Here is a 115,343-nt window from a genome sequence, read left to right as displayed (position 1 = left end):
GAAAAATTTGAAAATACCCCCCATACTGGGCCGCAAAGCACAGAAAGCAACATCTATAAGTTGGTGCAACAGGGCGGGGGAAGCTACGCAATTCGCAAAACCCCCGATCTCTAGAGGCAGAGCAGCAAAGGGACGCAAAATGCGCCATGTATTTCTAACATCTGCATGTCTGGCAGGCGCACTGGCGCTGTCGGCCTGCGAGAAAGATGCGGATGAAACCGTTGAACGCGCCTTTCAGGACGTCAATGTCATTGACGAAAGCAACCTCAACGACGTGATGATGACGGTGGCTGATCCCAATCAGGCGGTGAATTACTTCCGCGACACCGTCAAGGACAGCCCCGACAGGATCGACCTGCAGCGCGGCCTGGCCATTTCGTTGATCCGCGCCAAGCGCAACACCGAAGCCGTCGCGGCCTGGAAAAAGGTGGTCGCTCTGCCAGAGGCAAACAACGATGATCATCTCGGTCTGGCCGATGCCCAGATCCGCACCGGCGACTGGGAGGGGGCCAAGGTCGCACTGAACGCCATTCCGCCCACCCATGAAACCTACCAACGCTATCGCCTGGAAGCCATGGTGGCAGATGCCAATGAGGATTGGAAACGCGCCGACAGTTTTTATGAAATCGCCGCAGGCCTGACCACCAGCCCCGCCAAGATCATGAACAACTGGGGATACTCCAAGCTGACCCGCGGCGACTACCGCGAGGCAGAGCGGCTGTTTGGCGAAGCCATCCATCAGGATCAAAGCCTGTTCACCGCAAAGAACAATCTGGTTCTGGCCCGCGGCGCACAGCGCAACTATGATCTGCCGGTGATGTCCATGACCCAGACCGAACAGGCCAAGTTGCTGCATACGCTGGCGCTTGCAGCGGTCAAACAGGGCGATGTAAAGACAGGCGAAGGCCTGCTGCGTCAGGCCGTGGCCACCCACCCGCAGCACTTTGAGGCCGCAGCCAAGGCGTTGGACGCCCTGGAGAACAGCTGATCATGGTGGGGCTTGTCGGCTCGGCCGAGGTTGCCCGCTGGTTCCTGCCCTTTGTGCTACCGCTGTGTTTCGCGGCCGCCTATACCGACCTGAGCATGATGCGCATCCCCAACTGGATCAATGACAGCCTCGGCGCAGTCTATGTGATCCTTGGGCTATTCATCATGCCGACTTGGGCTGACTATGGCTGGCAACTGCTGCACCTGCCGATTGGCGTCGCGCTGGGGTTTGTGTTCTTTTCCGCCGGGGTCATGGGGGCTGGGGATGCCAAATTCATCGGCGCGGCTGCGCCGCTGGTTGTCCTGGCAGACCTCCCTGCTCTGGTGATGATCTACTCTGCCAACCTGCTGGCCGCCTTTGCCACCCATCGCCTGACAAAATTTACCCCCCTGCGCAGCCTCGCACCCAGTTGGAGCAGCTGGAACGTCGGCAAGAAATTCCCCATGGGCTTTAGCCTTGGTGGGACCTTGGCCATCTATCTGATACTGGTGGCCTGTTTCGGGCGCTGAAGGCGATTTTTAACGGCGGCGATCCCCGATGACAAACCTCAGGCTGGGGCAGAAATCGCCCATTGCCGCCAATCCATTTCAAATTCGCCGCAGCCTATCGCCAAAATGCTATGGCTTTGCCTCAGTCTTGCCGCAGTGCTGAATAGACTGTGGCCCACGCCTGCCCGCAGCTTTTAAGCGGAACGGCCCTACCGGAATGCCAACAACAGCAGGCCCTTTACGATGAATATGCACGACAGCCCCGTAACGGCCCCCCCCGCCCCCAAGGGCTTGGCGCAGATGCAACTTCCCATCGTGATGATGCGGGATATCCTGCTGAAAACGATCTACCGCAAAAACGTCAATGTCGTCAGCGAAGTGGCCGAGGCCATTTGCTTGCCAATCCCCGTTACCCAAGAGCTGATCGACCTGGCCCGCGAACAAAAACTGCTGGAGGCAACAGGTACGCTCAACGCTAACAGCGGCAATGAGATGGGCTATCAGCTGACGGATGCGGGCAAATCGCGGGCGCAGGATGCGCTGAGCCAGTCTGAATACTTTGGTGCCATGCCAGTGCCTCTGGCGGTCTACCGTGAGCAGATCGAACGCCAATCGATCCGCAATATCATGGTCACCCGCGCGCAGCTGGTCAGTGCCATGGGCCATCTGGTGCTGCCGGACAGCCTGCTTGATCATCTGGGGCCGGCAGTCAGCGCCGGGCGCTCCATCCTGATGTATGGCCCTCCAGGCAACGGTAAATCCTCAATTTCAAACGGTATTCGCGATGCTCTGGGCGATCATGTCTATGTGCCGCGGGCGATTGAATATGCCGGGCAGGTGATTACCGTCTATGACCCGATCGTACACAGCCTGATAGAGGAAGCCCCCGACGACCCCACCGCCCTGCGCCGCCCGAAACGGTTCGACAGCCGCTATGTGAAATGCGAACGCCCGACGGTCATCACCGGCGGCGAGCTGTCGCTGGACATGCTTGATCTGGTCTACAACCCTACCGCGCGCACCTATCAGGCACCACTGCAGCTGAAATCAACCGGCGGCATCTTCATCGTTGATGACCTTGGGCGGCAGGCAGAGCCCCCCCAATCGCTGGTCAACCGCTGGATTGTGCCGCTGGAAGAAAACAAGGACATCCTGGCCCTTCAATCCGGGGAAAAGTTTGAGGTCCCCTTTGACACGCTGGTGATCTTTTCCACCAACTTTCACCCCAATGAGATCTTTGACCAAGCGGCGCTGCGGCGGATCTTTTTCAAGATCAAGATCGACGGGCCGAACCAGGAAAACTTTCTCAAGATCTTTGCCATGGTCGCACGCAAGCGGCGCATGCCGTTGAACGAAGGCGCGCTGGTGCATCTGCTGAAAGCAAAGTACCCGACAATCGACAACATCTATGCCAATTATCAGCCGATCTTTCTCATCGACCAGATGATCGCCATCTGCGAATTCGAAGGTATCCCCTATCAAATGACCCCCGAACTGATCGACCGCGCCTGGGCCAATATGTTTGTCAAGGACGAGCATATCGTGAAGTAGAGGTGCCGACCCGTTCTTACATCAGGCCGCAGCCCTGAGCGGCGGGTTTGTAGCTACGACTGATCGGCACCGCCGTAGCATCCACCATATGCAAAAATCACCGCCCCTTTTGCCGCTGATGTCGCAGCACCCGGCCCTGTGCAACAGCGGGCACAATAAAGGCCCCCAAAAATGGGGGCCCTGTTCAATCGCAACCTGCCGTGGCCAGGATCAGGCCGTCAGGCCTTCGGGCTCTGCCAGACCATTCGCGCGGCAGCAAGCCGTGACCGTATTTGCCAGCAAGCAGGCAATGGTCATCGGGCCCACACCACCGGGAACCGGCGTAATGGCTCCTGCGCGCTCTGAACAGCTGGCAAAATCAACGTCGCCTACCAGTTTCATCTTGCCTTCACCTTTTTCAGGTGCCGGGATGCGGTTGATGCCGACGTCGATTACCGTGGCACCTTCCTTGATCCAGTCGCCGGGCACCATTTCCGGGCGACCAACGGCAGCAATCACGATATCGGCGCGGCGCACGACGTCAGGTAGGTCCTTGGTGCGGCTGTGCGCAATGGTCACGGTGCAGCTTTCGCGGATCAGCAGCTGAGCCATCGGCTTGCCCACAAGGTTCGAGCGGCCAACAACAACGGCATCCAGACCCGACAAAGACCCTAGCTGGTCGCGCAGCAACATCAGGCAGCCCAGCGGGGTACAGGACACCATGGCTTTCTGACCAGAGGCCAGCAGACCGGCGTTGACCACATGCAGGCCATCGACATCCTTGCTCGGATCAATCCGCGAAACAATTTCAGTTTCGCTCAGGTGATCGGGCACCGGGAACTGAACCAGAATGCCGTGCACAGCGGGATCGGTGTTCAGCTGGTCGATCAGGGTGTAAAGCTCCTCCTTGGAGACATCTGCAGGCAGCTTGTGCTCGAAGGAGTTCATGCCGACTTCCACAGTCTGCTGCCCCTTGGAACGGACATAGACCTGGCTTGCGGGATCTTCACCCACCAAGACCACGGCGAGGCCCGGGGTGATGCCGTTCTCGTCTTTCAGACGCGCCACGTGGCCTGCCACTTTGTCGCGCACAGTTGCGGCAAAAGCTCTGCCGTCGATGATGTTTGCTGCCATTGCTTTCTTCCTTTCGACACGGGCCTGCAGCCCGATCACGTCTCGCGAATAACCCGCGCCTCGCGGGCAATCGACCAATCAATCAGCGGCCGCCACAAATCTTCGGCCAGATCAGGGTCCAACCCTTCGGCCAGGGCCCGGCGGCGCACGTTTTCGACCACCTCTTCAACCCGATCCGGGATCCGGGCCGGCCAGCCGTTTTGCTGCTTCAGCCTGATCGCCCGGTCGATATAGCCTGCCCGCACAGTCAACATCCGTATCAGTTCTGCATCCAGCATATCAATCTGCTGGCGCAGTTCCGGCATGTCGGCACAGGCTTCTGGCGGTTTGCGGTCACTCATCGGTTCAAAACTCTTGCGGCCCGGATCTCTCCGGGCCGCAGATGACGTATTTTGCGTCTCAGAACAAGCCTTCGATCTGGCCGCCATCATTCAGGCGGATACTTTCCGCCGCAGGCGTACGGGGCAGACCCGGCATTGTCATGATTTCACCACAGACTGCGACAATAAACCCTGCCCCTGCCGAAAGCCGTACCTCACGTACCGGCACCGAATGGCCTACCGGGGCGCCACGCAGGCTTGGGTCGGTAGAGAAGGAATACTGCGTCTTGGCCATGCAGACCGGAAGATTACCGTAGCCGGCTGCTTCCCATTCCATCAGCTGATTGCGGATCTTGGTATCGGCCAGCACCTCATCGGCGCGGTAGATGCGCTTGGCGATGGTGTCGATCTTGTCGAACAGCGACATCTCATCCGGGTAGATCGGGGCAAAGTTGGCCTGACCGGCATCAACAATTTCCACGACCTTTTCCGCCAGTGCGGCAGAACCTTCCGAGCCCAGTTCCCAGTGGCGCGACAGCACTGCCTCGACGCCATGGGTCGCGGCATAGGCCTTGACCGCATCGACTTCGGCCTCTGTGTCGGTGACAAAGTGGTTGATCGCGACAACAACCGGCACCCCAAAGCTCTTGATGTTTTCGATGTGGCGACCAAGGTTAGCGCAGCCGTTATTCACCGCGTCCACGTTTTCTTCGCCCAGGTCCGCCTTGGCAACGCCGCCGTTCATCTTCATTGCGCGCACAGTCGCAACCAGAACCACGGCCGAAGGCGCTATTCCGGCCTTGCGGCACTTGATGTTCATGAACTTCTCAGCGCCCAGATCCGCACCAAAACCCGCTTCGGTCACAACGTAATCGCAAACTTTCATCGCGGTCTTGGTGGCAATTACCGAGTTACAGCCATGGGCGATATTGGCGAAGGGACCGCCGTGCACAAAGGCGGGGTTGTTTTCCAGCGTCTGCACCAGGTTTGGCTGCATCGCGTCCTTCAACAGCACGGTCATCGCGCCCTCGGCCTTGATGTCGCGGCAATATACGGCGGTTTTATCGCGACGGTAGGCCACGATGATATCGCCCAGGCGGCGCTCCAGGTCTTTTAGATCGGTGGCCAGGCACAGAATTGCCATCACTTCGGATGCGACGGTAATGTCAAAACCGGTTTCGCGCGGAAAGCCGTTGGACACGCCACCCAGCGAGGCAGTGATCTGACGCAGAGCACGGTCGTTCATATCGACCACACGACGCCAGGCCACGCGGCGAATATCGATCTCGCATTCGTTGCCCCAATAGATGTGGTTGTCGATCATCGCAGACAGCAGTGAATGCGCTGAGGTGATCGCGTGGAAGTCACCGGTGAAGTGAAGGTTCATATCCTCCATCGGCACAACCTGGGCATAGCCGCCGCCCGCTGCGCCACCCTTCATGCCAAAGTTTGGTCCGAGCGAGGCTTCGCGGATGCAGACCATGGCGTTCTTGCCAATGCGGTTCAGCCCATCGCCCAGGCCCACGGTGGTGGTGGTCTTGCCTTCGCCCGCAGGGGTCGGGTTGATCGCAGTCACCAGGATCAGCTTGCCATCAGTCCGGTCTTGCACTGAATTGATGAACGACTGGCTCACCTTGGCCTTATCGTGGCCATAGGGCAGCAGATCGTCACTGGAAATGCCAATCTTGGCACCGATTTCTTGAATCGGGAGCTTCTGTGCCTCGCGGGCAATCTCGATATCACTCTTGTAGCTCATGGCTGGTTCCTGACTGAGAGTATAGATCATTGGCATGTCAACGCCGGTTCTGTTTCAGATCTAGACAGAATGCGGCACAACGCGCGCGTGATTTCCGACATTATCCGGCCATGAAGCGGCGTTCCTCCATAGTTTGCCGGAAACGAATGGCGTGCAAACGAAATCCCTGCCCCAATTTGCCCGTCCTCAGGGGGCCCAGGCCCGCTGATCGGGTACAAACAAGCGCAGGCTGTCGCCGATCTTCAACTGGCCGGGGCGTTCGACCCAGGCGGTGATTCCCCGCCGTTCGCGTGCTGCGGGTTTGAACTTGGGTCCAAAGCCTGCGTGCGTTTTTTCTATTTCACGCCCCGGAAAGATGCAGGGGCGGTTTTCCATATCGACCGTCAAGGTTACCCCATCCGGCCCCTGCAGCCGCGACGAGGGCGGCACAAAGGTAAAATCCGGGATCCCGCGCAGCACCAGATTGGCCCCCAATGCACCCGGATCTACCTGCTCCAGTCCCATGTCCGCAGCAATCAGCGCCAGCTCTTCCTCGGAAAGGATGCTAAGCTGTCGCACGTTGCGGATGGTGGTGCCCTGCGGGTAAAGATTGGAGACCCGCACACACGAGGCGCGGTTTTCACCCTGGTGGCGTTCGCCCAGCAGCCCGTGAAACCCCAGGGTCAGCGCCCCAGAAGGCGTCGCCGAAACGCCACCATCAGCCGGTGTTGCACCAGCCCAGACCACATCGCCTTTGTATTCGGTTTCCAGCAAGACCGGCATGTCCGTTCCCATCCTTGTTGCAGCAGTTGTTCTGCGCGCAACCATAAAGGCAATGAAACCAATGGAAAGCCCCAAAAACCAGCAGCGGTTTTTGGGGCTTTCTCTTGTTAATCGTGGCACAGGGGCGCAGGCCTCTTAGCACCTATGAGGTGGGTTCAGGCTCCAGCCCGGAATCCTTGTCACCTTCAGAAGCTGGCTTTTTAAGCTTGGCCTTGGGGATGGCCGTCACCGAAGAATTGCCCGCGTCCTCGTCGGAATCATCACCGCTTTCATGGGGTGACTCGCCGCGCATGACGCGTTTGATTTCGTCGCCAGTCAGGGTTTCATATTCCAACAGCCCCTGCGCCAGGCGTTCCCATTCGTCCTTATGCTCGGTCAGGATCGCAAAGGCACGGTCGTAGCCGTTCTGAATAAAGCTGCGGACCTCCTCCTCGATCATCTCCTTGGTATGCGCAGAGACCGAGAATCCAGTGGTATTGCCGCTATAGCCCTCATGGGCCTCAGCATAGTCGATATTGCCAACCTTATCGGACATCCCCCAGCGCATGATCATCGCGCGGGACAATTGGCTGGCCTGCTGGATATCACCCGCCGGACCATTTGATACATGGTCTTCGCCGTATTTGATAATCTCGGCTGCCTTGCCTGCCATGGTCATGGCCAGCTTTTGGTTGCACTCATCCTTGTGCCAGTTCAGCCGGTCCATTTCCGGCAACGACACAACCATGCCCAGGGCTCCGCCCCGGGGAATGATGGTCGCCTTATAGACAGGATCACATTCCGGCAGCTTGAGGCCAACAACAGCATGGCCCGCCTCGTGATAAGCGGTCTTTTCCTTCTGGTCCTGGGTCAGCACCATCGAGCGACGCTCTGCCCCCATCATCACCTTGTCCTTGGCGGCTTCAAAATCCTCCATGGTGACAAAGCGGCGGCCAACGCGCGCAGCCATCAAGGCAGATTCATTCACCAGGTTGGCAAGGTCGGCACCAGAGAACCCAGGGGTGCCGCGCGCAATGATGCGCAGATCGACGTCAGGGCCCAGCGGGGTCTTGCGGGCATGTACGCCCAGGATCTTTTCGCGACCTTTGATGTCGGGATTGCCTACGGTGACGTTCCGGTCAAAACGGCCGGGGCGCAGCAAGGCAGGGTCCAACACGTCCTTCCGGTTGGTTGCGGCCAGGATGATCACGCCTTCATTGGCTTCAAAACCGTCCATTTCAACCAGCAGCTGGTTCAAGGTCTGTTCGCGTTCATCATTGCCACCGCCATAGCCAGCACCACGATGGCGGCCAACCGCATCGATTTCATCGATGAAGACGATACAAGGTGCGTTCTTTTTTGCCTGCTCGAACATATCGCGCACACGGGACGCCCCGACACCAACGAACATTTCCACAAAGTCAGAGCCCGAGATGGTGAAGAACGGCACGCCGGCCTCGCCTGCGATGGCACGGGCCAGCAGGGTCTTACCAGTACCGGGAGGGCCAACAAGCAGCGCCCCCTTGGGGATCTTGCCGCCGAGCCGCGAGAATTTCTGCGGGTTGCGCAGGAATTCCACGATCTCTTCTAGCTCTTCTTTGGCTTCATCAATACCTGCAACATCATCAAAGGTGACGCGGCCGTGTTTCTCGGTCAGCATCTTCGCCTTGGACTTGCCAAAGCCCATAGCGCCGCCTTTGCCGCCACCCTGCATCCGGTTCATGAAGTAGATCCAGACGCCGATCAGCAACACAAAGGGCAACAGGGTGATCAGGAAGGACTGAAAACCCGACTGCTGCTGCTTTTCGGCGCGAACCGGAATGTTGTTTTCGATCAGTAGCGCGGTGACTTCTGCATCGGCTGGCTTGATGGTGACAAAACTGCTGCCATCCGAAGTGGAATAGCGAACCTGCTCCCCATCCAGAACCACAGTGGCAACCTGCCCTGACTCCACCGAGGTTACAAAGTCAGAAAAGGTGCGTTCATTGCTCTGCATCGTTCCGCCTGAGCCACTGAACAGATTGAACAGCGCCAGGATCAAGACGAACAGAACAACCCAGAAAGCGATGTTGCGTGCATTACCCAAGGAATATCTCCCAATATCCGGGCCCCTCACAGGGGGCCCTCGTTACGCATAAAATAAGGAACATTCAGGCAGGTTCAATGCGATAAAAGCGATGCGTAGAACTCTTCTACACTATTTACCACTTCTGCGCGGCTTCCATTGCTCACTCCGGCCAGCGGCGCGGCCATCAGCCCCCCCCCACGCCACAGCGCCGGAGTGACCTCCAGAACCGCAGCTGGACAGCCGGTCTGACGCCAATCGGGGCAGGATTTCAGCCCCTCTTCGCCCAGCGACCTGACCTCGCAAGCCTTTAAATTACCTGCATAAACTCGCCAATTCTGATCCCAAACCTGCCCTGGAAAGGCCGTCGTTTTTTGCACAGCAGCACCTTCACGGCAGATCCAGATCTTGCCCTTATGGCCAAGGACACGACAGCCCGACAACGTCAGAGAGCCGCCCCTTTGCGCAAGTGCGACAGCCTCGATCATTGGTTGACGTCTGGGCGGGTATTGGCTGCCAGAGATCCACAAAAGCGCCTGGGACATCAGCCGATGAGAGATTTCATCCGGCAAAGCGCGAAACTTTCGCAACTCAATCACGATGGCACCGCACTCAAACTGAATCATATCACGTGCAGCCAAAAATGCATACCACCCCAGTGCCCGCTGGGCCTTGCCCATATTCTGAGCAACCGTTGACAGCGCCTCTACTGTCAGCCCCAGATCCTCCAGGGCGCCAACAGCTTTGCGGATTTTGATACGATCGAACCGTTCATCCTGGTTCGAAGGATCCTCGATCCAGGTCCGTTCACGAGACCGCAAATAGGCCCGCAACTCTGCGCGGCGCAGGCCCAACAGCGGGCGTATCAGTGTGATACCATCCTGGGTGCGCCGCTGCGGCATTGCCGCCAGCCCCTTGACCCCAGATGCGCGCATCAGCCGCATCAAAACAGTTTCAGCCTGATCATCCGCCGTATGCCCAAGCGCCAGCTTCGCAATGCCGTTCTGACGCGCCCAGCCCGTCAACAACCCGTAGCGGGCGCGGCGAGCCTGATCCTGCAGGTTTCCGGTCGTTGTTGGCCCCTCAGTCCAGCGCAACAGGGTATGCGACAGGCCTAGATCCCGCGCCATATCGGCGACCTCCGCCGCCTCTTGCTCTGCTTCGGGGCGCAATCCGTGATCCACCGTTGCCACCATCAGTTCCACTGGGGTGTCGCAAAAACAGTCCTGCAGCAAATGCATCAAGGCGACAGAATCACTGCCGCCTGACACCGCAATGCCGATGCGCGCCGGCAGGTCCGACGAAAACTGGCCGCGCAGATGCTCCACTAGCGCTTGGCGCCGCTGTTCCGTCTCTGTCTGATCCGGGTTCATTCCCGTCAAGAGCACCCCAGCGTGGCCATTTCAGAATTGGCCTGCGCTACGGTCTCATCCCCTGGAAAGCGAACACCAACCTCGGACAGGGTGATGCAGGCCTGATCAAGCTGCCCCAGCCGCCCCAGCGCCGCGCCCAACTCGAACAGCGCCTTAGGCGCGATGGAGCCGGTCGCATCGCCAGAAAACGATGCCAGATATGCGCGTGCCGCTTCGCGGGTGTCGCCCAGCCCATCCAGCGCCTTACCTCGGTTGAAATCTGCCTCTGGGGCCAATGGGCTGCCAGGATAAGATTGCGAGAAGATGGCGAATTTTTCTGCAGCCACCTGATGCGCCCCCTCGCTCAGGGCTTGCACGGCGGCGTTGAAATCCTGCTGTTCGCCCACTGCAAGTTCGGTATCCTGCGCATCCGCGGTGTTGCCCCCTGCCCCGGAGCCAGCCCCAGCCCCCGCCTGTTCCAGCGTTTCTACGCCGCCCAGCGTGGTAGTTTCACCAAGGGCGGCAATATCGCCACCTTCCAGTTCAACCAGGCGAAACTCCAGATCGCCAATCCGGTTGGTGCCATCTGCAACGATGCGATTGATCCGGTATTCCAACTGTTCGGTTTGCGCGGTCAGCCGCTGCAGCCCGGCCTCGATGGCACCAACGCGGTCCAGCACCGAACTGCCCGCCGCTGCGCCTGACCCGACACCGCCGGTGGTCGACAGTTCACGTTTCAGCCGTTGGATATCCACGTGCAGTACTGTCAACTCCTGGCGGATATCCGCCAGGGTTTGCTGGTCCTGCGCCAAGACGGGCCCCGCAACAGGAAGCGCAGTCAAAAGGGTGGTCGAAAGGAAGGCAGCTCGCAACAGGCGCATCATCTTACCCCGTCAATCCGCCAGCCAACACGGTCACCGCGCGCCGGTTTTTGGCATAACAGCTTTCAGCCGAGCAAATTTCAAGCGGACGTTCCTTGCCATAGCTGACCACCTGAATGCGCGAGCCGGCAACGCCCTGCGAGATCAGATATTCACGGGCAGAGTTGGCGCGGCGTGCGCCCAGGGCAAGGTTGTATTCCCGTGTACCCTGTTCATCCGCATGGCCCTGAATGGTGACGACATAGTCGGAATTACTGGTCAGCCAACGCGCCTGCCCCTGCAGGATCGCCTCGGCTTCGGGGTTCAGGGTGGACTGATCGATCAGAAACAGCACCCGGTCGCCAATGGTTTCCTGAAAATAGGCCGGGCTGGCAGGATCAAGGTTGGACCCGGCAGTTCCGCTGCCACCAGCGCCGCCCGCTCCGGCATCATTCCAGGATGTGTTGCTACAGGCTGCCAGCCCCAGGGCCGCAACCAGTACGAATGCCTTTTTAAAACCGCTCATCACAATGCCTATTCCTTTGGTTTCTGACCACAACCTACCACAGAGGCGGGGTCGATTCTATGCAGGTCTTCTGTCTTGCCTTTTGCCACCGGATCGCGCCGAACTGTGCCTTATTGCTGTAGCGGCGACCAGGCCGGATCCGAGGCCCCATCCGGTGTGCGCACCGGTTTGAGGTTGCGCCCCAGAATATCCACCGAATATAGCAGCGCCCGACCATTGGCCCCCTGGGTTTCACGAGTGAACATAATCACCCGACCATTTGGCGACCAGGTTGGACCTTCATCCAGAAATGACGCCGTAAGCAGGCGCTCTTCGCTGCCATCCACCCGCATCACGCCAATATGGAAACGCCCCTTGTTCTGTTTGGTAAAGGCGATGAGATCACCGCGCGGCGACCAAACCGGTGTACCGTAGCGCCCCTTGCCAAAACTGATCCGGCGCGCTTCGCCGCCCGAGGCGGCCATCACATAAAGCTGCGGCGAGCCGGAGCGGTCGCTTTCAAACACGATCTGGCTGCCATCGGGCGAATAGGAGGGGGCCGTCTCGATCGAGGGGGCATTGGTCAGACGGGTGCGGCTGCCGGTAGCAATATCCATGGTATAAAGATCGGTATTGCCGCCTTCGGCCTGCGAATAGACCACCATCTTGCCATCGGGCGCAAATCGGGGGGCAAAGCTCATGATGCCATTGTCCGCCGACAGGACCCGCCGCTGCACCTTGCCAACATCCAGAACATGGATTTGCGGAAAGCCACTTTCATAGCTGGTATAGAGCACCCGATCTCCAGTTGGCGAAAACCTCGGCGCCAGCACCAGGGCTGCGCTGTTGGTCAGGTATTGCACTTCCGCGCCGTCATAATCCATGATTGCCAGACGCTTGCGGCGGTCATTCTTGGGGCCGGTTTCGGAAACAAACACAACCCGGCTGTCGAAATAGCCGCTCTCGCCGGTGATCCGGCTATAGATGGCATCCGCCACCTTGTGCGCCATGCGCCGCCAGCCATCGGTGGTGCCACTGAATTGCAGCCCCGCCCCCAGCTCCTTGTCGGCAAAGACGTCATAGCCGCGAAACCGCACCGTCAATTGCTTGCCATTGACCGACACCGCCCCAGTGATCAGTGCCTGGGCATTCACCGCTTTCCAATCGGCAAATTTCACGGGCGCGTTAAAGTCGCTCACCGTTGAGATATGCGCCGTTGCGGGCACTTCGCGGAACAATCCGGTGCCGTTCAGGTCCGCCGCGATTACCCGGGTTATCTGATTGGCCAGATCGGCCGCAGCCGGGGTTTCAGCCAGGAAATCGGGCACGGCATAGGGCAAGGGCTCGATCACGCCATCGGTGATTTCGATCCGCAGGGGACCATTCTGGGCCAGGGCTGCGCTGCCGGATGTCAGCAGCGGTGCCGCCAGCAGAAGACTTGCCACCAGGGCTGTCAGTTTGCGCCTCATTTGCCTCGCGTCCTTTCAGAAATGAATGTCATGTGAGTATTGGATGGTCCGCGCCGGGATGCGGCAGGCAAAGCGCCCGCCCGTTGCCCTGTGTCATAGCCGCGCCCAGCCTGCGGCGCTGTCACTTTTTCGTGTCTCATTTGATACGCATCTTTTCAGGGTTAAATGTCATCACGATGTCGCGCCAGTGGTCATATTTATCGCCTGGCAACTGAAAGCCATCACTACCGCAACGGATGATCGCCCGCCGCGCCGACTCATAGGCCTGCCGCGCCGCGCCGCTGGATCCACCAGTGCTGGATACCATGCGAATGGTTCCGACCTTTGGGCGGCCATCTCGTTCCAGGCTAACCGCAACCTCGACAGTGGTCTTAAGCGCTTCAGAAGACAGCGAGCCGACATTCCAGCACTTGGAGACCGACACCCGCAGGGCCTCTTTTTCCCCCAGGGTCAGCGGCGGGCCAGAAGGTTCAGGCGCTGCCACCTCGCCGCCGCCTGCAATGGCCGCCGCAAGCGCATCCTCAATCGCCGAAGACTGCGCCTCGTCTTCCGGCGCCTCCGGTGTGGTTTCAGCCACCTCGGTTGCGGGCTCTTGCGTCGGCGTGGGCCTGCGGGGGCGCGTTTTGGGCCGTACCGAAGTCACAGGGGCAGTCACGGGCGGCGCTGGCTCGGCCTCGTCGCTCTCGTTTGCTTCGGTGACGATCCGGTCGCTGGCCGCCTCGGGCGCGGTGGCCTCTTGCACCTCTTGCGCGATTTCAGCGCCCGCGTCAGGACTCACTTCCGGTTGCACCAGATCATCCAGCGCCACCTCTGGCTCCGGTGCCTCTACCGGGACCGGGGCGACACGATCCGCCGGGCGGAGCGCTTCAGGCTCTGTTGTGTCCGGCAGCGGCGGCAGCGGCTCTGCCGTTTCTGGCGGCACCACCGGATCGGGCAGGCTGTCGCTCACCTCTGGCTCCGGTTCGGGCTGAGGCTCAGCGGGAACCGGGGCCTCCACCTCTGGGATGGCGGTGCTTTCGGGGGGCGTCACATCGGGGCGGTCCGCCGGGCGCATTGACACCTCCGGCGGCTCTGGTGCGGGGTCTGGCGCGGCTAGGCTGCTTGGGGTTTCGCTTACATCGGGGGCCTGGGTTTGCTGGCTAAGCTTGGCAAATTCCGCCGCCGAAATCACCGCGACCTCCTGCACCTTGATGGGCAGGGGTTCCGACGAAAACCAGCCGCCCAGGGCCGCCCAGCTCACTAGAAACCCGTGTGCTGCAAGGGAAATTTTGGTTCCGGTCTGCACGCTGCGTGCCCCCGCCTATTCCGTCGCGCCGACTGAGGCACCATCCGTGGCGCCACCGTCCAACGCAGGGCCCGCCGTGTCCGTGACCAGCCCGACATTGGCAAAGCCCCCGGCATTCAGCGCCCCCATGACCTGCATCACGTCGCGGTAGGAAATCGCTCCATCTGCGCGCAGATAGACCCGGTCAGAGCTCCGCTCCGCCGCGATGGCCCGCAGTTTGCCCACCAATTCTTCGCGTGCAACTGGCGTCGTCTGGATCTGGATTTCACCACCGGCGATCATGGTAACCGTCAAGGGCTCTTCCTGTTCGCTCGGCAGGGCGCCTGCAGCGGTTTTGGGCAGATCAACCGGCACGCCAACCGTAGTCAACGGTGCCGCCACCATAAAGATGATCAGCAAGACCAGCATGACATCCACAAAGGGCGTCACATTGATTTCGCCCATCGGCTTGGCCCGATTGCGACGCCGTCCACGACGGCGCCCACCAGAGGAAGACTGTTGTACAGCGGCGCCCATGGATCAGGAATCCAACTGGCGGCTGAGGATAGTGGCAAATTCATCGGCAAAGGCTTCATAGCCGCCAAGGATGCGATCACTATCGGCGCTCAGCTTGTTATAAAATACCACCGCTGGAATCGCCGCCAGCAACCCCAAGCCAGTGGCCAAAAGCGCCTCGGCAATACCAGGGGCAACCACCGCCAGATTGGTGCTTTGCTGCTGCGCGATCTCGATAAACGCGGTCATGATCCCCCAGACGGTCCCAAACAGCCCGACAAAGGGCGCGGTTGATCCGACGGTTGCCAGCACCGACAACCCGCTTTGCAAATTTTCGGTTTCTTTTGCAATCGCCACATCCATGGAGCGGTCAATTCGCGCCTGCGCCCCAGGAATAAGGCCGCCATCACTGCGATGGCTGCGACGCCATTCGCTCATGCCTGCGGCAAAAATACGTTCTGAATGACCGGAGGGATCCGGGCCCAGCTGTTCGAACAAGCCATCCAGCGGCTCTCCGGACCAGAACGCCTGATCAAACCGGGCAGCCTGCCGACGGGCACGGCGATAGTTGATCTGCTTCTGGATAATGATGCCCCAGGACCAGATCGAAGCCCCGGTCAGCAACAGCATCACCAGTTTCACGGTAAGGGTGGCCCGCGCGAAAAGACCCCACATAGAGAAATCAATCTCTTGCGCCAACGCCAGAGTTTCTGCTTCCATTTGCCTGCTCTATCTCTGCCGGATCGCTCCGGTCTTGCTCGTTTTCGCCCTACTGCCCCCCAAAAGGGGAAGCACTGCGCCTTCAGCCCCGAGCCGTCTGTTGCGGCTTTCATTGTCGCGAGGCTAGCTCAGTTTCATGCCAAAAGCCAAGCAAACAACGCGCCCAGGACCGGAATGTTACAGCAATGCGCGAATCTCTGCCGGAAGCCGGGTGGGCCGACCAGTATCGGAGGCAACACAAACGGCGGTGACAGTGGCGCGAAACAATACAGCCTCCCCCCGCTTGACCAGCTGCGCCATGGTCAGCCGCGCGCGGGAAAGGTTAAGCACCTCGGTCTCGATGGAAAGCAGGTCATCGTATTTGGCCGAGGCCAGATAATCCGCCTCTATCCGTTGCACGACCCAGATCACGCCAGCGTCCCGCATTGCGTTCTGGTCATTGCCCAGACCGCGCACCCAATCGCTGCGGGCACGTTCAATAAAGCGCAGATAGTTGGCATGATAGACTATGCCACCCATGTCAGTGTCTTCGTAATATACCCGAACCGGGAAGATATGCGGCATCAAAGAGTATCCTGTTTCGTCGCGCTACCCTAGAATTCGCCGCCCCGGCCCGCAAGCCCGGCGCGGATCAGGCGCGGATCACTGCTCTGCCCCGACATGTTGCCCCGCCTACCCCTGCAGCCGCGCAAACAGCCGCAGCGCATGCGAGGCATCATTGGCGCTGGGGGGCATCATGCGATCATAGCCCGCCGCAATAATGGCGGCAATTTCGGGGCGCAGAATGGTTGCGCCGGTGTCTGGCAGGATCGCCAGCGGCGAGGTCTGGGCAAAGGCCTGATCCGACCACAACAGGATGATTTGAGCTGCCTGGCTCAGCGCTAGAGTTTCGGCTGGCAGTTCCGCCATGGCACCCTGCATCCGCAAAAAAACAAAGCTGGCCTGGATCGCCCCTGTGTCATCGAATCGAAAGGCACGGTACTGGCTGGCATCCGCCGCCTGCAGTCGCGCCACCAGCGGCGCAAGATCCGGGATCAGGCGATCCAGATCGGGCACATCCAGCAGCTCATCCCAGTTGCGGAAGAAAAAGAACATGAGGTTGGATCCCAACTCAGGATCGGTCTCTGCCATGGGCTGCCCTGCAAGGGTCGCAACGGCTTCAATCGCCCCCTTCACCACCTTCAGGGTTTCGTCCTGCACGCCAAAGACAATTGGCGCAATCGGGCGCCCCCAGCGGGCAAACCCGTAAGAGCCATCGCTGCGGGTGAACAGGGCTTGGATTTCTTCCGGCGTCAGATCCAGGGACATGCAAGGGCTCCATCAAGGCTGAAACATCGTAATGCGGGCTTATGCCTGCTGCCGCGCCAAACGACAAGGCGCCACCCCGCCCCGCCGGCCAAGCTGAGCAACGGAAGGGAACGGGGCAGCGAGCAGCGGCATGGCTGCTGATGATCGCGGTTTAGCCGAACAAATCCGTTGCCCGCTGCGGCGGGGCAATGCCGAGGTGAGTCCAGGCTTTTTGTGCCAGCATCCGCCCACGTGGCGTGCGCTGAATCAATCCCTGTTGCAGCAGATAGGGTTCGATTACATCCTCCAGCGAATCCCGGCTTTCACTCAAGGCGGCTGACAGGGTTTCAATCCCCACCGGCCCGCCGCCGTAGTTTTCCGCAATAAGTCGCAGATAGCGCCGATCCGCGCCATCAAGCCCCAGATTGTCCACGCCAAGCCGGGTCAAGGCCCCATCGGCAAGGTCTCGGGTGATATGCCCGTCGCCCTCCACAACCGCAAAGTCCACCACTCGGCGCAAGAGCCGCCCGGCGATCCTTGGGGTGCCCCGCGCGCGCCGCGCGATCTCACGGGCGCCATCGTCATCGGCCGGGGTGCCGAGCTTGCGGGCATTGCGCCGTACAATCTCAAACAGCTCATCCACCGTGTAAAACTGCAGCCGGGTTGGAATGCCAAACCGGTCGCGCAACGGCGTGGTCAGCAGCCCCATACGCGTCGTTGCCCCCACCAGGGTAAAGGGCTGCAGCTCGATCCGCACGGTACGCGCGGCGGGCCCTTCGCCAATCACCAGATCCAGCTCAAAATCCTCCAGCGCCGGATAAAGGATTTCTTCGACCACTGGATTCAGCCGGTGAATTTCGTCAATGAACAAGACATCGCGCGCTTCCAGATTGGTCAGGATCGCCGCCAGATCCCCCGCCTTGGCCAACACCGGCCCCGAGGTCATGCGGAAGTTCACCCCCAGTTCGCGCGCCACGATCTGCGCCAGCGTGGTCTTACCCAGACCGGGCGGCCCATGAAACAGCGTGTGATCCATTGCCTCGCCGCGCCGCCGCGCACTTTCGATAAAGATCCGCAGGTTGGCGCGGGCCTCGGCCTGGCCGATGAATTCGCTTAACCCCTGCGGACGCAGGGCGCGATCCCCCTCCCCAGAACTGTCTTCGGGGATTGGTTCGGGGCGCAGGGTCGGATCCGCATCGATCATGGCAGTTGCCTCTCGCGGCGTTGCACGTCTTGACGGTCGGCGGGCACGGTTGGGTCAGGCATCTCCGCACTCATCCCTTTGGCGCCAAGAGCCGCAGGGCGGCGCGGATCAGCCCGGCCTCATCCGCCTCTGGATTCTCGCCTGCGGCAGTGGCCACAGCAGAAGCCGCATCGCCAGGACTGTACCCCAGATTGCCAAGCGCCGAGAGCGCCCCTGCCGAAGCAGCTGCCGCGCCTGCGGGGTGCTTGGCGACTGATTTGCGCGCGGCCTTCTTGGCTGGGGTCGGATCTGCCGGTTCAACCACCGCGTCAAGATCCACGCCCTCCATCGCCTCGGGCAGGGTGCCGCCCAGGGCCATGACGCCGGGAGCCTTGTCTTTCAAATCCAGCACGATGCGCTGCGCAGTCTTGGGGCCAACCCCCTTGGCCGCCTTGACGCTGCCCCAGTCGCCCAGAGCAATCGCCCGGCCAACCCCATCCGGCCCCAGGGTGCCCAGGATTGCCAGCGACACCTTGGCCCCGACCCCCTGCACCGAGGTCAGCAGGCGGTGCCATTCTTTTTCCACCAGGGAGGTAAAGCCAAACAGCTGCATCAGGTCTTCTCGCACCACCAGATCAGTATAGAGCGCAACAGGTTCGCCAGCACCGGGCAACTGCATCAGGGTGCGCTCCGAGCAATAGACCAGATAGCCCACCCCGCGCACATCAATCAGCACGTGGTCGCTGGCGCGATAGTCCAAACGCCCTGTCAGTTTGCCAATCATGCCCGCGCCTCCCTGAGCTGCCTTTGCTGGGTGCCCCCGTAATAGGCGTGACAAATGGCAATCGCCAGAGCATCCGCCGCATCAGCGCCTTTTGGGTTGCTGCCCGGCAGCTGCAGCTTGACCATATGGATCACTTGCTCCTTGCTGGCGTGCCCCACCCCGACAACCGTCTTTTTCACCCGGTTGGGTGCATATTCACCCGTTGGCAGCCCGGCCTTGGCTAGGGTCAACAGCGCAACACCACGTGCCTGGCCCAGTTTCAGCGTCGCCACCCCGTCCTTGTTGACAAAGGTCTGTTCGATCGCTGCCTGGTCTGGCTGATAGGTTTCTATGACCTCGGTAACCTGATTGTGCAGTGACAAAAGGCGTTCGCCCAGATCATCGCCATCCGACGTGCAAACACCGTTGGCGACATGGCTCAACCGGCTGCCCTGTGATTCGATCACCCCCCAGCCAAGGTTGCGAAGCCCCGGATCAATTCCCAAAATACGCATGTGCTGCCCGGCCTTTGCCTGAGTGTTCGAATTATTTTTTCATCAAATAGCACAAAACGCGAACATGTCCAATTGCTTTCCCAAGGTGCCCGGATTGGGAAAATACCAGAATCCTGTTCCAAAACCGACCCTTTGCAACAGGTGTCGCGACATTTTCCGGCCCTATATTAACAAGGGAAAAACTGCCTTATTTTGTCATGTTCAAGATATGCATTTTGCACATGGAACACATGCAAATTTCGCTCTTGCCTGGCGGAAAATTCGTCTCTAGAGCCGGAATCCGTAACAACACAATGCTGGAAATCGCCAGCGCAGAAGCACGTTCACTCAAATAAGAAGGATGAGGATATGGCTGCATTTGACACCACCCGCACCACCTATGGCTCCACCGGCCTGTTTGGCCGTATCGGCACATATTTTGTCGCGGCAGCCGCCGCCGTAATGTCCTGGAGTGACGCCCGCACGGCTAAAAAGACCCTTGGAGCATTGACCGACCGCGAACTGGCAGACATCGGTCTGTGCCGCGGCGACATCGAAGATATCGCGGCAGGCAAGCCCGTCTTTTAAGGCCGCCGCCGTTCAGGTAAAACCCGGCAAGAGCGGTCCCTTTTACGGGCGACCCGCTGCATACCGAGCAAAACAAAACCGCCGCGCGCCAAACAGGCCGCGGCGGTTTTTATATGCGAAACCGGCGTCGAACCGGATCTGCGCAAACCCAGTCCTGCCTGCATACCGACCGTATTGTCATTTAGGTGCTACAGCCCCTCTGCCCTGTTTGACTGGCCCCTGTAGGCTGCAATCCTATCAGACCGCATCTCCGGCAGACTGGCAAAGTGATGGTTTCGCGTCTCTGCCCCGGCGTCACCGCCAAACGGGATGGAACCTGGCCGATCTCAGCGCAGGATGGGGCCCATTTTCTGCGCCCCCCAAGTCGAAACCGGATCCGCCTGCATCAGCACTGCGCCCAGCTTTTCAATCATGGTGCCAGAGGCCAGTTTATTCACCCGCTCATCATAGCTGGAAAATCCGACGGCCGCCATCAGGAAGGCCTTGAAGATCAGAAAACCGGTCAATATCAACAGGAAAACACGGCCAGAAACCCGCGAACGGAGCCTGCGTGGCTCCACAATGATAAGCCCATCCGATTGGACACGCGCAGTATAGCCCCGTGAAAAAGCAGCGTGTTTTGTCTGCAAACGGGCCACACGGCCGTGAAACTCTTTATGTTGAACAGTCATAAACTTGCCCCGAACTGGCCCCCACCAGCGGATGAAAGTTTATAGAACTGAATTAAGGCAATTCCAAGGCAGTTGCCTAAAATCTAACTTAATCCTTCGTAAAATTAGACATTTCGCTGCAATAGCAGGGTCGTCCATTCACCAATCATGTCGCGGCGCACAAGATTGGTTCCATTTTCGGCATAAGCCGCAATCACACTTTCGGCCTGTTCGTTCAGAATCCCCGAAAGAATAGCGTATCCGCCTAGCCGCAGATTGCCACAGAGATCCGGCGACAGGGCCACCAGCGGACCTTTCAGGATATTGGCAAAGATCAGATCATAGGGGGCCGCCGCCTTCAGGCCCGGATGGTCAAAGCCGGCAGCTTCCAGGCAGGTGACAGCCCCGGCCATGCCATTCGCCTTGAGATTGGCCTCGGCCACCTCTACGGCAACCTCGTCGATATCGCTGGCGATGAACTCTCCCTGCCAGACCCGTGCGGCGGCCATGGCCAGAACGGCGGTGCCGCAGCCAATATCCGCCACCTTGGCACCGGTAAAGCCCTCGTCGATCAGATGATCCAACGCCTTGAGACAGCCCAGCGTTGTGCCATGGTGGCCAGTACCAAATGCCATTGCCGCCTCGATCAGCAGAGGGATACGCCCCTCGGGCACGGTCTCGGCATCATGGCTGCCATAGACATAAAACCGCCCGGCTTCGACCGGGGCAAGTTCACGGCGCACATGCGCAACCCAATCGGTTTCCGGCAGCTCTGACACGGCAAATTCCTTGGCACCATGCATGCTCGCCAGCAGGGCAAGGCCGGCCTGATCGGGGGTTTCGGTGAAATAGCCACCGACTTCCCACAGGCCAGAGCCATCTTCCATTTCAAAAACGCCAACACCTGTTGGTTCGGGGATCAGATGTTCCATCGCCGCGCCCAGGGCTTCCGCCTGAGGTTTTCCAGGCAGGGTGGTCAAAGCGGTAAAGGTCGGCATATCGGATCTCCATCAGGGCTGCCAAGCGCCTAGGCCCAAGCTTTGGCAGGGTCAAGACCAAAGCTCTTGCAAAGCCTCTGACGCCCGTTCCCGGCCTGGCCTTATTCTGCAGCGGCGGCCAGGCGGAATTTGGCAAAGACCGTCTCATTCCCCGGGCTGGGGTGACGCGGGATCAGGCAGGACAGGCCCAGCGACAGCAGCGCCATCAGGGCCGCCAGCACAAAGACCAGCGCCGGCGACACCACCCACAACAGCCCCAGCAGAACCGGCAGGAACACCGCAGCGATATGGTTGATGGTAAAGGCCACCGCCGCCGTTGGCGCAATATCCGCCGGATCGGCGATTTTCTGAAAATAGGTCTTGAGCGCCAGCGCTAGGGCAAAAAGCACATGATCCACCACATAGAGACAGGCCGCCAGCAGCACTCCCCAGCCAAACCAGTAGATCCCGCCATAAAGGGCAAAGACCAGGGTCAGCCCGGTATATTCGATGACCAATGTCCGGCGTTCGCCAAAATAGGCGACAAAGCGCCCCAAAAGCGGTGCCACCAGAATATTGATCACCAGGTTGATCAGAAACAGGCCTGTGACCTCATGCACGTCAAAGCCAAAACGTTCAACCATCATGAAGCCGGCAAAAACGACAAAGATCTGGCGCCGCGCCCCGGCCATGAATTGCAGCAGGTAATACAGCCAATAGCGCCGCCGCAGGATCAGCTTCTTGTTCTGTGGCGTCGGTGAATCGAACTGCGGGTAAACCAGCAGGCACAGCAGAGCAATCGCTGTGGTCACACCGCCCGCAGTCATGAAGACCAGATTATAACTGAGATCAAATGTCTCCCACAGCAGCACGATCAGCCCATAGACCACCAGCGTCGAGGCCGACCCGGTGGCGATAAGCCAGCCAAGCATCTGTGGTGCACGGTCCTTTGGCAGCCATTGCAGCTGCAGCGACTGGTTCACCGTCTCGTAGTAATGAAACCCGATCGAGCTCAGCAAGGTGATCATCAAGATCCCCCCGAGCGAGGGAAACCAGCCTGTCAGCATGGTGGCAATGCCCAACATCACCAATGAAATCAGACCCAACACCTGCTCGCGTACAAACAGGATGATGGCGATGACCCCCACCGCCAAAAAGCCGGGGATTTCGCGCACAGTATGCAACAGCCCAATATCAGCCCCGTCAAACTGCGCCACCTCGATGACAAAGTTGTTGAGCAAGGCAAACCAGCCATTGAAGGCAATGGGCATGCAGATCGCCATCACAAACAGCAATGTGGTCGGGCGACGCCATAGCGGCAGATCATGGGCCGCCTCCAGGGAAAGAGGTTTAGTCATAGATGCGGTTTACGCCTCTTTTTGAACCAGCGCGAGTGCAAAGACAGCGCGCACATAGATCGCTGCATCCGCGCACAAAAGGTGGAACACGCCCCCGCCCCGCCTCTACCTGCAAGCTGATCTGCATCAAGGTTGCAGGCCTCAACTTCACGTATATGATTTATTGAATTCAGATCGAAAGGGCCAAGGCATGGATTTGCTTCTGCTGATAGAGACCCTGGCCGAGCGCCTGGGCGAAGCGCCCTTGGCGGCGCTCTTTGGTCTGGTGACCGGCGTCGCCTTTGGCATCGCGGCCCAGCGCTCTCGGTTTTGCCTGCGCGCTGCCACGGTGGAATTTGCTCGCGGCCAGCTGGGCGACCGCATGGCTGTCTGGCTGCTCACCTTTTCCACCGCCGTGGTCTGGGTGCAGACGGCCGAGCTTTTGGGCCTGATGCACAGGGCAGACGCCCGAATGATGGCAGTGCCGGGCAGTTGGTCTGGTGCCATCTTGGGCGGGCTGATCTTTGGCGTTGGCATGGTGCTGGCCAGGGGCTGTTCAGGGCGGCTTCTGGTGTTGGCCGCTACTGGCAATCTGCGCTCAGTTGTCTCTGGGCTGATCTTTGCCGTGGTGGCCCAGATGAGCCTCTCTGGCATGTTGTCGCCGCTGCGCGACACACTTGCCCAGCTCTGGGTTACCACGGGCGGGCGCAATATGGATTTGCTGGTGGAATTTGGCCTGCCCGACTGGGGCGGTCTGGCACTTGGGCTGGCCATCGCGGCTCTTGCGCTGGCACTGTCGCGGCACAATCGGATTAGTGCGGCGCGGCTGGTCTTTGCCTCTGGCGTCGGCTTTGCCGTGGCACTGGGCTGGGTGCTGACCTATGGGTTGAGCCAGGTTGCCTTTGATCCGGTGCAGATCGAAAGCGCCACCTTCACCGGACCCTCGGCGCATACGCTGATGTTTTTTCTCGACCGCAATGCCGTTCTGGATTTTGACATCGGCCTGGTTCCCGGCGTCTTTATCGGCGCGATGCTGGCGGCCTGGTCTGCGGGCGAGATGAAATTGCAGGCCTTTGACGATACCGCAACCATGCGCAAGGCGATGATTGGCGCGGTTCTGATGGGCTTTGGCGGCATGTTGGCCGGTGGCTGTGCCATTGGCGCAGGTGTCACCGGTGGATCCATTTTTGCTGGCACCGCCTGGCTGGCGCTGTTTTGCATGTGGATCGGGGCAATGGCGACAGATCTGCTGATTGATCAGCGTCTCCAGCCCGCCACAGCCTAGGCTTTGCCTCGTCCCGGAGGTTTAGAAAAAGTTCTGCGGGTCGATATCGATGCTGAGGCGCAGATCGCCCTTCATGCGAAAGGGCTGGATCCACCGGGTCAGGGCCACCTGCAACGGCACCCCCTTGGCCGCCTTGACCAGCAACCGCACCCGGTGACGCCCCCGCACTCGGGCGATCGGCGCAGGCGCCGGGCCGAATAGCTGGGCTCCAACCTGACGCAACGGGCCATCGTTGCGCGCCAGCGCATTGCCCAGATCAAACACCTGCGCCAGATCCGTTCCTGACAGGATAATCCCCGCCATGCGCCCATAGGGCGGCACCCCGGCTTCGCGGCGCTGTGCCGCTTCGGCCGCCCAAAAGGCCTCTTCGTCGCCACTCAGGATCGCGCGAATAACCGGATGTTCCGGCTGAAAGGTCTGCAATAGGGCCTCTCCGGGGCGTTCCGCGCGCCCCGCCCGCCCTGCCACCTGGCGCATCAGCTGAAAGGTACGCTCTCCGGCCCGCAAGTCAGACCCCTGCAATCCAAGATCCGCATCGATCACCCCCACCAGGGTCAACAAAGGAAAGTTATGCCCCTTGGCCACCAGTTGGGTGCCCAGAATGATATCGGCCTCTCCGGCAGCAATTTCTTCGATCCGCGCCTTCAGCGCCCGGGCTGATCCAAACAGATCAGAACTCAGCACCGCGATGCGCGCCTCAGGAAACAACGCCGCGGCTTCTTCTCCCAGCCGCTCGATGCCCGGCCCAACCGGAGCCATCTTGCCCTCTACCTGACAGGAAGGGCAGACCTCGGGAATGGGCTTTGTCTCGCCGCACTGATGGCACATCAACCGCTTCATAAAGCGGTGCTCCACCATGCGCGCGTCGCAATTGTCACAGGCCACCTGCGCCCCGCAAGCCCGGCAGATGGTCAGTGGCGCAAACCCTCGCCGATTGAGGAACAGCAGCGATTGTTCGCCGCGGCTGATCCGATCCTGCATAGCCGATTTTAGCCGTGGCGAAATCCAGGTGGCGGGGGCAAGATCCTCGTTGCGCATATCCACAGCGCGCATCGTGGGCAGCACGGCGGTACCAAAACGCGCGGTCAGATCGACCCGTTGATATTTTCCCGCCTCTGCATTGGCCCAGGTTTCCAGGCTGGGCGTGGCCGAGGCCAGAACTACCTGCGCCGAACACATGGCCGCACGCAGCACTGCCATATCGCGGGCGTTATACAGCACCCCCTCTTCCTGCTTGTAGGCGGTGTCGTGTTCTTCATCGACAATAATCAGCCCGAGATCGCGAAATGGCAGAAACAACGCCGACCGCGCGCCGATCACCAACTGCGCGTTCCCCTGCCCCAGCATTCGCCAGACCCGGCGGCGTTCTGTCATGGTGGCACCGGAATGCCACTCGGCGGGGGTGGCCCCAAAACGCACCTCGACACGTTTCAAAAACTCCGCCGTCAGGGCAATTTCAGGCAAGAGCACCAGCGCCTGGCGCCCCTTACGCAGACAGGCCGCAACCGCTTCCAGATAGACCTCGGTCTTGCCCGACCCCGTCACCCCCTTCAGCAAGGTGGTGCCATAGGCGCCGCTTTCGACGCCCGCCGCCAGGGTCAAGGCCGCGCTGGCCTGATCCGCTGTCAGCTCTTTGCCAGGGCGTGCGGGGTCCAACACCGGATAGGGCAAATCCCGAGGGGTCTCTTCCTCGCGCAGCGTCCCCTGGGTCACCAGCCCCTTGACTACCGAAGGCGTCACCCCGGCCATGTCGGCCAGCTCTTTCGGGGTAAAGGCCATGGAGGCGAACTCATCCATCACCGCAAGCACCTTGCCACGGGCCGGTGTCATCCGGTCGGGTTCCTTATCGCCGAGACGCAGCACCCGGCGCATCGACGGCGGATCTGCCAGCCCCGGCGCGCGGGTAGCCAGCCGTAGCATCGCCGACATCGGCGTCAGGGTGTATTCGGCGGCCTTGCCTAGGAACTGGCGCATCTCTTCGCGCATCGGAGCCACATCCAGCACCCGATTGACCTGCCGCAGCTTGGCCGAATCAAAGTCACCGCCCCCCGCGCCCCAGATAACCCCCAGAACCTTGCGCGGCCCCAGCGGTACCTCGACAAAGGCACCGCGAAAACAACCGCCCTCGGGGGCGCGATAATCCAAAAGCCGATCAAGAGGTTGCGCGGTCAGTACAGCCACCCTGTCGCCCTGATGGAAAAATTCCTGCCCGCTCACCTGTACCGCCTCCAAACCTCGGGGCTTTTTAATGCCTGCGCCATGCGCTAAAGGCTAGCGCAATCCAGGCCAAACTTTCCCAAAAGGATCCCCGCCGATGAAATTCTTTGTAGATACCGCCGAAATCGACGCCATCGCCGAGCTGAACGACCTTGGAATGGTAGACGGTGTAACCACCAACCCCTCGCTGATCAAAAAATCCGGCCGTGACATTATCGAGGTCACCAAAGAGATCTGCGCCATGGTCACCGGCCCCGTCTCTGCCGAGGTCACCGCGACAGACGCCGAGACCATGATCGCCGAGGGCCGCAAGCTGGTCGAAATCGCCGAAAACATCGCCGTCAAAGTGCCGCTGACATGGGATGGCCTCAAGGCCTGCAAGGTCCTGTCCGATGATGGCCATATGGTCAATGTGACGCTCTGCTTCTCGGCCAATCAGGCGCTGATCGCCGCCAAGGCCGGCGCCACATTCATTTCACCCTTCATTGGCCGCCTCGACGATATCAACCTAGACGGCATGGAGTTGATCAACGATATCCGCCAGATCTATGACAACTATGGCTTCGATACCGAAATCCTCGCCGCCTCGATCCGCTCGGCCAACCATATCCTCGACAGCGCCCTGATCGGTGCCGATGTGATCACCGCCCCCCCTGCCGTGATCAAATCACTGGCCAACCACCCACTGACCGACAAGGGCCTGGCAACTTTCCTGGATGACATCAAAGCCGCCGATATCAAAATCCTGTAAGGATATTGCGCATACGCCCACCGGTATGAACTTGGTGATGGTGGCTCCAACAGATCGGGGCCACCACCGCGCGGCTCGACAATCGCCGCATCCCGCCTCGGCGCCCTGGCCAGCGCTTGGCAATCAACGATATCCGTTGACCCAGATCACGAATCATCCAGCCCATCTCTGACAGGTCTCATTGCCAGCCCAGTCGCTGCCTTTTTTTGCTTTTTCGGGGTCAAGGGGCGCGCAAGCGCCCGCGCCTCTGGCGCGGCTTGCCCTTGAGGCCGCAATAGCCCTTATAGACTTGCAAAGGCGCGTTTAGGGGCAGTCCAGCCCCTAAACCGCTTCTCAGCCCCTGTCTTTTGCGCCGGGCAAAGCCCGGCGCCCGGCCCAACCGGGGCAAGGGATCTTTGATCCAGCCGCCCTGGGCGGGAGCGCCCCCTTGCCCTGTCCCAGCCCCATACAGAACCGTTCCGCCCTCCCGCAATCGACCCTCTGGCGCTGCGCAGGGCCTTTAGGCCTTTTCCTGCCCGTAAGGATTTTTTAGCCACTTTGCCGCAAGGCCTGTGTTATACCCCAGGCCAAACGCCCAATAGAGGTTCAAGAATGAGCAGCACAACAGCCAAACTAGACGCTCCCCTGCGCGATGCAATTCTGGCAAAGCCAGACGCGGTTCTCGAAGATCAGGGCCTGATGGATGCCCTGGTTTCGGCCAGTGATCGTGCCATGGGGGCCAATATCGTTGACCTGCGTGGCATTGCGATGGAACGTATGGAGGCACGGCTGGATCGGCTGGAAGATACCCACCGTTCGGTGATTGCAGCGGCCTATGAAAACCTGGCCGGCACGAATCAGATCCACCGCGCAGTTTTGCGCCTGCTGGATCCTGTCGATTTTCCCGGATTTTTGCACACACTCAACACCGATCTGGCAGAGATCCTGCGGGTAGACTGCGTGGCACTCGTGCTGGAAACGCATCAGGATGACGGCACCGCCGCGGCTGCGCGCATGGGCGAAGTGCTGAAAGTCGCCGCCCCTGGCTTTGTCAACTACTACGCCGATACCGGGCGTGGCGATCCACAGCGCCGCGTTCTGCTGCGCCAGCTGCAGGCTGGCACGGACAGTGTGTTTGGCGCAAAGGCGCAGGACATCCGATCAGAGGCCTGTCTGAGGCTGGACCTGGGCACCGGACGCCTGCCGGGGCTCTTGGTGCTGGGATCCGCGGATCCCAACCAGTTCACCCCGCAGCATGGCACTGATCTTCTGACCTTTTTTGCCGGGGTATTTGAACGCAGCATGTGCCGCTGGTTGTCCTGATCCCTGCAGCCTGGAGACACTGTACCATGGGCACACGGAAACACTGGTACAATAAGAACTGGCAAACAAACATGACGGCTTCCATATGAAGGGCCCCGCATGAAGACGACAGACGCCGCCCCTTCTCTGATTTCCCCCGCCGGCCGCGACGCCTTGCAGCTGTGGCTACAGGGGCTTAGCGCGCTCGAAGGGGCTGCGGCCAATACCATCAACGCCTATCAGGGGGACCTGACTGGGTTTCTCAGCTTCATGACCACCCATAGCGGCGCGCGTCAGGGACTGGGCGCATTGGCGAAAATCAGCACTTCGGATATGCGGGCCTGGATGGCACAGGAGCGCAACAGCGGCACTGGCCCGCGCTCTCTGGCGCGCAAGCTTTCGGCGGTGAAGAGCTTCTATCGCTGGCTGGCCGAACGGGAAGGGTTTGAACCGACAGCCGTCCTGGCGGCACGCGCCCCCAAGTTTCAAAAGAAATTGCCGCGCCCCCTCGCAGAAGATGCCGCCCGCGCGGTCTTGGACACCGTCGAGATGCAATCGAGCAAAAGCTGGGTGGCTGCACGTGATGTGGCTGTGGTCACCCTGCTCTATGGCTGTGGCCTGCGTATCTCTGAAGCGCTGGCACTGCCCGGCAGCGCAGCGCCACTGCCAAACAGCCTGCGCATATCAGGCAAGGGTGGCAAGGAACGACTGGTGCCGGTGATCGCAGCCGCCCGCAGTGCCGTCGACCGGTATCTCGCCCTGTCGCCCCATCCGCAAGAAGACGACAAGCCGCTGTTTCGTGGCGTGCGCGGCGGGGCGCTGAACCCCCGCCAGATCCAGACGGTGATGGCCCAGACTCGCGCCCAGCTGGGCCTGCCGGCCAGTGCCACGCCACATGCGCTGCGCCACAGCTTTGCCACCCACCTGCTGGAAGCGGGCGGAGACCTGCGCGCCATCCAAGAACTGCTGGGGCATTCGTCACTGTCGACGACCCAGGCCTATACCGCGGTGGATACCGCCCATCTGATGGCAGTTTACAACCGCAGCCACCCCAAGGCGTGACTCGTCATCAGCGGCCTGGCATCAGCGGCCCGTCTACCCCCTGCCCCGGCACCCGCTAAAATTTGAGCTAATATTCACGCGGGACTGCATGAGTGGTTAATCCCTTCCCCCGTATCTAAAGGCACCCGATGCTCCAGAAAGGATGCCAAAAGATGACATTTGAAACGCTCTCGCTTCATCCTGCCCCAGCGGCGCCTTCGCCTGCACCCTCGCAGATCCGCTTTCCCCAGATGCCACACAAAAACCGCAGGCCCGACCTACCGGCTCCAGGCACCAGCCGGGCCAGAATGGTGCTGCGGCAGGCACAGTTGAATGCAAGAAAACTGCTTCAGGCCCACGACGAATCGCCCGTTTGGCTGCACTGAAGCCTTGCAGCCGCGGATGAAATTCGCCATCACGGGGGCATGACACCACAGATCCGCGCCCTCTCCGTTCACCTTCTCACCGCAACAGGCGCTGTTTTTGCCATGCTGTCCATGCTGGCGGCCGTGGACGCCAAATGGAGCCTGATGTTTGTCTGGCTGGTGGTTGCCTTTGCGGTGGATGGTGTCGATGGCCCGCTGGCCCGCCACTATCAGGTGAAACGCTATGCGCCGCAGTTTGACGGCGTCTTGCTGGATCTGATCATCGACTACCTGACATATGTCTTCATCCCGGCCTTTGCACTGTTCAAATCAGACTTGATGTCGGGATGGACCGGCTGGTTTGCGATCATCGTCATCACCTTTGCCAGCGCAATGTATTTTGCCGATACCCGGATGAAGACCAAGGACAATTCCTTTTCCGGATTTCCCGGCTGCTGGAATATGCTGGTGCTGGTGATTTTTGCGCTAGAACCCAATCACTGGACCATTCTGGTACTGGTAACGCTACTGTCTATTGCCATGTTCCTGCCGCTGAAATTCATCCATCCCGTCCGCACCGAGCGTTGGCGGCGCCTGTCGCTGCCCATCGCGCTGGCCTGGACCTTTTTTGCCGGTTGGGCCGCCTGGGTCGATTTCCATCCTGAAAGCTGGGCGCATTGGGGGCTGATTGTGACCTCGATCTATCTGGTCTTTGTTGGCATTGCCCAGCAGATCATCCCCGAAAAACGCTAAGCACCCGGCTCCGTACCGCGCCCCCTGCGAAACAAGCCTGCCGCAAGCAAAGCCGCCCAGCCCGGGCCGACAGATCCCACTCTGTGATCCGGTCCGGGCGCTCTTTTCCCCAAGCCTTCACCGGGCGTGGCATTGTGCAGCACTATATCAGCAGACCGGCGGCACCTTCGTGTTTTAGCAGGGCAACCTTGGTTTCAACCCCGCCCCGGCCGGAAAACCCACCCAGACCATTCGCCCCCAGCACCCGATGACAGGGAATGATCACTGGAATGGGGTTGGCCCCACAGGCATTGCCTATTGGCTGTGGTGGCGCCTTGAGTACCCTGGCCAAATCGCCATAGGTTCGGGTTTCTCCCAGTGGGATTTGCCGCATGGCGTCGCAGACCGCGCGCTGGAAATCAGATCCCGCGACGTGCAGCGGTAGATCAAAGATCTGCAATTCTCCAGCAAAATAGGCCTCTATCTGTTCAACCGCCCGACGCAGCAGCGCCGTGTCATCCGCCCCGCCCCACTGCCAGCCCAGCCCGGTGATAGCACCGTCTGCTTCACTCAGGCACAGGGGGCCGACGGGGGTATCAACTGTCGCTGAAGGCACCTTGGCATTCTCCACATCACTTACAGTGAATCATGTTAACCACGCAGATCTGCCAAAGCACAGTGCAAACCTTTGCAGGGTATCCCACCGCGACAAGAGACACATTCGTATAGGTCCTATCCTGATTTCCCCTTCCGGTGACCCAAGGGGAGGATATGGCTTTGTTAAAATTCAGTTAAACTGAGGGAGTAACAACAAATAGGTGTATCATGTTTTCGGCGATTGGGTCCGGCTTTCACGGCAATAGCGTAGCAGCGTCTTATAAGGCAGGTGTTCCGGCGATGGATGCAAGCCTGAATGAGGGCAAGTCCCAAGGCTGGAATCGCGCCATCCAGCGCCAGACCGCGCTGAGCGGCGGCGTCTCTCCTGTCTCCGGCAAGTCAGCGGCCCATTCCCCGAACCGGTCTCCGGGTCCGGCGTTGGATGCTGCCCGCGATCAGGCGCTGGGACGCGGTCGCTATAGTGAACAGGCCTTGATGGCGCATTTCCTGGTTCAGGCGTCGAGCTATGCCCCCGGCCCCAAGCCCGCCAGCAGCCTGATCGCAGAGCAAGCATATCGCGACGCCCGCAGTGCTATTGCGGTGACCAGCTGAGCTCCGATCCCCCTGGGTTTCCAGTGTTTCACAAAACAAAAGGCCCCCGGTTTCGGGGGCCTTTTTCAGATTTGTCACAGCGGTTTGATCCGAGGATCAGGCCAGCGCCGCCTCGCAGCGCCCACAGACACCCGCATGGGTATAGGTTCCAACATCCGGCAGAATCTTCCAGCACCGCTGGCATTTATCGCCCTCGGCCTTTTCAAACACTACCGAGATCCCCTCGACCTCGGGCATGCGGAAGGCTTCGTCCGGTGCAGGATCACCTGTCAGGCTGATATCAGAGGTGATGCAGATATCCGCAAAGTTCACCGATTTCAGCAGTTCAAGAACCTCTGCATCGCGCAGATGAACCACCGGATGGGCCTCAAGAGAGGCGCCGATCACCTTGTCGATACGCTGTACCTCTAGTGCCGCAGTGACCACCCGGCGGGCCTGCCGGATCTTTGCCCATTTCGCCGCCAGCGGCTCATTCAGCCAATCGCCCGGTGTCTCGGGGATATCGGTCAAATGTACCGAGCTTTCGTCACCAGGGAAGCGTTCAAGCCAGACTTCCTCCATGGTGAAGACCAGGATCGGCGCCAGCCAGGTGGTGATCCGATGGAACAGGATATCCAGCACCGTGCGGGCGGCGCGCGCGTTCAGCGTGTCCCCATCACAATAGAGCGCATCCTTGCGCACATCAAAGTAGAAGGCGGAAAGATCAACGGTGGCAAAGGTAAAGACGGCTTGCCAGACGCCATTGAAATCAAAGGCTTGATAGCCGGTGCGCACCTGATGATCCAGCTCTGCCAGACGGTGCAGAACCCATTGCTCCAGCTCGGGCATATCCTCTGCCGCAACCCGCTGATCTTCGGTGAAATCGTGCAGGGAACCCAGCATATAGCGCATGGTATTGCGCAGGCGGCGATAGCTGTCAGCCGTGCCTTTCAGGATTTCAGGCCCGATGCGCTGATCCGAGGTGTAATCAGTCTGCGCCACCCAGAGCCGCAGAATATCGGCACCGTATTGCTTGACGATTTCTTCCGGCACGATGGTATTGCCCAGGGATTTGGACATCTTGTTGCCCTTGCCATCCAGGGTAAACCCATGCGTCACCACATTGCGATAGGGTGCGCGCCCCTTGGTGCCGCAGGCCTGCAACAAGGAAGAGTGGAACCAGCCGCGGTGCTGATCTGTGCCTTCCATATAGACATCGGCAATGCCATCTTCGGTGCCATCTTTGCGGTCGCGCAGCACAAAGGCATGGGTTGAGCCGGAATCAAACCAGACGTCGAGCACGTCAAAGACCTGCTCCCACTCCTCTGCATTGTAGTCCGATCCCAGGAATCGTTCCTTGGCACCGTCCAGATACCAGGCATCGGCGCCTTCAGCCTCAAAGGCTGCAACGATACGAGCATTGACCGCGTCGTCGCGCAGCAGGAAGCCTTCATCGGTCGGCAACAGACCCTTTTTCACAAAGCAGGTCAGCGGCACGCCCCAGGCGCGCTGGCGCGACAGCACCCAGTCAGGGCGGCTCTCGATCATGGAATAGAGCCGGTTACGACCGCGCTGCGGCGTCCATTTCACCAGTTCGTCGATGGAACGCAGGGCACGTTCGCGGATGGTTGTACCCATCTCGTCCTGACCATCGCCAACGGGGCGGTCAACGCTGGCAAACCACTGCGGCGTGTTGCGATAGATAATCGGAGCCTTGGAACGCCAGGAATGCGGGTAGCTGTGCTTGATCTTGCCACGCGCCAGCAGCCCGCCGACCTCGACCAGCTTGTCGATGATCGCCTTGTTTGCATCCCCCTCGCCGCCCTTGCGGTTGAGGATGTATTTGCCACCAAAGAACGGCAGATCGGCGCGGAAACCGCCATCGTCCATCACATTATAGGTGATGACCTGCTCCAGCATTCCGAGGTCGCGGTAGAGTTCGAATTCCTCCATCCCGTGGCTGGGCGCGCAGTGTACAAAACCGGTGCCTTCTTCATCGGTCACAAAGGGGGCAGCGCGGAAATCGCGCGGCGCGTCCCATTCACCATCGGAGCCTTCGGCCCCAGCAAGGGGGTGGGCCAGCGAAAGGCCAGAGAGTTCTTCGGCCGGCACAGAGCGCACACGGGTATACATGCCCTCTTCCAGACGGGCCCGTTTGAAGACATCGCCTGCCAGCTTGTCGGCCAGCAGGAAGCGGTCGCCCTTGGCGGCCCAGCATTCTTCCGGCGCGTCAGTGACCTCATAGAGGCCGTAATCGAATGTTTCGCCGTAGACCACCGCCTTGTTGGACGGGATGGTCCAGGGGGTTGTGGTCCAGATGACGACGCTGGCACCTGCCAGATCGTCGGCACCGCCAGAGACTGCAAACTTCACCCAGACGGTAAAGCTGTCCTTGTCCTTGTATTCCACCTCGGCCTCAGCCAAGGCAGTTTTTTCAACCGGCGACCACATCACCGGCTTGGAGCCCTGATAAAGCGTGCCATTCATCAGGAACTTCTGGAATTCCGCCGCGATCACCGCCTCGGCGTGGAAATCCATCGTCAGATAGGGATCGGCCCAATTGCCGGTGATGCCAAGGCGTTTGAACTCTTCGCGCTGGATATCCACCCATTTGTCGGCAAAGGCGCGGCATTCCTGGCGGAATTCCACCACATCCACCGCGTCTTTGTTCTTGCCCTTCTTGCGGTACTGCTCTTCGATCTTCCATTCGATTGGCAGGCCGTGGCAATCCCAACCCGGCACATAACGCGCATCAAAGCCCATCATCTGATGGCTGCGCACGATCATGTCCTTGATGGTCTTGTTCAGCGCATGGCCGATGTGCAGATGGCCGTTGGCATAGGGCGGGCCGTCATGCAGCGTGAAAGGCTTGCGGCCTTGCTTTTCCCGCAGCCGGTCATAAACGCCAATCTTGGCCCAGCGCTCCAGCCAGTGGGGCTCGCGCTTGGGCAGGCCTGCGCGCATTGGGAAATCGGTTTTGGGCAGGTTCAGGGTCTGCTTGTATTCAGGGGTGTCAGCTGTCTCGGCGCACATGGGTGGCGTCCTTTGGATAATCGGTTCGGAAACTGGGTATTTCAGTGCGGCGCGATAGCTCAAGCGCCTTTGCCCGGCGTCTCATTCAATCAGAGCGCCGGGGATATAATTCGAATAATGATGGCCACGATATGGGACATGGGGGGCGTTATAGGCCGCTAGGGCGCCGGGGTAAAGCGGGGTTGTGATCCCAACTCCAAAGCGGGTTTGCTAATCGCCGCATGTCAAATCTGATCGGAGCAGCCACCAGCAGCAGCTGCGTCACACCGCCGCCGCCCATTGCCCCGGAACCGCGCCCCTGTCATATGGATAACAGGAATTTCCAGCACTGTATTGCCCCCCACGCTGGCCCGAGGGCTGGCGCACAGCACAGGGCCAAAGCTATGTGAAACAGGACAGATGATGCGCCAGCTCCCAGATCAACCAGGCCCAGATCACTCCCACCAAGACTACCCCATGCGGCGCTTTGATATTTCTGCCGCCCAGATCGACCGAGTTGTCACCCTGTTCTACATCCGCGTGCGCGCCGACAGGGTGCTTGGTCCGATCTTTGCCCGCTATGTGGCCGATGGCGACTGGCCGGAGCACGAGGCCAAGATCGCCTGGTTCTGGCGCAACGCCATCCTGCGTGAGAAGAGCTATAGCGGCAATCCCATGCGGGTGCATGTATCCAGGCCAGAGATCCAGGCCGAACATTTCACGATCTGGCTCGGGCTGTTTCACCAGGTGCTACAGGCCGAACTCTCGCCCGCGCTGGCCCTGCAGTGGGGGAGCCTGGCGGACCGCATCGGCGAAGGCTTCCGCACCGGAATTGTCGCAATGCGACAGCCAAAGGACGCGCCGCCCAAACTGTTCTGATCGCCCTCTCGGATGAATTGGCAACCCACCACGCTGGCCTCAACAGACCCAGCGCAGCGGAAGCCCCTGATGATGGAGAAAGTGGATAAAGGGAAATAGTGAAAATAAATTCGCGCAGAAATCCCGCGTAGAAGTGGACAAAAGATAACCTCAATACAGGGGAAACAGCAAAATTCGACCTGTGCGCCTGTGCATGAAGAACCCAGACCTGCTGATATCCCCGCGCGACCTCTCTGTCCGCAACGATGCCGCGTTCAAGTCCCCAGCCCAGCCCCGGCCAAGTGCCAAATGCCTGAAAAACCTGCGACTATGGGGCGCCTGTCTCGCGGCGGAACAATCCCGCCAACGCGCCCTGGATCACCCGGCGGGTTGATGGGCGGTGCGGCGGGGAAAACGGCATCGGGCGGCAGACCTCCATGGCGGCAATCCCCACCCGCGCCGAGAGCGCACCGTTCACCACGCCTTCGCCAAACCGGCGCGACAGTTTTGACAGAACTGACCCGCCCAGCACCGACTCCAGCAGGTCATCCCCAGCGGCAACCGCCCCCGTCGCGGCCAGATGTGCCAGCACCGCCCGCGTCAGCCGCCAAGAACTGAACAGCCCTGAACGCCCGCCGTAGATCTGCGCCACCTGGCGGATCATCCGCACCGAGGCCAGCAGCGCCACAACCACATCCGCCAGCGCAAGCGGCACCAGCGCAGTCACCGTGGCCACCTGCCGCGCAGCGGCCTCGACCTCTTGCAGGGCACGGGCATCCAGGGGCAGCAGCAGCTCTTCTTCTGCAAGCATCAGCAAGGTATCTGCATCCAGCACTTCTGCGCGACGCTCAGCCAGGCGCGCCAGCTGCCAGGACATATCCGGTCGCCCGGCGTAAAACGCCTCCAGCCGGGCAAGATGCGCCTTGGCCGCGGCAAGGTCTGCACTTGCAACCGGGCTGTCGCGCCGCAGCCCATCCACCCGCTTTAGCCGGGCCAGGGCGGCAAATTCCCGCAGCGCCAGGATCAGGGCCAAGAACAATGCCAGTCCCAGGCCCGCGCTGACCACCCAGCCGACCAACGGCCAGCGGATCAATAATCCGGTGGCAAAATCCCAGGCCGAAACCGAGACCACACAGCCCAAGAGCGCCAGCACCACACCGAAGAACCAGCGGCTGATCCCTGACGGGCGCCGGGCTGCCAGCCCTGCCGCATGCCCGCCAGATCCAACCTGATCCGATGACATCAAATCAGGCACTGGCGGCGCGACTGACACATCAGGCATTTCAGACCCAGCCGCCCGGCTTTGCGCATCGCTCTCTGCGTCGGCTTCCAGATCAAACAAGACAGGTTTACGGCTCATGCGGCGGTCTCTTTCTGGCAGAAGTCATGCCATTCAAAGCGGATAAGGGGCAGGGCCTCTGCGGTATCAGAACCATCGCTGCGCCCGGCCTCGCGGAACCCCTGGCGCAGGTAGAATCTGCGGGCGGCTTCATTGGCGGCAATCACCCGCAGCCAGAGCATTGGCGCGGTGTCCTTGGCCGCGTCCATCAGCGCAGCCCCCAGCCCCTGCCCGCAGGCCCCCGCCGCCAGATACAAACTGCAAATCTCGGCCCCATCGCGCGCCACAAAGCCCTGAATCACGCCATTCTGCACGGCAACCGTGACCCAGCCCCGGTCAATCATCACACCGCAAAAGGCGATCATCTCGACCTCGGCATAGAGCTTGGGCAGCCAACGCGCCCGCTGCTGTGCCTGAAACAGGATCGCCCCCAGCCGCCCGGCATCGGTAGGCTGGGCGGCGCGCAATATCGGGGCCGTCGGGGCGGGGGGCGGTATAGTCATAGGTTATCCCCGATCAAAAACTCTGCCGCGCGGTCCAGCCGGATATGCGGCGGCCCATCCCCCGGTTTCAGGTTCAGCGGCGCCGGGGCAAACTGCATCGCCTGATACTCCCCCTCCAGCCAGCGCGCGGCCCCTTGTCGCGCCGGGGTCAGCAGCTGCGCCGGATCCTCTGGCAAGGCACCGGGATAAAAAGCGGCCTGGCGGCCACTGTCCAACAGGCGGCCGCGCACGCAGGGCAGCTCTGCCCCATCGTGCTGGCGCGTTTCCTCGGTGGTGGCGCGCAGGGCCGCAAGCGCCAGCGCGGCGGTCTCGGCCCCGGCGAACTGGGCCCGATCGCGCGCCTCGCGGGTCATGGCCTCGATGATAGCGGTCATCTGCGGATGTTGCAGGTGATGCAGGTGATCGGCCTTGGTTGCAGCAAAGAGGATCTTTTCCACTCGTTTGCCGCGCAACAGCGAAGTCAGGAAGCCATTGCGACCGGGGCGAAAGGCAGCCAGCACATCCCCCATGGCACCGCGCAGATCCTCAACCGCCTGCGGGCCGGAATGAATGGCGCTCAGCGTGTCAACCAGCACCACCTGACGATCAATCCGCGAGAAATGGTCGCGAAAAAAGGGTTTCACCACTTTGGCTTTATAGGCCTCGTAGCGGCGCTCCATCTCGTGCCACAGGCTGCGACGCGTCACCGCTTCCTCGGGGGGGATCGGCGCAAAGGTCAGGACCGGAGAACCGGCAAGATCACCCGGCAACAGAAACCGCCCGGGCGAGCAATCGTAAAACCCGGCAGCGCGTGCGGCCTGCAAATAGCCGGTAAAGACCGCCGCCAGGGCCTGCGCTTTGGGTTCATCATGCGGAGCTTTTGGCTCGACGGTGGTCAGCAATTGCAGGAATTCGGCCGCCACCGGCCGGGCGGGCAGCCGCGCCAACACTTCAGCCGACCATTGGGCATAGGTCTTGTCCAACAGGCCCAGATCCAGCAGCCATTCGCCGGGATAGTCGACAATATCCAGATGCAGGCGGCGCGATCCCTGTATCCCGGACAGCAGCCCCGCGGGCCGCAGGGTCAGGCTCAGTCGCAGTTCAGACACCGCGCGGGTGCTGTCGGGCCAGTGCGGCGCGGGTCCCGTCAATGCGGCCAGGTGATCCTCATAGGCAAAGCGCGGCACCGTATCGTCAGGCTGTGGCTGCAGATAGGCGCTCTCGATCCGCCCCTGTCGCGCTGCGGCCAGCTGCAGCATACGGCCCCGGTTCAACAGGTTGGCCACCAGAGAGGTAATAAAGACGGTCTTGCCTGCCCGCGCCAGCCCCGTCACCCCAAGGCGCAGACTAGGTTCAAAAAACCGCGAGGAGACAGCGCTGCCAAGGCTGCCCAGCCCGCGCGCCGCGCCATCCGTCACTATCGATACTACCACGCGCCGCACCTGCTGTTTTGGGTCACTGCCCAAGATAGTCAGACCCCGCCCCGGTTTCCAGAGCATCAGGCCACTTGCCTCGCCAGTGTTGCCGGGTTACGTGCTGCCCATGCCCCGTTATGCCCTCAAAGTCGAATATCATGGAAAGCCCTTTGCCGGATGGCAGCGGCAAAAGGATCAACCCTCGGTGCAGGGCGCGATAGAGGATGCCCTGGCGCGGCTGGAACCCGGCCCCCATACCATTGCCGCAGCCGGGCGCACCGATACCGGGGTGCATGGGCTGGGCCAGGTGGCCCATTGCGACATGGCCAAAGACTGGAGCCCCTTTCGCCTGTCAGAGGCCCTGAACCACCACCTGAAGCCCAATCCGGTGGCGATTGTCGCCTGTGCTGCTGTCGATGAAGACTGGCATGCCCGCTTTTCCGCACTTGAGCGGCAGTATCTGTTCCGCATCCTGATCCGCCGTGCGCCCGCAACCCATGACGCAGGTCAGGTCTGGCAGATCAACAATGATCTGGACGTCGAGGCCATGCAGGAGGCTGCCAATCACCTGCTGGGCAACCATGACTTCACCACTTTCCGGTCGTCGATCTGTCAGGCGCAAAGCCCGCAGAAAACCCTGGATGAGCTGCGTATCGAGCGGGTCGCGGGCCTGTCCGGTCCCGAGGTGCATTTCCACGTGCGCGCCCGGTCCTTTCTGCACAATCAGGTGCGCAGCTTTGTCGGCACACTGGAACGCGTCGGCGCGGGTGCCTGGGATCCGCTAGATGTAAAAACCGCGCTTGACGCCCGCGACCGCGCCGCCTGCGGGCCCGTCTGTCCCGGCCACGGCCTCTATCTGGCGCGGGTGGGATATCCGGTGGATGTGTTTGCCACGTAAGATAAAATCACGCCTGTCCTGTTAGGCCTTGGGCGGATGCAGAACGAGCGTCTGCAGGGCTGTCGCCACCGGGCCTTTTTCGTCCTGCAAGACTGATTGGGACATACCAATGCCGCTGCTGTGCCAATGCGAAATGGACTCTGAGGCATGCCAATCTCCCTCTGGCTCGCGGTGCACATTGAGGGTGAGATCGGTATTCATGAACCCCATCTCCTTGGGGGGCGCATTCCACGAGATGCCATTGCCACAATCCGCCAGCGCACAAAGCGACTGAATCGGCGATTGCTGCTCGCCCTCCAGCAGGTTTGGGGTGCGCATCCACAATGTCTTGGGGCCCGGATGCAGGTCAAACCCTGGCGGATAGGCCACATCCAGAAACTGGCCGAAATAGGGTTTGTCATGCAGGCCGACGCCAATGGAAAAGGGACCAGGCACAGCCTTGGCGCGGTCTAGCGGCACCACCGCTGCGGTTGGCACATCGCCCAGATCCTTGCGCACCAAATGCATAGAGGTGCCCTGCGCGCAAAGGGTGTTGTCAAGATCATGCACGGTGATCTGCGTCGTGGCCAATGTGCGGGTATGCCGGGTGGTTTCAGCCGCAACCCGCAGCCCTGACAGGGGCAGCGGGCGCAGAATATCCAGTGTCAGCCGGCAGAGCATTTTCTCTGCGCCGATTTCGATCTCGACGGCGCGGGCGGCCAGGCCGGTGACCGGCCCGGCATGGCAATGATCGGCGGACCAGGGCCCCCGCGCCGGGTCATTGCCCACAAAAACCCCATCAGAGTTTTGCGAGAAGAACGATGGCGCCATGAGAGCCTTGGAAGTCATGGATCAGACCTTTTCCTGCGTGTACTTCTTCAACTCAGCGCGGGCCACCTGACGGCGGTGCACCGCATCGGGACCATCGGCAAGACGCAGGGTGCGCACATGGGTCCAGGCAACGGCCAGAGGCGTGTCCTGGCTGACGCCCTGCCCGCCAAACATCTGCACGGCCTCGTCAATCACCTTCAGCGCCACGCGTGGTGCCACCACCTTAATCTGGCTGATCCAGGGCGCGGCAGCGCGGCCATCGCCCTGGTCCATGTACCAGGCCGCCTTGAGGCAGAGCAGACGCGCCATTTCGATTTCCATCCGGCATTCCGCAACAATGTCATAGTTCGCGCCCAAATGGGCCAGCTTCTTGCCAAAGGCTTCGCGGTTCAGCGACCGCTTGCACATCTGCTCCAGCGCGCTTTCCGCCTGACCGATGGCGCGCATGCAGTGGTGGATCCGTCCAGGCCCAAGCCGCCCCTGGGCAATTTCAAAGCCGCGGCCCTCGCCCAGCAGCAGATTTTCCGCAGGCACCCGCACATTGGTAAAGCGGATATGCATATGGCCGTGTGGTGCGTCGTCGTGACCGTATACCTCCATTGGCCGCAGTACTTCGATGCCAGGGCTATCCGCCCCCACAACGATCATGGATTGGCGCTGATGCTTGGGCTGTTCCTCGTCGGCGGTTTTCACCATGACGATATAGACCTTACAGCGCGGATCACCCGCCCCCGAAGCCCACCATTTTTCGCCGTTCAGCACATAGTCATCGCCGTCGCGCACGCAGGACATCGACACATTTGTCGCATCCGAAGAGGCCACATCCGGTTCGGTCATCAGATAGGCAGAGCGGATCTTACCCTCCAGCAGCGGCGCCAGCCATTCCGATTTCATCGCCTCTGTGCCGTAACGCTCAAACACTTCCATATTGCCGGTGTCCGGCGCGGCACAGTTGAAGACCTCGGCTCCCAGCGGCGTCTTCCCCATTTCCTCGGCGAAATAAGCATATTCCACCGTCGACAGGCCAAAGCCCTTATCGCTATCGGTAAGCCAGAAGTTCCACAGCCCCTGCGCCTTGGCCTTTGCCTTCAATCCCTCCAGGATTTCGGTCTGGCGAGCGGTATACTGCCAGCGGTCTCCGGTGGCGACTTCGGCCTGGTATTCGGCCTCCAGTGGCATGATCTCGTCGCGCACCATGGTGGCGACCCGCTCCAACAGCTTGCGGTTCTCTGCCCGCATGCCAAAATTCATATCCATCCCAGAATCTCCTCCACTGCCGCTTTCGCTTTAGCAAAAACCATGGCTTAGTCTGGCAAGATCTGTCCAGCGCAGTGACGGAACGTTATTGGCTGACAAAGGAAAAACAACGGAAAGGAACGGGCATGGCGCTCTTGGTGAACATTGGGCACGACGGCTGGTACAAGGACGACGAACTGGCACAGGAACTGCGCGCACGAATGCCAGAAGCCGATATTCGCACCCTGGACGCCCCCGGAGATCTGGCCGATATCACCATGCTGGCGGTTTCAGCGCTGGCGGCAGACCTACCGGCCAAACTGCCAAACCTGGCCTTGGTGCAGAAACTGGGCGCCGGGGTGGAAACCATCGTCGCCCACCCCGCCATCGCCCCCGAGGTGCAGGTGGCACGGCTGAAACCACTGGAACCGGCCCGCGAGATTGCCCAGTATTGCCTGGCCTATGTGCTGCATGCACAACGCAATATTGCAGCCCACGCCGAGAGCCAGGCCCGCGCCGCCTGGGAACCGCTGGCGCCAAAACAAAATCACAAAACCCGCGTCGGGGTGCTGGGGCTGGGCCATATCGGCAATCAGACGGCGCTGCTGATGCGCGATCTCGGCTTTGACGTGCACGGCTGGAGCCGCTCTGCCAAGGAGATCCCCGGCGTGACCTGCCACCATGGCCGCGCCACGCTGATACCGATGTTGGGGCACTGTGATTATGTTTGCGCCATCCTGCCCTCAACCGCACAGACCCGCGCGTTGATCAATGCCGAAAGCCTGGCGGCGATGAAACCCGGTGCCACCCTGATCAATGCCGGGCGCGGCGATCTGGTGGATGAGGCCGCACTGATTGCGGCGCTGGATCGCGGCACACCGGGCCGCGCGGTGCTGGATGTACTGTGCCGCGAACCTCTCCCCGCATCAGACCCCCTGTGGCAGCACCCAAAGATCACCATCACACCGCATGTCTCTGGCTGGCATCTGGGCGATGCCCTGGGGGATGTGACCGAAAATTTCCGCCGATTGGGCGCAGAAGAGCCGCTGCTGCATCTGGTTGACCGGCAGCGCGGCTACTGATGCCAATTCCCCGTTGCACACTGGGTGCAACGGGGAAGCATCTTCAGCCGATAAAGGCCTTGTAGGCGCGTTCGTCCATATAGTCTTCCATCGGAGAGAGGTCTTCGACCTTCAGCTTGAAAAACCATGCATCGCCCTGCGGGTCATCGTTTACCTTGCCGGGGGTTTCGGTCAGGGCTTCATTCACCTCGACCACTTCACCATCCAACGGCGACAGAATATCCGAAGCCGCCTTGACCGATTCAATCACCACGATCTCGTCGTCCTTGGCAAATTCATCGCCAACCTCTGGCAGTTCGATAAAGACCACATCGCCGAGCTGCTCGGCGGCATGGGCGGTGATGCCAACAGTCACCACATCGCCATCCACATCCAGCCATTCGTGTTCTTCGGTAAATTTCATCACTGTCATCCTGTCTTTTGCCTATCCAGATCGCTTACCTATCTAGGTCTGGCCATCCAGATCGGGGGGTGGTTCCGATCCAATCTTGGTCTGATCGGGATCGAAGGCACATGCCGCCTGGGCCTGCCATAGACAGGGGCACAAAGTACCAGCGCCCAGAGGTGCGTTCAAGACGCAAAAGCACGCCGAAGCCCGTGCAAACACGGCCTATAGCAGGTTGAAATACTCTGCCTGTTCCCATTCGCTGACAGTATTGAGATAGCGATCCCATTCAAACCGTTTCAGCTGCGACAAATAGCTGACGAAATCCAGCCCCAGGGTGGTGGCAAACAGATCCGAGCCCTCAAAAGCCCCCAGCGCCTGCCCCAAAGAACGCGGCAGCCGCGCCGCCGCCCCTTCATAGGGAGAGGTGGTTGCAGGCGGCGCCTGCAGTCCTGCGGCCATCCCGGCAGAGCCGGCCAGGATCTGGGCGGCAATGGCATAATAGGGATTGGCGGAACTGTCCGGCGCGCGGTTTTCAATGCGCGAGGCCGCATCGCCCGGCTGCATCAAGGCGCGCAGCATGGCCCCACGGTTGTCCTGCCCCCACTGGATCCGATCCGGTGCCAGCTGAAACGGCAGATAGCGTTTATAGCTGTTCACCGTCGGCGCAATCATCACCGAACAGGCCTCTGCATGGGTCAAAAGCCCTGCAATCCAGCCCGAGGCCGCGACACTGAGACTGCCGTCAGCATTGGGTTCAAACAGGTTGCGCCCACTTGCACGATCCACCAGGGATTGATGCAGGTGCCAGCCATTTGCCATGGCATTCTCCAACCGCGGCTTGGCCATGAAACTGGCGTGGAACCCGGCGCGGGAGCAGACCTCTTTGACCATGGTGCGAAACATCACCATGGCGTCAGCCTGCTGCACGGCGGGCAGCGGCGCAAAGGTGAATTCAAACTGGCTCGGCCCCATCTCGATCTCGACCGAGCGCACCAACAGGCCCAGCGCCTGGGCATTGCGGCGGATCTGGTCCAGCATCGCCTCGCAATCGCCATAGCGGGTTTCTGTCAGATACTGATAGCCCTGGGTCAGGTTGCGGGTGGCAATAGGCGCGCCGGGCATGGTGCTTTGCCCGTGGTCCAGCCCGCTGTCCTGGCGCTCAAAGACCTGGAATTCGACCTCCAGCCCAAAGATCGCCTCCATTCCCTCGGCCTGCAAATCGGCCTCGGCCCGGCGCAGCACCTCAAGCGAGGAAAAACCAATCGGCGTGCCGTCGGACTGCGTTGTCTCACACAGAATCCAGGCAGAATGCGGCGACCAAGGCAGGATGCGAAATGTCTCGGGGCGGGGCACCAACAGGATGTCGCCCGCGCCACGCATCGGTTCAAATCCCTGGTCGTCGGCCTCGCCCCCCGCGCCCCAGACCGCAAAGGCCGTGCGATGCGAGGTATCTTTCAACAGCAGCGTCGAGGGCATGTTGAGCCCAGAGCGAAACAGCCCCTCAAAGGCGTCAGCCACCAGGGTCTTGCCCCGCAGGATACCGTGCTGATCCACCATCAGCACCCGCAGCGTCTCTAGGCCGGCAGCACGCGCCTCGGCCAGAACCTCGCTGGCCTGCGCCAACGCCTCTGAGCTGAGCAGCCCCGCACGCGCCAAGCGCCCTGTTGCCAGATCTTCAGCCATTGCACTTTCCGCCTTATATTGCGGCGACAGCCCACTGGCTGCCTCCGGGATCCGTCTTTCGTGATGCACTGGCAGGTCGCCTAGACCTTGGCATTCCAGGGGCAGGCACCGCGACGCTGAAGGTCAGCCTCCTGCGCCGCGCGCTCCCAATCACCATCCTGCGCAATCGAGTCGTTGGAAACTGGCCCAAAAACCGTACCAAGGTCCAGCCCGCCGTGCATTGGCAGATCAGCGTCGCGACCTTCTTTCACCGCCGCAATGGCGGCGCGCAACTGGCGACGGTAGCGGATGATGGCAACATCGGTCTTACCCAGGTGTTCCTGCGTCCGGTCCTGGATGGGCCCCATGCTTTCTACTGCCCATTGGTCATGCACGTTGATATCCAGCCCCATGCCGGTATAGGTCTCGGTTGCCTGTTCTTTGGGATCGAAACCATAGTTGTTATGCCGCCCTTTCAGCGGTGCATAATCCGGCAGGCGGTGCTCCTTCAGGCGCTGTTCGCGCATCAGCTCTTTATTCACCGGCTGATCAAAACTGGTGAACATGGAATACCAATAGCAGGTTTCATCATCGATCGGCACATGCCACTGGGTGATGGTCATCTCGCGCGACATGGGGATGCAGATCGCTTCGGGAAAGATCTGATTGGTGATACGCACATGGGTGCGTCCATCGCCCAGATCACGCAGCGCGGTCACCTTCAGCCCATGATCGGCCTCTTCCGCGATGATTTCGGGCCGGGGGAAATCGCGCAGCAATTTGGTCATCGGTATTTCAGTATTTCCGGCGGTGTCGCGAAACTGCTTGCCATAGGCCTCCGCCGGGTCTTCGTCCTGCAGGAACCGGTGCAGGAACGAAGCATGCGCCGGGTCGATGCCAACCTCCATTGCCTGCAGCCAGTTGCATTCCCAAAGGCCCTTGAAGGCAAAGACATGGCTGCTAGGGGCACGAAAGCAGTCCAGAGCCGGGAAGTCCGGCGGTGTGCCGGGCCCCATATAGGCCCAGATGATCCCATTGCGTTCGACCACCGGATAGGCCGTGTTCTGGATCTTTTCATGCATCCGGCTGCCTTCCGGCTCTCCGGGTTGTTCCACGCATTGACCCGCGCGATTGAAATGCCAACCATGAAAAGGACAGCGCAGCCCGTTGTCTTCGAGGCGACCAAAACACATGTCAGCACCACGATGCGGGCAGTGCCGCCCGATCAGGCCCAACTGCCCTTCGCTATCGCGAAACAGGACCAGATCTTCGCCCAACAGCCGTACCGGCACCACCGGGCGCGGGCCGTCCAGCTCATCCAGCAGCGCCGCAGGCTGCCAGTATCGCCGCAGTACCTCGCCCGCATCACTGCCTTTGCCAACCCGGGTGAGGCTGTCGTTCATTTCCTGGCTAATCATGGCTGGCTTTCCTTCTTGCGATGGACCTATAGGGATCTGCCTAGTAAAACAGACTTGACTTAGTTCGTTATACGTACTTATGATGTTAAATACGATCAACTTTTGCGATGTGTACCGGCCATTGTCAAGGCCAAGCCTCCCCTGCCCTTCAGACAATACAAGCGACCGGACCATGACCAAACCAGAACAAGACCGCAATATTTCCTCGAGCTTTGCCAAAGGCCTGGCTGTTCTGGCCGTGTTTGATGCCGCCACCCCCAGCATGACGCTGGCGGAAATCGCACGCCGCACGAGGCAGGATCGTGCCACGGCGCGGCGCGGCGCGCTAACCCTGGTGCAGGCCGGCTATCTGCGCCAGCAAGGCCGCATGCTGTCGCTGACCCCACGAGTATTGGCACTGGCAGGCGGCTTTCTGCAGGCCAACCAGTTTGGCCGCCGGGTGCAGCCCATCCTCAACCAGCACGCACGCAAGATCGACGCCGAGGTCAGCTTGGCCACGCTTGACCAAGGTCGTGTCCTGCTGCTGGCCCAATCCACCACCGAACATGGCCCCATCACCTATGGGTTCACCGCTGGCGCACATATTCCGCTGGTTCATACCAGCCTGGGCCGGATGTTGATGGCCTGCCTCGCGCAGGAAGAGGCCGCTGCCCTGCTAGAAAGCGCCGACATCCCGCAGCACACTGAACAATCACGGCGCGACGCAGCAGAGATCTTGCCGCAGATCACCAAGGCACGCAGCCAGGGCTATTGCCTCACCGATAGCGAATTTGAACCCGGCATCATCGGCTATGCTGTCCCGGTATCGCGCCCCGGCCAAACCCCTGTGGTGGTTGGCAGCTCTGCACCGCGCGGCAGCGATACCGGCAAAAACACCGAAGCCCTGCTACAGGCCCTGCAAATCTGTGCTGCGGATCTGCGCCAGACTAATGTGGTCGAAGATCTGTAACCAGATCAGTGCGTTTTGACGCCTGCTGCTTGCCACCACCCGGCAAGCAGACTGGCTGGTTTCCCGCCCCCCCCACATTGGGACCTGTTTTCAAAAAATCACGAAGAAAGCTATCCTTCTTGTGCCGCTAGGAGCCGGGTCAAAGCCAGAGCATAGTCGCGAAGACAAGCCCCCAATGTGCCACACCCGCACCAGGGACGACGCGACAGGCACGCGGCATAGCGCGCCGGATTGAACGAGGACCAGGATGACCCAAAGCAGCTATTTCACCCCCAAAGGCGGCCACCCCGGCCAGGAGCAATTGCTGACAGGACGCGCGGTTTTCACCGATGCCTATGCAGTGCTGCCCCAGGGTACGATGCGCGATATTACCACCTCCTACCTGCCCAGCTGGGAAGGAATGCGCATGTGGGTGATCGCTCGACCGCTGACAGGCTTTGCTGAGACTTTTTCGCAGTATATCGTCGAACTGCAGCCCGGTGGCGGCTCTGACACGCCGGAAAGCGATAGCGCGGCCCAGGGCAGTCTCTTTGTCACCGATGGCGCGCTAGAGATCACCATCGACGGCACCCACCACACACTAACCAGCGGCAGCTTTGCCTATCTGCCTGCCGGCAGCAGCTGGAGCCTGCACAACACCGGCGATGCGGCCGCCAGCTTTCACTGGATCCGCAAACGCTGGCAAGCAGCACCCGGCCTGTCCAAACCGCAGGCCTTTGTCTGCAAGGAACAGGACATCGCTCCCAGTGTGATGCCTGACACCGAAGGCCGCTGGGCCACCACCCGCTTCATGGATCCCGAAGACATGTCGCACGATATGCATGTCACGATCGTCACCTTCCAACCCGGCGGCGTCATTCCCTTTGAGGAAACCCATGTGATGGAACACGGTCTCTATGTGCTTGAGGGCAAGGCAGTTTACCGGTTGAATCAAGATTGGGTCGAGGTCGAAGCCGGCGACTTCATGTGGCTGCGCGCCTTTTGCCCCCAGGCCTGCTACGCCGCCGGGCCGGGTCCGTTCCGCTACCTGCTGTACAAGGACGTCAACAGACATATGCCTCTCGGCCTGTAGCCCCGGCACCGTCGCAAACTGGCACCCGCCAAAAAACCTGCATCCCTGTCGCTTTCTTTGCCGCACTTGGCAGGGATGCCCATTGCAAAGCCAGATCGTCACGCTAGGCTGTGGTCAATGTTTTTCACCCAGTGGGAGCCTTGGAGCATGAGACAGAGCATACAGCCATGCGGCCTAATCCGGAATCTGGAGACAGGTAAGCCTGTAGCCCGCCTGGGCAAAGCCCTACGCCTGGGCCTTGTCCTGGCCCTTGCAGCAAGCCTGCCCCCCCTGGCCGCCAGCGCCAAGGACACGGCAGAAACCAAATCGGTTTCTGTCTTGGGACGTACCTGGCATGTCAGCCCGGCAGAGGAGGCTCCCGGCTTTTACAGGGCCACCAGGCTCAATACAGAACTGCTGCCCAAACGCCCGCCAGCTGTGCTCAGCGTGCGCCAGGCCATTCGCGCCTTTCATAGCGCCACCGGATGCAGCGCCAATCGCGACACGCTATACCGCGATATTTCCGGCAGCTATTTCGCCACTCTGATCTGCCCGCAGGACTAGCGCGCCTGCGCCGCACTGCCAGCCCTATCCAATCTGCCCCTGAAGACCTCTGCCCTTTCCTTTTGCCGGACATGCAGAGCCCCGGAGACCTGCTCTCATGAAAATTGCCATCAACGGATTTGGCCGCATTGGCCGCGCCATCCTACGCCAGATCCTCACCACATCGCGCGGCGATGGGATAGAGGTGACATGCATCAACGACATTGCGCCGCTGGAGATGTGCGCCTATCTGTTTCAATATGACAGCACCTTTGGCCCCTTTTCGCACCCGGTTGAACACGGTGACGGACAGCTGCGGGTGTTGGGCCGCTCGATCCCGCTGCATCACAAGGCAGACCTGACAGGGGTTGATCTTTCGGGTGTTGATGTGGTGCTGGACTGTACCGGCATCGCCCGCAGCTCTGATGTTGCCCAACGCGGCCTGGCCGCAGGTGCGGCCAAGGTACTGATATCAGGCCCGTCGCCGGCTGCGGAACAGACACTCGTCTATGGTGTCAACCACGACCAGCTTGGCACCGCGCGCATCGTCTCCAATGCCTCCTGCACCACCAATGGGCTGGCACCACTGGTCAAGCTGGTGGATGAAATCGGCGGCATCGACAGCGCCCATATGACCACCATTCACTGCTATACCAACTCGCAGCCCATGGTGGATGCCCCACGCGGCGATTTTGCCCGCTCGCGCGCCGGGGCGCTGTCGATGGTGCCGACCACCAGCTCGGCCACCCATCTGATCGACGAGGTGCTGCCGCACCTGAGAGGCCGGATCAGCGGTGCCGCCGTGCGGGTGCCAACCGCCAGTGTCTCGGCTGTCGATTTGGTGGCGCGACTGCAAAAGCCAATGCAGATGGCCGACTTCACCGCCGCGCTCAAATCCGGGGCCGCCGCAACCGAGGTCCTGGGCTGGACCGAAATGCCGCTGGTCTCTTCGGATCTGCGCGCCCGACCAGAATCCCTGGTACTGGCCGCCCCTGAACTACGCCAGGTTGGCGAGCAGCAAATACGGGTCTTTGGCTGGTATGACAACGAATGGGGCTTTTCCGCGCGCATGCTTGATGTCGCCCGCCTGATGGCCCGCCCCTGACCCCAGTTCAATCCGGCGCCCCCGCTTCGGTAGCCACCTTCCGTCTTGCCACAGCCCGGGTCAAGGGCAGCCTAGGCTGGCGCGCGCCAGCGCGCTTCACCCTTGAGGCGGGATGGGGTCCGTTATCCTCGCCAAGGCCCTCACTGGGCAGGGCTGCCCATTGAGGGCTTCTCAGCAAAAGAAAAGCGCCGCGCGATAGCGCGGCGCTGGGCCCAACGGATCTGGGCCAATCTTTGATTGTCCCAGATTGGGCGGGAGTGCCCCGTTCAATCTGGCACCAGGGGATTACTCTCCGGGCAGGCTACCGTCGCCATGACCGGCCATCCCACCTGAAACCTCTTCGGTGGCCTCATCCGCCAACTCGGCGGGCAGGATCAAATTCAGGACAATGGCAATCAGTGCGGCCGGCAGCAAGCCACTGGTCATCAGCACCTTCAGCGTACCAGGCAGATATTGCACCGCGCCCGGCTCTAGCTGCAGCCCCAGACCAACCGAAAGAGCGATGGCAAAGATCACCATATTGCGCCGGTTCCAATCCACATCCGACAGCATCGAAATGCCCGCTGCAACAACCATGCCAAACATCACAATGACACCGCCGCCAAGCACCTCAATCGGGATGGTGCGGATGATCGCGCCAACCTTTGGCACCAGACCGCAGAGGATCAGGAACAGGGCGCCAATGGTCACCACATGGCGGCTCATCACCCCGGTCATGGCAATCAGCCCGACGTTCTGGCTGAACGAGGTATTGGGCAAGCCGCCAAAGATCCCGGCCACCGCCGAGCCAAGGCCATCGGCATAGGTCGCACCAGCGATTTCCTTGTCTGTCGCCTCGCGCCCGGCGCCGCCACGGGTGATGCCGCTGACATCGCCAACCGTTTCAACCGCCGACACAAAGGCCATAAGGCAAAAGCCCAGGATCGCTGCAAAAGAGAACTCGAAACCATATTTGAACGGCACCGGCAGCGCAAAACCAGCGGCACGCGACCAACTGTTCCCGATCGCGTCAAACGTGATCATGCCCATCAGCAGCGCATAGATATAGCCCACGATCAGCCCCAGCAGAACGGCCGAAACCGACAGCATGCCACGCGCAAAGAACTTCAGCGCAAGGGTGGCAAAGATCACCACCAAGGCTGCCGACCAATTCAACAAAGAGCCATATTCAGGCGTGCCAATCGCAGGCACCCCGCCGGCCGCATATTGAATGCCAACCTTGACCAGCGCCAGACCGATCATGGTCACCACCAGCCCTGTCACCAGCGGTGGCAGCGCAAAGCGGATCTTGCCGATCACCAGCCCCAGCATCCCATGAAAGATACCGCCAATCAGCACCCCGCCAAATAGCGCCGCCAGACCGTCAACACCCTTGCCCGCCACCAGCGGTATCATGATCGGCAAAAAGGCAAAGGACGTCCCCTGCACAATCGGCAGCGCCGCGCCCACAGGCCCCAGCGTCACAGTCTGCAACAGGGTCGCCACACCGGCAAAAAGCATCGACATCTGGATCAGATACAACAGTTCCGGAAAATCCGGCGAGTTGGAGCCAAAGCCAAAGCCCGCCGCCCCCGCGACAATGATCGCGGGCGTCACGTTCGACACAAACATCGCCAGCACATGCTGGATGCCCAGCGGCACCGCCCGCGCCAGGGGCGGCGTGAAATTCGGATCCCGCAGCTGTGCCGGGCTCCCTATTGATCCATCAGCCATTCTATTTTTCCTCGTTCTGTTGGTCATAGTGGAAACCACCACCTTCTGCCGGGCGGTTGGTTTCCGGGTCTGCATCTATTCTCGGCGCGCCACCACATAGGGGGTGTCGAACCAATGTTCCTGCAGGTTGGCCCCCATACCGATCCGGTCCACTACCGCAAAGATTCCCGGCGCCTGCAGCGGGGTCAGCACCCCATGCCAGGTGCCACGATGAAAGTTGATCGCCTGCCCTGGCTGGGTTTCAAAGGCCAGGGGTTGCCCCGGCCCGCCATCTACATCCGGCGCGACAATAACCAGAAAGCCATGTTCGCTCATCGGGATAAAGGCCTGACTGCCCTCGGGATGACGTTCCATCATTGCCAGCGGCATCGGCAGGTCGCGTGGTTCAGCCTTGAACAGGCTGACCCCGGCGCGGCCATCCGCAAAATCCAGCTGGGCACGATCATGGTACCGCCCACAAAGCCCCTGATTGATCAGCTTGTCCGGCGCGCCAGTCACCTCCAGCAGATCACCATAGGGGGCAAAGCCCCCGGCGCTGATCGGCTGTATCAGGATCCGGTCATCGGCGCGTGTCATGCGGGCACCAGATCGCGCAGGCGGAATTCGGCAATCCGTTCCACCTGCCTGCAGGCCTCGGAAAATTCTACCTCGCGGCTGTTGTCGATGCGCTGTTCAAAGGCCGCCAAGATCGACGCCTTGTCATAGTCGCGCACCGCAATGATGAAGGGAAACCCGTGTTTGTTGACATAGGCCTCATTCAGTTGGCCAAAGCGCGCCCGTTCAGCATCTGTCAGCGCATCCAGCCCGGCGCTGGCCTGCTCGGATGTGCTTTCTGCCGTCAGCCGTTTGGCCGCCGCCAGTTTGCCCGCCAGATCCGGGTGCGCGGTCAGCACCCCCAGGCGCTCCTCCTCGCTCGCGGACCGAAACATCCGGCACAGCGCATTATGCACCCCGCCCGCCGTATCATGCGCCGCCCCCAGCTCCAGCCCATGGGCGCGTTCGGCGATCCAGGGAGAATGTTCAAAAACACCGCCAAAGACCTCGACAAACCGCGCCAAGTCCATCTGGCTGGGGCGTTCACGCCGCTGATGCGGATGCTGCTTGGCCCAATGCTCGGCAATCTCGATCCGGCGCGGGCACCAGACTCCGTCAAAGCCCTGGATATAGTCGATGAACTTCTTCAGGCCAGCGGCCTTGCCAGGACGTCCGATAAGACGGCAGTGCAGACCGATGTTCATCATCTTCGGCGCCCCTGCGGCGCCCTCAGCATAAAGCAGATCAAAACCATCCTTCAGATACTGAAAGAACTGCTCTCCGGTGATATAACCCGGCGCTGTGGCAAAGCGCATGTCATTGGCCTCCAGCGTGTAAGGGATCACCAGCTGATCGCGCGCGCCAACCTCCAGCCAGTAGGGCAGGTCATCGTCGTAGGCATCCGACACATAGTCGAAACCTCCCTCTTCGGCCACCAGACGTACCGTGTTGCTGCTGCATCGCCCGGTGTACCAGCCACGCGGGCGAGAGCCGACAACTTCGGTATGCAGCCGGACGGCCTCTTTAATGGCGGCGCGTTCTTCCGCCTCGGGCATCTCTTTGTGTTCGACCCATTTCAGACCGTGGCTGGCGATTTCCCAGCCTGCGGCCTTCATCGCGGCTACCTGATCGGGGGATCGTGCCAGCGCGGTGGCAACGCCATAAATGGTCAGCGGAATGTCAGCGCGGGTGAACATGTCATGCAGCCGCCAGAACCCAGCGCGCGCACCATATTCATAGATGGATTCCATGTTCCAGTGGCGCTGCCCCTCCCAGGGGGCCGCCCCCGCGATATCGGACAAAAACGCCTCAGAGGCGGCATCCCCATGCAACGTGCAATTCTCGCCGCCCTCTTCATAGTTCAGCACAAATTGCACCGCCACACGGGCGTCGCCCGGCCAGGCTGCATTCGGGGCCTGCGCCCCATAGCCAATCATATTGCGCGGATATCGGTTCATGGGCTGCGTCTCTCTTTTCACTTCTGGCCTGCAGCGACATGTGACACCCTGCAAAGCCCCTTGTCATTCCTTGCTATTGCAAAACAGGCGGCTTGGTTTTCAAATATTCCCGAATACACTGTCAAAACGGGGGTGTTTGCAGCAGAAATGGAACTGGTGCAGGAAAAAGCAGCACTGCAACAAGGAGCAACGCCCAAATGACCGGATACCTGACGACACATGTTCTGGACACTGCCCGGGGCTGCCCCGCCGCCGACCTGCCCATCACCCTCTACCAGCTGCAGGGCGAGACGCGCAGCAAACTGGCAACAATGACCACCAATGCAGACGGACGTACTGACAGCCCGATCCTGCCGCAAGACGCCTTTGCCTGCGGTACCTATGAGCTCGTGTTTGACGCGGGCAGCTACCTGCGCGCAACCGGCCAGGCTGATGCCGACCCGCTGTTCCTCGATCAGGTGCCGATCCGCTTCGGCATCAATGACGCCAGCGCACATTACCATGTACCGCTGCTGCTCTCGCCCTTTGGCTTTTCAACCTATCGCGGCAGCTGACTGCCCGCACCCTCCGCCTGCCGTGTTGTGACCGGGTCAAGGGCGGCGCAGCCGCCGGGCCTCGCCCGGCTTGCCCTTGAGGCGGGCAGAACACAGATACACTCGCTCAGGCGTCTTCAGGGGCAGATCGCCCCCTGAAGCGCTTCTCAGCAAATTTCTTTCTTTTCGCCCAAGCTCCAACCGCACCAGACCCTGGGCCAAGGCAATACCAGCCTAGGCCAAACAGCGCCCTGCGCCGCGCAGCGGCGCCGGGCCCAACGCCGGGGTGGGCCCGCCAGGGCCTACAACCGGGGGCGGGAGCCCCCCTTTGACAAGATTCCAGATCAACCGGCAGCTTTTGTCGCCCCAAAGGCCAAAGCCTCAGCCGCGCGCACCGAGGCCCCCATCCGTTGGGTCATGAAATCCATGAACAGACGCGTTTTTGGATCCTGATGGCGACGATGAGTATAAAGACAGGCCATCTGCACGGAAACCGGCGGCGTCTCTTCTGCAACCGCCACCAGGGCACCAGAGGTCAAGTGCTCAGCCACTTCGAACACCGGCTTCAGCGCGATTCCCTCGCCCGCCAGCGCCCAATCGGTCAGAACATCGCCGTCATCACATTCATAGCGCCCCGAAACCGCAAATCGTTTTGGCCCCTCATCGCTTTGCAGCATCCACTGGAACTCGCTGGCGCCGGGATAGCGCAGGTTCAAACAGTTATGCGCCCCGCCAACCAGATCCGCACCACTGCGGGGGGCACCATGACGGTTGATATAACCGGGGGCCGCACAGAGCACCCGCTGGCAATCGGCAATCTTGCGAATGCGCAGGTTGCTATCCTCTGGCTGGCCAAGAAAGAACGCCAGATCCAGCCCCTCGGTAGTCAGGTCGACGCTGCGATCAGACATCCTTAGCCGCATCTTGATCTCTGGGTATTGTGCCAAAAATTCAGGCACTTCGGGTGCGACCAGCCGTCGTCCGGCACCAAGGGGGGCGGCCACAAACAGGCTGCCGCGCGGGGTATCCGTCAGATGCATGACCTGGGCCTCGGCCTGGGCCACGGTGTCCAGCACCGCAACCGCCCCGGCATAAAACGCCTGGCCTTGCTCGGTTGCGGTCAGATTGCGGGTGGTACGTTGGAACAAACGCACCCCAAGGTAGTCCTCCAACTGCGAAATCCGCGCCGAGGTGACCGCCGGAGAGACGCGCAGATCCCGCCCTGCCGCCGACATGGAGCCCAGTTCATAGACCCTTACAAAGGTTCGGATATTGTCGAGATAAGACATACGCCCCCAGTCATTTCATGCTCAATCATTGCGCCCGCCGGGCCCATATCCCACCGCAGCACCATTCTTCTTGTTTTTTTTGATACAGCTTGGAAGTTTACTGGAATACCGAATAAACTTCGGTTTGCCTAGGGTAGCCATTGGGGAAACCCCATCGCGTCACGGCGCAGACCAAATCGTAAGGCAGAGGGCACGGCATGTATGAAATTCTGATGATGTGGGATTGGCTGGGCTTTGCCATCCGCTGGCTGCATGTGATCACGGCCATGGCCTGGATCGGATCCTCCTTTTATTTCATCGCGCTGGACCTGGGGCTGCGCAAAAGCCCGGATCTGCCCGTTGGTGCCCATGGCGAAGAATGGCAGGTGCATGGCGGCGGCTTTTATCACATCCGCAAGTATCTGGTGGCCCCGGCCGAAATGCCCGCACATCTGATCTGGTTCAAATGGGAGAGCTACAGCACCTGGCTATCGGGGTTTGCCCTTTTGATGGTGGTCTACTGGGTCGGCGGAGAACTTTACCTCATCGACCAGGCCAAAGCCGAGCTGAGCCTGTGGCAAGGCATTGCCATCTCGGCCGCGACCCTGTCGATTGGCTGGCTGGTCTATGATCGCCTGTGCAAGACTGCCAGCCTGGCGGCGCGCCCCACCCTGCTGATGCTGCTGCTGTTTTGCTTGCTGGTGGCGATGGGATATGGGCTCAACCAGGTCTTTACCGGCCGGGCGATGATGCTGCATCTAGGGGCCTTTACCGCCACCATCATGACGGCAAATGTATTCTTTATCATCATGCCCAATCAGCGCATCGTCGTGGCGGATCTGCAAGCCGGACGCACGCCGGATGCCAAATACGGCAAGATTGCCAAACTGCGCTCGACCCATAACAACTATCTCACCCTGCCAGTGATCTTCCTGATGCTATCAAACCACTACCCCCTGGCCTTTGCCAGCGATTACAACTGGTTGATTGCGGCACTGGTGTTCCTGATGGGGGTGACCATCCGCCATTACTTCAACACCAAACATGCGGGCACCGGCAATCCCACCTGGACATGGCTGGTGACCATCTTGTTGTTCCTTGCGGTCATCATCCTGTCCACCCTGGGGCTGGAACATGACAGCGAAGCCGAAGAGCAGGCGGCGCTGACCGGCACCGCACAGGTGATGGCCCAGGCCGAGGGCTTCGCAGAGGTACATGACATTGTGCTGGGCCGATGCAGCATGTGCCACGCGCGCGAACCCTTTTGGGATGGCATCCGCACCGCCCCAAAGGGGGTCTTGCTGGAAACCGAAGCAGACCTTGCCCGCCAGGCCGCAGCCGTGTTTTTGCATGCCGGAGTGACCGATGCGATGCCCCCTGCGAATATCACCTATATGGAGCCCGCAGATCGTGCCGCGATCCGCCGCTGGTTCAAGAACGCCCAAATGTAATTGCTCCCTACGCCTTCCCGGCGGCGATAACTTGCCTGCCGCCACAGCCCCCACCAGGAGCGCATAGGATCGCCACGCAAGTTATCGCCGCATCGGCTGACTTTTCCGGCATCTGACACCTGACCACTTTACCTTGTGCCCTGCTCTGCTAATCTCTCCGGAACACCACGACGCTGCCCTTAATAGGTTGGTCTGCCCTGCAACCTTTGGGGAGGTGATCTGCGCCCGCCCCTGCACGCTGCCCGGAGTGCCCATGTTTCTATATTCGCCCCTGCGCAAGGCTCTGCGCACGGCTGCTTCGCCTATGTTCTCGGTCAGGCTTACGCGCTTGTCCCTGTCGCTTTGCCTTGCTGTGCTCACCCTGCCCAACCCAGGCCAAAGTGCCGAAGCCGTTTTAATCGCTCCGGGTGCATCGGATGCACTGCGCCAGCGCTTACAGGGGGCCTCGGCCTCTTTGGCGGCTCAGGATGCCGTTGATCCGCAAGAGCTGCTAGCCGCTGCCCTATCGGATTATCGCACTTTGGTTCAGGTGCTCTATGATGCGGGGCATTTTTCGCCGCAGGTGAACATCCGGATCGACGGCCGCGAGGCGGCGCAGATCCAACCGTTGAACGCGCCGCGCCAAATCAATCAGGTGCAGATCACCGTGGTGCCTGGCCCAAGTTTCCGCTTTGGCCGTGCCCAGATTAGCCCCTGGCCGTCGCCCAGCGAAGTCGAAATTCCCGAAAGTTTTGCCACCGGGCAGCCCGCCAAGACCGGGGTCCTGCGCGATGTGACCGCCGCAGGTGTAGAGGCCTGGCAACGGGCCGGGCATCCGCAGGCCCGCCTGGGCCAACAGGCCATCACCGCAGATCACCGTGCCGCCAGGCTGGATGCCCGGCTGGCACTGACACCGGGACCACGCTTGCGCTTTGGGAAATTGATTCTCACCACGCCCAGTGCGGTGCAAGAAGCAGCGATCCAGCGCATTGCCAGCCTGCCCAGCGGAGAAGTCTACCATCCCGACCTGCTGGCCAAATCCGCCACCCGCCTGCGCCGCACCGGTGCGTTTTCGACTGTCACGCTGCAGCCGCACCCCCAGGCCAACCCCGATGGCACCCTCGACTATGTGGCCAAAGTCGAAGACATGCCACCGCGGCGCCTGTCCTTTGGCGCAGAGATCAGCTCCTCTGATGGGGTAGAACTCACTGCGACCTGGATGCATCGAAACCTGTTTGGCGGCGCCGAGAAACTGCGCTTTGAAAGCCGGATCACCGGTCTGGGCGGCAGCAATGACATCGGCGGGCGCATTGCCCTGCGGCTGGATCGTCCAGCAACGCTCGGCCCTGATGACAACCTGTTTTACCTGCTCGAGGTCGAGCGCCTGGACGAAGAGCATTATTCCGCGACCCAAGCAACGGCTGGTATCGGGGTCCGAAGGGTGTTTTCGGATCAGTTCTTTGCAGAGGCGGCTATCGGCGGCAGCAGCATTCTGGCCCGCGATGCCTTTGGCAAGCGGCGTTTCAAATTTGTCGCAGGTTTGTTTCGGGCCGAATATGACCAGCGCAACAGCCAGATCAACGCAACAGCCGGCTATTTCATCGACGCGCGGCTGATGCCCTTTATCGGGATTGATGGCACGGATTCTGGGCTACAGGTCAAAATGGACGGGCGGCTTTATCATGGGTTTGGCAGCGATGACCGTATTGTCCTGGCAGGCCGGGCGCAGCTGGGCGCACTGATCGGGCCTTCGCTCAGCAATGCCTCTCCGACATTGCTGTTCTTTTCCGGCGGGTCGGGATCTGTGCGCGGGCACGAATATCAGTCGCTGGGCATTCCGGTTGGCAATGCCTCGGTGGGTGGGCGTGGCTACCTTGCCCTCTCGGCAGAACTCCGTGGCAAGCTGAGCGACAAGCTTTCGCTGGTCGGATTTTTCGACATCGGCTATGTGGATAGCGACCCTTTTGTGTCCAGCGCGTCGCAGCACCACTCTGGCGCCGGACTAGGCCTGCGCTATGATGTGGCAGGGATCGGGCCACTGCGGGTGGATTTTGCCTATCCGGTGGATGGCGACAGCAGCGACGGATTGCAGTTTTACATTGGTATCGGGCAGGCCTTTTGATGCGACATTTTTCCCCCCTTCGCACGGCGATACTGGTCACATCAGCCCTGTGCCTGACCGGCCCCGTCCCGCTGGCCGCACAAGACAGCGACGCAGAGCCAAGTTTCCTGGAAAGCTTTCTGCAGGACAACCTGTCGGGCGACAATCAGTTCATTACCGTCAGCGGGTTAAGCGGCGCTTTTTCCTCGCAGGCGAGCATCGAACAGCTGACGGTCGCGGATGAGGCCGGGGTCTGGCTGGAACTGACCAAGGCCGAGCTGGACTGGAACCGCTTGGCACTGCTGCGCGGCGAGTTTCAGGTCAATCATCTGACCGCCGCCGAAATCAAGGTGCTTCGGGCACCGCAGCCCCTGCCAGAAGACCCCAGCCTGCCCCCCCCCGAGGCCACGCCTTTTCAATTGCCAGAGCTGCCCGTCTCGGTTGAGCTGGGCGAGATCAGTCTGGAGCGCATTGAGCTGGGGCAGCCGCTGCTTGGCTTTGCGGCCACGCTCAACCTCAATGGCAATCTGAAACTCGCCGATGGCAGCCTGAAAACTGAGCTAAAGGTAAACCGGCTGGACAAGCCCGGCGACAAACTGCGGCTGCTAGCCGGATACAGCAATGAAAGCCGCCAGATTGATCTGGATCTGGACCTGTCCGAAGCCGCAGACGGGCTGATCGCCACCAGCCTGCAACTGCCCGGCCGCCCCAGCCTGCAGCTTACGGCAGCGGGCAGCGGCCCGGTCAAGGACTTCACCGCCAAGATTGCTCTGGCGACGAATGGCAGCGAACGTCTGGCCGGTGAGGTCGTGCTGAAGGCACAGCCCACCCAGTCAGCCGACACCACCACCGACACAACAGCGCCCACTGCCGGGGGCATCGGCTTTGCCGCCGATCTTGGCGGAGATATCGATGTGCTGCTGCAACCCGATTTTCGCCCCTTCTTTGGGCCAGACCTGCGGCTGACCCTGCGCGGAACCACTGCATCCAATGGCGCAGGCCTGACACTGGACAGTTTTGCGCTGCTCAGCCGCGCGCTGCATCTGTCGGGTGCCCTGTCGATGACACCAGCTGGCCAGTTGGACACCGCCAATCTGCGCGCAAGCATCACAGCGCCCCAGGGGCAGACAGCGGTGATGTTGCCACTGCCCGGCGCCGATACCACCCTGGCCCAGGCCGAGATTCTGGCGCAAAAAACCAGCAACGGCCCCTGGTCTATCAATGCCGATCTGCGCCAGCTCAGCCATCCTCAGGCCTTGATTTCGCAGGGCAGCATCAGCGCCCAGGGCCTGCTGCAACAAGCTGAGGGCGCGCCGCTTTCGCTTGACGGTGATATAAAGGCCAATCTTACGGGGCTGAACCTGCGCGATCCCGCCCTTGCAGCAGCCATCGGGAGCGATATCTCGCTCTCGACCAATCTCACCTCCGAAGGGCCAGGGGCGCTGGCCCTGTCAGATCTGCTCCTGCAGGGCGAAGATTATCAGGCCAGCGGCGATCTGGCCTTTCACGGTCTGGATGCCGGACTGGAGGTTGCAGCCGATCTGCGTCTGGGCGCTGCCAGTCTGGCACGGTTTTCTGCGCTGGCCGACCGCCCGCTGGAGGGGGCGCTACAGGCCCAGCTCAAAGGGGGCTTTACGCCGTTGTCCGGTGCGTTTGACACTGATCTGGCGCTGCAAGGTCAGGGGCTGACAACTGGCCTGGCCGAACTTGACCGCCTGACCGGCGGCAGCCTTGCGCTGACCTTTGCAGGTGGGCGCGATGCCTCGGGGTTGGCAATCGAAGATTTTCAACTCGACAGTGGCCTGATCACGGCCCAGGCCAGCGGTCGGCTGAACAGCACGGACGGCGCGCTGTCCTTGAACGCAGGCCTCAAGGATCTGAATCCGCTGCTGCCGCAGATGTCCGGACCACTGGGCCTGCAAGGCGAGGTCACCCGCAGCGGCGACAGCCTAAGCGGCACCCTGCGTCTTGAGGGACCAAATGCCTCTTTTGCGGACCTGGAGGGCCAGGCCACACTGGATGGGGCCGCCGATTTCACCTTTGACGCCAGCCTGAAAGACCTGCAGCGTTTTGTGCCGGACCTGCCCGGCACCCTGACCGCAACCGGCGAGATCCAGCGCCGGGATGCCCGATGGCAGATCAACGCCAGCACCAAGGCCCCGGCAGGCGCCGAAGCTGAACTTTCTGGCAGCTTTGATGAAGCCAGCGGTGAAGCTGATATCAGCAGCAGTGGCACGGCCCGGCTGGAGGGGGCAAACCCCTTTATCAAGCCCAACCTGCTAAAAGGCACCGCGCGTTTTGACCTGGCGCTGAAGGGGCCGCCCAGCCTTGCTGCGCTGCGTGGCAAGATCACCACCGCCGGGGCGTCGCTGGCCCTGCCCGCCGCGGCGCAACGGCTTGATGACATTGGTGCCACGGTGACGCTGCAAGATTCCCGCGCGCAGATAGAGATCTCGGCCCGTCCGCGCGATGGTGGCAGCCTGCGCGTGAGCGGCCCTGTGTCCCTGACCCCGCCTTTTGAAGGCGCCCTCAACATTGCCATTCAGGAAGCAGTGCTGACGGATAAGCTAATCTATAAAACGATTGTAAACGGGGATCTCGATCTGACGGGACAGCTGGCCAGCAACAGCAGATTGAGCGGACGCATCGATATCGGCGAGACCACGATCAACCTCAATACGGCTGGCGGATCGGTCTCTGCTGCACCCATTCCGCCGCTGCGCCATATCAATGAACCCCGCGCCGTCCGACAGACCCGCGTCCGTGCCGGACTGATCCAAAGCGGCGCCAGCAGTGGTGGTGCCGGGAGCCTCGCCCTGGATGTGATCATCGACGCACCGGGCCGGATCTATGCCCGTGGGCGCGGCCTGAACGCGGAATTGGGCGGGCAGGTCCATCTGCGCGGCAATACCGCAGCCCTGGCACCTTCGGGTCAGATCAGCCTGGTGCGCGGCACCTTTGACATTCTGGGGCGACGGCTTGAATTGGACGAGGGCCGCATTACCCTGCTGGGCGATCTGAAACCCTATCTGGAATTCAGATCCTCCGCCAGCACCTCGACCGGCACCGCCACGCTTGAAATCACCGGCGCAATTGACGCGCCCCAGATCAAGGTCACCTCTGATCCGCCACGCCCCAGCGATCAGGCGCTGGCGCTCTTGCTCTTTGGTGACAACCTGGATGATTTGTCACCGCTGGCGCTGGCACGCCTGGCCAACTCGGCGCTGCAGCTAAGCGGTCGGGGCCTGGGCAACAAGAACGCGCTGCGTGACAAGACAGGTGCCGACAAGGTCGAACTGGGGCTGGATAACATCGGCTCGGGCTTGCTGGGGATTGGCGGCTACATCAGCGACAAGGCCTATACCGATTTCAACGTCAACACCCGTGGCGACAGCGAGTTGAGCCTCAATGTGGATCTGACCGATAGCGTCACCGTCACCGGCACTGTCGACAACCAGGGCGAAAGCGGCTTTGGCCTGTTCTTCAAACGCGATTACTGAAGCCCCCCACAAGCGGGGGCAGCCTGCCCCCCTTGGCAGACAGGCCAGCGGGGGAACCCTTCGTTTCATACGCCCTTTTCGAAACACCGCCAAGGGTTTAGTCTACCCCAAGCCAAGGCTAGTATCTGGATCAAACGCATGACGGACCACCCCGACCAGCCATCGCTCTTGGGGCGCATTAGGAAACGGCTTGCCCGTCTGCGGCATCAGATGCGCTTTTCAACCTCTGTGCGCCACCTGCACGGAGCCAGACACAGGGTCGCAGCCGCGGATGAGGTGGTTCTGGTCGCGCTGGTGCGCGATGGGGCCTATTATCTGGAACCGTTTTTTGAACATTACCGCCGCCTTGGGGTGGCGCATTTTGTCTTTTTCGACAATGGCTCCAGCGATGACACCCTGGCGCGATTGCGCCAGCAGCCGGGGGTGGTGATCCTGCAGTCGAAACTGCCCTGGGGCCAGTTTGAAAACGACTTCCGCAACTATGCAGCCAAACGCTACGCCCGCAATCGCTGGTGCCTGATTGTCGACATGGATGAACTATTTGACTTTGAAGGCAGCACCTCGATCGGCCTTGCAGGTCTGACCCGCTATCTGGCGGATCACGGCTATTCCGGGCTGATGGCCCAGATGCTGGAGATGGTCCCAAAGGCACCGCTGCGCAGCCTGGCCGACCTGCCTTATGAAATGGTGCTGCAACAGTTCTGCTACTGCGATATCAGCACGGTTTCAGCTTATGACTACCACAGCGAAGACAGTGGACTGGCCTATTTCCTACGCCAGAACATCCCCCCGGCCCATGCGCCACAGATCCTGTTTGGGGGGCTGCGCGGCAAGGTCTTTGGCGAAAACTGCTGCCTGAGCAAACACCCGCTGATCTTTGTTGGCCCCGACGTCGCCCCCGCCGTGCATCCGCATGCTTCCTGCGGGCTGCGGCTGGCCCCGATGAGCGCGCTGATCAAGCACTACAAATTTGCCAATGACGCGCTGGCGCGCGATCACGCCTCTGTGGAACAGGGGGCGATTGGTCACGGCGAAGACCGTCAGCGCCTTATGGTCCTGCGTGAAAACCCGGATCTTAGCCTCTGGTCCGCCAGTGCCCAGCGTTTCCCCGGTATTGCCGCCCTGCAAGAACAGGGCTTTTTGCTGCGGGATCCCGACTTTGCCACCGCGATAGACCAGTCAGCAGAGGCCCCGCAAAGTGCCCATAAAGGTGCCAAATGACTGACGCCCCCCCAGAGCAGCCCCCTGCTATAAGCGCGGTTGTGATAGGCCGCAACGAAGGCACACGCCTGCTGGCCTGCCTGACCTCGCTGCAACCGCAGGTGCAACGGTTGATCTATGTCGACAGCGGCTCCAGCGATGGGTCGGTTGCCGCTGCCCGCAGCCTTGGGGTAGAGGTGGTGGCACTGGATATGACGCGGCCCTTTACCGCCGCCCGCGCCCGCAATGCCGGCTTGGCAGAGCTGAGCACGCAAGAGGGCTTTGTGCAGCTGGTCGATGGCGACTGCGAGGTCGATGCCGCCTGGATCCCGCAGGCCGCCGAGTTTTTGCGCCAGAACCCGCGCGTTGCCGTGGTCTGTGGCCGCCGCCGCGAACGCTTTCCCGAAGCTTCTATCTACAATCTGATCTGCGACGCGGAATGGGACACCCCCATCGGTGAGGCCCTGGCCTGCGGTGGCGATGCCCTGATGCGGCTCTCGGCGCTGCGCGCGGTCTCGGGCTACCGCGAAGACCTTATTGCCGGGGAAGAGCCCGAACTCTGCCTGCGCCTGCGCCGCGAGGGCTGGAAAATCTGGCGGCTTGAGGCAGAGATGACCCTGCACGACGCCCAGATGACCCGGTTTCGCCAGTGGTGGATACGCAGCCGCCGCGCCGGATATGCCTTTGCGGCCGGTGCCGCGCTGCATGGCAAGGCACAAGAACGCCACTGGGTCAAAGAAACCCGCCGCGCGGTATTGTGGGGGATGGTACTGCCAGGAAGCGCGCTCCTTCTGGCCATGCTGTTCTCACCCTGGGCGCTACTGCTCTTGCTGCTCTATCCACTGCAACTGCTGCGATTGGGCCCTCGTTTGGGGCTACGTCCGGCGCTATTTTCCATTCTTGGAAAATTGGCCGAAAGCACCGGCATCGCCGAGCATTTCTGGCACCGCCTGCACGGAACCCACCGCAAGATCATGGAATACAAACAGCCCCGGTAGCGCGCACTACTTCGACGCGAAAATCCGCATCGCCGCCCAGATGTGCCCAGGCAGAATGGCAAAGCACTTGGCATAGCGCGGGATCATTCGCGCCGGGCTGCTGAGCGCACGCCACAGCCACTCCATAGCGATTTTGCGCAGCCAAAGCGGCGCGCGGATCTGGTGCCCGCCAAAGAAATCAAGCCCTGCCCCGATAGAGGCGAAGCCAACCGCAGGCGCAATCTGGCGGCCACGATGGGCCAGGCTTTCCTGTTTTGGCGCCCCAAGGGCCAAAAAACACAGCCGGATGCCCTTGCGCTTTAGGGTTTCAAGGATCTCTTGGGCCTCATCTCCCTGTGGATCGAACACCCCCGAGGGCGCATGACACCAGGCCAGATCCAGTCCGGCAACCTGCGCCCCCAGATAGTCTGCCGCATCCTGCAAAGCCCTGTCTGTACTGCCGACCAGGGCAACCGGCACCCCGGCGGCGGCGGCCAGTCGACACAGGGGCAGTATCAGATCAGATCCCGGCATCAGTTCCACCTCGCGCTTTGCCAAGCGGGACAGCCAGACAATGGGGCGCCCATCCGCCACCACCAGATCCTGGCCGAGATAGGCCTCCAGGAAGGGTTTGCTCTGCGCCAGTTTGACCAAATGATCCAGATTCACAGTCGCCAGAGCAAAGCCCTCTCCCGCTGCAAAACGCGCGAGAACTTCACTTTCCAACGCGGCCTTGCTGGGCACATTGACTGTGACACGCTGGCCCTGAAACTCAAAAAACAAACATTCACCCCCGGCGCGCGCTCTTGGAACCAAAGCGCGCAATGTCACCCAGATATGTGCAACCCAATAATTTGCACCGCGCAGCCGCTCTCTTTCAGATTGGCCGAATCTGGTCTTTCACGATATTATACAGAACCTTGCCTGATATTTCGCGTTCAAAGATCAACTAGTTAAGACAGAAATTTTAGCCATCGATGCGAACAAACTGACCCATCCTGGCCACCGTATGCACATTGCGCTGCCGCAATTGAAAAGTATCCTGCCACCATGCCCAACGCCCTTGCCTACCTGATGCTGCTGCTCTGGCCTTTGGTCAGCCTGGTCCTGTTTCGCCGCCTATCATTGGAGCGCGCGATCCTATGGTGCATTCTCGGTGGCTATCTTCTGCTGCCACCGGTGGCAGAATTCGATCTGCCCCTGGTGCCGGATATGGACAAGTTTACCATTCCCGCAATCATGGCCTTTATTCTCTGTGCCGGGTTGCTGCGCAAGAAAGTGCCGTTGCTGCCGCATCATCCGCTGGCCCGCCTGCTGATGATACTGTTTGTTATTGCCGTGGTGCCTACGGTGCTGACCAATGGCGACCCCATCATATTCCAGGTACTGGCCGGGTCTGATCCCATTGTCTTTCTCACCGATATGCTGCCGGGGCTGCGCTGGCGCGATCTGGGCTCGGTGATGATCAATCAGGTGATTGTCCTGATGCCTTTCTTGCTGGCACGGCGCTACCTGTCCAGCCCGGAAAGCCAAAAAGAGCTGTTGCTGGCGCTGTGCATTGCCGGCCTTGCCTATTCGCTGCCCGCGCTGTTGGAGATCCGCCTTAGCCCGCAGATCAACACCATGATCTATGGGTTTTTCCAGCATGATTTTTCCCAGACCATGCGGCAAGGGGGCTTTCGTCCAATTGTATTCTTGCCGCATCCGCTGTGGCTGGCGCTGTTCATGTTTTCGGCACTGATGGCCTGCACCGCGCTGGCCCGCGCCGCCCAGGGGCCCAGCCGACTGCGCTTTGGTCTGGCCAGCCTTTATCTGTTCGGCATTCTCTACCTATGCAAGAGCTTTGCTTCGCTGGCCTATGGGCTGAGCTTTGTGCCGCTGGTGGCACTGGCCTCGGCGCGCTGGCAGATCCGGGTTGCACTTGCCCTGGCCGCTGTCGCCATCACCTATCCAATGCTGCGCAATCTGGGGCTTATCCCAACCGAGGCCATACTGGCGCAGGCCGAAGCCATCAGCCCGGCACGGGCGCAGTCGCTGGGCTATCGCTTTGACAATGAAGCCATCTTGCTCGAGCGGGCCGCCGAAAAGCCCTGGTTTGGCTGGGGCGGTTGGGGGCGCAATCTGATCCGGGATATCGAAACCGGCGCGATAATCTCGATCCCGGATGGCCACTGGATCCTGGTCTTTGGCACCTTTGGCTGGTTTGGCTATCTGGCGGAAATGGGGCTGCTCTGTTCGCCGCTGCTGTTGCTAGGGATCGAGATCCGGCGGCGGCGGGGGCGCGATATCTCACCCTATTCTACCGCCATCGCACTGATCCTGGCCGCCACCATGATGGATATGCTGCTCAATGATACGCTGGTGCCGATGACCTGGCTTTGTGCCGGATCAGTCCTTGGCTATGCAGAACGCCTGCGCGATCCAACTGTGTTTTCGCGCAAGCGCCCCCTGTTCCAGGGCAGGCAGATCTTGATGCCGCAGCCTCCATCATCCACGTCACGCAGCCGGATATAGTTGCAAATGAAGCATTTTATGGCTCAACAGATTGCTTTATTGTTATTGCACTTGCGACCAATTTGGCCACCTTGCTTTCACAACTTTGCCGCAGTGGCAAAGCAATTTCACACCTGGGTGAGTCCGCAGCGCGTCTGCGGCGGGACGGCGTTTGTGCGTCTTCCGTGCTACGGCGCGGCGAACCCGGCCAGGAAGACCATCGCCCTTTCCCCAAGGGATGCGGCATCGCCTCTCGGCAGGGCGGGCCGTCGACAGGGGATAGGGTAGCCACCGTACAGCCGCATAGAACGAGGGGCCGTGTTTTTCATGGCAAAGACCGCAGATCAGAGCTCAGACGCACCGCAATATAGCGGCGATATCGCCATTGTTGGCATGGCGGTCAATGTGCCCGGTGCCGAAGGGCTGGAGGCCTATTGGCACAATCTGCGCTCTGGTATCGAATCCATCGTTCCGCTCAGCCCCGAGACCCTGCAGGCCGCAGGCGTGTCCGAGACCACCCTGGCCGACCCAAACTATGTGCCGCATGCCGCCCTGCTCGACGGGTTTGCCGATTTTGACGCCGAGTTCTTTGGCTTCAGCCCCAAAGAGGCTGCCATTCTCGACCCACAGCACCGCAAGTTCCTTGAGGTTGCCTGGGGCGCTATGGAAAATGCGGCCCACCCCCCCGAAAGCCTGGACGAGCCCATCGGCGTCTATGCCGGCTGCGGCATGGGCAGCTATTTCTACTTCAATATCTGTTCCAACCCCGGCCTGGTGGACGAGGTCGGCATGTTCCTGTTGCGCCACACCGGGAACGACAAGGATTTCCTGACCACGCGTGTCAGCCATGTGTTTGATCTGAAAGGGCCCTCAGTCAATATTCAAACCGCCTGCTCGACCTCTCTGGTGGCGGTGCATTACGCCTGTAAGGCGCTGCGCGATGGCGAATGCGGCATGGCCCTGGCCGGCGGTGTCACCATCGATATGCCGCAGGGGCAAGGCTATCTGTATAAAGAAAACGAGATCCTGTCGCCCGACGGTCACTGCCATGCCTTTGATCACCGCGCCCAGGGTACGGTCTTTGGATCGGGCGCAGGGGCGGTTGCCCTGCGCCGCATCGAGGACGCCCTGGCCGATGGCGACCATATCTGGGCCGTCATCAAGGCCAGCGCCATCAACAATGACGGCGCAGACAAGGCGGGCTATCTGGCGCCCTCGGTCACGGGGCAGGCAGGCGCAGTCCGGCAGGCGCTGGCGGCGGGAGATATACCAGCTGCCAGCATCGACTACATCGAATGCCACGGAACCGGCACCTATCTGGGAGACCCGATCGAGGTCTCCGCCCTTGGCGAAGCCTTTCGCGATGTCCCGGCGGGCAACCCGCCCTGCCGGATCGGCTCGGTCAAGACCAATATCGGCCATCTTGATACCGCTGCCGGCATTGCCGGGCTGGTCAAGACAGCACTGGGATTAAAGCACCGTGAAATTCCGCCCTCGTTGGGCTATGAGGCACCAAACCCGGCAATTGACTTTAACAATACCCCATTCCGGGTCAATGACAGCCTGACGCCCTGGATCTCGCAGCAGGGACCACGCCGCGCCGGGATCAATGCACTGGGGGTGGGCGGCACCAATGCCCATGCCATTCTAGAAGAAGCGCCAGTCCGCGAGATCTCGCAAGAAAGCGATTTTCCCTTTCATGTCCTGTGCCTTTCGGGTCAGTCCAAAGCAGCGCTTGACGCCAATACAGAGGCCCTTGCCAACTATCTGGAGGCCAACCCGGATGTCGATCTGGCCGATGTCGCCTACACCCTGAAACAGGGGCGGCGCGGCTTTGGCAAACGCCGGGTCCTGGTGGCTGAAACCGCGCAAGAGGCCGCCGCTATGCTGCGGGGCGGCGATCCGCGCCAGGTTTTCAGCCACGACCGCCTAGGCGATGCCCCCGAGGTGGTATTTTCCTTCCCCGGTGGCGGGGCGCAATATGCCGGTATGGCGCGCGACCTCTATGAGACAGAGCCGGTCTTTGCCGATTGGATGGATCGTGGGCTGGATCATCTGCAACCGCAGATCGACTATGACATGCGCGCGCTCTGGCTGCCGCCCCCCGGCGATGAGGCTGCCGCGAACGCCCAGCTGCAACGCCCTTCGGTACAATTGCCGCTGATCATGATCCTGGAATATGCGCTGGCGCAGCTCTGGATCAGCTGGGGCATTCGCCCGGCGGCGCTGGTTGGACATTCCATGGGGGAAAACACCGCCGCCTGTCTGGCTGGGGTTTTGTCCTTTGAAGACTGCATTGATCTGGTGCTGCTGCGTGGACGCCTGTTTGACACGGTTCCAGCCGGTGGCATGCTGTCGATTGCCCTGCCCCTGGCCGACGTACAGGCGATGATCAGTGAGGAGCTCGACATTGCCAGCGTCAATGCCCCCGCTTTGACCGCTGTTTCTGGGCCACAGGCCGCGCTGGACCGGCTGGCAGAACAGCTCTTGGCGCAAGAGGTCGATTTCCAGCGCATCCAGATCGATATCGCCGCCCATTCGCGCATGCTTGACAGTATCTTGCAGGACTACGGTGATTTTCTGCGCAGGCTGTCGCTCTCGGCGCCGCAACTGCCAGTGATTTCAAACCGAACCGGCCAGAGACTGACCGCAGAACAGGCACAGGATCCCGACTACTGGGTTGGCCAGCTGCGCAATACCGTGCAGTTTGCCGATTGTATTGCCACGCTTGCCGCCACGCCGGGTCGCGTCTTTCTAGAGGTCGGCCCCGGCAAGGCCCTGAGCGCCCTGACCCAGATGTCGCCCGCCGTGCAGCCCAATCAAGTGCTAAGCGCGCTGCGCCACCAGGATCAGGTCGTGCTGGATGATGCCTATTTCTTTGGCGTCATTGGCCGCCTGTGGGCCTGCGGCATCGAGGCCGACTGGGATCAGATCTGGGGCGAAGCAAAGCGCCATCGACTGCCCCTGCCCGGCTATGTGTTCCAGCGCAGTCGCTATTTCATCGAACCCGGTAGCAACAAAGCCCCGCAAGAGATGCCACTGCCAGCCCGCACGGCGGATATCGCGGATTGGGGCTATCGCCCCTGCTGGCGCCCGCGGCTTGCTGATTGCGCCCTGGATATTGATACCGATCTGGGCGAGGCACCGCAAAACTGGCTGATCTTTGCAGATGACTGTGGGCTGGCCAGTGCGGCGGCCGCACGTCTGCGCCAGGCCGGGCACCGGGTTGATCTCGTGCGCCCCGGCGATACCTACGCCAAACTGGCGGAAGGCGAGTATATCCTGGCCCCTGAACAGGGCCGCTTTGGCTACAATGCCCTGCTGGCCGATCTTGCCGAGACCGAAACCCTGCCGACCCGCATTGCGCATTTCTGGCTGGTCACCGACAGCGAAAGCTTCCGCCCCGGTTCTTCCTTCTTTAATCGCAATCTGGAAATGGGGTTTCACGGTGTCACCGCCCTGGCGCAGGAACTGGGCGCGCTGGATCTGGCAGAGCCGGTACATCTGACGCTCTTTACCACTGGTGCGGCGCAGATCACGGATGAGCCGCTGCCCTATCCGGAAAAGGCCATGATCTCTGGCCCGGCCAGCGCCATTCTGCGCGAACTCCCAAACTTTACCTGCGCCACCGTAGACATTGAACTGCCCGAAACCCCGGGGCTGATTGCCACCCTACGCGGGGCCATGCCTGACGATCTGACCCCGCGCCTGCTGGAAGAGCTGCTGGCAGAGCCCGCCAATACCACCGCCGCCTGGCGCGGCGACAAGCGGTTTGAAAAATCCTGGCGTCCGCTCTCCCTGCCCCAAGGGACGCAACCGACGCAGGCAGAGGCCGGGACCGCCCTGCCACACCCCGGCTTCAAACAGGGCGGCTGCTACCTGATTACCGGCGGATACGGCGGTATTGGGCTGCGGACGGCGGCGCATCTGATGCAGCATTTTGACGCCAAGGTTGTGCTGCTGTCCCGCTCTGGCCTGCCACCGCGCGACCAATGGACCCGCTACCTGGCCACCCACAGCCCCGCCAACCGCCAGGCGCAGCGCATCCGCGCGGTACAAGAGCTGGAGGCCATCGGCCACGGCGCGGTTCTGCCCCTTGCCGCCGACAGCTGCAACAGCATCGAAATGCGCCGCGCTGTCACCCAGGCAGAGCACCAGTTTGGCCCTGTAAACGGTGTCATCCACGGCGCCGGCGTGATTGATGACGGGCCGATCCTGGCCAAGACAGAGGCGCAGATGGCCCGTGTCCTGGCCCCCAAGGTCACCGGCCTGCGGGTGCTGGAAGAACTGTTCCCCGATGGGACGCTGGATCTGCTGGTTCTGTTTTCTTCTTCCTCTACCGTGACCCGGCCCGCCGGGCAGGTCGACTATATTGCCGCCAATGACTATCTGAACGCCTATGCCGGCCATCGTCAGGGCGGCAAGACCCGCGTTATCGCGGTTGATTGGGGCGTCTGGGCCGATACCGGCATGGCCTATGAAGCGATGACCGCGCGCCAAGGCGACACTGGCCCAAGCCCACGTCAGGACTGCGCCCAGCCCTTGTTGGACGAAGCTGGCTTTGACAGTTTTGGCAATCCGGTGTTTGCCGTGACACTTGACGCCCAGAACAGCTGGCTGCTGGCGGAACACCGCACCCAGGCAGGCACCGCGCTGGTGCCCGGCACCGGCTATATCGAATGGATCGCAGAAAGCCTGGCGGCGCTGGACCTGACCGCACCGTTTGAAATCCGAGATCTGTATTTCTTGCGCCCGCTGGTGGTGGCCCCGGCCACGCCACAGTCGGCAATGCTGCGCCTGCAGGCAGAGGAAACCGGCTATGCCTTTGCCACCCATAGTGCCCTGCCCGGCGGCGGGTTTGCCCTCAACTGCGAAGCAGAGATCCGCCTTGCACCGGACGGCAAACCGCCAGCCCCCCTGGACCTGGAGGCCATTCAGCAGCGCTGCGGTGCAGTTCAAACAGCACAAACAGGTGCGGCGCTCTCTTCTCCGCAGGATGATCATCTTGCCTTTGGACCGCGCTGGCAGGTGCTGCAACAGATGGCGCTTGGCCCGCAGGAAGGTCTTGCCCGCCTGAATCTGCCCGAAACCGCAAGGGGCGACAACTGCCTGCTGCACCCCGGCCTGATGGATCTGGCCACCGGCTGGGCGCTGTCGCTGGTCCCAGGCTATGACGGGGCCGACCTCTGGGTGCCGATGGCCTATCGCAACCTGCGCATTTTTGCGCCCCTGCCGGAAGAAATCCACAGCCACATACGACTGAGCACCGAGGAACCGGTCAATGTCGACAGCGCCAGCTTTGATGTGACCCTCACCAATGCCGATGGGGCAGTTCTGGTTGAAATCACCGGTTTCCACATGACACGTCTTGCTGGCGGGTTTGAGGCCAGCCCGGCCCCGGCCAGCGCCGATCACAGCGCAGAGGTCCTGGGCCTTGCTGCGGGGGGCAACGCTGTGCAGCCGCTCTCGGCAGAAGAACGCCGCCTGCAACTGACCATCGCCAATGGCATCCGTGCCAGTGAAGGCCCCGAAGCACTGCTGCGCGCCGTGGCCAGTGGCCGCCCCCAGGTCGTGATATCAGCGCTGGACCTGCCCGCCTTGATCCGCCAAAGCGACACCCCCGCGCAAGAACAGGCCAGCGACGGCAGCCAGAGCTTTGAGCGCCCCGATATCGACACCGAATATCTAGCGCCCTCCTCCCCCATGGAAGAGCAGCTCGCCGGTATGTTCCAGAGCCTGCTTGGTCTGGGTCAGGTTGGCACGGCCGACAGCTTCTTTGATCTTGGCGGCCATTCGTTGATTGCAGTCCGCCTGTTTGCCCAGATCAAGCGGCAGTTCAACATAGATCTGCCGCTGTCGACCCTGTTCGAGGCCCCAACCGTCGCCACGCTGGCGGATCTGCTGATACAGCGCGGCGTGGGCACAAGCGACAGCACAGCCAAGGAAAGCGCCGCTGCCGCGCCAGCCAGCTATAGCCATCTGGTACAGCTACACCCGGGATCGGGTGCCGATCTTGCGCCGTTGTTCCTGGTGGCAGGCATGTTTGGCAATGTTTTGAACCTGCGCCATCTAGCCCAGGAACTGGGCAGCAACGGCCGCCAGGGACGCCCGGTTTACGGGCTACAGGCACGCGGGTTGATCGGTAGCGCGACGCCGCATGCCACCATCCCCCAAGCCGCAGCCGATTACCTGTCTGAAATCAAGCAGATCCAGCCCGACGGCCCCTACTACCTGGGCGGCTTTTCCGGCGGCGGGATCACCGCCTATGAAATGGCCCAGCAGCTGCAGGCCAACGGCGAGAAAACCGCCGCCCTGGTGTTGCTGGACACGCCGCTGCCGGTACGCCCAGCGCTGAAATCTGTTGACAAAGCACTGATCAAACTGCGCGAATTGCGCAAGAAAGGCACGGGCTATTTGCTAGAATGGGGCCGAAACCGGATCCTGTGGGAAATCAGCAAACGCCGCCAGCCGCCAGCGGAAACCGAACAGGCGCCGGGTTTCAACAATCGCAAGATCGAGCTGGCCTTTCGTCAGGCCGTGGAAAACTACAGGATGCGCGCCTGGGATGGGCCGCTGACGTTACTGCGCCCGCCCTTGGATCGCCATTGGCCGGTCTCGGGCGGCAATTGGGTCAGCCGTGAACGCGAGTATGTCTTTGCCGACAATGACTGGACCCGGTGGGCGCCAAATCTTGCGGTACTTGAGGTCCCCGGCGATCATGACAGCATGGTTCTGGTGCCCAATGTCAGCAGCCTGGCCGCCGCCATAAAACCTCTGCTGACCCCATCTGCGCCCGCCTCGCCTGCCGCAAGGCAAGCAGCGTCCTTTGATGACCAACAGAGTAAACGCGCATGAGCACCGGCAGCATCCTCACCATCATTCTGAACTACCGCACACCCGAAATGACCCTGCAGGCGGCCGAGGCCGCTCTGGCGGAAATGCAGCACCTGCCGGGAGAGGTACTGGTCATCGACAATGGCTCTGGCGATGGATCCTGGGAGGCACTGCAAGAGGGCTTTCAGCAACGCGGCTGGCACAAGGATGGTAAAGTCAGGTTGCTTCAATCGCTGGTAAACGGCGGCTTTGGGGCTGGCATGAACATCGGTTTTGCCTCCGGGCTGTCGGATGGGACCGCGCCCGACTACTACTATCTGCTCAACTCTGATGCCTTTGTGCAGGGCGAAACCATTGCCACCCTGCGCGATTTTCTGGGCCAGCATCCGGGCGCCGGGCTGGCGGGGTCATTTGTGCAGGGCACCGATGGCACCCCACATCGCACCGCCTTTCGCTTTCCCTCCATCGCCGGAGAGTTTGAGATGGCCGCGCGCACCGGGATCTTTACCCGCCTGCTTGCGCCCTGGGTCGTCGCCATGGACATACCAGCGACCGAGACCCAGGTTGATTGGACCGCCGGCGCCAGCCTGATGATCCGCCGCCCCGTGCTGGAAGACATCGGTGGCTTTGACGAGACCTTCTTTTTGTACTTTGAGGAAACCGATCTGTGCCGCCGTGCCGCGCGGGCCGGCTGGCGCACCCACTATGTGCCGGACAGCCGGGTAACGCATCTGGGCTCTGCATCGACGGGCATGAAAACCTGGAGCCGCACCCCAGCCTATTGGTTCTTTTCGCGCAGTCACTATTTCACCAAATCACATGGGCGCGCCTATGCCGCCCTGGCCACGCTGGCGCGGATCACCGGCTGTGGCCTATACGGGCTGCGCCGCCTGATCCAGGGCAAGCCCCAGGCGGACCCAGACCATTTTTTACGCGACCTGATCGCCCACGCGCTTGTACCATCGCGCCGCAGCCCTCAACGACAGGGGGAAACGCGCCTGCGCACTTCGATGTCAAAGGATTTAAAATGACCCCGTTTTCCTGTGTTGTAGTTGGCAATGAATCCCTGCTGATCGGCTGTGCCGAAGCGCTGCTGGATCAGGGGCATCAGATCGCTGCGGTGGTTTCCACCGACCAAGACATCCGTGCCTGGGCGCAGGAAAAATCGCTGATGGTGCTGGGCCGCCCTGCCGAGATCGCGGACGGGGTTACGGGCGGGTTTGACTGGCTGCTGTCAATCGCCAACCTGCAGGTGATCCCAGATCCCGTGCTGGCACTGGCGCGCCACGGGGCGGTGAATTTCCATGATGGACCACTGCCGCAAATGGCCGGGCTGAACACCCCCAACTGGGCCTTGATCACCGGCGAGCCCCAGCATGGGATCACCTGGCACATGATGGAAGACGGCATTGATGAGGGCGATATTCTGGCCCAGCGCCTGTTCGCGATCGACGCCGATGATACCGCCTTCAGTCTAAACTCCAAATGCTATGCCGCCGCAATGGACAGCTTTGGCGAGGTTCTGGAGCAACTGGCGCAAAATGCCCTGCAGCGGCAGCCGCAGGATCTGTCGCAACGGCGCTATTTTTCCCGCGACCATCGCCCGTCGGCAGGTGGCCTGCTGGCCTTTTCCCAGCCCTCTATCGCCCTGTGTCGCCTGGTGCGCGGCCTTGATTTTGGCGCCTATTGGAATCCGCTGTGCTGCGCCAAGCTGCGCCTTGACGATCAGATCTTGCGGGTTGGAACAATCTCTGCGCTGGACCACTCGCCCCCGGAAACCCCGCCTGCGGGAACCGTGCTTGCCGTCACCGGGGGCGCAGTCACGGTAGCCACCTCTGACGGGGCTGTGCTGCTCTCAGATATCACCAGCCTGGAGGGCGCACCTGTCGATCTGCCCGCCCTGTTCACCACCGGCGCACAGCTGCCTGGCTTGACGGATAAAGAGGCACAGGAGTTGGAGGCGGCATTGGCGCGCGCCCATAAGGCGGATCTGCCCTGGCGCGCCGCCCTGCAAGACCTGCAACCTGTCACCCTGCCGCTGGCCCGGGCCTCCGGGCAGCCCACAGGAAAAACCAGCCTCAGCCGCCAGGCCGTGGCCCTGCCGCAGGGCATGAGCCAAGATCAAATCCTTGCCGCGATCCTGACCTGGGCCTTGCTGGGCACTGGTGAGGATCAGGCTGATATCGCCCTCGCTGCCCCAGCCGCACCGGCGGCGGCGCTGATTGGACAGGCTCTCTCTGCCTGGGTGCCGCTACAGGTCCGGCGTGACCTTTCGGCCAATGCCCTGATTGATCATATCAAACCCAGGCTGGAACGCGCGCAGAACTCCGGCGGCTTCGCCCGTGATTTGGTGGCCCGCGCCCCCGAACTCACGCCACTTGTGCAGCCTGCCATCGGGGTGACACTGGACCGGGATACAGCCCTGCCAGGCTGCGCCGCCAGTGTGTCCCTGTATCAGGGCGGGCTGGCGCTGCATGTGGATGATGCCCAGGTGGATGCCAAAACCGCAGAGCTGCTCGTCGCGCGGTTGCAACACCTGCTTGAGGTCACCCACATGCACCCCGATCGTGCCCTGTCGGACCTGACCGCCCTACCCGAGGCCGAGCGCAGGCTGCTGTTGGAAGACTGGAACCAGAGCAATGCAGATCCCGCGGACGGGACAGTACCAGCCCCCACCATCCAGGCCGCCTTTGAGGCCCAGGTGGCGCGCAGCCCTGACGCAACAGCGCTGGTCTTTGAAGACCAAAGCCTGAGCTATAGCGCCCTGAACGCCCGCGCCAATGCGCTGGCGGCACGGCTGCAACAGATGGGCGTGCAGCCCGGCAGCCATGTAGGCATCTATATAAAGCGCTCCGTCGATCTGCTGGTGGCCAGCCTTGCAGTGCTGAAGGCTGGGGCGGCCTATGTGCCGCTGGACCCGGCCTATCCGCGCGACCGCATCGCCCATTTCCTGAACGATAGCCAAGCCAGTGTGGTTCTGACCCAACAGGCCCTGCGCGCGGATCTGCCCGATAGCCAGGCAGAAGTCCTGGCGCTGGATACCCAGCCGCTGGGTGAAGATGCAGAAAACATCACCAGCACTGCCAGCGGCGACGATCTGGCCTATCTGATCTATACCTCTGGGTCGACCGGCCTGCCCAAGGGCGTCATGGTGCGCCATGACAATGTGGCCAATTTCTTTGCCGCCATGGATGCGCGTATCCCCTACAAGGCCGGTGACACCTGGCTGGCGGTAACCTCGCTGTCGTTTGACATTTCGGTGCTTGAACTGTTCTGGACCCTGTCGCGCGGCTTCAAGCTGGTGCTGTCCAGCGATGAAAGCCGACTTGAGCTGTCCCGAGGGCGCGTGGCGATTTCCCATCGACGGATGGATTTCAACCTCTTCTACTGGGGCAACGACGATGGGCCGGGACCGCGCAAATACCACCTGCTGCTGGAAGGTGCCAAATTTGCCGATACGCATGGCTTCAACGCGGTCTGGACACCAGAACGACATTTCCACGCCTTTGGCGGCCCCTATCCCAATCCGGCGGTGACCGGTGCGGCAGTGGCGGCTGTAACGCAGAATATCAGCGTGCGGGCTGGATCCTGCGTGGCACCGCTGCACCACCCGGCCCGTATCGCCGAGGAATGGTCGGTGATCGATAATCTTACCAATGGGCGTGCCGGGCTTGGCATTGCATCGGGGTGGCAGCCGGATGATTTTATCCTGCGCCCCGAAAATACCCCCCCCGCCAACAAACCTGCGATGTATGACTGCATCGATACTCTCCGCAAACTCTGGCGCGGCGAAGACGTGAGTTTTCCGCGTCAGGATGGCACGTTGCACAGTGTCATCACCCAGCCCCGACCGGTGTCAAAAGAGCTGCCGCTTTGGGTCACCACTGCGGGCAATCCCGATACCTGGCGCGAGGCCGGCGAAATCGGTGCCAATGTGCTGACGCATCTCTTGGGGCAAAGCATTGAAGAGGTGGGCGACAAGATCCGCATCTATCACGATGCGCTGCGCGCCGGTGGCCGCAATCCGGCCGATTTCAAGGTCACGCTGATGCTGCACAGCTATCTGGCCGAAACCCGCGAAGAATCCCGCCGCATTGCCCGCGAACCGATGAAGGATTATCTGCGCGCGGCGGCCGGATTGATCAAGCAGTACGCCTGGGCCTTTCCGGCCTTCAAACGCCCCAAAGGGGTCAACAACGCCTTTGAAATGCAGCTGGATATGCTGGGCGAAGACGAGCTGGAGGCAATCCTCGACTTTGCCTTTGAGCGCTATTTTGAAGACTCTGGCCTCTTTGGCACCGTGGACGACGCCCTGGCGCGCAGCGAACAATTGAAAGCCATCGGCGTCGACGAAATTGCCTGCCTCATCGACTATGGCATTGCACCAGAGGTGGTGTTGGAGGGGCTGAAACCCCTGGCCGAAGTGCTGGAACGCACCAACCGCGCGCAAGAGCTGGCGGCGGATGACTTCTCTCTCAGCGCCCAGATGCTGCGCCACCGTGTCACCCACATGCAATGCACCCCCTCGATGGCGCGGATGCTGGTGCAGGATGATGAGGCCCGGCAAGTGCTGTCGGGGCTGCAACATCTGTTGCTGGGGGGCGAAGCCCTGCCCGGTGATCTGATCAGCGCCCTGCGCGAGGCCACCCCGGCGCAGATGCACAATATGTACGGCCCAACCGAGACCACGATCTGGTCCACCAGCACCACGCTCACCACCCAGCCCAAGGGGATCGCCAGCATTGGGCAGCCAGTGGTCAATACCACCGTCTATGTGCTGGACGCGGCCCAGCGCCCGGTACCTCTGGGTGCCACCGGAGAGCTCTATATCGGTGGCGCGGGTGTCACCGCAGGCTATTGGCAGCGCCCCGACCTGACGGCAGAGCGCTTTGTCCAGCTGCCCTTCACCACAGAAACCCTGTATCGGACGGGCGATCTGGTGCGCTGGGGGGGGGATGGTCAGCTCGCCTTTCTCGGGCGTAGCGATCATCAGGTCAAACTGCGCGGTCAGCGGATCGAGCTTGGGGAAATCGAGGCGGCGCTGGCGGATCAGCCCGGTGTCACCGGCGCTGTCGTGGTGCCCCGCGAGCAGGGCGGAGATTTGCAACTGGTGGCCTATGTGACGCATGGCGACGGTGCAGAACAAGCCGAACTGGATATCGCCGCGATCAAGCTGGATCTGGCGCGCCAGTTGGCTTCCGTCATGGTTCCGGCCCATATTGTGCCGCTCAAGGCCTTTCCACTGACCCCCAACAAGAAAATAGACCGCAAGGAGCTTGCCGCGCGGCAGCCCGTCTCCAGCCTTGCCCGCCATGTGCCCCAGGCTGGCACAGCGGCAGGATCGGCCCAGCAGGCCGCCACAGGCGGGGCGCAAGACAGCGGCGCAGCCCAGGTGGGCGACGCATCGGCAGGCGGTGTGCAGGGCGAAGTGGTCAAGGTCTGGTCCCGAATTCTGGGGATCAACGACATCTCGGCGCAGGATAACTTCTTTGCCTTGGGCGGGCATTCTCTCTTGGCGGTGCAGGCACACCGCGACCTGCGCACCGCGCTGGACCTGCCCGGCCTGTCGATCACCGACATCTTCCGCTTCCCCACCCTGGCTGGTCTTTCCAGCCATATAGAAGGCCTTGCAGGCGGCGGCGCAAAGCCCGATGATCCGGGCCAGGACGACACAACGCAGGCCGCCAAATCAGACACCATGTCGAAACGGCGCGCCATGCGGGCAAACCGCAAAGCACGGGCCGGATGACGACAGTGATTGCACCCCAAGACCAAGAGCGGTTCACCCTGGTGCGACCGCTCTTTGGCGATGACATCGCCTTGGGCCTATCGGACCCGTTGGCCAATCCGCCCTCCCCCTTCAGCGCCGAGGCCGCCTGCCTGTCACCCAATGCCGTGGCCAAACGTCGAAATGAATTTGCTGCCGGACGGGCTGCGGCGCATCAGGCGATGGCGCAACTGGGGCTGCAGGTTCAGCCCATCCGCGTCGGCGAAAACCGCGCCCCGATCTGGCCCGCCGGGCTGGTGGGATCGATCACCCATACCCGCAGTTGCGCCATGGCCGTGGTGGCGCGCGCAGGTGCGATCCGCGGGCTTGGCATTGACGTTGAAGAGGACAAGCCGCTGGCCGATGATCTGTGGCCCGCCATCTGTTCCCCCCAGGAACAGAGCTGGCTGCGCCGCCAGGCCAACCCCGGCCAGATGGCCAAGGTGATTTTTTCCGCGAAGGAAGCAGCCTATAAATGCCAGTTTTCCGTCAGTGCCCGTTACTATGGGTTTGACGGGATGGAGCTGGATATCGACCTGGAGCGCCAGCGCTTCTCGGCCCGTTTTTGCGCGGATCAGCCGCCGTTTCACTGTGGCGATTGCATCACCGGGGGCTTTGCCATTGGTGCCGGGCTGATTGTCACCACAGCAGAATTGCGAGGGTGAGCGAATGCGGACACGCCCTACCCTTATGGCTCTTGTTGCGCTGGCAACCGCACTGGTGCTCTGGCCCCTGATACGTTGGATTTCCCCTGCGCCGCTGCCGCCGGTCGCGACACGCGAACCCCCACAGGCGCCGCTTGCGGTCTTTCACCTTGGCCATTCCCTGGTCGGGCCGGAGGTGCCGCACATGCTGGCACAACTGGCCCCCCAGGGGCATCTCTGGAACAGCCAGCTTGGCTCTGGTACCGCACTGAAAGAACACTGGGAGCCGGAACTGGCGATCCGCGACTTTGACACCGCCAACAGCTCCCCCGCCTACCGTGACGCGCGCAGCGCCATTGGATCGGGTGAATATGACGCCGTAGTCCTGACCGAGATGGTCGAGCTGCGCGACGCCCTGCGCTATTTTGATGGGGCAGAGTATTTTCACCGCTGGGCCGATCTGGCCCGCAGCAGCAACCCCGATACCCAGATCTTTCTATATGAAACCTGGCACCACCTGGATGACCCGGCAGGCTGGGAGACCCGGATCGCGCAGGATCTGGCACCGCTCTGGCTGGAAAAACTAACCGGCAAGGACAGCCGCGCCACGCCCGATCGCGCCGCCTATCTAATCCCGGCTGGACAGGTGATGGCGGCTGTTGCCCGCGCCGCCGAAGCAGGCGAGATCGACGGGCTGAAGGCACGCAGCGATCTGTTTAGCCGCAATGATCAAGGTGGCATTGATACCATCCACCTGAATGATCTGGGGGCTTATGTGGTGGCGCTGACCCATTATTCAGTGCTCTACCTGCGCCCGCCGCTGGGGTTGCCGCATCAGCTGACCCGCGCCAACGGCCTCCCAGCGCAGGCCCTGTCGGCACAGGGGGCCGCCGAGATTCAACGCATTGTCTGGCAGGTGGTTCAAGCCCAGCCCCGCAGCGGCTTTGCCGCCAAGGGGGGCGCCCAGGCGTCGGCAGACCCATGAACCTGGAAACCCTGATCACATCGGTATTGATGGTGGGGCATTCGCTGTTTGGCCCTGACAATCCGGTCATGCTGCAACAGCTGCTGGCGGAACAGTCCGCCGCCCCGGCCAAAATCACCGTCGAGGCCCAGATCATCAATGGCGCACCGCTCAGCTACAATTGGCAGCATGGCGATAGTGCCGAGGGCATCAACGCCCGGCAACGGCTTGCCGCCCCGGTGGATGTGGTCATCGTGACCGAAGCCATTCCCCTCGCCAATCATCTGAAGTGGAGCGGCACCGAACAGGCCATCACCCAGTATTATGAGCGCGCCCGCGCCACCAATCCCGAGGTGCGCTTTTACCTGCAGGAAACCTGGCACAGTCTTGCCAGCGGCACCGGCGTGCAGGTGCAGTTTGATGATGGGGCCGACCAGCCCTGGCGCAACCGCCTAGAGCAGGATCTGCCGCGCTGGCAGGCCCTGGTGGACGAGGTCAACAACAGCACGCAGGGCGATATTCGCCTATTGCCCGCCGGCCAGGCCATGGCGCGGCTGGATGATGCCATTCAGGCCGGAACAGTGCCGGGATTGCGCAATATCTCGCAGGTCTTTGCCGACGATATCCACCCCAATGCCATTGGATTTTATTACCTCAGCCTGGTGCAATATGTGGTGCTGTCCGGGCAGGATCCACGCGGGCTGCCGCATCAGCTGCATGACCGATGGGGCAAGGCCTTTGCCGCGCCAGCGCCCGCACTGGCCGCGCGCCTGCAAGAGCTGGCCTGGGCCGCCGCCCAGGGCGCAGATGTTGCCTCGCCCGCGCTGCCGCAGGATCCACCGCCGCCACCGGCAGAGCCCGCTATGGCACAGCTCAATGGGCCTGTGGCCCAGCCTGTGCCGCAGGCAAGCTCTCCACGCCATTCAGAGGCGCCGCCCCCGGAACGCCAGCCCATCGCCATGAACCTGATGCCCCTGGCCGATTGGAGCCCACAGGCACCATTCCTGGATCATTTCAAGACAGCGCGCCCCTGGGTTGGGCACCTACCGGGCCAGTGGGGCGGCGCAACAGAGGCCGACCTGAGGGCAGCCGGCTACCTTGATCCCGACGGCTGGCCGACTGCACTGCCACCCGAGCTTGGCTCTATCGGGACGGTGATCCTGACCGACCTGCCGGAAACTGCGCAATCGCTGGCCGGGCGCTATGTGCTGCGCTTTGAGGGCCAGGGCATTGTCGAAGTCTCAGGCCGGGCGCACAATCAGCGCTATGGCAAGGGCGAGGTGTCGTTTGACTACACCCCCGGCCCCGGCCCGGTTGAAATTCGCCTGCAGCGCATTGGCCGCGATGGCACTTATCCGCGCAATATCACCGTGGTCAGGGAAGACCAGCAAGAGGCCTTTGCCGCCGGCGAGATCTTTAATCCGCGCTGGCTTGATCTGCTGGACGGCTTTGCCGCGCTGCGCTTCATGGATTGGATGCAGACCAATAATTCACCGCTGATCGGCTGGGAGGACCGGCCCAGGGTCCGCGACTATTCCTGGGCGCGCAAGGGCGTGCCACTGGAGATCATGCTGGAGCTCGCCAATCAATTGGGCACTGACCCCTGGTTCAACATGCCACATCAGGCCGATGACAGCTATATCCGCAACTTTGCCAAACAGGTAGCGGCGGATCTGGACGCGGACCTCAAGACCTATGTGGAATATTCCAACGAGGTCTGGAACTGGCAGTTCGATCAGGCCCGCTGGGCGGACGAACAGGCGCAGGCCCGCTGGGGCGGCAAAGAGCTGTGGATGCAATTCTATGGCGGCCGTGCGGCCGAGGTCGCGCAGATCTGGGGGGCGGCCTTTGACAGTGCGCCACCAACGCGACTGGTGCGGGTTCTGGCCACCCAGACCGGCTGGCTGGGGCTGGAAGAACAAATCCTGACAGCGCCGCTCTGGCAGGCGGAAGAAGCCGACCGCCTGCCCCCTGCCCGCTATTTCGATGCCTATGCGGTGACCGGCTATTTTGGCGGCATCCTGGGGGTGAAAGACCGCGCGCCCATTGTGCGCGCCTGGATTGGCGACAGCCAGCAACACGCCCAACAGGCCGCCGCCGCAAAAGGCCTGCGTGGCGATGCCGCCCGCGTTTTCATCGCGGCGCATCAATACGATGTCGCCAGCGAACAGGCCGCGATAGAGCTGACCGACGGTCTGGTCACCGGCGATGCTACCGATACGCTCAGCGATTTGCTCGGCCGAGTGCTGCCCTACCACAAGGAGGTTGCCGATCGGCATGGGCTGGATCTGATCATGTATGAAGGCGGCAGCCATGTGGTGGGTATCGGCCCCATGGTCGAGGATGCGCTGCTCACCGGATTTTTCACCCATTTCAACTATACGCCCCAGATGGGCGCGCTTTACGCACAATTGCTTGCGCGCTGGCAGGAGCTGGGCGGCAGTCTGTTCACCGCCTATGCCGATGTCTCCGTGCCGGGGAAATGGGGCAGCTGGGGGGCGCTGCGCAGCCTCAGCGACAGCAACCCACGCTGGTCCGCATTGGAGGCGGTGAAATGACCTCGCCGCCCCGCTCTGTACCGTATGCCGCCACCGCGCCTCAGGTCAGTATCCTGATCCCGGCCCATAATGAGGCCGCCTATATCGCGTCCTGCCTGCAAGCCGTCTTTGCCTCTGATCCGCTACCAGAAGGTCAGCAGGGAGAGGTGCTTTTGCTGGCCAATGGCTGCAACGACGCCACGGTTGCGAATGCCAGGGCCGCCTTTGCCGCAGCCAGGGCAGAGGCCCCCCACTGGCACCTCACCGTCCTGGATCTGCCCGAAGGCGACAAACTCAAGGCGCTGAATGCAGGCGATGCGGTGGCGCGCGGCCGGGTGCTGATCTATCTGGACGCAGATGTCACGGTAGACCCCGCCTTGATTGGCCAGCTCACGCGCGCGCTCAGCACCGATCAGCCGCGCTATGCCAGCGGCACCCCCCAGATTGCCCCAGCCCAAAGCGCCCTGACACGGGCCTATGGCCGGTTTTGGACGCGCCTGCCCTTTGTGCAACAGGGGGTGCCTGGCTTTGGGCTCTTTGCAATGAACCGCGCCGGGCGGCGGCGCTGGCAGGACTGGCCCGACATTATTGCAGACGACAGTTTTGCCCGGCTGTCCTTTAGCCCCAGCGAACGGATCAAGCTGCCGGGGAAGTATCATTGGCCACTGGTAGAGGGGTTTCGCAATCTGACCCGCGTCAGGCGGCGACAAAACGCGGGTGTTGCGGAACTGGCGGAGACCCACCCCAAGCTGTTGGAAAATGATGACAAAGCGAACCCGAACTGGCGCGAAACCCTGCACCTGTTTGGGCAGGACCCCTCTGGTTTTGCCGCCTATGCACTGGTCACGCTGGCCGTAAAGACACCGCTGTTTCGATCAACTCAGCGCTGGACCCGAGGCCGCTGAACGCGGGATCTATATCCTAGATCTTGGGGCTTGCTGCGGCAAACAGCGTCGCCAGTTTCGCCGCCTCGCGGTCGCTGTCATGGCGTTCCAACACGCGCGCACGCCCCGCCTGCCCCATGGCGTCAAGCCTGGGCTGCGGTGTTTCAGCAAGATCGGTGATGGCACGGGCCAGAACACCCACCTCGCCCGCGGGAACCAGCCAGCCGGTTTGGCCCGGCAAGACCAGCTCGGGCGTGCCCGCAATATAGGTGGCCAGAACCGGACGCGCGGCCGCCATGGCCTCCATCACCACCATCGGCAGACCTTCGGCAAAGGAGGGCATGACCAGCGCATGCGACTCAGCCAACGCCTGTCGCACCCCAGCCTCTGATAGCCAACCAGTCAGGGTGACGTTGTATTGCAGCCCAAGGTCGGTGATCGCAGCCTCCAGTTCGGCGCGCATTTCGCCATCCCCAATGAGCGACAGATGTACCTGCGGGTGGGTCTTCACCACCTCGCCAAGCGACTGCAACAGGATCATCTGGCCCTTTTGTTCGACAAAGCGGCCAATGGCCGCCAAGCGCAGCGCCCCCTGCGGCACCGAGGCAGGCGCATCAAAGCGCGCCGGCTCAATGCCACAATGCACCACATGCAGCCGCTCCCAGGCGCTGAAATCCGCCCAACGGCTCAGTTGGCTCTTGCCGAAACTGCTGATCGCCACGGCAAAGCGCGCCCGGTTGACCTTTTCGCCCAGCGACAGGGCGAGCGGCGCGTCGAACTCTTCTGGACCATGGGTGGTGAAACTGTACCCCGGCCCCCCCAGTGCCTGCACCAGCAAGGCAACAGTACTGGCATTGGTGCCAAAATGGGCGTGCAGATGGGAAATTCCCCCCGCCCGGCATCGCTGAGCCACATAGCAGGCCTCGACCAGATAGATGAGATGGCGCAGCACCCCAACCTGCGAGACCCGGCCCAGCCGGATTGTCCGCCGCAGAGCCCGCAGCCAGGCCACTGGTGCACGCGCTGCCTGCGTCAGTGTCGCCACCAGAAGGTGCCAGGGACCCGCCTGCAGGACATAGTGTGTTTTCCCCGCTTCTGCCTGATCGCCCGGATCAACCAGTGTTGCCGAGCCAGGCCGCATGGCCAGCCGCAGCACGGTCAGGCCCTGACGTTCCAGCGCCTGGATTTCGCGGCGGATAAAACTATGGGACGGCTGCGGGTAACTGTTCAGGATATAAGCGATTTTCAAAGGCTCATGCTCCCGTCGGTCAGCCAGTACCTGGTCAGCGTAGCGGCTCTGTTGCGGCTTGCCTAGGGGGCTTTCCCGGATCGGGTTCGCAAAATACAGCCCCTGTTTTCAAAGCTGGTCCAATGGCCCACCAGCTGCCAGACTGTCTTGCCAGCGCGCCGCTTTCCTACCATGAATTCACCCAGGGCAGCCGCAGCAATTGACGCCCCTCCACGCACTGCATAGCCTCGCAAAATCCGCCCAAACGACCGCAGGGGCAGCCGCCCCACCATGGCCCATATGAATGGCCAGCAGGAGAAGACATGAAACAGATGGCGCAGCGTTTTTGGGGCACGGGACTGCTGGCCAGGGTGCTGCGCTCGGCCTCTTGGCTGATGATTGGCTATGGCAGCAGTCAGGCCCTGCGACTGGCCGCCAATCTGATCCTGGCGCGCCTGCTCTTCCCCGAGGCCTTTGGCCTGATGGCGCTGGTCACCGTCGTCACGGTGGGTCTGTCGCTGTTTTCGGACCTTGGGATTGGTCCATCAATTGCGCAGAACGCCCGCGGCGACGATCCCGAATTCCTCAACACCGCCTGGAGCCTTCAGGTGCTGCGCGGCTTTGCACTGTGGTTGCTGACTCTGGCGTTGGCATGGCCGATGGCGTGGTTCTACGCGGCACCAGAGCTGTTGTATTATCTGCCGATCGCCGGGATTGGCCTGGCGATTGCCGGCTTTTTCCCCACCAGGATCGAGACCGCACACCGCCACCTTTTGGTAGGGCGCGTTACCCTGCTGGATCTGTGCGCGCAGGCAATTGGCATTGGCTGCATGGTGCTGTTGGCCTGGATCAGCGGATCTGTTCTGGCCCTGGTGCTGGGCGGGGTGATCCAGGCCGCGGCCAAGCTGATGCTGACCCACTATGGCCTGCCGGGGCGGCGCAACCAATTCCGCTGGGAGCCTGCGGCCGCAAAGGAGCTGGTGCGCTTTGGCAAGTGGATTTTTCTGTCTACCGCCTTTTGGTTTTTGACCTCGCAGGGGGATCGCGCCATTTTAGGGAAATTCGTCTCGCTTGAGGTCCTGGGGATCTACAATATCGGCTTTTTTCTGGCGAGTTTTCCGATGCTTCTGGGGCATGCCATCAATCAGCGGCTGATGATCCCGGTCTACCGCGACAAGCCCATTTCGGCCGATCCGGCCAATCGGCGCAAACAGCGCCTGCTGCGGGCAGGGCTGACCGGTGCCATCCTGTCGATGCTGCTGCTGATGGCCTGGATTGGCCCCTGGCTGGTCGATGTTTTATATGATCCGCGCTATGCCCCGGCGGGGGCCATGATCGTGCTGATCTCGCTGGCGCTGGTGCCTGCGGTGATTACCATGACCTATGATCAGGCGGCACTGGCTGCGGGGGATAGCCGCTCGTTTTTTGTCTTCACTGCCAGCCGGGCGCTGCTGCAAACGGGCCTGTTTTTACTGGCAACCCTGTGGTTTGGCCTGCCCGGCGGGATTGTCGCCATGGGTGGGGGCATGCTGGTGGCCTATCCGGTACTGATATGGCTGGCGCGCAGGCATCAAGCCTGGGATCCGGTCCATGATCTGCTTTTTGCCATCCTTGCCGGGATCTGTGGCACCGGCGCAATCTATTGGCATTTCGGGCGGATACAGACCCTGGTCACCACCCTGGTGCCTCCACTAGGTTAATCAACAGTGGTGAGGAGCAAATCAGCGGCGGGCTGTTTTTTGCCGTCGGACAGCGCCCCTGCCGCGCAAGCCAGAGAACAAGCGTCCCCAAAGCCCGGCACCGCGCCCCGATGCCGCGCGCAACACCGGGATCGCAACCACTGGCTCCAGGCCCGTTTCGCGCTCCATCTGTTTTGCCGTGCGCAGAACCGGGGTGCGCAATTCTAGCGCAAAGGCGACCGCTAACGCCACCAGAATGCTGGCCACGCCCCCCATCACGGCCTTTTTCTTGCGTGATCCGGTCGAGGGATAATCCGCCAATCCGGCAGGCTCCAGAACGGTCAGGCGCTCTCCCTGCCGCGAAGTTTCAAGACGAAAGCCGACTTCGGCCTCGTTGCGCCGGGCTGACACCACTTCCAGCTCTCCCTGCAGGGCCTGCACCTGCCGGGTATAGGCCCCCAGCTGACGCTGCACTTCGGGCGTGGTCTGCAGGGCTGCTTCCAGCTCGCGTTTGCGTTGCGTCAAGAGGGCATGCTGGGCGTCCAGGGTTTCAAGCTGTTCCTGCGCTTCGGCCAGCAGACGGCGTGCAGTCGCCGGGCGTTCCGTGGCGCTGGCCTGATCGGCCTCACGCCGGATCAGGATCTTTTCACGGGCGATATCCAGCAGGCCCTGGTTGATTGCCGTCACTTCGCTGCGGCGAAATTCGACCGTCCCAGGCAGGACCACGTCATTGGCCGCATGAAAGGACGCGATTTCATCTTCCAGCACGGCGATCTGACTGCTCAGCGCCGCTTCCTTTTCCGCAAAGAAGCTCAGGGTTTCGCGGGCCTGTTCGATCCGGCTGCTGACGCTCAGCTCGATGGTACGGCGGCCAAATTCGCTGGCCACCTGCTGCGCCTGCAGAGCCGTTGGCATCGTCGCCGAGATGGTCAGAACCGAAATGGTGCCGTCGTCGGTAAAGCCTTCGCGCGCCGCCGCCACCCCGGTGATATTGACCGCGTTACGCAGCCGCACAACCTTTTCGGTCGAGGTAAGGCTTGGCTGGTCCTGATAGAGGCCAAATTTTTCGATGATCTCCAGCAGGCTACCACGCGCCATCAGGCGCTGTTCGATCAGCTGCATCCGCCGCGCCGAAGATCCCTCGACGGTAGAGCGCGCCAAATCATCTGCAATAGTGGGGCGGGTGACCTGCAGCACCTCGGTGCTACCGTACATATGCTGCTGATTCAGCGCCAGCCAGAGCGATAGAATGCTACCTAATACAATGACATAGACAATCGCGGCGGCGCGGCGGCGCAGCATACGGAAGAAATCCGTCAGTGAAAAAATAGGCCCCATGGCTCTGCTTTCTTTGTGGTCGCGTCCCCGGCACTGGGTCACGGTTACCCCAGCCTAGATCATAGCAACCGGGCAAAACTGTGACCGGCATGGGTCAACTGATGGCCAGCCAGCCGCGCCAGTGATCGTCAGGACGCACCCTATGTGTGTTCTGTCTATTCGGCCCGGTTCAGCACCACCCCAAGCAGCGGCGCGTGCCCGGCCAGCATCTTTTCGCAGGCCGCAAGTTCTGCGGCGGTGGTCCGCGTGCCATCCGAGATCAGCAGCACCCCATCGACCTGCGGCAAGAAGGCAGCAACATCATCATGTTCCAGAACCGGTGGCAGATCAAACAGTACCGTCTCGGCGCTGGTCGCATCTATCATATCGGCAATGGCCGCTGCCGCGCGGGGATCATGCAACAAGTCAGAAGCATTTTGATCTGGCGCGCTATTGCTGCCCACGGCCAATGTATCGCTCAGGCGTTGCAGATGCTGATCAAAGGTCGCCTTTTGTGCCAGGAACGCTGCCATGTTGCCATGTGGGGCAATGCCCAGCGCCTGAGCAACGCCGGGTTGGCGAAAGTTCATATCCATCAACAGGCTGCGGCTTTCGGGAACCCGCGCCAGGCTAAGCGCCAGATTGACCGCGCAGAAGGTGGTTCCGCCGCCCGCCCTGGGGCTGGTAACTGCGACCCGCGACCAGCCATGCGCATTGAGGCTGTGCAACAGCCGGGTACGCAACAGATCAAAGGCACGCGCCGTTGGTGAGGCCCGAAATGCGCTCACCAAAGGCAGGCGAGATGCCTTTGGCCCGCCAAAATCAAAAGGAATTTGTTCGATCTGATTCCAGGGATCAAAGCGGGTTGGCAACACTTCCATTGGTGGCTGTATGATATCGACACGCGATTGCGCTGCCAGGTTTAGCGGCCGCCGGCGTCGGCCTGTCACGGGCACATCTTCTACAGCCGCCGCCGGTTTGGCGGCAGGCGCAGTATTTTCCTGCCCGAATTCAGCCTCAGGCTCTGGTTGATATCCGCGGTCCAGAAATGGTTCTGCAGCTGGTTCTGGCCGTTGGTCTGCTGCTTGGTCCGACGTGGACTGCCGGTTACGGCGGCGAAACCTCTTGAATCCCTGTTGCGTCATGCGATCCTCACCGTCCGGTTCAAAAGCGCGCGCTGGCCCGTCGCTGGCAGCGCCGCTGGCTGGACGACCGATGGGACGACCAACTGGGGCTGATACAGCAAAATGCTTCATACGTCATCTCCTGACAGATCCAACATTGAGGGCCGCAAAATGCCCTGGCCAATACTCGGCAAATCCCCGGCGACGCGCGTCCTGTTCTGGGGGCCCACACATGCTACCCTCATAATTCCTGCCCTTGCAAACCTCTGACCGGCCCATCTGGTTGCTGTGCCCATGTGCCAAACCGCCTATACTGCCGCGCAACAGATCCTGATCTCGGGGCTTGGCCTGTGACGGCCACACTCAACCACATAGAGATTAATATCCCGTGCCCCTGGCCACCACGCCGATGGTACGCCACAGCAGGCGCAGATCCTGCCGCAGCCCCATTTGGCGCAGATAGCTGGCATCGGCCGTCGCCCGCGCAGCAAAGCTGCTCTCGTTGCGGGTAGAGACCTGCCAGATCCCGGTAATGCCAGGCTTGACGGTAAAATAGGCGAAAGGCTCCCCATAGAGCGGCAATTGCTCGGGCAGCATCGGGCGCGGGCCAACCAGGCTCATCTCTCCGGTGAAGACATTCCAGAGTTGCGGCAATTCATCCAGAGAGGTCATGCGCAAAATGCGCCCAATCCGGGTAATGCGCGGATCAGATTTCAGCTTTTGGGTGGTCTCCCATTCATGGCGCAGCTTGGGGTCGTTTTGCAAATATCCTTGCAACCGCGCATCCGCGTCCCGCACCATGGTGCGTAGTTTGTAGATGCGAAACCGCTTGCCATTTTGGCCCAGGCGTTCCTGGCTGTAAAACGGCAGGCCGCTTTCCAGCCACAAAATCAGGGCACAAAATACGACGACAGGCAGGACCACCGGCAACGCCAATACCACAAGGGTCAGATCCAGCACCCGCTTACCGACCACTGAATAGGCCGTTTTCTTCTGTTCTGTGATCAGCGCAACGCTGCCGCCCATGGGACGCTCTTGCGAAGCCTTTGAGATCTGCAAAGGCAGCCCAGATAGAGCCCATACCTGCTCCACTCTTTCCGAGACGAAATCTTTCATCGTATTCCCCTGCACTCAATACTGGTGTCCCAGGGATTGCCCCCCTGGAAACCTCGGCTTTCAAATGTCCTATTGCCCACAACAGCAGCGAAGCGGGCTATATCGTCACCTTCAAAGCGTGTCTCGAAACATGCCCCCACATGCTTCGCGCCTGATAAGATGCCTGGCCCAATGGCCGCGTCGCTCATTCAAGCGACAGCATTCGATGACATCTACAATTTAGCCATTTTTGCGAAAATTATAACTAAAGGATAGGAAATATGACAAAATCAGGCCCAGGTCGCGCGAAAATGGAAACAATCCATCCTCTCGCCGCAAAACTATCCCCAAATGATTGCAATCGACGAAGGGCACACCCTTTTTTCGACCCTAAAATTGCCTGATTCCTGACACGTGCCTGACGCCTCTTTCCTCAGGCCCGCGCTGCGGCCTTTGCCTCGGATGCTGGGAAGCAGAGCAAACAGAGGGCGGCAACAGGACTGGCCCAAGAGGGTTTGAAACCGGCGCAGCACAGGCTATGACACGGGCGATCATCCTGAAGGCAGGCCTCAGGCCCGACACGTTTCACAAAGGGAGCAAGACAATGTGCTCAGCCCACAGCCAAAACAACTGGACCGCCGCATGGGTTGGGAGCAACGAGGTCACCCTTTGGACCATGTCGGCACGCGAGGTTGTGCAACGCCATAGCACCCTCCGCAGCCAATCCGATGCGCAGCAGGATTTGCTGACCGCCCTTCAACAGGCAGAGGTGTCGACGCGCGATCCAATTCTGGCCTGTGGTCTTTCTCAGGCGGCAGCGGTAGAGGTCCCCGCCAAGCCCGCGGAACTGGCACCAGTGCAGCTGGATATTGCCCCTTGGCACCTGTTGGCCCTGTCCGGTCTGCGCCAGAAGACCCCCCTGGCGCTGATGCAAGGCCACACCGCGCAGATTGGCGGCTTTCTCGCGCTCAACCCGAAATGGGACGGGGTGATCTGCCTGCCGGGTGCTGTCACCCATTGGGTTCAGGTCAGCGCCGCCGAAGTGGTCAGTTTTCAAAGCACCCTGTCCAGCGGTCTCCAGGCCGCCCTGGCGCAGCAATTATCCATTGACGACGATTGGTCTGAAAGCGCCCTGAAGGACGCCGTGGCCGAAACCATGTCGCGCCCCGAACGCCTTGCCGCGCGACTGGCCGAATTGCATGCAAACCATCAGCTGCAGGCGGCGCAAAACCCCGAAATCTCTGGCAGGCTTTGGGGCTATTTGCTGGGGGCAGAACTGTCAGCAGCCCGGCCCTATTGGCTGGGGCAAAATCTGGCCCTCATTGGTTCCGACCATAAGGCGGCCCCCTATCTGGCAGCCCTGTCGGCCCAGGGGCTGCCCGTCACCCAGGCCGACCCTACGCGCATGGCGCTAGAGGGGCTGATCGCCGCCTGGCGCCGCCTGAACGACACGACCGACGCAGGGCCCCCAGCGAGTTAGGCCCGCTGTTGGTGGCGCGCCCCTTTGGCGGGGGGCGTTTCCACCGGTCCTGCAAAACATTGTGCAACCTCCATCCAGCGCGCCGCCGCCGCGCCGCAGGTTTCCAGGCTGGTGTCGGCAATGTTGCGGACCTGGGTCACCACCTGGGCAAATTCGACCGCTGCACCGCGCACCAGGTTATCCTCTTGCGGGGTGTTCCAAGTCCAGACCGCCCCGGACGGGCCGGTAAGTTCGACATAGGGCGCAGGCTCTGGCGCAGCTTCACCGCGATTGGCAAAGGTCCAGCCATAGGTCGACACCCCCAGATGGGCGATATTGCGGATCCGGTCCTGCTCTATCCGGTCGATCCCCAACACATCAAAGATCTCCTGGCCGTGGGCCCAGGTCTCCATCTGGCGGGCGGTAATCGCGCTCAGCGCGCTCATATCCGGACCAATCCACTTCACCCGCTGCTTGGGGTCGGCTTTAGCATAGGCATCGGCGCAGCTATCGGCACCGGCACGCCAGGCCTCGAACAGGGGCCGACCTGACAGCCCATCGAGCCAGCCAAACTGGCTTTGCAGGATCGATTTCCCCGCCTGCATCTCTGCCAAGATCGGGCTGATGAAGGCATCAAACGGCCCGGCCCCTTGCAACGCGGTCTCGGCCGCCACGTTGAACAGGTGCAGGTGCCCCAATACGTGATCAATCGTCCAATCCTTGAACTGGGTCACCCGGTGCAGATCTGCCTCTGGCAGATCCTGCAGCACCGCCGCCAAGGCTTGGCTTTCGGCGCGAAAATCATTCGCTTGTTGCATGGTCTTCTCCCTCATCTTCCGCACTCTGTCTCAATCAAATGCCGCTGCGTCCGATCCCCAACAGCTGATTGGACAGACCATGCGTTCTGTTTTACGATTCTGCAAAAAGGATAGGCAGATGGGCGCAGGAACCAAAGACCAACCGAACGTCACGCCCCGCCGCGTGGCCCAGACCCGCAGCCGCATTCTGGAAGCCGTGATCACCAGCCTGGACGAGGTGGGGTATTCGGAATGTTCAATCAACCGGGTGCAGCAGCTTGCTGGCGTATCGCGCGGCGCTCTGACGCATCACTTTCCCAGCAAGGAAGACATCATGGTGCAGACACTGCTGCAACTGTTGGCGCCAGTGCGCGGCCCGGCCTCGCCTACCGAAGAGGCCCAGTTGTTGCAACCCACCCCCGAGATGGGCACCCTGCCCGATCAGCTGCAACACCTATGGCACCGGGTGATCAACACCCGCGAGGGACGCGCCCTGATGGAGATCCTGGTGGCGGCCCGCACCGATCCTGCCCTGAGCGCCCGTATTACCCCCGCGCTTTGGGCCTATAATGACGATTTCAACCGCAATATTGCCCATCTGTACCAAGCCAGCGCTGCCCACGCCAAAGAGTTCTCTTTGCTCTGGTCGATCTGCCGCAGTTTCATGCGCGGACTGCACAGTCAGGCGGCCTATGAACGTGACCCGGAAATCATCACCAAAATGGTTGATCTGTTTGGCCGCATCATGGCGCCCCACCTTTCGCCCCGCTCCCCGGCAGAAGGCCCGCCAGCCGCGCCCTAGGGCCAAAGACCTGCGCACCCTGCCTATTCAATACCCACGAGACCTCAATACACACGCGACGGGGCGCAGGGCTGTCAGTTTTGATCGTGCCGCATCATCGGCCCGAAATTGGCAGAGCTGCCGCTGTGGCCCCTCCCCCCGTGGCACGCTGGGCGTCACGGCAAGGGCTTGGTCTTGAACAGCCTGATCTTCAAACCGCCATGCGCGACCGGAGCAGACAGGGGCAAAAGCGGCAGCCCCGTGGCCTTGGCCAGCCCGGTTTCACTGGTGACAATCCCCACTCGCCAGCCTGAGAACCGCTCCATCAGGGTTTTACCCAGCGCACCATAGAGGGCAAAGAGCAGCTTTTTGTTGCCAATCCGGGCGCCGTAAGGCGGGTTGACGATGACCAGTCCGGGCGGGCCCTTGGGCGGCATCAGGTCGCTGACCGCCTGATGGCTGAATGTCGTACACCCGGCTACACCGGCGCGCTCTGCGTTGGCACTGGCCATTTCGACAGCGCCCGCATTGCGGTCAGAGCCGTAAAAGTGCAACGTCGCGATATCCACATCCGCCGGGGTCAGGTCGGCCTTCAGCCTCGCATAGGCCTCGGCGTCGAAACTGGCCAGCTGTTCAAAGGCAAAGGCGCGGCTGCGCCCTGGCACCAGACCCAGCGCAATTTCGGCGGCTTCGATCACAAAAGTGCCAGAGCCACACATCGGATCGACCACAGGCTCACCGCCATCAAAGCCGCAATCGCGCAGGAAGAGCGCCGCCAGGTTTTCCCGCATCGGCGCCTTGCCCACGGCCGATTTATGGCCGCGTTTGTGCAGCCCCTCGCCCGAGGTATCGACACTGAACTGGCACATATTGTCATCAATACGCAGCTTGAGCGTCAGCGCCGCGTCTTTGGATAGGCTGGCACCAAAGCTTTCTACCAATGCAGTTTCAACCCGCTGCGCAGCGGCCCCGGCGTGATAAATCTTGGATTTCTTGTTGGTGGTCACTTCCACCTTCAGGGACACATCCTTGCGCAGGATGTCACCCCAGGGGAATTTGCGCGATCGCTTGTCCAGCTGGGCCAGATGAAAGGCGCGGAACTCACCGATGCGCGCCAGCACGCGGGCAGCCCCGCGCAGGCACAGGTTCGCCCGCCAGACCTCGCGCCAGTCGCCCTGGACGGTAACGCCACCGGGAACGGATTTGGCAGCGACAAAGCCCGCTTCTTTAGCTTCGGCCAGCAGGGCAGGTTCAAGCCCCGGCGCTGCAGTCAGGAAGATCTCAAATGTGTCTGTATGGTTCATGTGCCCTCATACCGCGAATTTTCTCTGTCGGCGATGGCTATTTACCGCGGCACCTGTCTCCCTTGCGTGGCACGCGACGGCACCATGGCGTGGACGAAGGCTTTGCGCAGGAAGTCGGCTTTGCAAAATCTAGGCACAATTTGTAAACAGTCTTCAGGAACGTACTCAAGGTCCTCCATTTGGCGCAGTCCGTATCCAAAGTGAGCCTTGTCAGCCAAATAATGCAGCCTACTCGCGATGTTGCGGCAGCCACATTTAAATTTGGTTAGGAGAAACTTGATAATAGGTTGGGTTCAGGTATGTACTCGGCGCCCAGATAGTCGGGCACGTGTTCTAATGCGCAGAGGAAATGACGCGTGAAGCGACTGCAAGTAGACGAACTCTATGCCATTTTGGATGCTGTGGGCATAGCTGTAATCGTTTTGGAGGTCGGTGACGACGGAATCCCCCGATACATCGCGATTAACAAGCGGTCTCGGGAAATGGCCAAGCTCCCTGAGAACGGTTGGTTCAGGAAGTCAGCTTTAGAGTTGTTTGGTGGTTCTACTGGAGAACGAGCGCTTGCTGTTCAAAAGGACGTGGTGCGTTCTGCCAAAGAAACTACCTATGAAATCAATTTGCCGGCCATTTCGGGGACCCGATACATTCGGAACACGATGACCCCCGTTTTTGATCAAGCGGGACGGCTCACTCACCTCGTTGGCTCAATGGAAGATCTGACTTCTGAACGCGAACGTGACGCGGCTTTGGAGCTTACCAGGATAGCCAAAGAAAAGGCGGAAGAAGCGAACAAGGCCAAAGAACGGTTTTTGGCCAATATGAGCCATGAAATCAGGACCCCTATGAACGGCATTCTTGGTATCTGTGAGTTGTTGCGAGAGACCAACTTGGATCACGAGCAGTCGCTATTTGCGAGTACAATTTTCAATTCTGCCAATGCGTTGCTGGAAATCATCAATGAGGTGTTAGATTATTCGCAGATAACGGCGGACAAGGTCTCGTTGCGGAATGAACCTTTTTCATTGCGTGTTCTTGTTGAGGACATTGCAGTACTCCTTTCCGCAAAAACGGCCTACAAGGGGCTGGATTTTCGTGTGAACTATCCAGAAGGCGTCTCATCAACGTTCATCGGGGATGTCAACAAAGTCCGTCAAGTCCTGTTGAATCTGATAGGTAACGCGATAAAATTCACTGAAGAAGGGCATGTTTCAGTCACGGTTTCCCATGATCACGGGCGACAGACAGGCCCACTTCGGTTCCAGGTTTCAGATACTGGCTGCGGAATTGAGAAAAGCAAGCTGCGCAGCATCTTCTCAGCCTTTGAACAAGCAGGTGGTTCGCCCAAAGCGGTCTCGGAAGGCACAGGTCTTGGGCTCGCGATTTCACAGGCACTTGTTGAGCGCATGGGGGGAGAGATCTCGGTCGATTCTACGCCCGGCGAAGGCTCGACTTTTATCGTATCGCTTGACCTGACGGCGCAGGCTTCGACAGGCGACATCTCCACAGCAGTAAAGGAGACGCCATCGCCAGATCGGTTAGCTACAGGTATCACCCATGAAGCCGTTTTTTCGGAGACAACCGATTTGAAAGGGCTGAACGGACTGCGAATACTCGTGGCCGAGGACAATCTGACCAATCAGTTGATTGTTGAAAAAATGCTCAATAAATCAGGTGTAGATCTCAAGTTTGCAGCGAATGGAGCACTCGCGCTTGAGGCCTATCTCGCTTCGGAATACGATCTGATACTGATGGATCTTTCCATGCCGGTTATGGGCGGCCTCGAAGCGACCCAAAGGATCCGCAAACACGAGAAAGATACCGGGCGAGCACCGTGTAAGATTATTGCGCTGACCGCAAATGCACAGAAAAGCGACATAAAAGCCTGTACTGAAAACGGCATGAATGGCTTTTTGTCAAAGCCATTTCGAAAGCATGAGCTGATAACCTGCCTGAGCTCATTGGATTGAAACGTTGCTCACATAACCTTTAAAGTCTTGCTTGGTTTACCGCAGGATATTCCGGAATTACGCGCATGCAGCGGCTAACTGGAAGCACGCGCCCATGAAGCAAAGTGCTCCACTTCGGCAAAACGCGGATGATCGCTGCGGCTCACCGCCCAAAAAGTTCTGCCGGGCAAAACCGCGTCAGACAGGCGCACTAGGTGCCCGGCTGCGACAGCGGCGCCAGCCAACACGCTGGAAGCCAGTACCACGCCCTGACCTGCAAGCGCCGAGTCAATGGCATTGATTTCCTCGGAAAAGTGCTGTGTGATTTCCGGCACCTCCCCCCCGAGCCCGGCTGCGTGAGACCAGCGCTGCCAGCTAGGCGACGCTTCCGCGCCGCAATTCCAGCGGTACTGGATCAGCGGCAGGCGCAAAATACCGGCGTCATCGTGGATCGGAGTCCGGCGCAGCAGTTCCGGCGCGCAGAGCGGAATCAGGCTGTCTTCGAACAGCGGCAGCCAATGATCTTGGGGCTGCGGCTGGACTGCGTAGCGAACCGCAAAGTCGACATCGCTACCGGACAGGTCTACCGGCTGGTTGTCGGCCTCGACCTTCAGGTTCAGCCCGGTCTGACTGCGCAATGCGGGCAGGCGCCGCATGAGCCAGAGGCTGGCAAAAGCCACCGTGACGGAAACCGTCAGCGGGCGGTCCGTATCCAGCTGCGAAATCCCTGCGATGGCACTGCTCATGCGGTCGAAACTCTCGCGCAGCACCGGATACAATGCCGCGCCTTCTGCCGACAGGCGGATCGGGCGCGGATAGCGGTGGAAGAGTTTCACCTCCAGGATCTCTTCCAGCTGGCGGATCTGGTGGCTGATCGCGGTTGGCGTCAGGTGAAGCTCGGCCGCGGCTCGGGCGAAATGCAGATGCCGGGCGGCGGCTTCAAAAGCACGTAGCGCGTGGAGCGGAGGCAGGCGCCGCATCGGTTCAATCCTTTCCGTTCGGGGTGGAGCCAGGGTGAATTTCATTCATCCTGACCATGAAAAATTCGCCTTCGCCAGAGGGTTGGCCGCTTGGTAGGCGTAATGCGCAGTGCATAAACTCAGGAGATTGCCCATGCCCACTCTGTTGCGAATCGATGCAAGCGCCCAGCTTGAAGAACGCTCCCTCACACGTCATCTGACCGGGTTGTTCACTCATAACTTTCTGGCTCAGGCACCGGACACGAAAGTGATCACCCGGGATGTCGGCCTGAACCCGGTTCCTGCGATCGACCATAAATTCATCCATGCAGCCTTTACCCCCTCCGACGAACGTGAGCCGTGGATGAAAGAGCGTCTGGCGCTGTCCGACGAGTTGGTCGATGAGGTGATCGCGGCGGATATCATCGTCCTGGGCGCGCCGATGTACAACTACGGAATGCCGACCGCCCTGAAAGGCTGGATCGACCACATCGCGCGGATCGGTCGGACCTTTTCCTTTGACCTTGCCCGCGGCGACACGCCGATCGAGCCGATCCTGTCGGGAAAACGGCTGGTGGTGCTGTCGTCGCGTGGCGAATTCGGCTTTGCCCCAGGTGGTGTGCGGGCCCATCTCAACGCGCTTGACCCGGCTCTGGCGGCTTGTGCCCATTACTTCGGCGTAGCGCAGGCGGACATCGAGACGGTCGCTATCGAATATCAGGAATTCAAAGACGCACGTCACGAGGCGTCGGTTGAATCGGCAGAGGCCCGTACCCGCGACCTGGCCGTGAAACTGGCCGGTGGGGCGGCGCAAGCGGCCTGAAACAACCCTTTGAAACGGTAAAGCTAGATGGCGCGGATCGAAATCCGCGCCATCAATTCGTATTGCAGTCAGGTTCATTCGGGCTTCCGGTGCAGCTTGACCTCCAGCGCGCTTGGCTCAGCATCTTCACCATTGATCGGCAGAAGGTCCATCGGGCAGCAGGAAATCACCACCACAGCGTCCATTTCAGCGCGGAACAGCACACGATCCCCTTTGGTCGAGACAGGGGGCCGCCACTCCATCGCGCCACCTTCGACGACAGGCGTGTTCATCCAGAGGTTCAGCGGGCAAGGTACTGATGCCGGACGCAAGCCGATTGCCCCCAGCGCCATGCGCAGGTTGTCGGTGCAATTGTCGTGATAACCGTGATGTCCAAGTTGGGCATACCGGTGAATATCACAGGACGCGACAAGCGTGTCGTGAACGCCGGGCGAGCTGTCCTCAACCAGTGTCAGGATTGGGCGCCGCCGGTTGGTCACCAGCGCGTCGCCGGGACGTGGCGAAATGCGACGCAGTGTCGGGCGCAGGTGCTCCATCGACAGATATTCGTTGCAGTCACCTTCGGCAAAGGCCCAGAGATCGCCGATCTGGCTGCCGTCACGGTTGATAACCGACAGCAGCTCCCCCTTTTTCACGCGCATCGCCCGGCCCTGACGGGCGGGAATGGTGTAGGTGGTATCGGGGCTGAGGCGGCCATCCTCTGCAAGCGTCTGATGTGTGCTCGGGTTTTCACCGTCGGGCTGTGCGGCATCAAACGGGGTATTGAGGTTATCCATCATCATTTCTCCATCAGGACGGGATGTGTATAGGGGGCGGCGGGCTCACGATGCGGCTGCCAGGCCCCTTCGGCCTCCTTGCTTGCGGCGTAGGCGGCGATCTCTTCCAGCGGTGCGAACCAGACATCGCCTCGCGACAGCACCTCTTCAAGCCACCGCTCCACCACCCGCCAGCGGGCCAGCCGCCCGGTCAGGAACGGGTGCCATATCCCGATCCAGAGCCCGCCAGCCTCGTATTGCGCCTCAAACTCCTCAAAGGAGGCCTCCAGCCCGCGGCGTGGCGACATCACCGGCATCTTGTAGCCGATCTCGTCGAAATGCGCGAAAGGCGGCCAGTCATCGCTGCCCCAATGCACCGGCAATTCGAACAGAGCCCCGGATGCGGTGTCGATCCGATAGGGCAGATCGTCCGCCATCATCGAGCTTTCATAGGTCAACCCGTGCTTCACCGCGAGCGACAGCACCTCGGGGGTGACATTGTAGACCGGGGCGCGATAGCCGCGCGGGGTGCTGCCGGTCATCTCCCGGTGCACCTCGAGCGCGCGTTCGAACCAATAGGTCTGTTCCTCGGCGCTCTGTTCAGCAGGGTCTTCGTGCAGATACCCATGGTGACCGATCTCATGCCCGCCGGAGAGGATCGCCTCGACCGTTTCGGGGTATTGCTCCATCACCCAGCCAGGCATGAAAAAGGACTGTTTGAGCCCCAACCGCCGGTAGGTTTCAAGAATACGCGGCACACCGGAATTCGGGCCATAGCGGCCCATGCTGATCGGGTAGAGGCGACGGTGCCCATCGTCCGGACGGGCGATGTGGATCAGGCTGTCGGCATCCACGTCAAACGTGATCGCACAGGCACAGCGGGCACCGTTTGGCCATTCTATCGGGTTACGGATCATGTCAGGGTTTCCTTTTGCATCAGCAGCGTTTCGACCATTGCCGCAGTGGCAAGCAGGGTGCGGTCACTGTCTGGCGGACCGACCAACTGCAATCCCACCCAAGCCCCCCCGTCCGTTTTCCCGGCTGGCAAAGAAATGGCGGGCAAGTCCAGCAGGCTCGCTGGCATGGTCAGGCGTAGAGCCGCAGTATTTGCTGCGGCAAAGGTTTCGGGATCTTCCAGCAGCGGCGCCAAGTGCGGGGCTTCGATGGCAACCGTCGGCAGGAGGTAGATGGTATCGGAGGCCCGGACCGTTTCGCGCAACGCTCTGGCGCCCTGTTTGACGCGCGCGATCTTGTCCGGGTCCAGACCGGCCGACGCACGCAGCCGCGCCGCGACAAAGGGGTCAAGGTGATGAGCGTTCTCGGTTTCGAGCAGGTGCCCATAGGTTTCGACCGCCTCAATGGCGCCCGGCCAGCCGCCCGCGCGGATCAGCGCCAGCGCCTCATCCAAAGGCGACTGTCTGGTGTGCTCCATCAAGACGCCCGCCTGTTCGAGAGCTGTCACCGCCTCCTCGCAGCGCTGGGAGACCGGCGCGGCAACTCCGCCCCCGTCGAGCACGTCGCTGAGCACCGAAAGGCCGCTGGCCGCGTCCGGGCTGGCTGCATCGCCGGACAGAATGGCATCCAGCTTGATGATATCGGCAACCGAACGAGCAAAGCTGCCAACCGTGTCATAGCTGGGCGCGAGTGGCATCACGCCGCTCATCGGATACCGTCCGCGCGTGGGCCGAAAGCCCACCACGCCCTGAAACGCCGCAGGCACCCGGCAGGAGCCTGCAGTATCGGTGCCGACTGCGAGGCGGGTGATCCCACGCGCAACAGAGGCCGCAGCCCCCGAGGAGGACCCGCCCGGTACCCGCCCGTCGAGGAGCGGAGTGCCGTGGTGCGGATTGTACCCGATGCCAGAGAACGCCAGCTCCGATTGATTGGTGACGCCGATACTGACCAGACCGGCTTTGCTGGCCCGATCCACGACCTCTGCATCCGCAGCCGCGGGCGCCTCCGCACGCCAGTGCGAGGAGCCTGCACGCGCGGTGACGCCCTTGATCGCAATCATATCCTTCCAAGAGACCGTGCTCCCATCCAGGGGGCCCAATCTTTCGATGCGATCATCGCTTTGACGCGCTTCCGCACGGGCACGGTCCGGCAACAGGGACAGAAAAACCTCCCCTTCCCGCCCGGCTCGCCGCAGAGCGTCCACGGTATTGTCGACAACAGACCTCATGCAGCCCTCACCTTGGGACCCGGTCCCGATTGTCGCGCACTCTCCAGAAGAAAGCCGTCATCGGAGTGCCAGGACGCATAGACCCGCGCGCCGATGCTTGCGTCCAACTGCTCTAGGTCGCGCTGTTGGAGTTGTGCCACAAGGCTGTGGCCAGATGCGGTTTCCAGGTGCAAATTGACGACGGCCCCGGCAAATTCCTCTGATACCAGCGTGCAGGCGATTTCGTTTTCGCCCCAGCCCGGCTCAACCGTAACGGAGATCCTGTCCGCCCGCACAGCCAGATCTGCGGCTGCGCCTTCGGCCAGCCCGCAGCTGTGGGAAAGCCGGACTTTGCCGTCGCGTGTGTCCAGGAAGCGTTTGCCGTCCTCGTTGCCCGAAACCTTTCCTTCCAGCAGGCTGATCCCACCGACAAACCGCGCAACAAATTTGCTGCGCGGCCGCAGGAAGATGTCCTGCGGGCTGCCAATTTGTTCGACCCTGCCAGCGTTCATGATGACAACCCGGTCGGCGAGCGAAAAGGCCTCTGAATGGCTGTGGGTGACATAGACAAAGGTGATACCGAGCTCGCGCTGGAGCTTCTTCAGCTCTCCCTGCATCTTGATTGCCATATGGGCGTCGAGCGCCGAAAGCGGCTCGTCCAAGAGCAGCACTTTGGGTTCCAGCACCAGGCTGCGGGCAAGGGCAACGCGCTGGCGCTGACCGCCTGACAGACGCGCGACATTGCGGTCTGCGTAGGTGGAAATGCCCAGCCGTTCCAGCCAGTCGTCGGCGCGGCGGCGGCGCTCTGCCCCGGCAACGCCGCGCATCTTTAGTCCGAACTCGACGTTTTCGCGCACGGTCATGAAGGGAAACAGCGCCAGGCTTTGCCAGACCATGGGGGTTTCCCGCTCCCAGACCGGCAGTTGGTCGATCCGGTTGCCCGCAAGGGTGATCTCACCCCGGTCTGCGGTTTCAAGACCGGCAAGCATGCGCAGGCTCGTGGTCTTGCCACAGCCGGACGGCCCCATGATTGCGATGAACTCCCCTTGCGCAATATCCAGCGAAAACTCTTCGACGGCGATGAAGTTACCATAGGACTTGGCAAGCCCCGCCAGTTTCAGATGTGTGTTGGTCATGATGTCTCCTCCTTGGACATGGCGCCGCCGCTCTGGCGCAGGACCACGGCAAGCGCGATCAGAACCAGCGTCAGGGTGACGGAAAAACTCAATGTGCCGATGACGTGGATGGTCGGGTCGACCTGCCCCTGAAGCGTGGTCAGAACCGCAACGGGAATGGTCTGGTTCAAGCCACCCGTGAACCAGGAGATCACATATTCGTCGAATGACACGGCAAAGGTGATCAGAAAGGCAGCGAGGATGGCGGGCAACGTATGCGGCAGCACGATGCGGGCGAGCGCGGAATGCGGCAGGGCACCGAGGTTCTGGGCTGCGGTTTCCAGCGTCTCATCCAGTTGCGCCAGCCGCAGACGGCAGACCGCCATCGCAAAGGGCGCGGCGATCACGACATGCGCGGCAACCACGGCCGCAAGCGTGCCGGCAATGCCGATGCGGGAGAAGAAAGCCAGCATCGCCAAACCCAGGATGACCAGCGGCACCGTCGGCGGCAGCAAGGCCAGCGCCAGCACGGCCTTCTGGCCAAAGAACCGGAAACGATAATCCGCATAGGCTGCGGCAAATCCCAGGGCTGTGGCAATCAGCGCGGTGATCCCCGCAACCGTCAGGCTGTTGCCGAGGGCCTCTAGCATGGCGCGGTCGGTCAGGACCTGCGCGTACCATTTGGTGCTGAACCCGGACATATCGAGGCTTGGGAAGCGGTCAGCGCTGAAGGAAAACAGGACCGCCGACAGGATCGGTGCGTAGAGCAGCAGGAAAACCAATGCGAGTCCGGCAATCCAGAATGCTTTTGGCAAGGCGTGTTTCAGATGCGGAGGCATGTCTTATCCTTTCTCGCGGTAGGCCCAGAGGACGGTTACAAAGGCGGTGACCAGCAGGCTGGCGATCATCAGCAGCGACACCACGGCGGCGCGCGGCCATTGCTGACCGGCCCGAACAAGGTCCGTCACGAGGATCGGCAGGGTTTGGAAGGTGCCGCCGCCCAGATAGGAGGCGCTGACGAACTCGGCATAGGACAGCAGGAAGGCAAACAGCAGCCCCAGCGTCAGCCCGGGCCGGGCTGCGGGCAGGATGACGCGGAACAGGATGGCTCCGGGACGGGCGCCAAGGTTGGCGGCGGCCGAAATCCCGGTCCGGTCCACATTGGCAAGGGCGATGGTCTGCAGGATCAGGACCACCGGCAGCGCCAGCGTTGCATGGCCGAGAAACAGCGCGAAATAGGTGTTGAGAAGGCTTTCCCCCTTGCCACCGAACGCCTGAACAACGGAGGAGATCACGCCGCCTTCTGTCAGGAAGACCTGCCAGGAATAGATGCGGACGAGATAGCTCGTGAAAAACGGCGCAATCGCAAACCCCAGCAGGATCAGCCGCTGGCGCGGGGCTGCGACAAAGGCCATCGCGTAGGAGGCCGGAAAGGCCAGCAGAGAAATCGCGACCGCGCTGGCCATCGACAGGCCGTAGCTGCGCCAGAAACTGGCCCAGAGGAAGTCGAGGCCTAGAACATAGCGCCAGGCCGACAGCGTGGCGTCCGGCGTCAGCCGGTAGTTCACCACGGACCAGAATGAAATCGCCACCAGAAAGCCAAGCGGCACTGCAAAGAACAGCAGCAGCCAGGCAGGCAGCGGCAGGACCCAAAGCGCCTGCCAGGCACGGTTAAAGAGAAAGTGGAACCGGCGCCCCGAGGTGCGGGCCGGGAAAGCAGAGGAAGTCATGTCGATATCTCCGATAAGGCTGCCGCCCCGACGATTGCGCCGGGGCCGGACCGGACATCAGGCGTTTTTGTAACGCGTCCAGGCATCGTTCCAGGTTTCCAGAGATTGCTGTACCGGAAGCTCCCGCAGCCGGATGCGCCCGGCGCGGATCTCATCAAGTGCATTGGGACCGTTCAGCACCATGTTCTGGCGCTGCGCCTCTCCCGGCAGTTCATCATTCAGCCGCGCCCAGCCCGCCCGCGTCGGGATCATCGCCGGATACGCCTTGAGCGTGGCGGTCTTTACCTGCCCCTCTGGCGACAGCATGTATTGGATGAATGTCCGGGCCAGATCCTGGTTTTCTGACTGCGCACCGATCGACAGCGACTCGGTCCATTGCAGGCCACCTTCCTCGGGGATGGTCGTGGTGACATCCGCACCATCGCGGGCCAGCACGCCGGTGATCCAGTCGCCGATGCCGGGGATTGCGGAAACCTCGCCCGAACGCAGCGCCGACAGCATCCCGCCGTAGTCATAGAAACCGCGCACCTGAGGCCGGAGCGACATCATCGTCTCGGTCAGTTCCGCCCAGTGCGCCTCATCAAGGTCAAACGGCGACGCGTTGCCATTGAGGAGGCTCAACGCGCCCAGGTTGGGCAGATGCCAGTCGAAATGGCCGATGCGTCCCTCGTGCTGCGGATCCCACATGGTGCGATAGCTACGGGCTTCCGCCTCGCTCATCGCGGTGCGGTTATGAGACAACCCGAGGAAACCGAACCGCAGGAAGACCGCATAGGGCTGACCGTCGAACCAGTGGCCGCGGAAATTCTGAAACTCCGGAAAGAAGTCGTCGAACGGGTAGTCCTCAGGCGTCAGCGGCTCAATGAAGCCCGCTTGCTGCAATTGCACGACGTATTCCGCATCCGACAGGATTACATCGTAGGTTCCGGCCGGAGACTGCGCCATTTGCGCAAGCATTTGATCGCCGCCAACATATTCCTTGGCACGGATGCGAACATTGTGCGTCTCCTCGAATGCGCCGATCACGTCGGGGTCGGCATGGCCTGCCCAGGTGAGCATCGACAAGTCGCGACGGCCCTGTGCGCGCAGGACGGCCGGGGTGGCGATGACGGCCGCGGCCGCAAGACCCCCCTTGATCAACCGCCTCCGGGTGGTGATAATACTTTGTGTCATTTTTCCCTCCCTTTTCATTCCACAAGCTTCAGAAAGAGGAGGCCAAAAAACAAATGACCATTCGTCAGGCCAAGCTGAGATTTCTTTGCGCAAGTGGGCGACGCCATGCGTAAACTGCCGCCGCTAAACGCAATTCGAGCCTTCGAAGCGGTCGCCCGGAGGCTCAGTTTTGCCGAGGCTGCGGAAGAGTTGAGCGTCACCGCCACCGCCATCAGCCACCAGATCAGACATTTGGAAGCCTATCTTGGATACCAGGTGGTAGAGCGCCGCCCCCGTCAGATCGCCCTCACTCCCGCTGGGCAAGAGTTGTTCCCCAAGCTGCAGACGGCTTTTGATATCTTGGGCGAAGCCTTTGCCATGCTCGACAAGGACGTCGAGCAATCGCTGGTCCGGGTCACAACCACATATGCCTTTGCGGAACGCTGGCTGGTTCCGCGCCTGCCAGATTTTTTCGACAAGCACAGCGAGATCAGGGTTGAGGTCGAAACCGATGACGACGTTCTGGACTTGCGGGTTGATCGGCTGGACCTGGCAATCCGATATGGCCACCAGGCCTCGGTGAATGAAGAGGCCGAGGTTTTGTTCTCGGATCGCTACATCCCTGTCAGTCTGGCTGACCGCCAGGAAACCGGCTTGCAGGACAACCGGTTGCTGGGATTCCGCTGGCGCAACCCGGACATGGGCGGCCCGACCTGGGAAGAATGGTTTAAGGAAGCCGGGGAACCGTTCCCGTCGGACCGCATTATCCGTTTCAGCGATGAAAGTGCGGCTTTTAACGCGCTGGATCAGGGGCTGGGGCTGCTTTTGTCCAGCAGTGCGCTAGTTGAAAACGGTCTGCAATCAGGCCGCTACCGGCAAATCCCTGGTCCTGAGCTGCGCGGATTTGCCTATTGCCTTGTGCTCAATCCGCTGTCGCGCAACAAGCGCGGCGTTAAGACATTCGCCGATTGGGTTAGGCGAGCCGCCAAACAGACATGAGCCCAATCGCCTCCGCATCGACAGCATTCATCTTTCCACGTTTAACATATGGCTAGACATAGATCTGGGCACGGGCCGCGAGCCCCCTGCACCCCTTGGCAGCTTATCCAGCTGGAACCAAAGAGGTGGCCTTCCCCTCTCTGGACACACCAAGGCAGGGACCACTCGACGCCTGTCCCATGCGGCTGACAGTGCTGACAGTACCGACAGTGGGTTGGACGCAGTGCGCGAATGGCAGGTAAGTTTGGTGTTTGCATTACAGCTCCTCCAATCCACCATGCCCTCCCACATCGACAACCCAACGTTGACACTGCATCTTATCATGAAATGATGCGCTGCATCCGAGGTCGGCTTCGAGCCCATATTACCGAATTCTGCAATATACACAGAGGTCGGAAAACGGCTTCGAAGCGGTCATTCGAGGATGGTCTTTGCGTCCCCCCCTGATGAATGTTGGAGATTAAAAAGTTATTTCAATAAGTTGAATGGCATCGTGTGCAAAATATGTTCATGTTTCGATCGCGTAGCGTCGCGCGGCGTCGCGTTCATCTCGGTTCAAGGGTGCATCAATGAGTTTGGTGTTTCGGTCGCCCTAGACGCGAATTCTAGAAAATGCAGAAGGGCCACGGTCGACATCGGTTTCTAGCCCGCCACATCGGCTAAGCCCGAACGCTTTTCGACGGGGCAACGGAACTGTGATTGAACAATCTCTGACCGATCATTCGCCTGGACATGACATTCCCGCCTCTGTCCCATCGGCCATATCCTCCAAATGCGAATGTAGACTTCCTGAAGCAGGGCGTCGTTGGCTGATCGGGACCGTTGAAAAGACATATTATAGAGCGAAATTGGCAAGCCCGTCGGCGAGTATGGTAGTGTACAAATATCCACAGACACCTGTCAATCTATCTGAACAATATATAAGTTTTTAAAGATTGTCTAAATTATTGGTGCTGCGTAACGTTGGTCAGAGCTCATACCCGCCAGCTTCCAAGAAGGACAGGATTACCAGTAGGGTTGCCTGCAGATGGTTGCGCGGAAGTGAAGGAAGCACTGACAACGGGGTGCAGCTCCATCCCGCCGTGCCAGACACAAGAGGAGGAAAGCCAAAGTGCAAAAGATCGGATTGATTGGCGTCGGGCTGATGGGGCATGGCATTGGGAAGAACATTGCAGCCAAAGGCCGGGAATTGCATTTTCTGCATCATGCAGGGAACCAGCCGACGGACGACCTGATCGAATTGGGTGCGACCCGTCATGACACGGCGGCGGTTCTTGCCAAGACTTGCGACATCCTGATCCTGTGTGTGACCGGCAGTCCGCAGGTCGAGGATGTGCTGATCGGCTCCGGTGCCGTGCTTGAAGCCTTGCGGCCCGGCACGATCGTAGTCGATTGTTCCACCGCGATCCCAAGTTCTACCCGAGCCCTTGCCGCAAAGGTGCGCTCCGTCGGATGCGAACTGGTGGATGCGGCAATGACCCGGACACCAAAGGAAGCTGAGGAAGGACGTCTCAACCTGCTGGTCGGGGGAGAGGGCGACACAATTGCCAAAGCCCGACCGGTGCTGAAGACCTTTGCGGAGAACATCTTTGTCGCCGGCGGCCCCGGCAGCGGACACCAGCTGAAGCTGATCCACAACATCATCTCGCTCGGCACCGTCACCCTGATCGCCGAAGTTGCGGCCTGTGCTATCTCGGACGGGATGGATGTCGAAGCAATGGTGGACTGCCTGCGCAAGGGCGGTGCCGGTGGCGCAGCGCTTGAACGCGTCGCGCCGTACATCCTTGAAGGCAATTCCGATCTGCTGCGTTTCACCATCGCCAACGCCTACAAGGATGCCAGCTATTACACTGCGATGGCAAATGAACTTGGGGCCACCCAAAAAGTGGCCGACGCGGTTCACGAGACACTGGGCGATCTGATCGAAAGGGGCGCAGGCGATGCCTTCATGCCCGAACAGGTAAAACTGCTCCGATCACCCCAAGCCTGAAGCCTGTCCGGGTGCCCTGGCCAACACAACGGTCGTGGCCTGCATGATCCTTGCCGCGACCTTCGGATCCTCGGCGGCCACCACATCCGCGATCGGTTCCATACTGATCCTCGGAAGGGTCCGCCACGGCGACGTTCCGTAAGTGTCATTGTTTCCATGGGACCTATCGAACTGACCAGCTGCCACCAGATTCAGTGAATTAACTTCCAACTCTCTGCGTTGATCCCATTGCTCATATGATCTGCATAATAGTTAAGATTATGCAGATTGTTTGAAGCAAGAGCCCATCATAGACTGAAGTGACTCATCAAAAAAATCCGCTAAAATACAGACAACATTCGAGAAAGTCTAACCATGGCAGAGCCTTACGTAACAATGTCGTTGAACGACAGGATCGCCACCATCAAGTTGAACAACCCGCCGCTGAACGTGTTCAAGATCGAAATGACCGGGCAGCTCGATCGCATTCTTGAAGGTCTGCGCAGGAATGACGAGGTGCGTGCCGTGGTCCTGAGAGGCGCGGGCCGCGCATTCTGCGCCGGGTCCGATATTTCCGAATTCGACGACTTTCACGAACCGGGCAAGGTCGTTGAACTGAAACTGCTGCGGCAGAACGCGGTTTTCGAGAAACTGGCCAATTTCCCCAAACCGGTCGTGGCAGCAATTCACGGCCTCGCCTTTGGCGGGGGGCTGGAAATCGCCATGTGTTGTGACCTGATCGTCGTCGAAGAGGATTGCCGTTTCGCGATGCCGGAAATGCGCCTTGGGGTATTTCCCAGCAGCGGCGGCCCCTATCGGACCGTGCGCCGCATCGGACCTGCCAAGACGAAACAACTGATCTTCCTGACAGAGCCAGTGGATGCGCCAACCGCACTCGCCTGGGGGCTGATCGACCGCGTTGTGCCGAAAGGCGATGTTGCCAGTGCCGCAAAGGCCCTTGCGACGGAAATGTCAAAGCGCCCGCCCAAGGCGCTCAGACTGTGCAAAGCCCTGATCGGAGAGGCTTCGCGGCTGTCGACCGCCGAATTGATCTCCCGCTCGCTCGACGCCAGCGACCAGGTCTTTGCCTCGGCCGACTGCGAGGAGGGCGTTCGCGCCTTTTTTGCCAAGGAAGAGCCCAACTTTGGGATGAACTGAAGCCGCCGAAATCGGCAGGGATTCGCACCATATTTGCGCCTCGCGGGCGGCGCGCGCCCGAGTGATCGGCGCCAGAAAGGAACTGAAGATGAACGAGATCAACAACAGCATATCCAAGCCGCAGAACCTGATCGGCAACGCTTGGGTTCCGGCTCAGTCCGGGCGTGTCCTTCCGGTCGTATCTCCGGTCGATGGGATGACATTTTCCGAGATCCCGGATAGTGATGCCGCAGATGTCGATCTTGCCATCACTGCGGCCCGAGATGCGTTTGAGACTGGGCCCTGGTCGAAGCTGACGGCTGTTGAGCGCGGACGGCTGATGTTGAAGCTCTCCCAGCGTATTCTCGAAGAAAAAGAAGCCTTGGCGCAGCTTGAGACCCGCGACAACGGCAAGCCGATCAAGCAGTCGCGCACGGACATGACCATGGCGGCCCGTTATTTCGAGTTTTATGGAAGCGCCACGGACAAGGTCCATGGCGAGGTCATTCCGTTCATGAACAATTATGATGTGGCGATGTACCGCGAGCCGCATGGCGTCGTCGCGGTGATCCTGCCCTGGAACTACCCGGCGCAGCAGGTCGGCCGGTCCATCGCCCCTGCGCTTGCCATGGGCAATACAGTTGTGCTGAAACCGTCCGAGGATGCCTGCCTGAGCGCCCTGCGGATTGCTGAGCTTGCCGTCGAAGTCGGATTTCCCGCAGGGGTCTTCAACGTTGTAACCGGTCGTGGTGAAACCGTCGGCAAGGCCCTGACCGAACATCACGGCGTGGATTTCATCTCTTTCACCGGGTCGCCCGAAGTGGGCACCATGATCCAGATCGCGGCGGCAAAGAACTATGTCGGCTGCACCCTGGAACTTGGCGGCAAGTCTCCGCAGATCGTTTTCGAGGACGCCGATCTTGACGCCGCAATTCCGGTGCTGGTGAACGCGCTGATCCAGAACGCTGGCCAGACCTGTTCGGCAGGCAGTCGCGTCTTGATCCATCGCCCCATCTACGATCAGGTCGTCGCAGAATTGAAATCGCGGTTCGAAGCGATCGAGGTCGGGCCGTCGGGCGAAGACGATATCATGGGCCCCCTGATTTCCGCCAAACAAAAGCAGCGTGTCGAGCGTTATATCGCAGAGTCGGATCAGCCTGTTATTGCCAAGGGCCGGATAGGATCCAACACACCGAATGACGGATTTTACGTAGCACCTGTTCTGTTTGGTCCTTGCGACCCCAACTCGCGTATTGCCCAGGAAGAGGTCTTTGGCCCGGTGCTTTGCGTGATCCCGTTCGAGGACGAGGTGGAAGCCATAACCATCGCAAACGGGACGGAGTATGGTCTTGTCGCCTCGGTCTGGACTCGCGATGGCGCGCGCCAGAAGCGTGTGGCCAAGGCCTTGCTTTGTGGGCAAGTCTTTGTGAACAATTTCGGTGCGGCTGGTGGCGTCGAACTGCCGTTCGGCGGAGTTCGGAAATCGGGTCATGGGCGGGAAAAGGGGCTGGTGGCCTTGCATGAGTTCTCTCGTATCAAGACAGTCGTGAACTATTTCGGCTGACGCACGCGCCAGACTGAACAAATTCAGCGAAGGGAGCGTCTGATGAAAATTGCTGTAATGGGGGCAGGAGCGGTTGGCTGTTATTATGGTGCCATGCTTGCGCTCGCAGGTCATGAGGTCATGCTGATCGGTCGGGCATCCTTCGTCGATGCAGTGTCGCAGAATGGCCTGATCCTTGAGAAGGGCGATGAACGGCTTGTCGCCAAGGTGAGTGCCAGCACCGATCCTTCAATGATCCGCAGCGCCGAGATAGTGATGGTTTGTGTAAAATCCGGTGATACCAGTGAGGCCGGGCAGCAAATTGCACCTCATCTGGCGTCAGGTTCCACCGTGCTCAGCCTGCAAAACGGCGTGTCGAATGCCGAAACCCTCGGGCAGATCACCGGGCGTCCGGTACTGCCCGTCGTGGTCTATGTCGCCAGCCACATGAATGGCCAAGGGGTTGTGCGTCACGAAGGGCGCGGCGATCTGGAACTGTCGGGGCAAGGTGCTGAGGAAATTGCCAGCATCTTCAACGCTGCTGGTGTCGAGACGCGCGTGTCTGACGATGTCATGGCTTCACTTTGGGCCAAGCTGGTCGTAAATTGCGCCATCAATCCCCTGTCGGCCATCACAGGTTTGCCCTACGGCAAGATCGCCGCGCAGGAAGGCATGCCGGAACTGATGCAGGATATTGCCCGCGAGGCCCTTTCGGTCGCACAGGCAGAGGGCATTTCTGTACCAGATGCGGTGTTCGAAACGATCCGAACCATACCCGTCACAATGGCCGGTCAGCATTCCTCGACCGCACAGGATCTGGGGCGCGGCAAACCGACTGAGATCGACTACCTCAACGGGGAAATCGTCAATCGAGCCGCTAAACGGGGCATCGACGTTCCGATCAATCGCACCCTGACCTTGCTGGTGAAAAGTGCGGAGCGCAAGAACATCGTTGATGGCCAAACGAACAGAACTGGGTAATAATATGCTGAAAGTACAACATATCTCCGCATTTTCGAGCGGATCGGATGGCGGTAACCCGGCGGGTGTGGTGATCTGTGACACCCTGCCTGAACCGGCCGTGATGCAGAAGGTGGCGGCCAAAGTCGGCTATTCGGAAACCGTTTTTGCGGCGCCCGAGGGCGATGCCTGGCGGGTCAGATACTTTGCACCCGAGGTCGAAGTGGATTTCTGCGGCCATGCGACGATTGCGCTTGGCGCCGCCCTGGCCCGCCATGCCGGGCCGGGTCTGTTCACGCTCGACATCAATCGCGCGCGCATCACCGTCGAAGGCCATTCCTCTGACACCAGCTGGGGGGCAGCCTTCCAATCGCCGCCGACGCGCAGTGGCCCTGTCGCGGCCGCAACCCTGACGGAGGCGCTGGATATCTTCGGTCTCTCGCCTGACGGTCTGGACCCGCGTATACCACCCGCCGTCGCGCATGGTGGCGGCGATCACCTGATCCTTGCGCTGAAAGACCGCGAGGCCCTGCGCGAGATGAAATATGATTTTGCTAGGGCGCAGGCGCTGGCCGAACGTGAGGGCTATATCACGTTCAATCTGGTTTACGCCGAGACGGCGCAACTGTTCCACGCGCGCAATCCGTTCCCGCTCGGCGGCGTCGTTGAGGATCCTGCGACGGGGGCCGCCGCTGCGGCTCTGGCAGGATACTTGCGCGACATCGACTGGCCGCATCAGGGCCGCGCAACCATCCGACAGGGCGAGGATATGGGCGTGCCCTCGCGGCTGATCACCGAGATCACGCCGGAACGGGGCGCCAGCATCCGCGTTACCGGAGAGGCCCGCAGCATCCGTGAACCGCAAGAGATCGAGGACTGAGACATGACGACACCTGAACAGAAACTCGAAGCGCTCGGCCTGACTTTGCCAAAAGCGCCTGACCCGCTGGCCGTTTACCGACCCGTGCGAAAGATCGGAAACACGCTGTATCTGTCTGGCCAGATTCCGCGCAATCCCGATGGGACGTTCATTACCGGCCGTCTGGGGGAAGATGCGACGATCGAACAAGGCTATGCGGCGGCACGCAATGTCGGGCTGCAACTCTTGTCGGTGGTGAAATCTGTCGTCGGGGATCTGTCGGCCGTCGAGGCGGTGGCCAAAGTTACCGGTATGGTTAACGCGACACCGGATTTCGTCGATCACGCCAAAGTCATCAACGGTTGTTCCGAACTGTTTGTCGAGGTTCTCGGCGAGGCAGGATATCATGCACGCGCGGCTGTCGGCATGGGTTCCCTTCCGCTTGGGGTCATGGTCGAGATCGAAGCCATCGTCATCGTTAAGGAATGAGTGCGCTGGAAGCGATCAGGGCGCCGCTTTTTGTGCCCGCGAACCGGCCCGAGCGTTTTGCAAAAGCCGCCGCTTCGGGGGCTGATGCAGTGATCCTTGATCTTGAGGACGCGGTGGCGGCGGATGCCAAGAACGCGGCCAGAGCTGCGTTGCGCCGCGATTTCACGGATAAGCCCGTGATTGTCCGCATCAACGCCATCGGAACCGCCGCGTTTGACGCCGATCTGGCCGCAGTGGCCAAGTTGCGCCCCGACGCGATCATGCTCCCCAAGGCGGAGGACCCCCAGCAGATCGGGTCATTGGCCGACATAGTGCCGTGTCCGGCCATTGCACTGATTGAAACTGCACGTGGCCTCGCCAATGCGCGCGAGATCGCTGCGGCAAAGGGTGTTGTTCGACTTGCGTTCGGATCGGTCGATTTCTGCGCCGATCTCGGCTGCGCCCATACCCGCGAGGTGCTGGCTCCCGCGCGTTTTGAACTCGTCCTAGCCTCGCGTCTTGCGGGCATTTCTGCTCCGCTCGACGGGGTGACCGTCCTGCTTGATGATCTGTCCGCAACATCCGAAGACGCGGCACATGCCAGGGAAATCGGGATGACCGGCAAGTTATGCATTCATCCCAAACAGATTTCGCCCGTGTTACGTGCCTTTGCGCCAAGCCAATCGCAAATCGACTGGGCTCGCCACGTGTTGGCTTCGGGCGACGGTGCGGTTCAAGTGGATGGCGCGATGGTGGACGAACCGGTACGCCTTCGTGCTCGCTCGATCCTAAAGCAAGCGGGTCATTCCGGGTCTTAGGGTCAGGACCCATTGATTTCCGTATGGCGGGGTGATTCATCGGTCGAAAAATGAGCGATGATATGAGCGATTTTTTTGGGCTGACGGACGCGCAGATGGCGCGTTTGGAGCCCTACTTTCCGAAGCCCCATGGCAAACCACGTGTGGATGATCGGCGTGTGCTGAGTGGCATTATCTTCATCAATCGCAATGGCTTGCGCTGGCGAGATGCCCCCAAGGAGTATGGTCCGCACA

The 115,343-nt window shown here is 61.0% G+C and carries 98 protein-coding genes and 1 pseudogene (1 of these 99 running past the window's edge); 49 read left to right on the top strand and 50 right to left on the bottom strand.

Going from position 1 to position 115,343, the window contains the following annotated elements; translation table 11 throughout:
• The 4 genes from ACN0VH_RS15380 to ACN0VH_RS15365 form a co-directional block, all read left to right on the top strand.
• On the top strand, nt 1-114 hold the final stretch of the coding sequence (locus ACN0VH_RS15380; protein WP_278921345.1) for a tetratricopeptide repeat protein. Its footprint begins 495 nt before the window's first position; the window shows 114 of its 609 coding nt (coding positions 496-609); its start codon lies beyond the left edge, outside the window; it ends in the stop codon at nt 112-114.
• Between the two features lie 25 nt (nt 115-139).
• Nucleotides 140-988: a tetratricopeptide repeat protein gene (locus tag ACN0VH_RS15375; RefSeq protein ID WP_278921346.1), complete on the top strand. Its 849-nt coding sequence runs from the start codon at nt 140-142 to the stop codon at nt 986-988.
• A gap of 2 nt (nt 989-990) precedes the next feature.
• Complete coding sequence (locus ACN0VH_RS15370) at nt 991-1,497, top strand: prepilin peptidase (RefSeq protein ID WP_278921347.1); 507 nt, start codon at nt 991-993, stop codon at nt 1,495-1,497.
• 222 nt (nt 1,498-1,719) lie between these two features.
• Nucleotides 1,720-3,027, top strand: a complete 1,308-nt coding sequence (locus ACN0VH_RS15365; protein WP_417701088.1) for a DUF8689 domain-containing protein — start codon at nt 1,720-1,722, stop codon at nt 3,025-3,027.
• A gap of 210 nt (nt 3,028-3,237) precedes the next feature.
• Here the strand turns inward: ACN0VH_RS15365 and folD are convergent, their stop codons facing one another.
• The 17 genes from folD to ruvC all read right to left on the bottom strand — a co-directional run bounded on the left by folD (nt 3,238) and on the right by ruvC (nt 19,456).
• The gene (gene folD / locus ACN0VH_RS15360) at nt 3,238-4,140 is read right to left on the bottom strand and encodes a bifunctional methylenetetrahydrofolate dehydrogenase/methenyltetrahydrofolate cyclohydrolase FolD (protein WP_278921349.1); all 903 of its coding nucleotides are present in this window, start codon (nt 4,138-4,140) and stop codon (nt 3,238-3,240) included.
• 35 nt (nt 4,141-4,175) lie between these two features.
• Nucleotides 4,176-4,481, bottom strand: coding sequence for a chorismate mutase (locus ACN0VH_RS15355; RefSeq protein ID WP_278921350.1), 306 nt, complete (start codon nt 4,479-4,481; stop codon nt 4,176-4,178).
• 58 nt (nt 4,482-4,539) lie between these two features.
• Nucleotides 4,540-6,216, bottom strand: coding sequence for a formate--tetrahydrofolate ligase (locus ACN0VH_RS15350; RefSeq protein WP_278921351.1), 1,677 nt, complete (start codon nt 6,214-6,216; stop codon nt 4,540-4,542).
• A 186-nt stretch (nt 6,217-6,402) separates the two neighbouring features.
• On the bottom strand, nt 6,403-6,978 hold the full coding sequence (locus ACN0VH_RS15345) for an MOSC domain-containing protein (protein WP_278921352.1): 576 nt from the start codon (nt 6,976-6,978) through the stop codon (nt 6,403-6,405).
• Nucleotides 6,979-7,120: 142 nt separating this feature from the next.
• Complete coding sequence (gene ftsH / locus ACN0VH_RS15340; RefSeq protein ID WP_417701086.1) at nt 7,121-9,043, bottom strand: ATP-dependent zinc metalloprotease FtsH; 1,923 nt, start codon at nt 9,041-9,043, stop codon at nt 7,121-7,123.
• 74 nt (nt 9,044-9,117) lie between these two features.
• A complete protein-coding gene (gene tilS, locus ACN0VH_RS15335; RefSeq protein ID WP_417701172.1) occupies nt 9,118-10,395 on the bottom strand; it encodes a tRNA lysidine(34) synthetase TilS in 1,278 nt (425 codons plus the stop codon).
• Between the two features lie 5 nt (nt 10,396-10,400).
• A complete protein-coding gene (gene ybgF, locus ACN0VH_RS15330) occupies nt 10,401-11,255 on the bottom strand; it encodes a tol-pal system protein YbgF (protein WP_417701084.1) in 855 nt (284 codons plus the stop codon).
• Between the two features lie 4 nt (nt 11,256-11,259).
• Complete coding sequence (gene pal, locus ACN0VH_RS15325) at nt 11,260-11,760, bottom strand: peptidoglycan-associated lipoprotein Pal (RefSeq protein ID WP_278921356.1); 501 nt, start codon at nt 11,758-11,760, stop codon at nt 11,260-11,262.
• A 110-nt stretch (nt 11,761-11,870) separates the two neighbouring features.
• On the bottom strand, nt 11,871-13,208 hold the full coding sequence (tolB, locus tag ACN0VH_RS15320; RefSeq protein ID WP_278921357.1) for a Tol-Pal system beta propeller repeat protein TolB: 1,338 nt from the start codon (nt 13,206-13,208) through the stop codon (nt 11,871-11,873).
• Nucleotides 13,209-13,344: 136 nt separating this feature from the next.
• Nucleotides 13,345-14,493 carry an energy transducer TonB gene (locus ACN0VH_RS15315; RefSeq protein ID WP_417701081.1) on the bottom strand — a complete coding sequence of 383 codons (1,149 nt, stop codon included), beginning with the start codon at nt 14,491-14,493 and terminating at the stop codon, nt 13,345-13,347.
• 15 nt (nt 14,494-14,508) lie between these two features.
• Nucleotides 14,509-15,009: an ExbD/TolR family protein gene (locus ACN0VH_RS15310; RefSeq protein ID WP_278921359.1), complete on the bottom strand. Its 501-nt coding sequence runs from the start codon at nt 15,007-15,009 to the stop codon at nt 14,509-14,511.
• 3 nt (nt 15,010-15,012) lie between these two features.
• Nucleotides 15,013-15,708 (bottom strand): protein TolQ, encoded by a 696-nt coding sequence (gene tolQ / locus ACN0VH_RS15305; protein ID WP_417701080.1) that lies wholly within the window; start codon nt 15,706-15,708, stop codon nt 15,013-15,015.
• Between the two features lie 177 nt (nt 15,709-15,885).
• Nucleotides 15,886-16,272 carry a tol-pal system-associated acyl-CoA thioesterase gene (gene ybgC, locus ACN0VH_RS15300; RefSeq protein WP_278921361.1) on the bottom strand — a complete coding sequence of 129 codons (387 nt, stop codon included), beginning with the start codon at nt 16,270-16,272 and terminating at the stop codon, nt 15,886-15,888.
• Nucleotides 16,273-16,380: 108 nt separating this feature from the next.
• Nucleotides 16,381-17,016, bottom strand: a complete 636-nt coding sequence (locus ACN0VH_RS15295; RefSeq protein ID WP_417701079.1) for a hypothetical protein — start codon at nt 17,014-17,016, stop codon at nt 16,381-16,383.
• Between the two features lie 151 nt (nt 17,017-17,167).
• On the bottom strand, nt 17,168-18,199 hold the full coding sequence (gene ruvB / locus ACN0VH_RS15290) for a Holliday junction branch migration DNA helicase RuvB (RefSeq protein ID WP_278921363.1): 1,032 nt from the start codon (nt 18,197-18,199) through the stop codon (nt 17,168-17,170).
• A 70-nt stretch (nt 18,200-18,269) separates the two neighbouring features.
• The gene (ruvA, locus tag ACN0VH_RS15285) at nt 18,270-18,962 is read right to left on the bottom strand and encodes a Holliday junction branch migration protein RuvA (RefSeq protein ID WP_417701078.1); all 693 of its coding nucleotides are present in this window, start codon (nt 18,960-18,962) and stop codon (nt 18,270-18,272) included.
• Complete coding sequence (gene ruvC, locus ACN0VH_RS15280) at nt 18,959-19,456, bottom strand: crossover junction endodeoxyribonuclease RuvC (RefSeq protein WP_278921365.1); 498 nt, start codon at nt 19,454-19,456, stop codon at nt 18,959-18,961. Before ruvC ends, ruvA begins: the two co-directional genes overlap by 4 nt.
• A 348-nt stretch (nt 19,457-19,804) precedes the next feature.
• On the opposite strand from ruvC, the gene ACN0VH_RS15275 reads away from it, so the two are divergent.
• Nucleotides 19,805-20,023 (top strand): DUF1127 domain-containing protein, encoded by a 219-nt coding sequence (locus ACN0VH_RS15275; RefSeq protein ID WP_278921366.1) that lies wholly within the window; start codon nt 19,805-19,807, stop codon nt 20,021-20,023.
• A 326-nt stretch (nt 20,024-20,349) separates the two neighbouring features.
• Here the strand turns inward: ACN0VH_RS15275 and ACN0VH_RS15270 are convergent, their stop codons facing one another.
• The 3 genes from ACN0VH_RS15270 to ACN0VH_RS15260 form a co-directional block, all read right to left on the bottom strand.
• A complete protein-coding gene (locus ACN0VH_RS15270; RefSeq protein ID WP_417701077.1) occupies nt 20,350-20,694 on the bottom strand; it encodes a hypothetical protein in 345 nt (114 codons plus the stop codon).
• A 104-nt stretch (nt 20,695-20,798) separates the two neighbouring features.
• The gene (locus tag ACN0VH_RS15265) at nt 20,799-21,671 is read right to left on the bottom strand and encodes a 50S ribosomal protein L11 methyltransferase (RefSeq protein ID WP_278921368.1); all 873 of its coding nucleotides are present in this window, start codon (nt 21,669-21,671) and stop codon (nt 20,799-20,801) included.
• A gap of 101 nt (nt 21,672-21,772) precedes the next feature.
• Nucleotides 21,773-23,008, bottom strand: a complete 1,236-nt coding sequence (locus ACN0VH_RS15260; RefSeq protein ID WP_417701076.1) for an MFS transporter — start codon at nt 23,006-23,008, stop codon at nt 21,773-21,775.
• Nucleotides 23,009-23,198: 190 nt separating this feature from the next.
• On the opposite strand from ACN0VH_RS15260, the gene ACN0VH_RS15255 reads away from it, so the two are divergent.
• Entirely contained in the window at nt 23,199-24,272 is a 1,074-nt protein-coding gene (locus ACN0VH_RS15255) for a YeeE/YedE family protein (RefSeq protein ID WP_417701075.1), read from the top strand.
• A 21-nt stretch (nt 24,273-24,293) separates the two neighbouring features.
• On the opposite strand, the gene ACN0VH_RS15250 is transcribed toward ACN0VH_RS15255, so the two are convergent.
• Nucleotides 24,294-26,489 carry a primosomal protein N' gene (locus ACN0VH_RS15250; protein ID WP_417701074.1) on the bottom strand — a complete coding sequence of 732 codons (2,196 nt, stop codon included), beginning with the start codon at nt 26,487-26,489 and terminating at the stop codon, nt 24,294-24,296.
• Nucleotides 26,490-26,586: 97 nt separating this feature from the next.
• On the opposite strand from ACN0VH_RS15250, the gene fsa reads away from it, so the two are divergent.
• From fsa to ACN0VH_RS15230, 4 genes are all read left to right on the top strand, one after another.
• Nucleotides 26,587-27,240 carry a fructose-6-phosphate aldolase gene (fsa, locus tag ACN0VH_RS15245; protein ID WP_278921373.1) on the top strand — a complete coding sequence of 218 codons (654 nt, stop codon included), beginning with the start codon at nt 26,587-26,589 and terminating at the stop codon, nt 27,238-27,240.
• 591 nt (nt 27,241-27,831) lie between these two features.
• Nucleotides 27,832-28,542, top strand: coding sequence for a DUF484 family protein (locus tag ACN0VH_RS15240; protein WP_278921374.1), 711 nt, complete (start codon nt 27,832-27,834; stop codon nt 28,540-28,542).
• A gap of 99 nt (nt 28,543-28,641) precedes the next feature.
• Nucleotides 28,642-29,583 carry a tyrosine recombinase XerC gene (locus tag ACN0VH_RS15235; protein ID WP_417701073.1) on the top strand — a complete coding sequence of 314 codons (942 nt, stop codon included), beginning with the start codon at nt 28,642-28,644 and terminating at the stop codon, nt 29,581-29,583.
• A 404-nt stretch (nt 29,584-29,987) separates the two neighbouring features.
• Entirely contained in the window at nt 29,988-30,680 is a 693-nt protein-coding gene (locus tag ACN0VH_RS15230; RefSeq protein WP_232403599.1) for a CDP-alcohol phosphatidyltransferase family protein, read from the top strand.
• Between the two features lie 142 nt (nt 30,681-30,822).
• On the opposite strand, the gene ACN0VH_RS15225 is transcribed toward ACN0VH_RS15230, so the two are convergent.
• Nucleotides 30,823-31,275, bottom strand: coding sequence for a methylated-DNA--[protein]-cysteine S-methyltransferase (locus ACN0VH_RS15225; protein ID WP_278921377.1), 453 nt, complete (start codon nt 31,273-31,275; stop codon nt 30,823-30,825).
• Nucleotides 31,276-31,484: 209 nt separating this feature from the next.
• On the opposite strand from ACN0VH_RS15225, the gene ACN0VH_RS15220 reads away from it, so the two are divergent.
• Nucleotides 31,485-31,868, top strand: coding sequence for a hypothetical protein (locus ACN0VH_RS15220; protein WP_417701072.1), 384 nt, complete (start codon nt 31,485-31,487; stop codon nt 31,866-31,868).
• Between the two features lie 96 nt (nt 31,869-31,964).
• Here the strand turns inward: ACN0VH_RS15220 and ileS are convergent, their stop codons facing one another.
• On the bottom strand, nt 31,965-34,880 hold the full coding sequence (gene ileS / locus ACN0VH_RS15215; RefSeq protein ID WP_417701071.1) for an isoleucine--tRNA ligase: 2,916 nt from the start codon (nt 34,878-34,880) through the stop codon (nt 31,965-31,967).
• Nucleotides 34,881-35,336: 456 nt separating this feature from the next.
• On the opposite strand from ileS, the gene ACN0VH_RS15210 reads away from it, so the two are divergent.
• The gene (locus ACN0VH_RS15210) at nt 35,337-35,738 is read left to right on the top strand and encodes a group III truncated hemoglobin (RefSeq protein ID WP_417701070.1); all 402 of its coding nucleotides are present in this window, start codon (nt 35,337-35,339) and stop codon (nt 35,736-35,738) included.
• Between the two features lie 307 nt (nt 35,739-36,045).
• Here the strand turns inward: ACN0VH_RS15210 and ACN0VH_RS15205 are convergent, their stop codons facing one another.
• From ACN0VH_RS15205 to ACN0VH_RS15195, 3 genes are read right to left on the bottom strand one after another with little or no spacing between them, the layout of a single operon-like run.
• The gene (locus tag ACN0VH_RS15205) at nt 36,046-37,077 is read right to left on the bottom strand and encodes a YcjF family protein (protein ID WP_417701069.1); all 1,032 of its coding nucleotides are present in this window, start codon (nt 37,075-37,077) and stop codon (nt 36,046-36,048) included.
• Nucleotides 37,074-37,559 carry a GNAT family N-acetyltransferase gene (locus tag ACN0VH_RS15200; protein WP_417701068.1) on the bottom strand — a complete coding sequence of 162 codons (486 nt, stop codon included), beginning with the start codon at nt 37,557-37,559 and terminating at the stop codon, nt 37,074-37,076. Before ACN0VH_RS15200 ends, ACN0VH_RS15205 begins: the two co-directional genes overlap by 4 nt.
• Nucleotides 37,556-38,956, bottom strand: coding sequence for a YcjX family GTP-binding protein (locus ACN0VH_RS15195; protein WP_417701170.1), 1,401 nt, complete (start codon nt 38,954-38,956; stop codon nt 37,556-37,558). The genes ACN0VH_RS15200 and ACN0VH_RS15195 overlap by 4 nt, the downstream gene beginning before the upstream one ends.
• Nucleotides 38,957-39,080: 124 nt before the next feature.
• On the opposite strand from ACN0VH_RS15195, the gene truA reads away from it, so the two are divergent.
• Nucleotides 39,081-39,851: a tRNA pseudouridine(38-40) synthase TruA gene (gene truA / locus ACN0VH_RS15190; RefSeq protein WP_278921384.1), complete on the top strand. Its 771-nt coding sequence runs from the start codon at nt 39,081-39,083 to the stop codon at nt 39,849-39,851.
• Nucleotides 39,852-39,872: 21 nt separating this feature from the next.
• Here truA and ACN0VH_RS15185 read toward each other — a convergent pair whose 3' ends face one another.
• Both ACN0VH_RS15185 and ACN0VH_RS15180 read right to left on the bottom strand, forming a co-directional pair.
• Nucleotides 39,873-40,679 (bottom strand): thioesterase family protein, encoded by an 807-nt coding sequence (locus tag ACN0VH_RS15185; protein ID WP_417701067.1) that lies wholly within the window; start codon nt 40,677-40,679, stop codon nt 39,873-39,875.
• Between the two features lie 3 nt (nt 40,680-40,682).
• Nucleotides 40,683-41,918: an acyl-CoA dehydrogenase family protein gene (locus tag ACN0VH_RS15180; RefSeq protein ID WP_417701066.1), complete on the bottom strand. Its 1,236-nt coding sequence runs from the start codon at nt 41,916-41,918 to the stop codon at nt 40,683-40,685.
• A gap of 125 nt (nt 41,919-42,043) precedes the next feature.
• Between ACN0VH_RS15180 and ACN0VH_RS15175 the strand changes: the two genes are divergently transcribed.
• Nucleotides 42,044-42,979: a 2-hydroxyacid dehydrogenase gene (locus tag ACN0VH_RS15175; RefSeq protein WP_417701065.1), complete on the top strand. Its 936-nt coding sequence runs from the start codon at nt 42,044-42,046 to the stop codon at nt 42,977-42,979.
• A 43-nt stretch (nt 42,980-43,022) separates the two neighbouring features.
• Here ACN0VH_RS15175 and gcvH read toward each other — a convergent pair whose 3' ends face one another.
• The 3 genes from gcvH to ACN0VH_RS15160 all read right to left on the bottom strand — a co-directional run bounded on the left by gcvH (nt 43,023) and on the right by ACN0VH_RS15160 (nt 46,447).
• Complete coding sequence (gene gcvH, locus ACN0VH_RS15170; RefSeq protein ID WP_278921388.1) at nt 43,023-43,382, bottom strand: glycine cleavage system protein GcvH; 360 nt, start codon at nt 43,380-43,382, stop codon at nt 43,023-43,025.
• A 207-nt stretch (nt 43,383-43,589) separates the two neighbouring features.
• Nucleotides 43,590-45,050, bottom strand: a complete 1,461-nt coding sequence (locus ACN0VH_RS15165) for a glutamine synthetase family protein (RefSeq protein WP_417701064.1) — start codon at nt 45,048-45,050, stop codon at nt 43,590-43,592.
• Nucleotides 45,051-45,130: 80 nt separating this feature from the next.
• Nucleotides 45,131-46,447 (bottom strand): Rieske 2Fe-2S domain-containing protein, encoded by a 1,317-nt coding sequence (locus ACN0VH_RS15160; RefSeq protein WP_417701063.1) that lies wholly within the window; start codon nt 46,445-46,447, stop codon nt 45,131-45,133.
• Between the two features lie 172 nt (nt 46,448-46,619).
• Here ACN0VH_RS15160 and ACN0VH_RS15155 point away from each other — a divergent pair, with 172 nt between their 5' ends.
• The 4 genes from ACN0VH_RS15155 to ACN0VH_RS15140 all read left to right on the top strand — a co-directional run bounded on the left by ACN0VH_RS15155 (nt 46,620) and on the right by ACN0VH_RS15140 (nt 50,095).
• Nucleotides 46,620-47,396: an IclR family transcriptional regulator gene (locus ACN0VH_RS15155; protein ID WP_278921391.1), complete on the top strand. Its 777-nt coding sequence runs from the start codon at nt 46,620-46,622 to the stop codon at nt 47,394-47,396.
• 247 nt (nt 47,397-47,643) lie between these two features.
• Complete coding sequence (locus ACN0VH_RS15150; RefSeq protein ID WP_278921392.1) at nt 47,644-48,468, top strand: bifunctional allantoicase/(S)-ureidoglycine aminohydrolase; 825 nt, start codon at nt 47,644-47,646, stop codon at nt 48,466-48,468.
• Between the two features lie 147 nt (nt 48,469-48,615).
• Nucleotides 48,616-49,011, top strand: a complete 396-nt coding sequence (locus tag ACN0VH_RS15145; protein ID WP_417701062.1) for a hypothetical protein — start codon at nt 48,616-48,618, stop codon at nt 49,009-49,011.
• 97 nt (nt 49,012-49,108) lie between these two features.
• A complete protein-coding gene (locus tag ACN0VH_RS15140; RefSeq protein ID WP_278921394.1) occupies nt 49,109-50,095 on the top strand; it encodes a type I glyceraldehyde-3-phosphate dehydrogenase in 987 nt (328 codons plus the stop codon).
• A 285-nt stretch (nt 50,096-50,380) separates the two neighbouring features.
• Here the strand turns inward: ACN0VH_RS15140 and ACN0VH_RS15135 are convergent, their stop codons facing one another.
• The 3 genes from ACN0VH_RS15135 to puuE all read right to left on the bottom strand — a co-directional run bounded on the left by ACN0VH_RS15135 (nt 50,381) and on the right by puuE (nt 53,799).
• Nucleotides 50,381-51,808, bottom strand: coding sequence for a uracil-xanthine permease family protein (locus tag ACN0VH_RS15135; RefSeq protein ID WP_278921395.1), 1,428 nt, complete (start codon nt 51,806-51,808; stop codon nt 50,381-50,383).
• Nucleotides 51,809-51,883: 75 nt separating this feature from the next.
• Entirely contained in the window at nt 51,884-52,384 is a 501-nt protein-coding gene (locus ACN0VH_RS15130; protein WP_278921396.1) for an ureidoglycolate lyase, read from the bottom strand.
• A complete protein-coding gene (gene puuE / locus ACN0VH_RS15125; protein ID WP_417701061.1) occupies nt 52,381-53,799 on the bottom strand; it encodes an allantoinase PuuE in 1,419 nt (472 codons plus the stop codon). The genes ACN0VH_RS15130 and puuE overlap by 4 nt, the downstream gene beginning before the upstream one ends.
• 60 nt (nt 53,800-53,859) lie before the next feature.
• On the opposite strand from puuE, the gene ACN0VH_RS15120 reads away from it, so the two are divergent.
• Together ACN0VH_RS15120 and uraH are read left to right on the top strand one after the other, a co-directional pair.
• Entirely contained in the window at nt 53,860-54,000 is a 141-nt protein-coding gene (locus ACN0VH_RS15120) for a hypothetical protein (RefSeq protein WP_278921398.1), read from the top strand.
• On the top strand, nt 53,997-54,353 hold the full coding sequence (gene uraH, locus ACN0VH_RS15115; RefSeq protein WP_417701060.1) for a hydroxyisourate hydrolase: 357 nt from the start codon (nt 53,997-53,999) through the stop codon (nt 54,351-54,353). Before ACN0VH_RS15120 ends, uraH begins: the two co-directional genes overlap by 4 nt.
• Before the next feature lie 323 nt (nt 54,354-54,676).
• Here the strand turns inward: uraH and ACN0VH_RS15110 are convergent, their stop codons facing one another.
• Nucleotides 54,677-55,621 carry a LysR family transcriptional regulator gene (locus ACN0VH_RS15110; RefSeq protein ID WP_278921400.1) on the bottom strand — a complete coding sequence of 315 codons (945 nt, stop codon included), beginning with the start codon at nt 55,619-55,621 and terminating at the stop codon, nt 54,677-54,679.
• 197 nt (nt 55,622-55,818) lie between these two features.
• Here ACN0VH_RS15110 and ACN0VH_RS15105 point away from each other — a divergent pair, with 197 nt between their 5' ends.
• The 5 genes from ACN0VH_RS15105 to ACN0VH_RS15085 all read left to right on the top strand — a co-directional run bounded on the left by ACN0VH_RS15105 (nt 55,819) and on the right by ACN0VH_RS15085 (nt 64,829).
• Nucleotides 55,819-57,051, top strand: a complete 1,233-nt coding sequence (locus tag ACN0VH_RS15105) for a urate hydroxylase PuuD (RefSeq protein WP_417701059.1) — start codon at nt 55,819-55,821, stop codon at nt 57,049-57,051.
• Between the two features lie 304 nt (nt 57,052-57,355).
• A complete protein-coding gene (locus tag ACN0VH_RS15100) occupies nt 57,356-59,152 on the top strand; it encodes an autotransporter assembly complex protein TamA (RefSeq protein WP_417701168.1) in 1,797 nt (598 codons plus the stop codon).
• The gene (locus tag ACN0VH_RS15095) at nt 59,152-62,631 is read left to right on the top strand and encodes a translocation/assembly module TamB domain-containing protein (protein WP_417701058.1); all 3,480 of its coding nucleotides are present in this window, start codon (nt 59,152-59,154) and stop codon (nt 62,629-62,631) included. The genes ACN0VH_RS15100 and ACN0VH_RS15095 overlap by 1 nt, the downstream gene beginning before the upstream one ends.
• A gap of 138 nt (nt 62,632-62,769) precedes the next feature.
• Nucleotides 62,770-63,852, top strand: a complete 1,083-nt coding sequence (locus ACN0VH_RS15090; protein ID WP_417701057.1) for a glycosyltransferase family 2 protein — start codon at nt 62,770-62,772, stop codon at nt 63,850-63,852.
• Nucleotides 63,849-64,829: a glycosyltransferase family 2 protein gene (locus tag ACN0VH_RS15085; RefSeq protein WP_417701056.1), complete on the top strand. Its 981-nt coding sequence runs from the start codon at nt 63,849-63,851 to the stop codon at nt 64,827-64,829. The genes ACN0VH_RS15090 and ACN0VH_RS15085 overlap by 4 nt, the downstream gene beginning before the upstream one ends.
• A gap of 6 nt (nt 64,830-64,835) precedes the next feature.
• Here ACN0VH_RS15085 and ACN0VH_RS15080 read toward each other — a convergent pair whose 3' ends face one another.
• The gene (locus tag ACN0VH_RS15080) at nt 64,836-65,591 is read right to left on the bottom strand and encodes a WecB/TagA/CpsF family glycosyltransferase (protein ID WP_278921406.1); all 756 of its coding nucleotides are present in this window, start codon (nt 65,589-65,591) and stop codon (nt 64,836-64,838) included.
• Between the two features lie 267 nt (nt 65,592-65,858).
• Here ACN0VH_RS15080 and ACN0VH_RS15075 point away from each other — a divergent pair, with 267 nt between their 5' ends.
• The 8 genes from ACN0VH_RS15075 (at nt 65,859) to ACN0VH_RS15040 (ending at nt 84,952) form a co-directional block, all read left to right on the top strand.
• Nucleotides 65,859-67,322, top strand: coding sequence for a hypothetical protein (locus ACN0VH_RS15075; RefSeq protein ID WP_278921407.1), 1,464 nt, complete (start codon nt 65,859-65,861; stop codon nt 67,320-67,322).
• Nucleotides 67,323-67,628: 306 nt separating this feature from the next.
• Complete coding sequence (locus ACN0VH_RS15070; protein ID WP_417701055.1) at nt 67,629-74,156, top strand: type I polyketide synthase; 6,528 nt, start codon at nt 67,629-67,631, stop codon at nt 74,154-74,156.
• Complete coding sequence (locus tag ACN0VH_RS15065; protein ID WP_278921409.1) at nt 74,153-75,166, top strand: glycosyltransferase family 2 protein; 1,014 nt, start codon at nt 74,153-74,155, stop codon at nt 75,164-75,166. Before ACN0VH_RS15070 ends, ACN0VH_RS15065 begins: the two co-directional genes overlap by 4 nt.
• Nucleotides 75,163-79,884, top strand: a complete 4,722-nt coding sequence (locus ACN0VH_RS15060) for a MupA/Atu3671 family FMN-dependent luciferase-like monooxygenase (protein WP_417701054.1) — start codon at nt 75,163-75,165, stop codon at nt 79,882-79,884. The genes ACN0VH_RS15065 and ACN0VH_RS15060 overlap by 4 nt, the downstream gene beginning before the upstream one ends.
• Nucleotides 79,881-80,567 (top strand): 4'-phosphopantetheinyl transferase family protein, encoded by a 687-nt coding sequence (locus ACN0VH_RS15055; RefSeq protein ID WP_417701053.1) that lies wholly within the window; start codon nt 79,881-79,883, stop codon nt 80,565-80,567. Before ACN0VH_RS15060 ends, ACN0VH_RS15055 begins: the two co-directional genes overlap by 4 nt.
• Nucleotides 80,568-80,571: 4 nt before the next feature.
• Nucleotides 80,572-81,531 (top strand): hypothetical protein, encoded by a 960-nt coding sequence (locus ACN0VH_RS15050; RefSeq protein WP_417701052.1) that lies wholly within the window; start codon nt 80,572-80,574, stop codon nt 81,529-81,531.
• A complete protein-coding gene (locus tag ACN0VH_RS15045; protein WP_278921413.1) occupies nt 81,528-84,068 on the top strand; it encodes a hypothetical protein in 2,541 nt (846 codons plus the stop codon). Before ACN0VH_RS15050 ends, ACN0VH_RS15045 begins: the two co-directional genes overlap by 4 nt.
• Nucleotides 84,065-84,952: a glycosyltransferase family 2 protein gene (locus ACN0VH_RS15040; protein WP_417701051.1), complete on the top strand. Its 888-nt coding sequence runs from the start codon at nt 84,065-84,067 to the stop codon at nt 84,950-84,952. The genes ACN0VH_RS15045 and ACN0VH_RS15040 overlap by 4 nt, the downstream gene beginning before the upstream one ends.
• Nucleotides 84,953-84,968: 16 nt before the next feature.
• Here ACN0VH_RS15040 and ACN0VH_RS15035 read toward each other — a convergent pair whose 3' ends face one another.
• Complete coding sequence (locus ACN0VH_RS15035) at nt 84,969-86,180, bottom strand: glycosyltransferase (protein ID WP_417701050.1); 1,212 nt, start codon at nt 86,178-86,180, stop codon at nt 84,969-84,971.
• 302 nt (nt 86,181-86,482) lie between these two features.
• Here ACN0VH_RS15035 and ACN0VH_RS15030 point away from each other — a divergent pair, with 302 nt between their 5' ends.
• The gene (locus tag ACN0VH_RS15030) at nt 86,483-87,859 is read left to right on the top strand and encodes an oligosaccharide flippase family protein (protein WP_278921416.1); all 1,377 of its coding nucleotides are present in this window, start codon (nt 86,483-86,485) and stop codon (nt 87,857-87,859) included.
• A gap of 21 nt (nt 87,860-87,880) precedes the next feature.
• On the opposite strand, the gene ACN0VH_RS15025 is transcribed toward ACN0VH_RS15030, so the two are convergent.
• The 3 genes from ACN0VH_RS15025 to ACN0VH_RS15015 form a co-directional block, all read right to left on the bottom strand.
• Nucleotides 87,881-89,176, bottom strand: coding sequence for a GumC domain-containing protein (locus ACN0VH_RS15025; protein ID WP_417701049.1), 1,296 nt, complete (start codon nt 89,174-89,176; stop codon nt 87,881-87,883).
• 155 nt (nt 89,177-89,331) lie between these two features.
• Nucleotides 89,332-90,411 (bottom strand): CpsD/CapB family tyrosine-protein kinase, encoded by a 1,080-nt coding sequence (locus ACN0VH_RS15020; RefSeq protein WP_417701048.1) that lies wholly within the window; start codon nt 90,409-90,411, stop codon nt 89,332-89,334.
• A 246-nt stretch (nt 90,412-90,657) separates the two neighbouring features.
• The gene (locus ACN0VH_RS15015; RefSeq protein WP_417701047.1) at nt 90,658-91,305 is read right to left on the bottom strand and encodes a sugar transferase; all 648 of its coding nucleotides are present in this window, start codon (nt 91,303-91,305) and stop codon (nt 90,658-90,660) included.
• A 673-nt stretch (nt 91,306-91,978) separates the two neighbouring features.
• Here ACN0VH_RS15015 and ACN0VH_RS15010 point away from each other — a divergent pair.
• On the top strand, nt 91,979-92,854 hold the full coding sequence (locus tag ACN0VH_RS15010) for a 2-dehydro-3-deoxygalactonokinase (RefSeq protein WP_417701046.1): 876 nt from the start codon (nt 91,979-91,981) through the stop codon (nt 92,852-92,854).
• Here ACN0VH_RS15010 and ACN0VH_RS15005 read toward each other — a convergent pair.
• The gene (locus ACN0VH_RS15005; protein ID WP_278921421.1) at nt 92,851-93,651 is read right to left on the bottom strand and encodes a TIGR03084 family metal-binding protein; all 801 of its coding nucleotides are present in this window, start codon (nt 93,649-93,651) and stop codon (nt 92,851-92,853) included. The two genes, ACN0VH_RS15010 and ACN0VH_RS15005, sit on opposite strands and share 4 nt — an antisense overlap.
• 118 nt (nt 93,652-93,769) lie before the next feature.
• Between ACN0VH_RS15005 and ACN0VH_RS15000 the strand changes: the two genes are divergently transcribed.
• Entirely contained in the window at nt 93,770-94,432 is a 663-nt protein-coding gene (locus ACN0VH_RS15000; protein ID WP_417701045.1) for a TetR/AcrR family transcriptional regulator, read from the top strand.
• A 155-nt stretch (nt 94,433-94,587) separates the two neighbouring features.
• On the opposite strand, the gene ACN0VH_RS14995 is transcribed toward ACN0VH_RS15000, so the two are convergent.
• Nucleotides 94,588-95,715: a THUMP domain-containing class I SAM-dependent RNA methyltransferase gene (locus tag ACN0VH_RS14995; protein ID WP_417701044.1), complete on the bottom strand. Its 1,128-nt coding sequence runs from the start codon at nt 95,713-95,715 to the stop codon at nt 94,588-94,590.
• A 356-nt stretch (nt 95,716-96,071) separates the two neighbouring features.
• Between ACN0VH_RS14995 and ACN0VH_RS14990 the strand changes: the two genes are divergently transcribed.
• Nucleotides 96,072-97,682: an ATP-binding protein gene (locus ACN0VH_RS14990; RefSeq protein WP_417701043.1), complete on the top strand. Its 1,611-nt coding sequence runs from the start codon at nt 96,072-96,074 to the stop codon at nt 97,680-97,682.
• A gap of 74 nt (nt 97,683-97,756) precedes the next feature.
• Here ACN0VH_RS14990 and ACN0VH_RS14985 read toward each other — a convergent pair whose 3' ends face one another.
• Complete coding sequence (locus ACN0VH_RS14985; protein WP_417701042.1) at nt 97,757-98,686, bottom strand: LysR substrate-binding domain-containing protein; 930 nt, start codon at nt 98,684-98,686, stop codon at nt 97,757-97,759.
• Between the two features lie 88 nt (nt 98,687-98,774).
• Between ACN0VH_RS14985 and ACN0VH_RS14980 the strand changes: the two genes are divergently transcribed.
• Entirely contained in the window at nt 98,775-99,443 is a 669-nt protein-coding gene (locus ACN0VH_RS14980; protein WP_278921426.1) for an FMN-dependent NADH-azoreductase, read from the top strand.
• A 74-nt stretch (nt 99,444-99,517) separates the two neighbouring features.
• Here the strand turns inward: ACN0VH_RS14980 and ACN0VH_RS14975 are convergent, their stop codons facing one another.
• From ACN0VH_RS14975 to ACN0VH_RS14945, 7 genes are read right to left on the bottom strand one after another with little or no spacing between them, the layout of a single operon-like run.
• Nucleotides 99,518-100,219 (bottom strand): DUF1989 domain-containing protein, encoded by a 702-nt coding sequence (locus tag ACN0VH_RS14975; protein WP_417701041.1) that lies wholly within the window; start codon nt 100,217-100,219, stop codon nt 99,518-99,520.
• A gap of 2 nt (nt 100,220-100,221) precedes the next feature.
• A complete protein-coding gene (locus tag ACN0VH_RS14970; protein ID WP_417701040.1) occupies nt 100,222-101,115 on the bottom strand; it encodes a polysaccharide deacetylase family protein in 894 nt (297 codons plus the stop codon).
• Nucleotides 101,112-102,380: an amidase family protein gene (locus ACN0VH_RS14965; protein WP_417701039.1), complete on the bottom strand. Its 1,269-nt coding sequence runs from the start codon at nt 102,378-102,380 to the stop codon at nt 101,112-101,114. Before ACN0VH_RS14965 ends, ACN0VH_RS14970 begins: the two co-directional genes overlap by 4 nt.
• A complete protein-coding gene (locus ACN0VH_RS14960; protein WP_417701038.1) occupies nt 102,377-103,495 on the bottom strand; it encodes an ABC transporter ATP-binding protein in 1,119 nt (372 codons plus the stop codon). The genes ACN0VH_RS14965 and ACN0VH_RS14960 overlap by 4 nt, the downstream gene beginning before the upstream one ends.
• Nucleotides 103,492-104,313: an ABC transporter permease gene (locus ACN0VH_RS14955; RefSeq protein ID WP_417701037.1), complete on the bottom strand. Its 822-nt coding sequence runs from the start codon at nt 104,311-104,313 to the stop codon at nt 103,492-103,494. Before ACN0VH_RS14955 ends, ACN0VH_RS14960 begins: the two co-directional genes overlap by 4 nt.
• A 3-nt stretch (nt 104,314-104,316) precedes the next feature.
• Nucleotides 104,317-105,204, bottom strand: a complete 888-nt coding sequence (locus ACN0VH_RS14950) for an ABC transporter permease (RefSeq protein ID WP_417701036.1) — start codon at nt 105,202-105,204, stop codon at nt 104,317-104,319.
• Nucleotides 105,205-105,261: 57 nt separating this feature from the next.
• Entirely contained in the window at nt 105,262-106,377 is a 1,116-nt protein-coding gene (locus ACN0VH_RS14945; RefSeq protein WP_417701035.1) for a polyamine ABC transporter substrate-binding protein, read from the bottom strand.
• 105 nt (nt 106,378-106,482) lie between these two features.
• On the opposite strand from ACN0VH_RS14945, the gene ACN0VH_RS14940 reads away from it, so the two are divergent.
• The 11 genes and pseudogenes from ACN0VH_RS14940 to ACN0VH_RS14890 all read left to right on the top strand — a co-directional run.
• Nucleotides 106,483-107,355 carry a LysR substrate-binding domain-containing protein gene (locus ACN0VH_RS14940; protein WP_417701034.1) on the top strand — a complete coding sequence of 291 codons (873 nt, stop codon included), beginning with the start codon at nt 106,483-106,485 and terminating at the stop codon, nt 107,353-107,355.
• A gap of 1,093 nt (nt 107,356-108,448) precedes the next feature.
• Nucleotides 108,449-108,943, top strand: a pseudogene (locus ACN0VH_RS14935) (NAD(P)-dependent oxidoreductase); the annotation flags it as partial.
• Nucleotides 108,917-109,345, top strand: coding sequence for an NAD-binding protein (locus ACN0VH_RS14930; RefSeq protein WP_417701166.1), 429 nt, complete (start codon nt 108,917-108,919; stop codon nt 109,343-109,345). The pseudogene ACN0VH_RS14935 and the gene ACN0VH_RS14930, both read left to right, overlap by 27 nt.
• A gap of 16 nt (nt 109,346-109,361) precedes the next feature.
• Nucleotides 109,362-109,487, top strand: a complete 126-nt coding sequence (locus tag ACN0VH_RS14925; RefSeq protein WP_417701164.1) for a hypothetical protein — start codon at nt 109,362-109,364, stop codon at nt 109,485-109,487.
• A gap of 212 nt (nt 109,488-109,699) precedes the next feature.
• A complete protein-coding gene (locus ACN0VH_RS14920) occupies nt 109,700-110,482 on the top strand; it encodes an enoyl-CoA hydratase/isomerase family protein (protein ID WP_417701033.1) in 783 nt (260 codons plus the stop codon).
• Nucleotides 110,483-110,570: 88 nt separating this feature from the next.
• Nucleotides 110,571-112,025 carry an aldehyde dehydrogenase family protein gene (locus tag ACN0VH_RS14915; RefSeq protein WP_417701032.1) on the top strand — a complete coding sequence of 485 codons (1,455 nt, stop codon included), beginning with the start codon at nt 110,571-110,573 and terminating at the stop codon, nt 112,023-112,025.
• Nucleotides 112,026-112,067: 42 nt separating this feature from the next.
• Entirely contained in the window at nt 112,068-112,985 is a 918-nt protein-coding gene (locus ACN0VH_RS14910; protein WP_417701031.1) for a ketopantoate reductase family protein, read from the top strand.
• Complete coding sequence (locus ACN0VH_RS14905; protein ID WP_417701030.1) at nt 112,960-113,844, top strand: PhzF family phenazine biosynthesis protein; 885 nt, start codon at nt 112,960-112,962, stop codon at nt 113,842-113,844. The genes ACN0VH_RS14910 and ACN0VH_RS14905 overlap by 26 nt, the downstream gene beginning before the upstream one ends.
• A gap of 3 nt (nt 113,845-113,847) precedes the next feature.
• Complete coding sequence (locus tag ACN0VH_RS14900) at nt 113,848-114,312, top strand: RidA family protein (RefSeq protein WP_417701029.1); 465 nt, start codon at nt 113,848-113,850, stop codon at nt 114,310-114,312.
• Complete coding sequence (locus ACN0VH_RS14895; RefSeq protein ID WP_417701028.1) at nt 114,309-115,109, top strand: HpcH/HpaI aldolase/citrate lyase family protein; 801 nt, start codon at nt 114,309-114,311, stop codon at nt 115,107-115,109. Before ACN0VH_RS14900 ends, ACN0VH_RS14895 begins: the two co-directional genes overlap by 4 nt.
• Nucleotides 115,110-115,171: 62 nt before the next feature.
• The coding region (locus ACN0VH_RS14890) for a transposase (protein WP_417701162.1) at nt 115,172-115,343 on the top strand (172 nt) is incomplete at its 3' end.

Origin of the sequence: Pseudophaeobacter sp. (assembly GCF_048267565.1) — a bacterium.
Classification (GTDB): domain Bacteria; phylum Pseudomonadota; class Alphaproteobacteria; order Rhodobacterales; family Rhodobacteraceae; genus Pseudophaeobacter; species Pseudophaeobacter profundi.
Note: the sequence above shows the minus strand (reverse complement) of the source record. Positions and strands in the feature narration are given on the sequence as shown.

Excerpts from the sequence above, each read along its gene's own strand:
- ACN0VH_RS14895 (WP_417701028.1), top strand. The coding sequence starts at position 114,309 with ATGAGTGCGCTGGAAGCGATCAGGGCGCCGCTTTTTGTGCCCGCGAAC.
- ACN0VH_RS15270 (WP_417701077.1), bottom strand. The coding sequence starts at position 20,694 with ATGACTGTTCAACATAAAGAGTTTCACGGCCGTGTGGCCCGTTTGCAG.
- ACN0VH_RS15145 (WP_417701062.1), top strand. The coding sequence starts at position 48,616 with ATGAGACAGAGCATACAGCCATGCGGCCTAATCCGGAATCTGGAGACA.
- ACN0VH_RS15210 (WP_417701070.1), top strand. The coding sequence starts at position 35,337 with ATGCGGCGCTTTGATATTTCTGCCGCCCAGATCGACCGAGTTGTCACC.
- truA (WP_278921384.1), top strand. The coding sequence starts at position 39,081 with ATGCCCCGTTATGCCCTCAAAGTCGAATATCATGGAAAGCCCTTTGCC.
- ACN0VH_RS15040 (WP_417701051.1), top strand. The coding sequence starts at position 84,065 with ATGACCTCGCCGCCCCGCTCTGTACCGTATGCCGCCACCGCGCCTCAG.
- ACN0VH_RS15220 (WP_417701072.1), top strand. The coding sequence starts at position 31,485 with ATGTTTTCGGCGATTGGGTCCGGCTTTCACGGCAATAGCGTAGCAGCG.
- ACN0VH_RS15015 (WP_417701047.1), bottom strand. The coding sequence starts at position 91,305 with ATGGGCGGCAGCGTTGCGCTGATCACAGAACAGAAGAAAACGGCCTAT.
- ACN0VH_RS14940 (WP_417701034.1), top strand. The coding sequence starts at position 106,483 with ATGCGTAAACTGCCGCCGCTAAACGCAATTCGAGCCTTCGAAGCGGTC.
- ACN0VH_RS14975 (WP_417701041.1), bottom strand. The coding sequence starts at position 100,219 with ATGGATAACCTCAATACCCCGTTTGATGCCGCACAGCCCGACGGTGAA.
- ACN0VH_RS15365 (WP_417701088.1), top strand. The coding sequence starts at position 1,720 with ATGAATATGCACGACAGCCCCGTAACGGCCCCCCCCGCCCCCAAGGGC.
- ACN0VH_RS14900 (WP_417701029.1), top strand. The coding sequence starts at position 113,848 with ATGACGACACCTGAACAGAAACTCGAAGCGCTCGGCCTGACTTTGCCA.
- ACN0VH_RS15135 (WP_278921395.1), bottom strand. The coding sequence starts at position 51,808 with ATGGCTGATGGATCAATAGGGAGCCCGGCACAGCTGCGGGATCCGAAT.
- ACN0VH_RS14960 (WP_417701038.1), bottom strand. The coding sequence starts at position 103,495 with ATGACCAACACACATCTGAAACTGGCGGGGCTTGCCAAGTCCTATGGT.
- ACN0VH_RS15010 (WP_417701046.1), top strand. The coding sequence starts at position 91,979 with ATGTGCTCAGCCCACAGCCAAAACAACTGGACCGCCGCATGGGTTGGG.
- ACN0VH_RS15260 (WP_417701076.1), bottom strand. The coding sequence starts at position 23,008 with ATGACTAAACCTCTTTCCCTGGAGGCGGCCCATGATCTGCCGCTATGG.
- ACN0VH_RS15095 (WP_417701058.1), top strand. The coding sequence starts at position 59,152 with ATGCGACATTTTTCCCCCCTTCGCACGGCGATACTGGTCACATCAGCC.
- ACN0VH_RS14985 (WP_417701042.1), bottom strand. The coding sequence starts at position 98,686 with ATGAAATTCACCCTGGCTCCACCCCGAACGGAAAGGATTGAACCGATG.
- ACN0VH_RS15175 (WP_417701065.1), top strand. The coding sequence starts at position 42,044 with ATGGCGCTCTTGGTGAACATTGGGCACGACGGCTGGTACAAGGACGAC.
- ACN0VH_RS15205 (WP_417701069.1), bottom strand. The coding sequence starts at position 37,077 with ATGAGCCGTAAACCTGTCTTGTTTGATCTGGAAGCCGACGCAGAGAGC.
- ACN0VH_RS14905 (WP_417701030.1), top strand. The coding sequence starts at position 112,960 with ATGGCCAAACGAACAGAACTGGGTAATAATATGCTGAAAGTACAACAT.
- ACN0VH_RS14965 (WP_417701039.1), bottom strand. The coding sequence starts at position 102,380 with ATGAGGTCTGTTGTCGACAATACCGTGGACGCTCTGCGGCGAGCCGGG.
- ACN0VH_RS15355 (WP_278921350.1), bottom strand. The coding sequence starts at position 4,481 with ATGAGTGACCGCAAACCGCCAGAAGCCTGTGCCGACATGCCGGAACTG.
- tilS (WP_417701172.1), bottom strand. The coding sequence starts at position 10,395 with ATGAACCCGGATCAGACAGAGACGGAACAGCGGCGCCAAGCGCTAGTG.
- ACN0VH_RS15155 (WP_278921391.1), top strand. The coding sequence starts at position 46,620 with ATGACCAAACCAGAACAAGACCGCAATATTTCCTCGAGCTTTGCCAAA.
- ACN0VH_RS14915 (WP_417701032.1), top strand. The coding sequence starts at position 110,571 with ATGAACGAGATCAACAACAGCATATCCAAGCCGCAGAACCTGATCGGC.
- ACN0VH_RS15090 (WP_417701057.1), top strand. The coding sequence starts at position 62,770 with ATGACGGACCACCCCGACCAGCCATCGCTCTTGGGGCGCATTAGGAAA.
- ruvC (WP_278921365.1), bottom strand. The coding sequence starts at position 19,456 with ATGCGTATTTTGGGAATTGATCCGGGGCTTCGCAACCTTGGCTGGGGG.
- ACN0VH_RS15055 (WP_417701053.1), top strand. The coding sequence starts at position 79,881 with ATGACGACAGTGATTGCACCCCAAGACCAAGAGCGGTTCACCCTGGTG.
- ACN0VH_RS15255 (WP_417701075.1), top strand. The coding sequence starts at position 23,199 with ATGGATTTGCTTCTGCTGATAGAGACCCTGGCCGAGCGCCTGGGCGAA.
- ACN0VH_RS14910 (WP_417701031.1), top strand. The coding sequence starts at position 112,068 with ATGAAAATTGCTGTAATGGGGGCAGGAGCGGTTGGCTGTTATTATGGT.
- ACN0VH_RS15050 (WP_417701052.1), top strand. The coding sequence starts at position 80,572 with ATGCGGACACGCCCTACCCTTATGGCTCTTGTTGCGCTGGCAACCGCA.
- ACN0VH_RS15345 (WP_278921352.1), bottom strand. The coding sequence starts at position 6,978 with ATGCCGGTCTTGCTGGAAACCGAATACAAAGGCGATGTGGTCTGGGCT.
- ACN0VH_RS15065 (WP_278921409.1), top strand. The coding sequence starts at position 74,153 with ATGAGCACCGGCAGCATCCTCACCATCATTCTGAACTACCGCACACCC.
- ACN0VH_RS15060 (WP_417701054.1), top strand. The coding sequence starts at position 75,163 with ATGACCCCGTTTTCCTGTGTTGTAGTTGGCAATGAATCCCTGCTGATC.
- ACN0VH_RS15235 (WP_417701073.1), top strand. The coding sequence starts at position 28,642 with ATGAAGACGACAGACGCCGCCCCTTCTCTGATTTCCCCCGCCGGCCGC.
- ACN0VH_RS14920 (WP_417701033.1), top strand. The coding sequence starts at position 109,700 with ATGGCAGAGCCTTACGTAACAATGTCGTTGAACGACAGGATCGCCACC.
- ruvA (WP_417701078.1), bottom strand. The coding sequence starts at position 18,962 with ATGATTGGCAAACTGACAGGGCGTTTGGACTATCGCGCCAGCGACCAC.
- pal (WP_278921356.1), bottom strand. The coding sequence starts at position 11,760 with ATGAGCGGTTTTAAAAAGGCATTCGTACTGGTTGCGGCCCTGGGGCTG.
- ACN0VH_RS15310 (WP_278921359.1), bottom strand. The coding sequence starts at position 15,009 with ATGGGCGCCGCTGTACAACAGTCTTCCTCTGGTGGGCGCCGTCGTGGA.
- ACN0VH_RS15105 (WP_417701059.1), top strand. The coding sequence starts at position 55,819 with ATGTATGAAATTCTGATGATGTGGGATTGGCTGGGCTTTGCCATCCGC.
- ACN0VH_RS15185 (WP_417701067.1), bottom strand. The coding sequence starts at position 40,679 with ATGACTTCCAAGGCTCTCATGGCGCCATCGTTCTTCTCGCAAAACTCT.
- ACN0VH_RS15350 (WP_278921351.1), bottom strand. The coding sequence starts at position 6,216 with ATGAGCTACAAGAGTGATATCGAGATTGCCCGCGAGGCACAGAAGCTC.
- ACN0VH_RS15005 (WP_278921421.1), bottom strand. The coding sequence starts at position 93,651 with ATGCAACAAGCGAATGATTTTCGCGCCGAAAGCCAAGCCTTGGCGGCG.
- ACN0VH_RS15075 (WP_278921407.1), top strand. The coding sequence starts at position 65,859 with ATGCCCAACGCCCTTGCCTACCTGATGCTGCTGCTCTGGCCTTTGGTC.
- ACN0VH_RS15200 (WP_417701068.1), bottom strand. The coding sequence starts at position 37,559 with ATGACTATACCGCCCCCCGCCCCGACGGCCCCGATATTGCGCGCCGCC.
- ybgF (WP_417701084.1), bottom strand. The coding sequence starts at position 11,255 with ATGCGCCTGTTGCGAGCTGCCTTCCTTTCGACCACCCTTTTGACTGCG.
- ACN0VH_RS15180 (WP_417701066.1), bottom strand. The coding sequence starts at position 41,918 with ATGGATATGAATTTTGGCATGCGGGCAGAGAACCGCAAGCTGTTGGAG.
- ACN0VH_RS15070 (WP_417701055.1), top strand. The coding sequence starts at position 67,629 with ATGGCAAAGACCGCAGATCAGAGCTCAGACGCACCGCAATATAGCGGC.
- folD (WP_278921349.1), bottom strand. The coding sequence starts at position 4,140 with ATGGCAGCAAACATCATCGACGGCAGAGCTTTTGCCGCAACTGTGCGC.
- puuE (WP_417701061.1), bottom strand. The coding sequence starts at position 53,799 with ATGAACCGATATCCGCGCAATATGATTGGCTATGGGGCGCAGGCCCCG.
- ACN0VH_RS15030 (WP_278921416.1), top strand. The coding sequence starts at position 86,483 with ATGAAACAGATGGCGCAGCGTTTTTGGGGCACGGGACTGCTGGCCAGG.
- ACN0VH_RS15025 (WP_417701049.1), bottom strand. The coding sequence starts at position 89,176 with ATGGGGCCTATTTTTTCACTGACGGATTTCTTCCGTATGCTGCGCCGC.
- ACN0VH_RS14950 (WP_417701036.1), bottom strand. The coding sequence starts at position 105,204 with ATGACTTCCTCTGCTTTCCCGGCCCGCACCTCGGGGCGCCGGTTCCAC.
- fsa (WP_278921373.1), top strand. The coding sequence starts at position 26,587 with ATGAAATTCTTTGTAGATACCGCCGAAATCGACGCCATCGCCGAGCTG.
- ACN0VH_RS15045 (WP_278921413.1), top strand. The coding sequence starts at position 81,528 with ATGAACCTGGAAACCCTGATCACATCGGTATTGATGGTGGGGCATTCG.
- ACN0VH_RS14980 (WP_278921426.1), top strand. The coding sequence starts at position 98,775 with ATGCCCACTCTGTTGCGAATCGATGCAAGCGCCCAGCTTGAAGAACGC.
- gcvH (WP_278921388.1), bottom strand. The coding sequence starts at position 43,382 with ATGAAATTTACCGAAGAACACGAATGGCTGGATGTGGATGGCGATGTG.
- ACN0VH_RS15160 (WP_417701063.1), bottom strand. The coding sequence starts at position 46,447 with ATGATTAGCCAGGAAATGAACGACAGCCTCACCCGGGTTGGCAAAGGC.
- ruvB (WP_278921363.1), bottom strand. The coding sequence starts at position 18,199 with ATGATCGATGCGGATCCGACCCTGCGCCCCGAACCAATCCCCGAAGAC.
- ileS (WP_417701071.1), bottom strand. The coding sequence starts at position 34,880 with ATGTGCGCCGAGACAGCTGACACCCCTGAATACAAGCAGACCCTGAAC.
- ACN0VH_RS15265 (WP_278921368.1), bottom strand. The coding sequence starts at position 21,671 with ATGCCGACCTTTACCGCTTTGACCACCCTGCCTGGAAAACCTCAGGCG.
- ACN0VH_RS15375 (WP_278921346.1), top strand. The coding sequence starts at position 140 with ATGCGCCATGTATTTCTAACATCTGCATGTCTGGCAGGCGCACTGGCG.
- ACN0VH_RS15130 (WP_278921396.1), bottom strand. The coding sequence starts at position 52,384 with ATGACACGCGCCGATGACCGGATCCTGATACAGCCGATCAGCGCCGGG.
- ACN0VH_RS15110 (WP_278921400.1), bottom strand. The coding sequence starts at position 55,621 with ATGTCTTATCTCGACAATATCCGAACCTTTGTAAGGGTCTATGAACTG.
- ACN0VH_RS14955 (WP_417701037.1), bottom strand. The coding sequence starts at position 104,313 with ATGCCTCCGCATCTGAAACACGCCTTGCCAAAAGCATTCTGGATTGCC.
- ACN0VH_RS15000 (WP_417701045.1), top strand. The coding sequence starts at position 93,770 with ATGGGCGCAGGAACCAAAGACCAACCGAACGTCACGCCCCGCCGCGTG.
- ACN0VH_RS15020 (WP_417701048.1), bottom strand. The coding sequence starts at position 90,411 with ATGAAGCATTTTGCTGTATCAGCCCCAGTTGGTCGTCCCATCGGTCGT.
- ACN0VH_RS15295 (WP_417701079.1), bottom strand. The coding sequence starts at position 17,016 with ATGTCCCTGGATCTGACGCCGGAAGAAATCCAAGCCCTGTTCACCCGC.
- tolQ (WP_417701080.1), bottom strand. The coding sequence starts at position 15,708 with ATGGAAGCAGAAACTCTGGCGTTGGCGCAAGAGATTGATTTCTCTATG.
- ACN0VH_RS14995 (WP_417701044.1), bottom strand. The coding sequence starts at position 95,715 with ATGAACCATACAGACACATTTGAGATCTTCCTGACTGCAGCGCCGGGG.
- ACN0VH_RS14945 (WP_417701035.1), bottom strand. The coding sequence starts at position 106,377 with ATGACACAAAGTATTATCACCACCCGGAGGCGGTTGATCAAGGGGGGT.
- uraH (WP_417701060.1), top strand. The coding sequence starts at position 53,997 with ATGACCGGATACCTGACGACACATGTTCTGGACACTGCCCGGGGCTGC.
- ACN0VH_RS15230 (WP_232403599.1), top strand. The coding sequence starts at position 29,988 with ATGACACCACAGATCCGCGCCCTCTCCGTTCACCTTCTCACCGCAACA.
- ACN0VH_RS15275 (WP_278921366.1), top strand. The coding sequence starts at position 19,805 with ATGGCTGCATTTGACACCACCCGCACCACCTATGGCTCCACCGGCCTG.
- ACN0VH_RS15150 (WP_278921392.1), top strand. The coding sequence starts at position 47,644 with ATGACCCAAAGCAGCTATTTCACCCCCAAAGGCGGCCACCCCGGCCAG.
- ACN0VH_RS15165 (WP_417701064.1), bottom strand. The coding sequence starts at position 45,050 with ATGGCTGAAGATCTGGCAACAGGGCGCTTGGCGCGTGCGGGGCTGCTC.
- ACN0VH_RS15240 (WP_278921374.1), top strand. The coding sequence starts at position 27,832 with ATGAGCAGCACAACAGCCAAACTAGACGCTCCCCTGCGCGATGCAATT.
- ACN0VH_RS15370 (WP_278921347.1), top strand. The coding sequence starts at position 991 with ATGGTGGGGCTTGTCGGCTCGGCCGAGGTTGCCCGCTGGTTCCTGCCC.
- ACN0VH_RS15140 (WP_278921394.1), top strand. The coding sequence starts at position 49,109 with ATGAAAATTGCCATCAACGGATTTGGCCGCATTGGCCGCGCCATCCTA.
- ACN0VH_RS14970 (WP_417701040.1), bottom strand. The coding sequence starts at position 101,115 with ATGATCCGTAACCCGATAGAATGGCCAAACGGTGCCCGCTGTGCCTGT.
- tolB (WP_278921357.1), bottom strand. The coding sequence starts at position 13,208 with ATGAGGCGCAAACTGACAGCCCTGGTGGCAAGTCTTCTGCTGGCGGCA.
- ACN0VH_RS15100 (WP_417701168.1), top strand. The coding sequence starts at position 57,356 with ATGTTCTCGGTCAGGCTTACGCGCTTGTCCCTGTCGCTTTGCCTTGCT.
- ACN0VH_RS15085 (WP_417701056.1), top strand. The coding sequence starts at position 63,849 with ATGACTGACGCCCCCCCAGAGCAGCCCCCTGCTATAAGCGCGGTTGTG.
- ybgC (WP_278921361.1), bottom strand. The coding sequence starts at position 16,272 with ATGCCGCATATCTTCCCGGTTCGGGTATATTACGAAGACACTGACATG.